A 115,343-nucleotide genomic window follows, 5' to 3' on the forward strand; every position below is an offset into this window, starting at 1 on the left:
TCGGTGATTCGCTGACCGAGCACGGCACCTGGCCGGAGCTGCTCGCGGGGGCCGCCGGGTGGCAGATCGAACGGATCGCGCATGCCGGGCAGACGTCGACCGAGATTGCATTGCGCCTCGGGGTGATCAGGATGACGTTCTCCGCGGCCGGGGCCGTGCAGGAGGACCGAATCCCGCTGAAGCCGGTGGGCCCGTCCGGAGACTTCCGTCACCACATCGACTCCGGGATGGAGGACATCGCGGTGCCGGGAACGCTGGCCGGTCGTCCGGGCCTCCTCACCCACCGCGTGGGCGGGGCCGCGCTCGAGGGGTGGGAGTTCGCGTCCGACGGCGCTGCTCCCACGGCGGACGCGGTGCTCGACTTCCGTGCCGAGGTGCCGGTCTTCTCCGCACCCGCGGCGTTCGTCATATGGTGCGGACGCAACAACCCCGGACCGGTCGCTGCGCGCGACGTCGCCGCGATCGTCGCGGAGCTGCACGCACGCCACTCCGCGGCGCGGTGCCTCGTGCTGGGGGTGCACGCGGCATCGTTCGAACCGATCGGCTCCGAGGGGGTCGCGCTCGTCGACGGACTGAACGCGACGCTCGCGCAGACCTTCGGGGATCACTTCGTCGACCTGGGTGCCGTCTTCCGCGAGGCGGCGCCCACCTCCGACGGCACGACCGCGGCGCAGCTGCGCAGCGACGACGTGCATCTGAACGCGGCAGGAGACGCGGTCGTCGCTCGAGCGGTCGCGCGTCGGCTGTCGGAGCTGGGGTGGTGGCCCACCGGCATGACGCTGCCGTCATGAGGGAGGAGCGGGTGCAGTGGCGCGGCATCGCGGCGCTTCGCTGTTCCGCCGGAGGGACATCGGTGGTCATCGTGCCCGCTCGCGGAGCCAAGATCGTCTCGCTGCGTGATCGCACCGGCCGGGAGTGGTTGGCGCAGGGCGACGGGCGCCCCGTACCCGGGGGTCCTGCGACGGCGTTCGAGGATGCGGAGATGTGCGGATGGGACGAGTGTGTCCCGACCATCGATCGGTCCCGCACGACGACGGGTCTGATCGCCCCGGACCACGGCGACGCTTGGAATCGCGCCTGGCAGGAGAACCCCGATGGGGCACTGTCGACGCATCTGCCCTCCGTGGACGCGGCCTTCGAACGTCGGATCGGGCTCGACGCGGACGGCACGCTCACCCTGTCCTACCGGGTCCAGGCGGGACCGGCGGGAGCGGACATCCTGTGGGCGGCGCATCCGCTTTTCCTCCGAGAGGAGGGGGACCGGATCCGCCTCGATGCCGAGAAGCCGCTGTGGGACGTCTCGGCTCCGACCGCCGCGCCCGCGGCAGGTGATCCGGGCGAGCGGGTGAACGCGCGGATGCCGAAGGGGACATCTGCCAAGTACTACACGGATCCGGAGGAGCGGCCGCGGTGGGCGCGCATCGATCGCCGGGATGGCGCCTCGCTCCGGCTCGAGTGGGAAGGGCGCGCGGTGCGGACGTTGGGTGTCTGGCTCGACCGCTCCCGCTTCGCGACCGAGAATGTGGTCGCCTTCGAGCCGTCCACCGGATGGTACGACTCCGTTGACGCGGCCTCCGCCGTGGATCGGGTGCTTCGAGTGGGGCCGGGCGGAACGGCGGAGTGGTCGCTCGTCGTCCGTCTCACCACGTCATAGTGCTGCGCGAGTCAACGTTTGCTCTTTTGAGATGCAGACAAGCCTCATGCCCTTTGATTTCGAACCGCAGTGTTTGCTACGGTGTTGAGCAACCGGTTTACCAAAATGAAGGACCGAGGTCGAAGATGACGAACACTCCCCGTACCGTGCTGGTGACCGGCGCGGACGGCCGCATCGGCCGGGCCACGGTAGCCCGGCTCCGTTCCGACGGATGGCGGGTCATCGCTCTCGCCCCGAGATTCCGCGCTCTCACCGCAGACGACGCCGAGCTGCGCGTGGGCGATGCGACGAACGAGGCGGATGTCGCGGCGGCTCTCGACGGCGTCGATGCGCTCGTGCACCTGGCTGCCGTCCCGCACTGGGAGCACGGAACCCCGTACGAGGTGTACACGACCAACGTCGTCTCGACCTTCAACGTGCTGGTCCAGGCGGCGCAGCGGGGCATCCACCGGGCCGTCATCGCCAGCAGCATCCAGGCGACCGGGGTGCCGGGAAACCATCACGACGTCCTCCCGGCCTACTACCCGATCGACGAGTCGCTCCCGACCGTCCACGACGAGTGGTACTCGCTGTCGAAGTACTCCGACGAACTCACGGCGCAGATGGTCGCCAGCCGTTGGGGCATGTCGATCATCGCGCTGCGCTTCCCGTGGGTCGACGACGCTGATGCGCTGCGTGTGGTCGGAGAGGAGTGGACGCGTGACCCGGAGCAGGGGGTGAAGCTGGGGTGGTCGTACCTCGATGTGCGCGATGCGGCCACCGCGGTGGCCCGCAGTCTGGAGGCCGACATCGACGGGGCCGTCGTCGTGCAGCTCGCCGCTCCTCAGACGCTGGTGCCGTTCGATACGGAGGAGCTGTTGGAGGCCTATGCCCCTGATGTCCCCCGGCAACGGGTGTTCCCCGGACGCGCGGTTCCGGTCAGCACGGATCGCGCGGGACACCTCCTGGGGTTCGTCGCGGCCCACGAGATCGAGCCTGCGCCCGTCGTCGAAGCGGCAGGCTGAATCGTGAGGATCCTCGGGGTCGAGTCGTTCATCCTCACCGACCGCCGGCTGCTGGTGCGGATCGGCACCGACACCGACCTGGTCGGATGGGGGGAGGCCACCCTGGAGACCTGGGTCGGACCGGTCGCCGCGGTCGTGCGGCAGATGTCCGACTACCTGGTTGGTCAGGATCCGCGAAGGATCACGGCGCACTGGCAGGTGCTCACGCGGGGTGGCTTCTACCGCGGCGGTCCGGTCATGTCCTCGGCGGTCTCCGGGATCGATCAGGCGCTCTGGGACCTCGCAGGCAAGCGGCTCGGTGTGCCGGCGCATGAGCTGCTGGGTGGTCCGGTGCGCTCCGCCGTGCGGCTCTACGCGCACGCGAACGTCGACGGGCGCATCGGTGACCTCGCGCGTGCGAGAGAGCTCGCCGCCGAGGGGTACACCATGGTCAAGGTCGCCCCCACGGAACCCACCCGCTTCGTAGACACGGAGGCGACGATGCGGCGCCTGGTCGACGAACTGGAGGAGCTGCGCGCGGCGATCGGCGATGGCGTCGACATCGCGGTCGATCTGCACGGCCGCTTCTCGATTCCGCAGTCGCGGCGCTTCCTCGCGCGCACCGAGCACGTCGGCCTCGCTTTCGTGGAGGAGCCCCTGCGGCCCGAGCACTCCGCGCACATCGGAGAGCTCGTGCGCAGCACCTCGACCCCGATCGCCACGGGCGAGCGCCTGTACTCGCGCGTCGAGTTCGATCCGGTGCTGCGGGCCGGGATCGCCTTCGCGCAGCCGGACCTCTCGCACGCCGGGGGGATCTCCGAGGTGATGCGCATCGGTGCCCTCTCCGAGATCTTCGATGTGCAGCTCGCGCCGCACTGCCCGCTCGGCCTCGTCGCGTTCGCGGCGTGCATCCAGGTGGATGCGGCGACCCCGAATGCGGCAGTGCAGGAGACCGTGATCGACTTCGCCGCGCTGCGCGACAGCGACGAGCATGCCTACGTCCGCAACAGGGAAGACTGGGTGCCGGTCGACGGATATCTTCCGGTGCCGCAGGGCGTCGGCCTCGGCCTCGACATCGATGAGCAGCTCGTGCGGGAACGCGCGATCGAGGTCGCACCGTCGCTCACCCTCTGGTGGAGTGATCCGCGAGATGGGGGTTACGTCGAATGGTGAGCGGGACGGCGGACGAGGGTGTGTGGCACCGGCAGGTGCCGGTCTCGGATGACGGCGGCGCGACGCTGCGCGCAGCGATCCGTGATGCGTGCGAGTGGACCTCCGCCGCCGGGTCCCGCTCGGCGGTGATCGAGCTCGCGGCCGGCGTGCATCGGATCGATCCTCCGGTCGGCGACGCGGCCGGCGCGGCGATCGTCATCAGCGATGCCTCCCGCGTGACCCTCACCGCCCCACAGGCGGAGCTGCTGTTCGCGGACCCGCATCGCGAGGCGATCAGCGTCCGGGGCTCCACGGACGTCGTGCTCGACGGCTTCGTCCTCGACTATGCAACGCCGTCGTTCACGCAGGGGGTGATCACGCACGTCGACACCGAGGCATCGCGCTTCCGATTCGCCCCCGCGCCGGGCTTTCCCGACTTCTCGGATCGGGTGCTGTTCACGGGAACCGGGTACGGCACCCTGCGCGATCCGCGCACGGGCGGGCTGAAGCCCGAATCCCGCCAGACCTTCATGATCGAGTACGCCGCGGAGCCCGCTGTGGACGGGAGCTTCCTGGTGACCGTCGAGGCCTCCGATCGCGGCTGGATGTCGCACATCGAGCAGGGTGACGGGTTCGTCGTCGGTCACCGCGGAGATCAGCACGGCATCCGGATACAGGAATCCGACAGCGTGACCGTGCGCTCGGTGACGATCCATGCCGCGCCCTGCGCCGCGATCCTCGCGCACGAATCCTCCGGCACCGTTCTGCGGGATGTGACGGTCGCGCGGCGAACCGGGTCGACGCGGTGGATCAGCAGCAACGCCGACGCGGTGCACTGCCAGGGCGGGCGTCGTGGGCCGTCGATCGTGGGATGCCGTTTCGAGGGGATGCACGACGACGGTGTCAACCTCTACGTTCACGCTCTGACGCTCTCAGGCCTCGGCGAACGCACGCTGGTGCTCGACGGCGAAGGGCCTGTGCGACAGGGAGACCTGCTCCAGCTGGTGGAGGCGTCGACCGGCACCGTGCTCGCCGAGGTCGAAGTCGCTGAGCTCGTCGCCTCCGAACCGCGGCTCGTGATCGTCGATCGTGATCTTCCCGCATCCGTCGAGGTCGGGGCGGCCGTGTATAACCGGTCGAACGCCCTCCCGGGCTTCCGCATCGCCGGATCGCTCTTCCACGACTTCCGCGGTATCGGCGTGCGGCTCAAAGCCAGTGGGGGCGTCATCGAGGACTGCCGCTTCGAGAACCTCTCGGGGTGCGGCCTCTGGATCGCCAACGACCCCGGGTGGTCGGAGGGACCGCTCGGGTCGCGAGACGTCGTGGTCGAGGGAAACACCTTCCGAGCGACACCGGCCGACGTGTCGTTGCGGTCGTGGCCGCACTCCGCCGCCACCGTCATGATCGAACTCTTCGACGGCGCCGACGGTCCGGCTGCCGGCCGCGCGCACGAACGCATCGCGTTGAAGGACAACGACATCCAGCAGCGGGCGGCAGCGGCGGTGTTCGTGGGCGGCGCGACCGACGTCTCCATCGCCGCGACACGGATCGACCAGGGCGGCGACTCCTGGCTCGCGACCAGAGACAGCGACCTGATGGTCATCTGAGCCGGGGATCGAGCCTGGTGCGGTGTCTAGACGAACGGAAGCTGCTGCTCGTCGGGCGCGCCCTTGGCTCCCGACGAATACCCGAGCACGAGCTCGCACGGCACTCGACGTTCGTTGTCCTCCGTGGGCGAGTCATTGATCATGCGCACGAGCAGGTCTGTCGCCGCGATGCCCACATCGACCAGTCGAGGATCGACCGTCGTGAGGAATCGTGCCTCGGAGTCGGAGTACTTGACCCAGTTGTCATGTCCGACGAGAGCGACGTCCTCCGGAACACGGATGCCGTTGCCGACCAGGTAGCGGGCGGCCCCGAGTGCGATGAGGTCATTGCCGCACACGATGCCGTCGATGGTCGGATCCGCCTGATGCAGACGTTCCGCCGCGCGATAGCCCCACGCGCCCGACCAGTCGCCGAACTCGCGACGGCTCTCGGCCACCGGCACGCCGGCGGCCTGCAGGACGGCGTCGGCACCTTCCAGGCGGTTCTCGACCGCGTTGGAAGCACGGTGAGCGGTGATGTAGGCGATGTTCTTCCGCCCCTGCGTGAGCAGGTGCTCGGCCGCCACACGACCGGCCATGAGGTCATCGGGGACGACGACCTCATCGCTGTCGGTGTCGGTGATGCCGTGCGCGTACACGACCGGCACGTCGAAGTCCGCGGTGACGGAGCGCAGCGGGATCTCGTTGCCGTCGCCGACCACGATCACCCCGTCGACATGGCGGGCGCGCAGCTTCTTGATGTTCTCGGCTCGCGCCGCGCCTTCGCGACCGTCGTCGTACATCATGGCCGCGACGTCGTGGCGGCTGAGCTCGCTCGCGATACCGGCGATCACGGGCATTGAGAAGATACCCGTGGAGTTCTCGGTCAGAAGCCCGACCGTGAAGCTGCGCCCGAGGGCGAAGTACTGTGCCAGCGCGTTCGGACGGAACTCGAGCCGCTGGGCTGCTTCGAGGATCGCCTCTCTCGTCTTCGGTGAGACGCGCCCGCCGCCGTTGAGGACGCGGGAGACGATCGATGTCGACACCCCTGCCACGGCGGCCACATCCTTGAGGGTCACACCCTTCTTACCCATGTCGTTCCGTTCTCGTCATCCCTTGATCCCACCAGACATGCTGACACCTTTCAGGATCTGCCGCTGGAAGATGAGGAACACGGCGATCGGAATGAGCAGTCCGAGCAGCATTGCCGACATCTGCAGACTCAGGTCGGTCTTGCCCGCGATGCGCGCCAGAGCCACCGAGATCGGCTGCAGCTCGCTGCCCGGCAGCACGAGCATGGGCCACAGGAAGTCCTTCCACGAATTGAGGATCGTCAGCACGGCGATCACCCCGAGGATCGACTTCGAGAACGGCAGCACGATGATGAAGAACATACGCAGCGGACCCACGCCGTCGACGCGGGCGGCTTCGATGATCTCGCGCGGGATCTCGTCGAAGAAGCGCGTGACGATGAGCACGGTGAACGCGTTGGCCGCTGCCGGCAGCCACACGGCCCAGTAGGTGTCGATCAGCGACACTCCCACGAGGGGCACGTCGACGACGGTCAGATAGAGAGGAACGAGGGAGATCACGCCGGGGACGAACAGCGTCACCAGGATCGCGCCGGAGAGGAACTTCGCCCAGCGGGGGCGGAGGATGCTGATCACGTAGGCGAGCGACGCGGTCACGACGACCGTGGAGATGGTTGAGCCCAGCGCCATCACGGCGGTGTTGGCGAGGTAGCGGCCGACCTGGATCTGCTCCCACGCGGCGGTGAGGTTGCCCCACTGAATGCCGCTGGGGAACCACGCGAACGGCTGCGAGATAGTGTCCTGCGTCGTGGAGAGCGCGGCTTTTGCGAGCCACAGGATCGGTCCGACGCCGGCGATGACGAGGAACGAGAAGAACGCGATCTGCAGCGTCGTCATCGTCGCCTTGACGCTCGGACGACGTCGGTCGGCATCCGAGATCGCGGACCGTTCCGGAGCCTCCGCCGCCTTGCGACGTGCGCGGGCGGGCGTGACGGCGATCAGGCGGGTGTCGGTCATGATCGGCTCCACTTCCGGGTGGCGAGCAAGTACACGACCGAGACGATGGCGAGTGCGATCGCCAGCAGGAACGACAGCGCGGTGGCCGCGCCGTAGTCGCCGTACTGGAAGGCGTAGCTGTAGATGAGCATGAGCACCGTGACGGTGGCGTTGTCCGGGCCTCCGCCGGTGAAGACATAGGGCTCCGTGAAAACCTGGAGCGTGCCGATCAGCTGCAGCAGGACCAGTGCGAGGATCACGCCGCGCAGCTGGGGGAGGGTGACGTGCCAGATGCGTCGCCAGATGCCGCTGCCGTCGATCTCGGCCGCTTCGTACAGCTCCGGCTTCACGGAGGTGATCGCGGCGAGGTAGATGATGGCTGTGCCGCCGGCGGTCGCCCAGATCACCTCGAGCACGATCGATGGCATCGCGCTCGCGCTCGAGTTGAGCCAGGGGAGCGGTCCGATGCCGACAGTGCCGAGGATCTGGTTGAAGAGTCCATCGGCGGAGGGGTCGTAGAAGTACTTCCAGAGCAGGATCGCGACGATCGGCGGGATGACGACGGGAAGGTATGCGAGCGTGTTGAAGAGCGCCCGACTGCGACGCAGCTCGGCCATGTAGACGGCGAGGACCAGAGGTGCAGGGAATCCGAACAGCATGCCCAGCACGGCGAAGTAGACGGTGTTGCCGACCGCCTGCGGGAGCACGGGATCGGAGAGCACGTAGGTGAAGTTCGTGAGCCCCACCCAGGTCGCGTCGTCGATCAGGTTGGTGCGTTGGAACCCCATGATCGCGCCCGAGACGATCGGGCCCCAGGAGAAGTAGGTGAAGGCGAGGATGCCGGGGATCGCGAACAGCACCGGGACCAGCCCGCCGCGTCGGTACCAGCGCACGATCGACGGGCGTCGTCGGGGGACGAGCCGGGGGCTGTGCGCCTCGGCCTCGCGTTCGGGCGAGGTGTCCGGTGCCAGGGTGGCGCTCGATGTGGGGGGCATGGCTGCTTCTCCGGTAGTGAGGTCGGCGGCGCCGTGGGGCGCCGCCGACCGGTGACTGCTATCGCGCGAGCTTGGTGTTCACGGCGTCCTGAGCAGCCGTGAGCAGCGCGGAGATGTCCTGGTTCGGCTCGTTGAGAACCTTCTGCAGCACGGTGTCCAGTTCGCCGTAGACCTGCTGGGGCTGGCTGGTCGGTTCCGGTACGAGCTCCTGCTCGTCCATCACGTCGCGGTATCCGCTGAACTGCTCGATCGGGACGTTGTAGAACTCGCTGACCCAGGAGTCGTACTCCTTGCGCACGGCGGGGTCGAGCGGAGACAGCCCGGGAACGCCGATCAGGCTACCGGCCGCAACGTTCTTCTTGACCGTCTCCACGGCGACGTCCTTGTCGGTGTAGGCGCGGAAGTTGTTGAACTCGATCCAGCGGAGTCCGGCTTGGATCTCGGCCTGGGTCGCGCGGGGGTTGAACACCTCGACGGCACCGCCGAGCAGCGTGCGCTGGATGCCGTCGTGCTCCGGGATCGCGGTGAAGCCGTAGTCGTCGGGGTTCATGCCGAACTGCTGGACCGCGGCAGGGAAATGCTGCGAGACGCTGAGGAACATGCCGACCTTGCCGGCGGCGAAGTCCTGGATCAGGTCGTTGAAGCCGTAGAGGAACTTGCTCCCCATCGACTTGTCCTCCCAGCGCATGTCATTCACGAGATCGAGGTAGTCGACCATCCCGGGCTCGTCGAGCGTCGCCTCGGTGCCGTCCTCGTTCGAGAGCGTGGCGCCGAAGCTGTACGCGCCGGCCGTCGTCATCCAGCCGCCGACGTGCTCGATCGAGTACGTGGAGTACCCGGCCGCTCCGGTCGCGGCCGAGATCTTCTTGGCGTACTCGCGCACCTCGTCCCAGGTCTTCGGTCCCTGTTCGGGGTCGAGGCCGGCGGCTTCGAACAGCGCGCGGTTGTAGGCGAGGCCGACGGAGTAGACGTCGAGCGGCACGCCATAAAGGCGGTCGTCGCCATCGGTGACGACCTGCATGACGCTCGGGTTGAGGGTGTCGGCGAATCCGACACTGTCGAGCGCGTCGGTGATGTCGGCGATCTGGCCGTTGCGGATCAGGGTGGCGGGTTCCGTGAACGGCACGCCGAGCAGCGTCGGCATGGTACCGCCAGCTACCATCGCCTGGAATCCGGTGGCATCCCACTTGCTCTCGCTGAGCTCGACGGTGATGTCGGGATTCTCCTTCTCGAACGCCTTGACCTGGTCCTCGACGAGGGCGCGAAGCTCTGGCTGGTCGGCGCCGGGCACGTCGCCGATGCTGATCGTGACGGGACCGGACTCCTCCGGTTCGGAGGCGGTCCCGCATGAGGTGAGGGCAAGCCCCAGCACAGCCGTGCCGGCGAGGGCGGACACAAGAATGCGTCTGGATTTCATCGTTGAAGCTCCTGTCGGGTGCAACGGTTGATCAACCGGTTGTTCACTTACCATCGACCACGGCGGGTGCATCTGTCAAGTGACTATCAGGATAAGGGCATCGATCGACGAGACAGTTGCGCAACCGTTGACTCATGTGCTCCACTGTGAACGTCCCTCAACGAGGAGGAGAGAGAAATGGTCGAGTTCGATCGTCGTGCATTCATGATCGGCGCTGCCGGAGTTCTGGCCGGGGTGGCCGCCGGCGTCGCGGTGCCATCGCTGGCGTCAGCGGGAGTCCCACCCGCATCCGGCACGCATCACATCTTCGCCGTGGACGACTACGGCGCATCGCCCGGCGGGTCGGCCGACAGCGCTCCCGCGATCCGGGCGGCCATCGCCGCCGCGGCCTCGTGGACGGGCGGCGGCGCGAGCCGGACGGCATCCGTCGTGTTCTCCTCCGGGGTGTACCGGATCGACCGGGCGTCCACGGCCTCGTGGTACGCGCTCGAGGTCGACGGCGTCGCCCGCGTCGCGCTCTACGGATCCTCGACGACCCTCCTCGTGACCAATCCGTACGCCGGCGCGCTCAGTATCGCCCGCTCCACGAGCATGCGCGTGGAGGGGCTCACGATCGACTACGCGACCGTGCCGTTCACGCAGGGCACGATCACCGCGATCGACACCGTGGCCGGCACTGTCGATCTGCAGCTGTTGAGCGGATACCCGACCCTCGCCGACGCGGCGCTGTTCCCAACGTCGAACTACGGCACACTGCGCAATGCGACGACGGGGCTGATGAAGCGCGGACCGCAGATCACGTTCTCGTACACGCATACCGGTACTGTCCTCCCCTCGGGGCGCTGGCGGCTCACGATCGCCCCGGACCATCGCCCGCAGATGGGGGCGATGGCTCTCGGCGACGGCTTCGTCACCGGCTTCCGCGGCAACTGGCACGGCATCGCGATCTATCGCTGCACCGACGTCACTGTCGCGGCGGTCACGATGTACGCCTCGCCCGGGGCCGCCTTCATCCCGAGCGACTCCGACGGCACCGTCATCCGCGACTGCATCGTGACGCGCAAGCCCGGGTCGAACCGATGGATCAGCGCGAACGCCGACGGGGTGCACAATCACGGCGGGAGGGTCGGTCCGCGTATCTTCGGCAACACCTTCGAGTCGCTGCACGACGACGGTCTCAATATCTACAGCACCTCGCGCGCGGCGACCTCGGTGTCGGGGGCGACGGTCGTGCTCGGAGGCGGTGCCATGCAGCTCGCTCCGGGCGACGCGGTGCAGATCGTCAACACGGCCACGGGCACCGTGCGCGGTGAGACGACCGTCGTCACCGTGACGGGTGACAGCCTGGCCGGCGGGCCGGTGAGCGCGTCCCTGGCCGCAATGCCGTCGGGTACGGCCCCGGGTGATCAGATGTTCAACCGGTCGTTCAGCGCACCGGGAGCCGACGTGCAGTACAACGTCTTCCGCGAATTGCGGGGTCTCGGTGTGCGACTGCGCACGAGCGGTGCCTACGTGCATGCGAACGAGATGTTCGATCTCGCCTACTGGGGCATATGGGTGGCCAACGATCCCCAGTACAACGAGGGACCCGTCGGCAGTGTGGATTCTGTCATCGAGCGCAACTCGATCGTCCGCCCGTGCATCGACCGCAGTGTGCTGGGCTGGCCTTCGGCCGCGGCCGGGATCATGGTCGAGAACCTCCGCGACGACTACGAGGGGGGCGCGAGCAAGGCCCACCACGGTCACATCGTGAAGGACAATTACATCGAGGATCCACCTCGGTTCGGCATTTTCGTCGGGGGCGCCGAGAGCATCACCGTATCCGGCAACACCATCGCCTCGACGGCGGGGAATCCCCGCACGGGTGCGCCGACCGCCATGTTCGGCACCCGCAACTCGCACGCGGTCGCTCTGAGCGCGCTGACCGTGCACGAGTACGCCGCAAGTCCTCGACCCATCGTCTGGACGGGAACGGGGGTGACCGGCTTCACGCACACGTGAGGCCGGCTCCCCCGCCGACGCGTCAGGCGAGCACGCGCTGCCGCTGCTCGCCGAGACCGGAGATGCCCAGACGGATCTCCTCACCCCCGCGCAGGAACTGGGCGGGGGTGAAGCCCATGCCCACTCCCGGCGGCGTGCCGGTGTTGATCAGGTCGCCGGGCTCCAGGGTCAGGAACTGGCTGAGGTACTTCACGATGAAGGCGGGGCTGAAGATCATCTGGGCCGTCGAGCTGTTCTGCTTGCGCTCGCCGTCGACGTCCAGCCAGAGTCCGAGATCGAGCACGTCGCCGACCTCGTCAGGCGTCACCAGGTAGGGGCCAGCAGGGTTGAAGGTCGGGCAGGACTTGCCCTTCGACCACTGGCCGCCTCGTTCGATCTGGAAGGCGCGCTCGCTCACGTCGTTCACGGTGACGTAGCCCGCGATGCACGCCTCGGCCTCTTCCTCGCTCTCGAGGTAGCTGGCTTGGCGGCCGATCACGACGCCCAGCTCGACCTCCCAGTCGGTCTTGGTGGAGGTGCGGGGGATCTGCACGTCGTCGTTGGGACCGATCAGCGTGTTCGGGGCCTTGGTGAACAGGATCGGCTCATCGGGCACCGGCTGGCCCGTTTCTTCCGCGTGGTCGCGGTAGTTGAGCCCGATGCACAGGATCTGGTGCGGGCGGGCGAACGGCGCACCCAGGCGGAGCCCTTCGAGGGGCAGTACGGCGCCGGTTCCGACGCGCTCGGCGACGAGCGTGCGCACCTCGTCGATCCGATCGGAGGCGAGAAACGCGCCGTCGATGTCATCCACGACATCCGAGATGTCCACGAATCGTCCCTCGCCGACCTCGACGCCGGGTCGCTCGAGTCCCGGGTCTCCCACTCTGATGAATCGCATGTTGGCGTGTGCCTCTCTTGTAAGCGCCGGGTCGCTATGAGCCGGTCGTCTGCAGTCGCGTGCGCACATCGTGTGCGTCGGCGATGGACCTGATCCGTTCGAGTCTCGCCACCAGCTCAGGCAGCGGTGTGCGGAAAGACAGCGCACTCACCGAGAGAGCGCCGCTGGGCACGAGCGGGGAATCCAGGAAGACAGGGAGGGCGATGCAGTTCACCCCGAGCTCGTTTTCCTGATCGTCGACCGCGTAGCCCTGCGTGCGCACCTCTTCGAGGGTCCGCACGAACAGTGCAGGATCGGTGATCGTCATCTCGGTGCGGGGGCGGAGTTCGTGGGCGCGCGCCCAGGCGGCAGCCGCCCCCGGAGCATCGAGGCTCCATGCCAGCAGCACCTTGCCCACGCCGGTGCGATAGGCCGGGTTCCGCCCACCGACCGTGGAGGTGAGCCGGACGGCGCCCTCTGTGGGGTCGCGCTTGGCGCGGTAGACCACCTCGTCCTTGTCGAGGACGGCATAGTGCGTGGTCTCCCCGAACTCGGCGGTGAGTGCATCGAGCAGGGGCTCCATGCGCGCGCTGTCGAGGCGACGGTCCTGGTGGAGGAAGGCGAGACGAAGGAACTCGTCACCGAGCACGTAGCGACCGCGCTCGAGGCGGTTCGCCAACCCGACTCTGGTCAGAGACGCCAGCGCGCGGTGAACCGTCGGCTTCGCGGCCTCGACGCGCTTGGTCAGCTCGTCGAGGCTCAGCCCCTCCGGAACCTTTGCGAGCTCCATGAGGACCGTCAGCACGCGTTCTGCGCCGACCGGCCCCTGATCTGTTTCTGACATCGCACTCCCTGCTAATGTTCAATCTATCAGATTGAGATTCCATATTTTGGAACTATGGTGTTCCGACTGTCACGAGACCATCTTGCTCCCCCGCGGAGTGTGGGGCCGGGAGGGCGGACGCGGAGATGAGGACGACATGCGCAAAGCTCTGGTGACCGGTGGGGCGAGCGGGCTCGGAGTAGCCTGCGCACAGCGGCTGACACGCGCCGGGTTCGCGGTGAGCACGATCGATCGCGCCGAGGGTGCCGATGGAAAGGTCGACGTGACTCGACGCGAAGAGGTGGACCGCTTCGTCGCCGAGCACGGCCCGTTCGACGTGCTGGTGAACAGCGCCGGAGTGGTGGGCCCCAACGCGGACTTCGTCGACGTCAGCGCAGCGGACTGGGATCGCACAATCGCGGTAAACCTGACCGGAACCTTCCACACCTGTCAGGCCGTGATTCCCGGCATGGTCGCACAGGGGTGGGGGCGCATCGTGAACATCGCGAGCATCGCCGGTATGGAGGGCAACCCGCGCCTCACCGCGTACTCCGCGTCGAAGGCCGCCGTCATCGGACTCACCAAGGCGCTGGGCAAGGAGGTCGCCACGACGGGAGTGCTCGCCAACGCCATCGCCCCTGCCGTGATCGAGACCCCCATGAACGCCACCACGCACCCCGACGTGCTCGCGACGCTCGTGGAGAAGATTCCGATGCGACGGCTGGGACGCGCCGAGGAGGTCGCCGAACTCGTCGCCTGGCTCGCCTCGGACGCTTGCAGCTTCTCGACGGGTGCGGTGTACGACATCAGTGGTGGACGGGCGAGCTATTGATCTCTGCCGATCAGGTCACAGGCCCGCTCTGCGCCCACGGCGAAGGACCCGTCTGGGATAATCGGGATGGTTCGCTCCGGTGGGTCGACATGGTCGAGGGTGTCGTTCTCCGTCTCGACCCGGTTGACGACAAGCCGACTGCTGTCCGGATCGGTCCGTGGGTGGCGGCGCTTCGACCCCGCGTCGACGGCGGATGGGTGATCGCGACGAGGAGCGGCTTCCTTCTCGCCGATGCCGACCTGCGCCCGGAGCAGGAGATCAGGGCGTTCGATGACCCACGACTCCGCATGAACGACGGCGCGTGTGCGCCCGACGGCTCCTTCCTCTGTGGCACGGCCGGTGCCGCTGGCAGCGGATTCCTGTACCGCCTCGATCCTGCGGGCACGGTCGGCGTCATCGCCGCAGGGATCAGCATCTCGAACGGGCTGGTCGCCGATCCCCTGGGGGACGGCGTGTTCTATGTCGACACGGCCACGCGCCGTATCGATCGCCTCCGGCTCGCTGACGGTGCGGTGCGCGAGCGCGAGCCGTACGTCGATCTCGGCGCGTTCGACGGGCTCCCCGACGGCATCACCGCGGATGCCGAGGGCGGTGTCTGGGTCGCGATGTGGGGTGCGGGGACGGTGATCCGCATCGGACCGGATGGGCGCCAGGATGCGCGTATCCGATTGCCGACGCCGCACGTCAGTGCCTGCGCCTTCGGCGGCCCGCACCTCGACGACCTCTACATCACGACCTCGCAGCAGGATCTCCGGCGGCGGGATGCCGCCGCGGGGGCACTCTTCCGTGCGCAGCCAGGGGTGCGCGGAGTGAGCACGCTCGCGTTCGCCGGGTGAACCCCGGTGCACAGCGCGCCCGGGCGGTGGGACAATGGAGGCATGTCCTCCACCGATGCCCCCCAGACCGTCGAAGCGACCGTGCGCCACGTGCCGCGGTACGGCGTGCTGATGGGCATCGGCGTGGTGGTCGGTATCATCGCCGCCGGCGTCCTCACCTGGACGGGCAGCTTCGACGAATCCCAGGTTCTCGATGTCGTCTACCCGCCCGGCCAGGTCTTCGGCTTCCTGTTGCTGTGGACGGTGCCGATCGGCATCGCGCTCGGCGGCATCGCCGGTCTCATCCTCGAGCGTGTCGCCCGCCGGCACGACCGCGTCGTGCGCGTCGAGCGCGAGACCATCATCGAAGCCGACTGACCGTCGGCTCTGCGGTCACGCCAACTCGGCGATGATCGGCCGGATCGCCGCGTCGAAGGCGACCACGTCGCGACGCAGGCCATCGGTCACGGCGACCGTGAGTGCCCCGATCCACCAGATGCCGCGCTGCGAGAACGGCAGCACCTGCACGTTCAGCTCGAACGAATGCGCCCGGCGTCCCACCTCGCGCTCGAACTCCGCGATGGCGCTGGCGTAAGCACGGTAGGCGTCGCCGCCCGTGTTGCTCTTCATCGAGTTCACATACCGGTCATGCGCGGTGCGCGCGTACCGCAGTGCCTCGGAGGCCTGCGGCGCGATCGCGGCGGCGAGCTCCTCGGCACCGGATGCGGGGAGAGCGACCAGGGTGTCGAACCCGTCGATCAGCTCGAGCGGCACGTCGGACGGATGCGCGCGCGGCTCGACCGTCATGTCCCAGTAGACGCGCCACTGCTCCTCGATCGCGGGCGCGGCGTCGACGGCATCCGGCGCGCGCACCGGAAGGTCGCGGAGGGTGGGGAGGTCTTCGGGAACCCGGATGCCGATCGCCTGGCGCAGCGCGAGCGCGAGCAGCACGGGAACGCTCGCGTCTTCGCGGATGAGCCATTGCGGCTTGTCGGCCATGGCCCCATCGTATGGTGCGCGGGGCCCGGCATCCGAGTCTCGTCTCGCGGAGAGTCGGGCCCGCTGCGAGCGGTAGGCTGGGGGTGTGGCTGCCTCCCCCACCAATCCCTATTCCGAAGCCGGCGTCGATACCGCTGCAGGCGATCTCGCCGTCGAGCTGATGAAGTCGTCCGTGCGCGCGACGCACGGCCCTGAAGTGCTCGGCGGTGTCGGCGGATTCGCCGGCCTGTTCGATGCCAGCGCACTGCGCGACTTCCGCCGACCGCTCCTCGCGACCAGCACCGACGGCGTCGGCACCAAGGTCGCGATCGCACAGGCGATCGACAAGCACGACACGATCGGCCAGGACCTGGTCGGGATGGTCGTCGACGACATCGTCGTGGTGGGCGCGAAGCCGCTCTTCATGACCGACTACATCGCGTGCGGCAAGGTCTTCCCGCAGCGCATCGCCGACATCGTGCGCGGTATCGCCGAGGCGTGCTCCGCCACCGGCACCGCGCTCGTCGGCGGCGAGACCGCAGAGCACCCCGGCCTGCTCGGCCCACGCGACTACGATGTGGCGGGTGCCGCGACCGGCGTGGTCGAGGCCGACGCCATCCTCGGCGCCGACCGCGTGCAGGACGGCGACGCCGTCATCGCGGTGTCGTCCAGCGGGCTGCACTCCAACGGCTACTCGCTCGTGCGCCACATCATCACGAACGCCGGCATCGGCTATGGCGACAACGCCGCCGACTTCGGCACCACGTGGGGTGAGGCCCTTCTCGAGCCGACTCGCCTCTACACGCTTCCGCTGCTCCGCCTGATCGAGCAGCTCGGCTCCTCGGCAGGCGCCACGGGTGGTGTGCACGCGCTCAGCCACGTCACCGGCGGCGGCATCGCGGCGAACCTCGCCCGCGTGCTCCCGCAGGGCAGCTGGGCCGAGGTCGACCGCAGCACCTGGTCTCCCAGCCCGATCTTCCGTGTGCTGAGCGACATCGCCGGTTCCACGCTGGAGTCCGCAGAGGGCACCTGGAACCTGGGGATCGGCTTCCTCGCGGTGATCGCGGCGGACAAGAAGGATGCCGCGATCGCGGCGCTGAACGCCGAGGGCATGCCCTCGTGGCAGGTCGGCACCGTCGGGTTCGGCGCGCGTCCGGCAGGAGAGTTCGAACAGGGCGCCAAGGGCGTCGACGGCGGAGCGGTGCGCCTCGTCGGTGCATATGCGGACGGAGCGAAGTAATACCCCATGTGCGGCATCGTCGGAATGGTGGGGACAGCCCCGGTCAATCAGGACATCTACGACGCACTCCTGCTGCTGCAGCATCGCGGCCAGGATGCGACGGGCATCGCGACGGCGGAGCCGAACGGGGTGATGCACAACGCCAAGGCGCAGGGCATGGTCCGCGAGGCGTTCCGCACCCGCGACATGCGTGCGCTGCTCGGCAACGTCGGCCTCGGCCACGTGCGGTACGCCACCAAGGGCACTGCCTCCAACGAGGAGGAGATGCAGCCTTTCTACGTCAACGCGCCGTACGGCATCATCCTCATCCACAACGGCAACCTCACCAACACGCGTGAGCTCACGGCCGAGATGGCGCAGCGCGACCGTCGCCACCTGAACTCCTCCAGCGACACCGAGCTGCTGTTGAACGTGCTCGCCGGCGAGCTGCAGAACACCACGTCGACCGTCGACCTCGACCCGGAGCGCGTGTTCGAGGCTGTCGAGCGCACGCATGAGCGCATCGAAGGCGCCTACGCCGTGATCGCCGTCATCGCGGGGTACGGACTGCTCGCGTTCCGCGATCCCTTCGGCATCCGGCCGCTGATCCTCGGCCACCGCAAGAGCCGCAGCGCTTCGACAGGCTCAGCGACCCCGTCGGGCGACGAGGCAGCGTCCCAGCCCGGTGACGAATGGGTCGTCGCGAGCGAGTCGCTCGTGCTCGAGAACGGCGACTACGAGGTCGTGCGTGAGATCGCTCCCGGCGAGGCCGTGTTCATCACGAACGACGGCGAGCTGCACTCCAAGCAGTGCGCCACCGAGACGACTCTCGCGCCGTGTGCCTTCGAGTACGTCTACCTCGCGCGTCCCGACTCCGTCATGAACGGCGTCTCGGTCTACGAGTCGCGTCTGCGCATGGGGGACCGCCTCGCCGACACGATCGCCACGCACGTGCCGATGGACAAGATCGACGTCGTCATGCCGATCCCCGACTCCTCGCGCCCCGCAGCGATGGAGGTCGCCCGCAAGCTCGGCATCGAGTACCGCGAGGGCTTCTACAAGAACCGCTACGTCGGCCGCACCTTCATCATGCCCGGCCAGGCCGTGCGCAAGAAGAGCGTGCGTCAGAAGCTGAACGCGATGTCGACGGAGTTCCGCGGCAAGAACGTGCTGCTGATCGACGACTCGATCGTGCGCGGAACGACGTCGAAGGAGATCATCCAGATGGCTCGGGATGCCGGCGCCATCTCGGTCACGTTCGCCTCGGCGGCACCGCCCGTGCGGCATCCGCACGTCTACGGCATCAACATGCCCTCGCGGCAGGAACTCATCGCGCACGGACGGACGATCCCCGAGATCGCCGAAGAGCTCGGCTGCGACCACCTCGTGTACCAGGAGGTCGACGACCTCAAGGCGGCGATCACCGAGGGCACGGGCATCACCGACCTCGACATGAGCTGCTTCGACGGACGCTATGTCACCGGTACGGTCTCCGACGAGTACCTCGCGTGGGTGGAGGGGACGCAGACGTCATAGTGTCCGGGTCCCTGCCCCTCGACTCGCTGCGCTCGCTCAGGAACCGCTGTGGGTGACGTCAGGCCGCTCTGGCAGGGCCGGACGCTCGCGCTGATCGGGATCGTGCTGGTCGCGTTCTCGCTGCGATCCGCTGTCGCCTCGCTGTCCCCGGTCATCGACCACATCGCGGTCGACTTCCCGCTGTCGCCGGTCGTCGTCGGTCTGATCGGCGCAGCGCCGCCCGTCTGCTTCGCGATCTTCGGCCTGGTCACTCCGCTGTTCGAGCGGCGATTCGGGCTGGAGCGGGTCGCCGTCACCGCGATCGCGCTCATGGCGCTCGGGATGCTGCTGCGCGGCTTCGCCTCGGACTCATCGACGCTGCTGGCGGCGACCGTCGTCGTGTTCGCCGGAGTCGGGTCAGGCAACGTGCTGCTCCCGCCGCTGGTGAAGAAGTACTTCCCCGACCGCATCGGCATCATGATGACGGTCTACTCCACGACGCTGGCCGTCTCGACGTTCCTGCCGCCGCTGGTCGCGGTGCCGGTCGCGGACTCGCTCAGCTGGCGGGTGTCGCTGGGCATGTGGGGAGTGTTCGCGGCGATCGCTCTCGTGCCGTGGCTGACTCTGCTGATCCGCGAGCGCTCCGGCGGTGCAGCGCCGGTCTCGGAGGAGGAGTACGTCCTCGATCCGACAGACGGCGTGCACGACATGCAGGATGCCGTCGCCGTCGCGACCGGTCCGATCTCGACCGTCCCCGCCAACCCGCGCTACTTCGGCAGGCTCTGGCGGCTGCCGCTTCCCTGGGCTCTGGCTCTGGTCTTCGGCACCTCGTCCACCATGGCCTACGTGTCGTTCGCCTGGATGCCGACCATGCTCGTCGACATCGGCGGGGTGACTCCGGCGACCGCCGGATTCCTGCTCTCGCTGTTCGCCCTGATCGGTCTACCGAGCTCCATGCTCGTGCCGATCCTGATCGTGCGGTTCCAGGCGACCCGTCCGCTGTTCTTCGTCGCGGTCGGCGCCGGCCTCATCGGCCTGCTCGGGATGCTGCTCGCGCCGACCGTGGCGCTTCCGCTGTGGGTCAGCATCTTCGGTCTCACCGCGATCATGTTCCCGCTCAGCCTGGTGCTGCTCAGCATCCGTGCCCGCACCCCGGAGAGCGCGGTCGCACTGAGCGGATTCGTGCAGAGCATCGGGTATGCGCTCGCGGCGGTCTTCCCCCTGCTGATCGGCCTGTTGCACGAGACGACTGCGGGGTGGCAGGTTCCGCTCATCGTGGTCGCCGCCGTGCTGGTGGCATCGATCCCCGCCGGCATCATCGCGGGACGCCGTCGGACCATCGAAGACGAGTGGGAGCTGCGCAACGGTCGGTGGTGACCCGCACCTCGTCCGCCTCTTGCCGAGTGCACGGCATCCTGCCGACTGCACGGGCTCGTCGCGTCGGGATGCCGTGCACTCGACGGCATCCCGTGCACTCGGCGGAAGGCCAGGCGACGTGCGGGGCGCTCAGTGCGCGTGCACCTCGTCGCCGATGCGGATGACGCCGCCACCCTCGGTCGTGGACCATCCGGGGAGCAGGAGGCGGCCGAGGGTGGGCTCCTGTTGATCGAAGGCGCGGGTGAGGGTCGTGAGCACCTTCGCGTCGCGCTCCCCGGTGTCGGGGTTGGCGTGCGTGGCGAGGCAGCGCACGATCGGGCCGGATGTGCGGAGCGTCACCTCTCCGATGCGCACGTCGCCGGTCCAGTCGAGCTCGTCCCAGGCCGCGACACCGTCGATCACGATGTTGGAGCGGAAGCGGCGGTCGTCGATGCGCAGCGGCAGGGCCTCGCCCAGAGCCGCAACGCTCGCACGGCTGTGCACCGAGAGGTATCCCTCCGGGCGGTCCTGGAAACGCGAGGTCTCGCCATCGCCGACCAGCACCAGAGGGAGCCGCCCCGGTCGCTGGAGGCGACGGGCATCCGGTGTCGTCAGCACGAAATCGGTGATGGCCTGCACCAGCTGATCCCGGCCGGTGTCGTCGAGTCCGGCCTCGACGAGCAGCGCGCCGTCGAGCTCGACCCTGATCCGCGCCGACGCGTGGTCATAGCTCGTGCGCAGTGCCGCCAGTGCGGGGAAGTCCTGGAGGGCGAGTCCTTTCGCCTTCGACCAGTAGTCGAGACCGTCGCGGCGCTCGGGCTCGGCGGCATCCGCGAATCGGAACGCCAGCACCCGGTCGCCCGCGACACGACCATCCGGCTGCACGTGGATCGACTCGAGCGGCTCGGGAGTGAATCCCTTGATCGGGTAGCGGGTGAGGGCGACGACGCGGGGCATGAGGCGATCCTCTCAGGAATCCTCATCGGGGCGTGACGGCGTCCGGGCATGACGAAACCCCCGTGGGTCGCACGGGGGTTTCCACAGATCAGGCGGTCAGGCCTTCTCTAGTTCGTCCTCATCTTCGTCGGCATAGTCATCAGCCCACTTGTCGACGTAGGCGTCTTCGTCGGTCGGATGAGCCAATTCGCGCTCGAGCGCGGAGTAGTTCACCGACGGACTGTACGCCTTGAGTTCGCGGGCGATCTTTGTGTGTTTCGCCTTCTGACGGCCACGGCCCATGCGCGAGACCCCCTCACGAGTTCAGCTCTGGGCGACTGGAGCCCGAGGCATTTCACGACACCGGATAAAGCCGGTAAGAGTAGCATTCAGAATAGCACGCGGGTAGACCTCTCTGGCTGCGACCAGGCTCGTGAAGGGAACGATCGTCATGACCGACAGCACCTCCACACCGTCCGACGAGGCGGCGCAGAACGCGACATTGCAGAAAGCGGTGATCGTCGGCATCCAGCCGGATCACGAACGCCGTGTGCTCGACGAGGCACTGCGCTTCGCCCGGTTGCTCGGCGTGCCCCTCGTCGTGGTGCACGTCGACGTCACGCGATTCGTCACGTACGAGGACCCGGATGGCTACGTGCACTCGGCGCCGATCGACATCAACTTCGACGCGGGTGCGGCCGAGTTCGAGGCCGTGCAGGCGGCTGCCGCGGAGGTGCTCGACGACTCGGGCATCACCTGGACCGCGCGCCAGCTCGTCGGGGATCCAGCTCTGGCGATCAAGCAGCTCGCCAACAAGCTCGATGCCCAGCTGATCGTGGTGGGCACGCGCAAGCGCGGGATCGGCGAGTCGATCCGGGAGTTCTTCACCGGATCGGTGGCCGCGCGGCTCACGCACCGTCAGCACCGTTCGGTGCTGGTCGTGCCGTTGGGTGAGTCCGTGCCGGACACCCAGAAGGAGATCTGGCCCGAGTAGACGGGCTGCGCGACCGTTCGCGACGTCGGCTCCGGGCCGGACGTCGCGAACGGTCGCACCAGGTGCGTCGCCGCGGCTCAGAGCCGAGACAGTCCCGCCGTCACCGCGTGGGATGCCGCATCGAGCGCGTGCTCGAGCTCGGTGACCACGGATGCCGGCAGGGTGCCGCCCTTCGCCACGTGCGTGCGCAGGTCGGTGCGCACCTGGGCGCGGAAGGCGTTGATGAGGGCATCCGCACGGTGCAGCTCCTCGCGGCTGGTGACGCGCGCGTCGTCGGAGGCGGCGCGCGGTCGGGACTTCGCGGTGCTGCGCTCGCCCTGCTCTGCGGCGGCGAGGTCGGCGCGAAGGCTCTTCATCGCATCCTGCACGCTCTGGCGCACCTCGTTCGCGATCAGGCGGACGGAATCCGCGAGCCCGGACTCGATGCCCGCGAGATCTCCCTCGCGGGACGCCAGCTCGGCGCGTCCGGCGTCGGTGATCGCGTAGATCGTGGTGCGGCCGTCGACGGTCTTGGTGACCAGGCCCTCCTCCTCGAGCTTCGCCAGCCGTGGGTAGATCGTGCCGGCGCTGGGGGTGTAGGTGCCGCCGGTGCGATCCGTGAGCGCCTGGATGATGCCGTAGCCGTGCTGAGGGGACTCCGCCAGAAGCGACAGCAGGTAGAGGCGCAGGTCGCCGTGGGAGAAGACAGCGGGGCTCATGACTCCCACTCCGCGTCTTCGGTGATCGTGGACGGCGTGCGACGCAGCACCGTGACGCCGCCCGAGACGGAGTTCGCGCGCAGGTCGACGAAGCGGCCGGCGAGCTCGCCCGTGGAGCCGGTGTAGTTGCTCGGGCCCGAGGAGCTGCGCTCGACGCCGTCGATGAGGAGCCGGCCGCTGAGCGAGCGGATGACGTAGTTCGCGGCGAGCGACTCGTCGAGCCGCACCGTGGTTGCACCGGAGACGGTGTTCACGTTGATGGTGTTCACGTCGCCCGCGGCGTCGATCAGGGTCGCTCCGGAGACGCTGTCGACCGTCGCCTTGCGGATCGTGCCCGTGGCGGCGACGTCGCCCGAGACGCTGTTCGCGCTGATCGAGCCCGTGAGGCCACGCACCTGCACGTCGCCGGAGACGGAGTTGACGGTGAGGTCGCCGATCAGGGTGTCGACGATGAGGTCGCCCGACACGGTGTTGAGGCGGGCGTCGTTGCGGATGCCGGACACGAGTGCCCCGGCGCTCACGACGCCCAGGTTCAGCGCGATCGCTCGCGGCACGGCGACGCTCACCTCGGCGCGGGGTCCGCCGGAGCCGAAGTTGCGGAACACCTCGAGGAAGTTGTCCCAGCCCAGCTGCGGGTGGTCGATCTCGACCTCGCCGTCGTGGGATTCCACGCGGAGGTCCTTGATGGTGACGCCGTGCACCTCGATGCGGATGCCCGGCTCGTCGTGAGCGATGATGTCGACCTGACCGCCGACCAGGCCCACCTTGAGCCGGGTGACGGATTCGATGTCGATCACGCGTTCCTCGCCCGGGGCGATGAGCCACTTCTCGGTCATGTCTGCTTCTCCTGTGTCGATGGTCACGATATATCGTGTGCGAGAACAGTAACACGATATATCTCGACTTCGTCAAGGGGTGGTCGGAGTTCTATCAGCATTCCGGCAGTTGACATTGACGCAACGTCAACTTCTATCGTGAAGACATCCCTCAGAACCACGGAAGGAGGAGCCCATGGATGACGCGGACTGGTCGATCCAGGAGATCGCGCGGCTCGCCGGCACCACCAGTCGCACGCTGCGCCACTACGACGACATCGGGCTGCTGCCGCCCACGCGCATCGCGCCCAACGGCTATCGGCACTACGACGCCTCGGCGCTGGTGCGCCTGCAGCGCATCCTGCTGCTGCGCGAGCTGGGACTGGGACTGCCGCAGATCGCCGACGTACTCGGCCCTTCGACGGGCTCAGGGACCCACGGGGTGACGGGGACCACGGCGGCCGAGGCATCCGCTCTGGAGACCCACCTCGCACTGCTGCGCGAGGAGCAGGACCGGCTGCGGCGGCAGATCGCCTCGGTCGAATCCACCATCGAGTCATTGAGAGGAGGTGAAGAACTCATGGCAGAGAACATGTTCGACGGCTTCGACCACACCCAGTACAGGGAGGAGGTCGAGCATCGTTGGGGCACGAAGGCCTATGCCGACAGCGACCGCTGGTGGCGCGGGATGACCGACGCCGAGCGCGCCGCCTGGCAGCAGCGCGTCTCTGAGCTCGGACGCGACTGGATCGCGGCCGCCGAGAGCGGTGTCGACCCGGCATCCGCCGAGGCGCAGGATGTCGCGCGGCGTCACGTCGAGTGGCTCACGGGCATCCCCGGCACTCCGGCGAGTGCGCCGGGCGGCGATGTGAAGGCCTACGTGACCGGACTCGGCGAGATGTACGTCGCCGATCCGCGTTTCGGCGCCAACTACGCCACGTCCGACGGCGGCACCCGCGGCGCGGAGTTCGTCCGTGACGCGCTCCGCATCTACGCGGACGGCAACCTGTAGCCCGCTGCGGGGTCGGGAACGCATCGGAGTCCATCGACTCGGGTGCGCTTTCGACCCCGCGCGGAACGGGCGATGCTCGTGTGGCCGCGCGCCGATCGAGCCTGGCTTTGCACAGATCGAGACGCCACGGCAAGGCCGAGAGCGGATGTCGATGCGGGGCGTAGTGTCGTGCCATGGCCGCCCGACGCAGACGCACCGATGCCGCACCGCTCTTCGCGGCAGCTGCGGTCGCCTACACCGCGAACGTCGCTCTCGGCTCGGCCGTCGCCGCCAGGGTCATCGACACGAGCGGCTTCCGCTGGCTGCACCACGCGATGTACATCGCCACCTGCGTGACATCGGCCGCGGCGTTCTCCGCGGTGCTGTGGGGGCGACCGAAGGGCACGAGCCGGAGGGCCGCCCTCGCTCTGGCCCCTGCGGCGGTGCCGCTCGCCGCGATCCCCTACCTCGGAAGCCGCGGCCGGCGGCATCCGCTCACGGCGCTCGCCGCCGCCCCCTTCATCGCCGCGGGCCTGGTGTGCGCGTGGTTCCCCGCCGACCGGAAGTGATCCCATGGAACTGCTCGACGCCATCCGCCGCCGCAAGACCACGAACGGGCCCTTCCTGCCCGACCCCGTCTCGGAGGAGCACCAGCGGGTGTTGCTGGAGGCGGCGGGGCGCGCGCCATCGCAGCTGAACAGCCAGCCGTGGCGCTTCGTCGTGATCGAGAGCAGGGACACGATCGACCAGATCGCTCGCATCTCCGGCGAGAGCATGACGGAGGCGATGTCGAACGGCACGTTCTTCGAGCGCTACAAGCCGTACTTCCGCTTCAGCCAGGCCGAGATGGACGAGAAGCGCAACGGGATGCTGTTCGACAAGCTCCCCGCGGCGCTGCGCCCCTTCACGAGTCAGGTCTTCACCAAGCGCGGCCAGACGCTCATGAACACGTTCGGGGTCCCCAAGACGCTGGGGGCCGAGAACCGCAGACTGGTGGCCGGCTCACCGCTGCTGCTGGGCGTGATGCTCGACCGCAGCGAGTACCGCCCTGGGCAGCTGTCGTCGTTCTACTCGGTGTTCAGCATGGGGGCGGCGATGGAGAACATCTGGCTCACCACGGTCGAGCTGGGGATGGGCATCCAGTTCATCTCGTTCCCGATGGAGGTGCCTGGACGCTGGGACGAGATCGTGCGCCTGCTCCATGTGCCGGATGACCTGGAGCTGATGGCGGTCTACCGGCTCGGCTATCTGCCGCCCGAGCAGCGTCGGCCGGCGATCGACTGGTCGAGCAGCCAGCGCCGCCTCGCCTCGCAGTACGTCTTCCGCGAGAGCTGCGAGACCCCGCAGCAGGGCTGGGATGCTCCGCTCGCGTGACCGGAATCGCTGCGGGCGTGCGGCTCAGCGGCGACCCGTGCGGGGCAGCTCCTTCAGGTCGCGCAGCGCGGGTCCCTCGATGCGTGTGCCGTCGGGGGCGAACCGTGACGCATGCAGCGGGCAGTCCCACGTGCACTCCGCGTCGTTCCACTCCAGCACCCCGCCGAGGTGCGGGCAGACGGCGTCGACCGCGCGGGTGACGCCGTCGACGGTCGAGATCGCGACCGGGAGCCCGGCGCGGTTGGCGACGACGCCCTCGCCCTCGTCCGGCTGAGGGACCGGCACGGACCGGGACTCGGCCTCCGACCATCCTGACGCCAGCGCGGCCGCGACCTTGCCGCCCTCCGTCGCACCGCGCACGAGGTCGGCGGCCATGGTCAGCCGGGTGGCGAACGTGTTCATCCACCGCGGGCGGTCGTTCCAGCTGGTTCCGAGGATCTCGGCGGTCAGACGCATCGCGGCCGCCGGTGCGTTCGAGAGTCCCCATTTGGCGTAGCCGGTGGCGAAGCGGATGCGCCCGAGGCCGCGCGGCATCGCACCGACGAAGGGGATGAGATTGTGCGACTCGTAGTCCTGCGCCGACCATCGGTGCGTCTCCTCGGCGCCGGGGAAGTGCGCCTGCGTCCACGACACGATGTCCTCGACCGCGGCCTTCTCGCCGTCCGAGCGGCCGACCGGATGACCGTTCCCGCCGACCACCAGCTGCGCCGTGCCCACCGGGCCATCGGCATCGGACACCGAACGGATGGACCTGGTCGGGCCGTCGACGGAGAGGAACGTCCCCTCCGGCACCTCGCCGGGAACGCGGAACGAGACGCAGTACGAGCGCAGTCCGCGGATCTTCGCGAAGTAGAGGCCGCGGTCCAGGATCGGGGTCCCCGTCGCGATCACGATGTGGTGGGCGAACAGTGGCCCGAGCGCCGTCTCGACGCGGGTGTCGGGCAGCGCGTGGGCTCCGGTGACCCGCACACCGGTGTGCAGCGTCCCTCCCGCCGCCCGCAGTTCCTCCACCAACGCTCGCGCGAGGCGCACGGGATCGATCGCCACCTGGTCGTCGAGGGAGACCGCGCCGGAGATCGGGAACGGCACGGACGGCAGCTCCTCCGGCGTGAGCATCCGCGTCGGCAGCCCCGCCTCCTGCGCGGCATCGTGCTGGGCCTGCAGCGTCTCGAGTCCGCCGCGCCCCTGCGCGTAGGAGTGGTCCGTGCGGCGCGTGTACGAGACGCCGGCACCGTCCGCGAAAGCGGTCAGCCAGTCCATCCCCGCGCGGTTGGCCTCGACATACGCCCGCACCAGCGCGGCGGGGTGATGGCGGCGGATCTCGGCGAGCTGGTGGCCCTGCAGCAGCGAGAGCTTGCCGGTGTTCCCGCCGGTGGCGAGCTCGGCGACCTCTCCCGCGTCGATCACGGCGACCTCGTGCCCTGCGCGGGCGAGCATGACCGCGGTCGTCAGTCCGGTGATCCCCGCGCCGACGACCACGACGTCATGCCGGGCTCCCGGTACGAAGTCCGAGCCGAGGGGGAGGGGTGCGTCGGTCTTCCACAGAGGCGTCATGCGATCAGTCAACGCCACCGGCGGGCGAGCTTCCAGCGCCTTGACATTCCCGGGATGCGCGGGGATCGGGGACTACAGTGGCCACCGTGAACCTCCGCCGTGTGCTGCTCGTCGCCCTGGGCGGAACGATCGGCACCGCGGCCCGTCTCGGGCTCGGGCTGCTGATCCCCGAGAACGGCGGCTTCCCCACCGCGGTGCTCATCGCGAACCTCCTCGGCGCGCTGCTCATCGGGGTGCTCGCCGCGCGTCTGCCGGCGTCGCACGAGCTGCGCGTGCTCCTCGGAACCGGCGTGCTCGGCGGCTTCACCACCTACAGCGCTTTCATGACCGGAACCCTCGCGCTGTGGGCGGAGGCGCCGATCGTGGCGGTCGCCTACGCGCTCGGATCGGTCGTGCTCGGCCTCGGTGCCGCGGCGCTCGGGCTGCGTCTGGGACGCCGTCGGGACCGAGGGGCGGCGGCATGAGCCCGCTGCTGTTCCTCGCCGCCGCGCTCGCCGGCGGAGCGGGCGCGGTTCTGCGCTATCTGGCCGACCTCGGCGTCGCACGGTTCGCGGGGAGGCGGTTCCCGTGGGGCATCCTCCTGGTGAACGTCTCCGGCTCGTTCGCCCTGGGAGTCGTGGCCACGGCGCTGCCCGAGGGGGCGTTCGTGCTTGGTGCGGGGCTGCTCGGCGGCTACACCACGTTCAGCACGGCGATGCTCGACACGGTCGCACTCCGGCGCGATGGCGAGGGGCGGGCGGCCGCCGTCAACGCGATCGGGATGCTCGCGCTCGGGCTCGTCGCCGCAGGACTCGGCCTCGCGCTCGGAGCCGGGCTGCGCTGAGCGCGGGGTCGGGCGCACGCGCTCCCAGCATCCTCTCACCGCGAGAATGTACAAACGTACATGTACAGCTGTTCCGGGGGTGGTCATGGGGGAAGTCGCGCGTCGTCGCCGCGACCCTGAGGCGCGCCGCCGGGAGATCGCGGAGGCGGCAGCCGAGCTCATCGTCGAAGTCGGCACCGATGCGATCACGCACCGCCTGGTCGCCGCCAGAGCCGGGGTTCCGCTGGGTGCCACCACGCAGTACTTCGACACGCTCGACGATCTGCGCACCGCCGCGTTCGGCGTGCTCGCCGACGAGGTCGACGCACGACTCGAGGGCGTCCGTGCCGTGCTCGCCGTCCAGGGCGTGAGCCCCGCCGTGCTCGCCGTGCTCATCGTCGAAGGTCTCGAGGATGCCCGTGCCGTCCAGGCCGACCGTGCCGTGGTCACGGCCGCCGTCCACGATCCGCGCCTCCGCGAGCTCGCCCGCCACCTCTCCGAGCAGCTCACCGCCATGCTGGAGCCGAGTTACGGCACCGAGCGCGCGACGGCCGCCACGATCTTCATCGACGGGGTGATGTGGAGCGCGCAGATCCGCGATGCACCGCTCGACCGTCCCTTCATCGAGACCGCACTGCAGCGCATCCTCGGCGAACCCGCATCCGTCCGTCCTGCCGCGCAGCCCGCACCCTGAACCGAGGAAACAGCCTTGTCGAATCTCGCCGTCCTGAGTTTGAAGAACCGCGCGCTCATCGCCCTGATCACGATCGTCGCCGCGGTGTTCGGCGGTCTCGCGCTCACGAGTCTGAAGCAGGAGCTCATCCCCTCGCTCGAGCTTCCGAACCTCGTCGTCATGACCACCTACCCCGGCGCCTCGCCCGAGGTCGTCGAGAACGACGTCTCGACGCCGATCGAGTCCGCGATCCAGGGCGTGCCCGGGCTCGAGGGCACCAGCGCGACGAGCACCACCAACGCATCGATCGTGCAGGCGACGTTCGCCTACGGCACGAACCTGGCGACGGCGGAGCAGAAGATCCAGCAGTCCATCAACCGCATCTCCTCCGATCTCCCGGATGATGTGACCCCGCAGGTGCTCGCGGTGGCGATCGACGACTTCCCGGTGATCCAGGTCGCCGTGACCGGCTTCGACGACGCCGAGAACGCGCAGGCGGAGCTCGAGAGCATCGCGATCCCCGACCTCGAAGACGTCGACGGCGTCAACGCCGCGCAGATCGTCGGCGGCATCGGTCAGCGCATCAGCATCACCCCGGACGTCGCGAAGCTCGCCGCCGAAGGCCAGAGCACGCAGGCCATCAGCTCGGCGCTGCAGCAGAACGGCACGCTGTTCCCCGGCGGGGACATCACGCAGGACGGTCAGACGCTCACGGTGCAGACCGGAGCGAAGATCACCTCGGTCGACGAGATCGCCGCCCTGCCGCTGGTCGGCACGAGCCTGACGATCGGCGATGTGGCCACTGTCGTGCAGGAGTCCGACCCGATCTCCTCGATCTCTCGCGTCGACGGCAAGGATGCGCTGTCGATCTCGATCACCAAGCTGCCGGCCGCCAACACGGTGGAGGTGTCGAAGGGCGTGATCGCGGCGCTCGACGAGATCGGCAAGGCGTTCCCGGATGCCGAGTTCACGATCATCTTCGACCAGGCGCCGTTCATCGTGCAGTCGATCGACACCCTGGCCACCGAGGGTCTGCTCGGTCTCGTGTTCGCGGTGATCGTCATCCTGGTGTTCCTGCTGTCGGTCCGCTCGACGCTCGTGACCGCGATCTCGATCCCCACCTCGGTGCTGATCACGTTCATCGGTCTGCAGGCGTTCGGGTACTCGCTGAACGTGCTGACGCTGGGTGCGCTCACGATCGCGATCGGTCGCGTCGTCGACGACTCCATCGTCGTGATCGAGAACATCAAACGGCACTACGTCGGTGACGCGGACAAGGGCGATGCCATCCGTCTCGCGGTACGCGAGGTCGCGGCGGCGATCACGGCGTCGACCATCACCACGGTCGCCGTGTTCCTGCCGATCATGTTCGTCGGCGACATGGTGGGCGAGCTGTTCCGCCCGTTCGCGATGACGGTGACGATCGCCATGGTCGCCTCGCTCCTGGTCGCCCTGACCATCGTGCCGGTGCTCGCCTACTGGTTCCTCAAGCCCGGCAAGGAGCTGCTCGACGACAGCGGCACCGCGATCGATCCCGAGCACCCGGACGCGCCGCCGACGCGGCTGCAGCGCGGTTACCGCCCCATCCTCGGGTGGACGCTGAAGCACTCCGGCATCACCGTGATCCTGGCGGTGGTCGTGCTCGGTGCGACCCTCGCCGCCGCGCCGCTGATGAAGATCAACTTCCTCGGCGACAGCGGTCAGAACACCATGACCGTCACGCAGGACCTCGGCCCGACCGCGAGCCTGCAGGCCAAGTCCGATGCCGCCGTCGCCGTGGAAGACGCGCTGCTCGATATCAAGGGCATCGAACACGTGCAGGCCTCGATCGGATCGAGCGGTTCCGCGCTGCGTGACGCCTTCTCCGGCGGCGCCGGCATCACCTACTCGGTCCTCACCGACGGCGACGCCGACCAGGAGGCGCTGCGCGCCAAGGTGCAGGACGCGATCGACGGACTCGGCGACGACGTCGGAGACATCGCGGTCGCGGCGTCGGCCGGCTTCGGCTCGAGCGACATCGAGATCACGGTTTCCGCCTCGAACGCCGACGATCTGAACACCGCGACCTCGGCCGTCGTCGACGAGCTCAAGGGACGCGACGGCATCAGCCAGGTGACCGACAACCTCGCTGCGGCCCTGCCGTACATCGCCGTGGTGGTCGATCGTGAAGCGGCGGCGCAGCGCGGACTGTCCGAGGTCGCCGTGGGTTCCATCGTGTCGAACACGATGCGTCCGCAGCAGCTGGGCTCGGTCGAGATCGACGACACCGCCCTGACGGTGTATCTGGTCACGCCAGAGCCGCCCACCACCGTGGACGCGCTGAAGGAGCTCGCGATCCCGACGCCGCTCGGCGTCGTGCAGCTGCAGGACATCGCGACGGTCGAGCAGCGCAACGGCCCGACCTCGATCACGACCGAGCAGGGTCGCCGCACGTCGACGATCACGGTGCCGCCCGGCACCGACAACCTCGCCACCGCCACGCAGTCGGTGAATGAGGCTCTCGCCGCGGTAGATCTGCCGGATGGTGCATCGGCCGAGGTCGGCGGTGTCGCCTCGCAGCAGGCCGATTCGTTCTCGCAGCTCGGACTCGCGATGCTGGCCGCGATCCTGATCGTCTACGTGGTGATGGTGGCGACCTTCAAGTCGCTGCGCCAGCCGCTGCTGCTGCTCGTCTCGGTGCCGTTCGCGGCGACCGGCGCGATCCTGCTGCAGATCGTCACGGGTGTGCCGCTCGGCGTGGCCTCACTGATCGGTGTGCTGATGCTCATCGGCATCGTGGTCACCAACGCGATCGTGCTCGTCGACCTCGTGAACCAGTACCGCGAGAAGGGGCTGTCGACCATCGAGGCGGTCAAGGCCGGTGGCGAGAAGCGTCTGCGTCCGATCCTGATGACGGCGCTGGCGACGATCTTCGCGCTCACCCCGATGGCACTCGGGATCACCGGCCACGGCGGGTTCATCTCGCAGCCGCTGGCCATCGTCGTGATCGGTGGTCTGATCTCGTCGACCGTGCTGACGCTGATCGTGCTGCCGACGCTCTACAACCTCGTCGAAGGTGCCAAGGAACGTCGTCAGGCGCGTAAGGCCGGGCGGTCCGATGACACTCCCGCGCCCGCACTCGCCGGTGCCGATGCGGCTGCCGCGGTCGCTGCCGTGCACGGCCCGCAGACGGAGGCGTCGGCGGACGGCTCGGCGGAGGCGCACCGGCTGACCCGCCGTGAGCTGCGCAAGCGCGGGGAGTAATCCGCGGTCGTACGTACCTCAGGATGATCCGGCCTCGCGCCTCCGCAGACACCTGTCTGCGGAGCGGCGGGGCCGGATCGTCCTGAGTTGCGAACGCGGGCGACCGGCCCGGGCCTGCTCAGTCCAGAGCGATGCCCCAGTGGAGCATCCAGCTCTCGTCCGGGGCGAGTCGGCGTACGCCGAGGCCGCTGTTGAAGGCGTCGGCGGGTGCCGTCATCGGCTCGATCGCGACCGCGAGCGACTGCCCGGGGTACAGGGGAGTCGTGTACACCTGCACGAAGTCGAAGCCCTCGCCCTGCCAGAGTGTGACGCGGCGGCCGTCCGGTGCGGTGAGCGAGTGACGCACCAGGCCGTCGGCGTCGCGGGTGAGGTCGGTGAAGCCGGTGTCGAGCGTGACGTCGCCGAGCCGTACCCCGTCGCGCAGACTCTGCGGTGCGGCGGCGGTGCCCGTCGGGAGCATCCGGTCGTCGGTCTCGAACTGCGTCGCGGCCGGCACGCGCAGCACCAGGTCGTGCGGGTCGACGTCGCCGATCGTGACGAACGGGTGGGTGCCGAGCGCGACCGGCGCCGACGTCTCGGATCGGTTGGTGAGGGTGTGCGTGACCTCGATGCCGTCGGCCGTCAGCACATACGACACCGCGGTCTCGATCAGGTAGGGGTAGCCGGTCTGCGGCACGATCGTCGCGCTCAGGGTGACGGCCGACTCCGTCTGCGCGATCTCGTACGCGGTGAAGCGCAGCAGGCCGTGGCTCGCGTTCGACAGCTTCGGCTCGGTGATCGCGAGCTGGCGCGGGGTGCCCTCGTCGTCCCAGCGACCGTCGCGCACGCGATTCGGCCAGGGGGCCAGCACCACGCCGGAGCATGCCGGAGTCGGCTGGGCGAGCGGATACGGGGGCACGAGGTCGACGCCGCCGATGCGGAGTGAGCGCAGCGACGCGCCGACCTGGGCGATCTGCGCGGTGACCTCGCCGAGCTGGAGGGCGATCTGGGTGCCGGTGGGGGATGCGGTACTCACTCCGTCATCGTAGGGCCCTCGGTGCGTTCACAACTCCTCAAGAGCCGGTGCCCTCGGCCTGAACCGGCCCCGGATCACGCCATCGAAGCGGATTCTTGAGGAGTTGTGAACCCTGCGCATCGGGCACTCTCTCAGCCGCGTCGGCTACAGTGGTCCGGTCGGCTTCGGACAGCCGCGCAGTGCGCGGACGTTTTCCTGTTGAAGTGTGAGTCCAGGGGCCGATGGTGAGCGTCCATCGACGCGCATGAACCATCACATGAATAGCCCCAGCTCCTCACCGACCGGCCCTTGAGCCGCTCCCCAGGTGCGCGCATGCGCGCGGCGCTGTTCTCGTGCGAGAACGAAAGACACATCCATGCCCAAGAGCAAGAAGCCCCAGGGTGGCCGTCCGGCCCGCAACTTCGAACCGCGCTACGGCGCGAACAAGACGTCGTTCCACGACCGTCACCACGGCGCACCTGCCCGTGACGGCGCGCGCCCCGAGCGCGGCGGACGGTCGGATGCCGGCGAGCGCCGCAGCGCGCCCGCAGCCGGTGGCTACGACCGCCGCCCCGGCAGCCGCAGCGCCGGACACCGCGGATACCGTCCGGCCGAGGCCGAGGGTGGCGCGCCCAAGCAGCGCTGGAGCGCGCAGGAGCGCGCAGGACGCGACGAGGCCCGCAGCATCCGCAACCGCGCGGAGTCCGGGCGCCGCGACGCCCCGCACCACCGCGACGAGCGTCCGCGTACCGGTGGAGGGTCGTACGACCGCGGCGCCCAGCGTCCCACCGGTCCCGGCACCTACCGCGACGACCGCGGCGGTCAGCGCTTCGGTCGCGACGAGCGGCCTTCGAGTGGCGGCGATCAGCGCCGTGGCTTCCGCGACGGCGACCACCGCTCCGGTGACAGCGCGCGTCGCGACGACCGCGGCGGTCAGCGCTTCGACCGCGACGCGCGTCCGCGTCGCGACGACCGCGGAGCCCAGGCCCGTGGCTACGGTGACCGCCCGAACCGTGGCGCCGAGCGTTCGGATCGGTCGTTCGACGCCGATCGCGCGCGCCGTTCCTTCGACCGCGACCGCACGCAGCGCTCGTTCGACGGTGGCCGGGACGAGCGCCCGCGCACCGGCGAGCGCAGCCGCCCTGCGACCGGCGGCGCCTACCGCACGGAGCGCGTGCGTCCGTTGACCTCGGACACCCGGGGCCGTCCGGCGCGCAACGAGCGTCCGAGCCGCAACGACTGGAACGCCGCCCCGAGTGCTCCGAGCCGCGGAGTGAAGTTCGAGCAGACCGAGGACGTCGTGCACGAGCGCCTCGAGGCGAAGTCCGTGCAGGCCGTCGAGGTCGCCGATGTGACCTTCGGTGACCTGGGCCTCGGCTCGAACATCGTAGAGACGCTCGCGGGTCTGGGCGCGGCGAAGCCGTTCGCGATCCAGGCGGCCAGCATCCCGGCCGTCCTCGAGGGCCGCGACGTCCTCGCCCGCGGCCGCACCGGCTCCGGTAAGACCATCGCCTTCGGTGCGCCCCTCGTCGAGCGCGTGCTGCAGTCGCAGGCGGGCAAGCGCCGCGAGTTCGGTCGCTCCCCGCGAGCGATCATCCTCGCGCCGACGCGTGAGCTCGCGCTGCAGATCGATCGCACGATCCAGCCGATCGCCCGCAGCGTCGGTCTGTTCACCACCCAGATCTACGGCGGCGTGCCGCAGGGACGCCAGGTGGGTGCGCTCAAGAAGGGCGTCGACATCGTGATCGGCACGCCCGGCCGCATCGAGGACCTGATCAATCAGGGCAAGCTCGACCTCTCGGACTGCCGCATCGCGGTGCTCGACGAGGCCGACCACATGTGCGAGCTCGGGTTCGTCGAGCCCGTGCAGCGCATCCTGCGCCACACGGCCGACGGCAGCCAGAAGCTGCTGTTCTCGGCGACGCTCGACCGTGAGGTCGCCGCTCTCGTCGACGAGTTCCTGGTGGATCCGGCGGTCTTCGAGGTCGCCGGTGAGGACCAGGGCTCCAGCACGATCGAGCACCGCGTGCTCGTGATCGAGCACCGCGACAAGGCCGACATCCTCACTTCGCTCGTCGACCGCGAGGGCAAGACACTGGTCTTCGCCCGCACGCGCGCCTACGCCGACATGCTCGCCGAGCAGTTCGACGATGCCGGCATCCCGGCGGTCTCGCTGCACGGTGACCTGAACCAGGCCAAGCGCACGCGCAACCTGGAGCGCCTCACCTCGGGACGGGTCAACGTGCTGGTCGCGACCGATGTCGCCGCCCGCGGCATCCACGTCGACGACATCGACCTGGTCGTGCAGGCCGACGCCCCGGACGAGTACAAGACGTACCTGCACCGCTCTGGTCGCACCGGCCGCGCCGGTCGCATGGGCCGCGTCGTGACGCTCATCACGCGCCAGCGCCAGCGCCGCATGACCGAGCTGCTCGACCGCGCCGAGATCGATGCGCCGTTCGAGAACGCTCGCGTGAACGACGACATCATCGAGGAGATCACCGGTCGCGTGCCGACCGCCGCGCAGCTCACGAGCTGAGCCGCCTTCCCCACTCAGGGCATCACACCCGAGAGGGCCCGGAACCTCGCGTTTCGGGCCCTTTCGGCGTCATGCCTCCTGAGTCGCGGACGAGGCGATGGGCATTTCTCCCCTGCGTCCTCGGCGGATTATCCACATAGTCTGGAGTAATGCGCAACAACCGGGGGATCGTTCGTGGTGTGGCACTGCTGCTCGGAGGGGTGATCGCGCTGACGGCGTTGGCCGGGTGCGCCAGGAAGTCCGAAGACCTCGAGGAGCAGGTCGCGAAGGACCCGGCCGTCTCGTCGATCGAGGAGACGGCCGACGGCGAGTACCAGGTGACGCTGGACGACTCGACGCCGCCCGATGACCTCGCCGATATCGCCGGACGGCTGAACGATCTCATCGAGTCCGTGACCGATGACGATGTCGTGCTGCGGCTGCGGGCCGGCGCCTGGCAGTGGACGCTCAGCGGTGATGCGGGTGAGCGAGCGGATCTCGCGCAAGCGGTGAGTGAACTCGTCGGAGTGGACGGCATCCTGCAGGGCAGGGTCTGGTCCTCCGAGGATGCGCTCGGCATCGAGGCGGTCGCGGAAGCGGGTGTGGAGCCGGTGTCCGTGGTCATGCCGCTGGCGGATGCGGCTGCCGCGGGACCTCTGACGGGTGGACTGCAGCTCAAGGTCTCGGATGTACACGAACGGTCGACCGTGGAGACGAGGAATCCCGAAAAAGTGAAGCCCGCGCTCGAGGCTGTCGTCGAGGTGGCGGCGCTCGCCCCGATTCAGAGGTACACGCTCGACGATGAGTCGCTGTCGCTGCGCATGCGTTCCGTCGAAGGGGCCGCCGCCGCAACACCGGTCGTCGATGCGCTGAATGCCGGTGACTCGGGGGTTGGGGTCAGCCTGATCAGCGGCATCATCAGTGCCCCCGCGGCGCAGCAGGACCTCGCTGCCCGTCTCAGCGCGATCCTCACCCCGATCGACGGTGTCATCGGGGCTTCGATCGATACGCATGGGCCCGCGGCGTTGCACCTGTCGGTGACCACGTCCGATGCCGAATCAGCGGCGACAGTGCAGCAGGCGCTCCTCGCGACACCCGACCTGCAGGCGTTCAACTCTCTCCAGCTGTTCGTGCTGAAGCAGGACGAACCCGGCACGTGGGCTACGGGTAAGACCATGAAGGAGAGGGGCTTCGTCGAGAACTTCGAGCGGGCGCTCTCACTCGCCGGCACGGAGGGCGTACGATCCGCCGCGATCGGTCCGCTCGAGCTCGACGTGGTGCTCGAGCACGGAGCCGATGCGGCGGCAGTGGCCCCGGCGATCAAAGCGGCGGCGCTGCGCGACCAGGAGGCCGAGATCTTCGGCTCGACGAGCTGGGGACCGGAGAAGGACCGCGCGCTCTACTCGTTCGACGTCACCGGCAAGCTGCACGTGGATCTGGTGAACGGGTACGGCGACGAGGGTGCCTTCGTCGAGGCCTGGAACGACGCGCCCGACCTCTGAGTGCGGACGGCGGTCGTGAGTGCGGCCGGCGGTCGCTGAGAGGTCAAGACACGCCGCAGCAGCTGCGTCAGCTGCGGCGTGTCTTGACCTCTCGCGGGGTACTACGACAGCTCGTGCTCGTGGATCGTCGTGGTCGAGGATGTGCCGTTCAGGTCGAGGAAGAGCACCTGCTCGGTCACGGTCAGCGTGAGCGTGTTGCGGCGCGCGATCAGCGGCACGGCGGCGTCGATGAACCCGGGGTCGAAGCTGTACACGCGGATCGCGTCGGAGCGGTGGATCTTCTTGCCCGCCCATGGCGCCATCACCTTGGCGGGGTCGCGGTGCGTGTAGACCACCGTGCGCTCGGCGAGGCGGCTGCCGTAGTGCAGGCGTTCGGCGTCGGGTGCGCCGACTTCGATCCAGGCCGTGATCTTCCCGGTGAGGTCGCGGACCAGCACCGCCGGGTCCTCGGTCGATGAGATGCCGTCGCCGAAGACGATCCCCTCGGTGTGCTCGAGTCCGAGTGCCAGGATGCGGGTGAGCATGTAGGCGTCGGTCTCGGACGGGTGGCGGGCGACACGCAGCGAGAAGTCGTCGTAGACCCCGCGATCCATGTCCGCCAGTTGAACGTCGAACGTGTGGATGGTGGAGCCGATAGCCATAACCGAGAAGCCTACGCGTCCGCGGAGGCGTGCCGGTGCGTCATCGTCGCTCGGCGGGCCGGGTCGATGCCTCGTCGCGGTCGCGGAGGAACACCATGCCGATCAGCACCAGGGAGGCGCCGAGCGCCGCGGCCCCGACGACTGCGATCGTGGTGCCACCGCCCTGGGGCAGGATGGTGCCGACGATCGTGGCGGCGAGACCACCGAGGAACAGCAGGGCGACGTATCCACGGAACATGCCTTCAACCTAACGGGTGCGCGCGTCGGATCAGAAGAGCATCGGCTGCGGTGCCGGGGCGGATGCCGTGGCCGGCTCGAACCGCACGGGGCGCACGCGCTGCGGGTAGTCGTCTTCGTGGCGGCCGTCGAGCCCGTGCGCGCGGATGAGCGGGCGAGCGCGCTTCGCGAGCCATTGCCGGTAGGGCTTGGGCGCCTCGGCGGCGGCGCCGGGGTAGAGGCCGCGGTACGACGACACCAGGTCGGGGCGCGCCTCACCGAGCCACTGGAAGAACCACGACTTCACGCCGGCGCGCAGATGCAGTGCGCCGTAGATCACCGTGCGGGCGCCAGCGGCCTTGATACGGGTCAGGGCGGCGTCGATCGCGGCGATGGAGTCGGTCAGGTGCGGCATGATCGGCATGAGGAAGACGGTCACCCGGAAACCGGCATCCGCCAGCGCCCGTACGGTGTCGAGCCGCGCCTGGGTCGTCGGTGCTCCCGGTTCGATCGCCTTCTGCAGTTCATCGTCGTACATCGCGATCGACATCTGCACGTCGACGGGCACGCGCTGGGCGGCCTTCACGAGCAGCGGGATGTCGCGCCGGATCAGGGTGCCCTTGGTGAGGATCGACATCGGAGTGCCCGATGCCGCGAGCGTCTCGATGATGCCGGGCATCAGCTTGTACCGGCCTTCCGCCCGCTGATACGGGTCGGTGTTGGTGCCGAGTGCCACGGTCTCGTGCTGCCAGCTGCCGCGGCGCAGCTCCTTCTCGAGCACCTCCACCACATTGACCTTCACCACGATCTGCGAGTCGAAGTCCGCCCCGCCGTCGAGGTCGAGGTACTCGTGCGTCCCGCGGGCGAAGCAGTAGGTGCAGGCATGACTGCAGCCACGGTAGGGGTTGATCGTCCACGCGAAGGGCATGCGCGACGCACCGGGCACGTGGTTGAGTGCGGACTTCGACAGCACTTCGTGGAACGTCATCCCGGCGAATTCCGGAGTGGTGACCGTGCGCAGCACGCTGCTGCGGTCTTCCAGTCCCGGCAGCGCAGCGGCATCGACGTCTCCGACCTTCTGCCCTTGCCACCGCATGAAGCAAGTCGAACAAAAAGACGAAGAATTGTCAACCCAGAATCGAAGCTAAGTACGAATCTGAATGCTCAGCCGAACGTCGCGTCCAGGGCGGCGCTCAGGTCGGCCAGGAGGTCGTCGGCATCCTCGAGTCCGACCGACAGGCGCAGGTGGCCGAACTTCCGGAAGGGTTCCGGGTAGGTGGCCACGCGGCCTCCTTCGGTGCCGGTGTGCACGATGAGGGAGTCGTCGTGTCCGAGCGAGAAGCCCGAGGTGATCAGTCGCAGGTTCGCCACGAACCGGTTCTGCACATCGGGCGACCCCTTCACGGCGAAGGCCATCATGCCGCCGAACCCTCGTCCGCCGAACTGACGCACGGCGAGATCGTGATCGGGGTGCGAGGGGAGTCCCGGATAGGCGATGTACTCCACGCGGGGGTCGGCATCGAGCATCTCGGCGACGCGCTCGGCCGAGGAGAAGTGCTGCCGCAGCCGCAGGGGGAGCGTCACGGTGCCGCGCTGGATCTGCCAGGCGTTGAAGGGCGAGATGATGCCGCCGACGTCGACCATCGCGTCGGCCTTGATGGGCTCGATGAGGTCGCGTCGTCCGGCGACCGAGCCGCCCATGGCATCGCCGTGTCCGTTGAGGTATTTGGTGAGCGAGTGCACGACCAGATCGGCGCCGTCCTGGATCGGGCGGTAGAACGGCGGCGGCGAGAAGGTGGAGTCCACCATCAGGAGGGCGTCGGCGTCGTGCGCGATCTCGGCGATGGCGGCCACATCGGCGACCTTGGTGGTCGGGTTCGCGATCGCCTCGATGCAGACGAGGCGGGTCTCGGGGCGCATCGCCGCGCGGACGGCGTCGAGGTCGCTGATGTCGACGAAGGTGGCATCGAGTCCGTACCGCCGGGGGAGCAGCTCGGTCCACAGGCGCCAGGTCGCCTCGTAGACGACATCGCTCACGACGACGTGATCCCCGGCCTGCACGTGGGTGAAGAACACCGCGTGCAGGGCGGCGACGCCGGAGGCGAGGGCGACAGCGTCTTCCGCGCCGTCGAGGGCGGCGAGCTTCTGCTCCAGCGCGGCCTGGTTGACGCCGGTGTTGCGCGTGTACAGGCCAGGAGCGGTCGCGGACCAGCTGATCTCGCTCGGATCGTCGGGCAGCTGATAGGAGTTCGCCATCACGAGCGGGGTGCGCAGCGCCAGGGTCGAGTCGAGCTGATTGCCCGCGTGCACGGCCAGGCTGAGGTCCGACAGGGTGAGCAGGTCTTTGCGGTCGGGTCGAGCGCTCATGATGACTCCTTCGTTCCTGCACCCGTCAGGGGTGCCAATCTTCAGCCTAGAGTGCATAATAGACACACGCAATTGTCAATCATGCATATGCATCGACATGTCAGGAGGCCACGATGGAGCGGCTGCCCCTCGATCAGATCGATCGCCGTATCCTCGCCGCGCTCACGGAGGACGCCCGTGTGCCTCTGGTGACTCTGGCGGCACAGGTGCACCTGTCGCGCAACGCGGTGAAGCAGCGGATGGAGCGCATGGAGCGGCGAGGCGTGATCGCCGGCTACACCGTCACGCCCGGGCGCGCAGGGGCGTCGCCGGTCTCGGCGATCGTGATGGTCTATCGCAGCGATCGGATGCGCGGCGGGGGCGTGATCGCCGAGATCTCGAAGATCCCCGAAGTGCGTCGATGCGATGTGATGTCGGGTGATCTCGACCTGCTGGTGACGCTCGAGGCGGAGTCGATGGACCGCATCGGCGAGATCTGGGAGTTCCTGGCCGCGGTGCCCGGCGTCGCGAACACCGTCACCGCCGTCTCGTTGACGCGCGCGATCGACCGGGACTGAGAACCTCGGGGAGAGGCGGGGTATCCCCCTGGACCCCCGCCCCTCCGCGAGGAGATCTCAGGTGGTGAGGCAGGTGACCTTCGGCTGCGTCATCTCCTCGTATGCGAAGCGCACGCCTTCGCGGCCCATGCTCCCGTACTTGGAGCCCCCGAACGGCATGCTGTCGATGCGGTAGTCGGAGGAGTCGTTGATCATCACGCCACCCGCGTCGAGCGCCTCGGCGACGCGCAGCGCGCGCGAGAGATCGGACGTGAACGCCCCCGCGTGCAACGCGTAATCGATGCTGTTCGCCTCGGCGACCGCTTCGGCCTCGCTGTCGAACGGGGCCAGGATCACGACGGGCGCGAACGCCTCCTCGCTCCAGAGCTCGCACGACAGCGACACGTTCTCGACGGCGGTCGGCCAGTACACCGAGCCCTCGCGTCGGTGTCCGGCGAGAACGCGTGCGCCGGAGCGCACGGCATCGTCGACCACGCGCTCGGCGCGGATCGCCGCTGCTTCCGAGATCATCGGTCCCACCTCGGTCGCCGGGTCCCTGGGGTCGCCCGCGCGCAGGGTCGAGGTGCGCGCGGCGAAGCGATCGCGGAACTCGTCGTAGACGGAGCGCTCGATCAGGATGCGCTGTGCGCCGACGCAGTTCTGTCCGGCGGCCCAGAACGCTCCCGACACGCACGCGTCCACCGCGGCGGGGATGTCGGCATCCGCGAAGACCAGCACCGGAGCGTTTCCCCCGAGTTCCATCGCGAGCTTCTTGAGCCCGGCGGTGCGGGCGATCGCCTCTCCGGTCGCGAACCCTCCGGTGAACGACACCATGCGGATGTCGCGCACGCCGACGAGCGCCTGCGCCACGTGGCGGTCGCCGTGCACCGTGGTGATGATCTCGTCGGGGAGTCCGGCCTCGAGCAGCACCTCGACCAGGAATCGTGCGGTCAGCGGGGTGAACTGCGACGGCTTGAGGATCACCGCGTTCCCGCCCGCGATCGCGGGGCCGAGCTTGTGGGCCACCAGGTTGAGGGCGTCGTTGTAGGGAGTGATCGCGAGGATGACGCCGAGGGGCTCCCGCGTGAACCATCCGCGGCGGTTCGCGGATCCTTCGTAGGCGTCGAAGGGGATGACCTCGCCGTCGTAGGCGCGGGCGGTCTCGGCCGACAACGAGATCGTGGTCACCGCGCGGCGCACCTCCTTGCGCGCCTGGGTGATCGTCTTGCCGGCTTCGCGGACGATGAGCGTCGCCGCCTCCTCTGCGCGTCCGTCGAGGATGCGGGCGGCACGATCCAGGATGCGGTGCCGTTCGAACCGGGAGAGCCCGCGGGACAGCGAGGAGCCGAGCCGCGCACGCGTCATGATCGCGTCCACGTCGTCGACCGAGTTCTGTGCCAGTCGGGCGATGACCTCGCCGGTGTACGGGTCGAGAACCTCCAGTGGCGGGGTCTGCGTGACCGGTGCATCCATGGTCGCGACGCTCATCGCAGGGCTCCGACCAGCGACTTCTGGTGGGCATCGATCGCGATGATGTCCGACAGCAGGGCGTACGCGGTCTCGATGCGCCCCGCGCCGGGGCCCGACATCGTGACGGTGCCGAGCAGGTCGGTCGTGAAGGCGACGGCGTTCGTGGCGCCCGAGATGCCGGAGAGCGGGTGGTCGGCGCCCAGCGAGAGCGGCTGCACGGATGCCGTGACGACGCCGTTCTCGTCACGCTCGATCGTGCCGATGAGCTTCCAGTGCTCGCCGGCGGCGGCGGCCGCGATCACGTCGCTCGCCGTGATGCCGCTGATGCCGGTGCACGGCACGTCGGCGGTGGTCAGGTCGGCGCCGAGGAGCTCGTTCGCCAGGATGACGACCTTGAGCTGCACGTCGGATCCCTCGATATCGGCGGTGGGATCTGCTTCGGCATAACCGAGAGCCTGGGCTTCGGCGACGGCATCCTGGAGTGACTTTCCTGCCTCCATCTGGCCGAGCACGAAGTTGCTGGTGCCGTTGAAGATGCCCTGGATGCGCGAGATACGCAGGCCCTTGAGGGTCTCGCCCGCGAGTCGCAGCACGGGGGTGCCGCTCATCACGGAGCCTTCGTACTCGAAGTGGGCGCCGTTCTCCTCTGCGAGCCGGTTCAGCTCGGCGCTCGCGAGGGCGACTGGACCCTTGTTGGTGGTGGTGACGCTCTTGCCGCTCTCAAGAGCCGCGCGCACATGGGAGATCGCGGGCTCGCCGTCGATCGGGTTCGTGAACGTGGCCTCGGAGATGACATCGGCCGTGGTGTGGCGGATGACGTCCTCGTTGCGCGGCTGGGCATCGCCGCCTGGCAGGCCGGCGAAGGTGTCGGAGCCCGTCATCGCGAGGGCGGCGTGCAGGTCGATGCCGTCGCTCTGCATGAGCGAGCCGAGGCGCAGGTCGGTGATCGCGACCACGCGCAGGCTGAAGCCGAGCTCGTCGGCGAGAGTCTCGCCGCGGTCGCGGATGATCTCGGCGAGGGCGCGGTTGACGCCTCCGAAGCCGATGAGGGCGAGGTCGTGGTGAGTCACCGGGGTTCTCCTTCGTTGCAGGGGCTGCCGCCGGCGTCGCCGTGCGGACATGGAACCATCCTCGATTCGGGTCGTGTCCGTGCGCGCCTGTCAGAACGGCAGGGAGAACTGCCGGAATGTCTGCGCGGCGAACGGATCGCCCGCGCTCGCCGCGACGCGCATGAATCCGCTGACGGCCTCTTGTGGAGCGGTTCACGGACGGGATAGTGTCCCGGCATCCGACAGAAACAATGCGTCATTGGCACATAGATGTGAATATGATGCACATATCAAACCCGATTGAGAGTTCCGATGACGCCTCTTCCCGGGGAGAAATCCCTCCCCAACGTCCTGCCGAACACCACAGCGACGCAGGTGCCGCTCCGGCGCCTCCAGCGCACCATGGACGCCAGGCACCTGATCATGATCGCGCTGGGAGGGGTGATCGGATCCGGTCTGTTCCTCAGCTCCGGCTACACCATCTCGCAGGCGGGCCCGCTCGGCGCGATCATCGCGTACCTGATCGGCGCGTTCGTCGTGTACCTCGTCATGGCCTGCCTCGGCGAGCTGGCTGTCGCCTACCCGGTCTCGGGCGCCTTCCACATCTACGCGGCGCGGTCGATCGGACCCGCGACCGGCTTCACGACCGCCTGGCTGTACTGGTTGTGCTGGGTGGTCGCCCTGGGCTCCGAGTTCACGGCATCCGGCATCCTCATGCAGCGCTGGTTCCCCGGGGTCCCGGTCTGGGCGTGGTGCCTGATCTTCGCCGCCGTCCTCTTCCTCCTCAACGCCATCTCCGCGCGGGTCTTCGGTGAGGCCGAGTTCTGGTTCTCGCTCGTCAAGGTCGTCGCGATCGTCGCACTGATCGTGTTGGGCGGCGCGGCCATCTTCGGCTTCACGCCCCTGTCGGCCGAGCATCCGCCCGCGATCCTGTTCAGCAACTTCGAGACCCCCGGCGGGCTCTTCCCGAACGGGGTCAGCGGCGTGATCGTCACCGCGCTCGCCGTGTTCTACGCCTTCAGTGGCTCGGAGCTCATCGGTGTCGCCGCGGGCGAGACGAAGGACCCGGCCAAGAACATCCCGCGGGCGCTGCGCTCGACCGTGCTGCGCCTGGTCGTGCTCTTCGTCGGGGCGATCGCGGTGATCGCCGCGATCCTCCCCTACGACCAGGCCAGCGTCACCAGCAGCCCGTTCGTCGATGTCTTCCAGTACGTCGGCGTGCCGTACGCGCCCGACATCATGAACTTCGTCATCATCACCGCTCTCCTCTCCGCCGGCAACAGCGGACTCTTCTCCTGCGCGCGCATGCTGTTCTCGCTCGCGGAGGAGGGCCACGCGCCCAAGGCGTTCACGCGCCTCACGAAGCGCGGTGTGCCGCTGATCGCCCTCAGCGTCAGCATCCTGATCGGTCTGGTCTCGCTGCTCACCAGCGTGATCGCGGCCGGAACCGTGTACCTGGTGCTGGTCTCGATCGCCGGCTTCGCGGTCGTGGCGGTGTGGATGTCGATCGTGGCCTCGCAGTTCTTCCACCGCCGCACCTTCGTGCGCGAGGGGGGACGGGTGGCCGACCTCGCCTACCGCACGCCGTTGTATCCGGCGCTGCCGATCGTCGCCTTCGTGCTGCTGTTCATCTCGATCATCGCGATCGCGTTCGACCCGAACCAGGTTGCCGCTCTCTACTTCGGCATCCCGTTCGTCGGCGCCTGCTACCTCTACTTCTGGTGGCGGCACGGACGCAAGGGCCGGCGCGACGTGGTCGAGGACCACGAGGCCGCACCCGTCGACGCATGACTCCTCCCGTGCCCGCAGGCGGATGGGTGGAGATCGACGGCCGCGCGATCACCTACAACGTCCGCACGATCCGTGCAGCGCTCGGCTCGCAGGTCGAGTTCTGCGCGGTCGTGAAGGCCGACGCCTACGGGCACGGGATCGACATCGTCGCGCCGCTGCTCGCGGCATCACAGGTCGACATGATCGGCGTCGCCTCGAACGAGGACGCCGCTGCGGTGCGGACGAGCGGCTTCACCGGACGGCTGATGCGGGTGCGGCCCGCCGGTCGCGACGAGGTCGATGACGGCATCCGCTTCGGCATCGAGGAGTGGATCGGCGGGGCTGAGCACGCGGGGATCGTGAGCGGTGTCGCGGCCGCGCGGGGCACCCGGATCCGCGCCCACCTCTCGCTCAACTCGACCGGACTCAGCAGGGACGGCCTCGAGGTGAGCAGTCCGCACGGTGTGCGCGTCGCACGCGGAGTGCTCGCGGATCCGCTGCTGGACACCGTCGGCATCTGCTCTCACTTCCCGTGCGAGGACGAAGCGGATGTCGTCGCAGGCAGCGCGCGTTTCGACGCGCAGTCTCGGGCCGTGCTCGACGGACCCGCCGCGAACGCGGTGGCCCGGCACTGCGCCACCACCTTCGCGGCGCTGCACGCACCGGAGTCCCGGTTCGACCTCGCGCGGATCGGGGCCGGCATCTACGGCGACACGGACGCCCTGGGCGGCGCACTCCGCCCGGCGATGAGGGTCGTGTCGCGCATCGCTGCGATCAACTCCTACCCGCGCGGCAGCACCGTCGGGTACGACCGCTGGCACCGACTCGACGCGGAGGCGCGCCTCGCCCTGATCCCGCTGGGATACGCCGACGGCTTCCACCGCAGCCTCAGCGGCACCGGCGAGGTGCTCGTGCGGGGAGAGCGGGCGCGCATCGTCGACCGCATCGCGATGAACGGCTTCCTCGTCGACGTCTCGCACATCGCCGGGGCGGCGCCGGGCGATGAGGTCGTGCTGTTCGGCGCGCAGCACGACCAGGCGATCACCTCCGCCGATGTCGCCCGTGCGCACGGCAGCATCGCCGCCGACCTCTACGTCGCGTGGGGACGGCTCCTGCCGCGGCGGGCCGTCGGGGACCCCGGCGCTGCCCGGGTCGCCGGGGCCGCCGGGGCCGCCGGGCCTGCCGGATAGGATGGCCGAGGTCTCGACCGGCAGAAGAGGAGGGGTGGCGGTGGCGTCTTCTTCTCTCGTGCAGGGATTGAGCCTTCTCGACGCGGCGGTCGAGCAGGAACGCCGTGCCCGACCGGGTCTCAACGCCTCTCGGCTCGCCGAGCACACCGACATCGAGCGCAGCCGTGTCTCGCGGCTCACGCAGGAGCTGCGGTCGCGGCAGTTCCTCCGCCGCGACGACGACTCCCTGTTCTCGGCGGGGCCGGAGTTCTTCGGCACGGCTGCCGTGCTCAATGCCGCCTGGCTCCGCGCATCACGGGTCGCCCTGCGCGCGCTCGCCTCGCAGCTCGGGGTCAACGCGCTGATCACGGTCGCCGACGGTGCGCGCGGCGTGCTGCTGCGCTACGAGCGGTCGGCGGACGGCTCCGACCGCTCGATCCGCGCGGGCCTGGTGACGCCCATCTGGTGCACGGGTGCCGGGCGTGCGCTGCTGTGGGACCACACGCCCGCGCAGCTCGAGACCCTGCTCGACGGCGTGCAGTTCATCGGCGTGGGCGGCCCGACGGCTGCGCGTTCGACCTGTGAGGTGCGCGCGATGCAGGAGCGCGATCTCACCGACGGCCTGATCTCGGCATCCGAGGAGTACGACGAGGGGATCGACGAGTTCGCCCTCCCGATCCGCCGCGGGGGCGAGGTCATCGCGTCGCTCGCGGTGCGCGGACGGCATCGGCCGAAGGGTGCGACGCGCGAGACCCGTGCACTGCTGACGCAGTTCGCGCAGGAACTCACCCGAGCGGCCGACGCCGAGTAGGGTTCAGCCCGCCGCGGATACTGGTGCGCCGAGCTGTCGCGACAGGTGTGCGGCGGCGCGCGCACAGGCATCTCCGCACTCGGCCGTGCGGGCATGGAGCGCCGCGCGGGTGCCGACCACCTGCACCGCGCCGACGACCTCGCCGCGGAAATCCCACACGGGTGCGGCCACCGAGTAGAGGCCGGGTTCCGCCTCCTGGTCGACGATCGAGAATCCGCGACGGCGGTCATCGTCGAGGCGGGCGAGGAAGTCATCGACCGACGTCGGGGTGTTGGGGCCCTGGGGCCGGAACTCTGTCGAGGCGAACACGGCGCGCACCTCGTCCTCCGAGGCATCCCACAGTGACGCGCGCCCCGCATCGCTGCAGTAGGCCGGGTACGCGCGGCCGATCCACGATCCGATCATGCGGGATGCGGACGGCAGGCTCTCCAGTGTCGTGAGCGTCGCGTCGCCCTGCAGCTCGCTCAGGAACGCGGCCTCGCCGAGCTGTGAGGAGAGACTCTCCAGCACCGCGAGTCCGTGCGTGCGCAATCTCTGCGCCGTCAGCTCCTGGGCGGCGGCGTACCAGCCCCAGGCCAGGGTGAACGAGCGGTCGGCGCGCCGCTCGACCAGACCGGAGCGGTCGAGGGTCGCGAGCGTGCGCGACACCTGGGAGCGCTCGCGTCCCAGCGCGCGGGCGATCTCGCCCACCGTGGTCTGATGTCCGTCCCTGACCAGCGCGGCGAGCGTGGTGAGCACGTCGAGACCGCGGCCCATGCTGCTCGACGGCGCAGGGGCATCGGAGCGGGTCGGCATGAATCGAGGCTACCGCTGCGGTCGCCCGCGGTGGTGTCATCCGCGCGGACGGGAGACAATGGGGCAATGCCTTCCACGCCGCACGCTCAGCATGCGGCCCCGCGCTCCCCGATACGCGGCCCCGCCCTGCCGATCGGCATCGCGGTGACCGCGCTCGGCATGCTGCTGTCCATCGCCTCCACGCCGGTGGTCTCGGAGGCCGTGCCGACGCTGCCGGAACCCGTGACCGCGATGCAGGTGCCCTCGGTGGTCGTCGGGGCGACCACGGCCGCCGACCCGTGCACGGAGCCCGCGGTGCAGAAGGCGCTCGGCGATGGCGACGATGCCGCGGTGATCGCCGGGTTCGGCGGGGGTGCGAGCTTCCGCGACGCGGTCGTGGCCGGCAATGCGCCCTGCATCTCGCTGAGCGATCCCGCACGGATCTGGGTCGTCGTGAACAAGGCGCGTCCGTTGGAGCCGGCGGATTACACGCCCGAGAACCTCGACAGCGTGCCGCTGCAGATGACCACGCTCTCGGGTCAGGTGCGCGCGGATGTCGCCGGTGCCGTGGGTGCGATGGCAGAAGGAGCGACCGCCGCCGGCGTCGGCCGGGTCGGTGCGAACAACGGCTATCGCTCGTACGGGCTGCAGGTGTCGACCTACGACGCGCACGTGCGTTCGCAGGGGCAGCAGGAGGCGGATGCCGGCTCCGCCCGCCCCGGCCACAGCGAGCACCAGACCGGCCTCGCGCTGGATGTCGTCGCGTGCGATGCGCAGTGCGGAGGGCTCGACGGCTTCGGGGCCACCGCGCAGAGCGCCTGGGTCGCCGAGCACGCGTGGGAGTACGGATTCGTGGTGCGCTACGAAGACGTCGGCACCGCCGTCACCGGGTACGCACCGGAGCCCTGGCACCTGCGCTACGTCGGCGTCGAGCTCGCCGCGGCCTACCACGACGGCGGGTTCCACACGCTCGAGGAGTTCTTCGGGCTCCCCGCCGCCCCCGACTACGGGCACTGAATCCCGGCGCACGAGGCCGCTTTGCGGCATCCGACAATCGCGGTACCCAGTGTCACCACATGTGGGATGCATTCTCACAATGACCTGTCTTCGGCCGTGCTCCCGACATAGACTCTCGGGAGCAAAGACGCACGAGACGTTCAGGAGGACGCGATGGAACGCGACATCTACGAAGAGGATCACGAGGCCTTCCGCGACCTCGTCAAGGACTTCGTCAAGCGCTACGTGACCGGTGAGGCCATCGAGCGGTGGGACGCCGCCGGCGAGGTCGACCGCGACACGATGCGTGCGGCGGGCGAGGCCGGGATCATCGGGCTGTCGGTCCCCGAGGAGTTCGGCGGCGCAGGGATGCTGCAGGACTACCGCTTCCGCGCGGTCGTGAACGAGGAGATCATCGCGGCCGGAGCGGGGTCGCTCGCCGGCGCCTTCGGCATCCAGGACGACCTCGCCGTGCCCTACCTCGTGCACATGGGCACGCAGGAGCAGAAGGAGAAGTGGCTGCCCCGCATGGCCACCGGTGAGGTCATCGGCGCGCTCGCGATGACCGAGCCCGGTGCCGGATCGGACCTGCGCGGCATCAAGACCACGGCGAAGAAGACCGACGGCGGCTACATCGTCAACGGCGCCAAGACGTTCATCTCGTCCGGCGCGACCGCCGACCTCGTCGTCACGTTCGTCAAGACCGGCGAAGGAAACCGTCCGGATGCGTTCAGCCTGTTGCTGATCGAGAACGGCATGGAGGGCTTCGACCACGGCAAGAAGCTGCACAAGATGGGCTTCCAGGGGCACGACACCGCGGAGCTCTCGTTCAGCGACGTCTTCGTCCCCGAGGAGAACCTCATCGGCGGGGTCGAGGGCAAGGGCTTCGTGCAGCTGATGATGAACCTCCCGCTCGAGCGTCTGTCGATCGGCGTCGCCGGTGCCGCCGCCGCGCAGGCCGCGCTCGACTGGACCGTGGCCTATACGAAGGACCGCGAGGCGTTCGGAGAGCGGATCATCGACTTCCAGAACACCCGTTTCAAGATCGCCGACATGGCCACCACGGTCGACGCGCTCTGGGCGTACATCGACCGCGCGCTGCTCGCCTACTCGAAGGGCAAGCTGTCGGCCGAAGAGGCGGCGAAGGTCAAGTTCTGGGCGACCGAGCGCGAGTGGGAGGTGCTCGACACCGGCGTGCAGCTGCACGGTGGCTACGGCTACATCACCGAGTACCCGATCGCCCGTGCCTTCCTCGACGCCCGCGTGCACCGCATCTACGGCGGCACGAACGAGATCATGCGCGAGATCGTCGGTCGTCAGATCGCCGGCAAGCGGTAGGGGTCTGCCGGGCCGTCTTCGGCCTGGCGTGCACGGCTTCGGAGTTGAACGGCGACACGCCGCGTTCCCCACGGGGAGGCGGCGTGTCGCCGTTCGCGTCCGCGGGTGTGTCCGAGGTGAGAGGTCGAGGCCGGGGTCGTGCAGGTGGTAGCAGTATCGGTAGTACCGGGGTAGCATCGGGGCATGTCGCACACGAAGATCAGCCTCAGCCTGAGTGAGAGCGATGTCGCCTTTCTCGATACCGAGGCGGTGAGCGGTCGCTACGCATCGCGATCCGCTGCCGTGCAGGATGCGGTGAGGTTGCTGCGCGAGAGCCGGCTGGCGGATGCCTACGCCGAGGCGTACGCGGAGGGCTACGACGACGAGTGGGATGCTGCCGCGGGCGACGGCCTCGCGTCGGCATGACCGGCGAGGCGATTCCCCTTCTTCGGCGCGGACAGGTGGTTCTGGCATCCTTCGACCCCGCAGTCGGATCCGAGGCCCGCAAGACCAGGCCCGCGGTGATCGTGAGCAACAACACCGCGAACGCGGTCGCGTCGCGCGGTCCGCGAGCGACGGTGACCGTCGTGCCGCTGACATCGAACATCACGAACGTGCTGCCGTTCCAGGTCGAGCTTCCGGCGGAGGCGACTGGTCTCGACCGTGACTCGAAGGCGCAGGCGGAGCAGGTCCGAACGATCGCCATTGCGCGGATCGTGCGCCCGGTCGGATGGGTGCCGAGCGAGCTGATGGCGGCGATCGATGAGGCGCTCCGGTTGCATCTGGCGCTCTGAGCCCGGGTCGGTTCGAGGGAAGACACGGAACCCGCGACGGCGCCGATCACGCTGCGTCATCTTCTCACCAACACCTCGGGCTACGGGGGCCATGACCACGCCATCTCCGCTGCAGGAGGCCATGATCGCGAACCGGACCGCGGCCGGGCAGGAGCCGGTGTCGCTCGGCGATACTCGCTGAACGCGAATGGCGCAACGGCATCTCTTGGGCGGGGTCGGGTGCGGGTGGCAGCGATGTCGCCTTCCTCGGTGCGGAGGCGTACGCGGAGGGCTGCGACGACGAGTGGGATGCTGCCGCGGGCGACGGGCTCGCGTCGTCGTGACGGCAGGGACGATTCCCCTCTTAGGCGCGGACTGGTGGTGCTGGTCTCTTTCGGTGAGGCGCTCCGGCTGCACCTGGCGCTCTGAAGTTCTCGGGTGGCCTCCGTCTCTTTGCGCATGCTGGTATTCCGATACTCGATCGAACATAGATTCGATACTCGGGGTGGTGCGGGGTAAAATGAAGCATGTCGATATTGACCGGGGTGCATGAGGCGATCGCTCGTCTTGACGCGGCCTGCGCGGGTGTCGACGGGGCCCAAGGGTTGTCGCGGGAGCAGTTGGTCGCGGTCGCTGACGCGCTGGGCGTGCTGCGTCGGCACACGGATGCGGTGCAGGCGGAGGTCGCGGCGGGCATCGCCCGGGAGTCGCGGCCGGAGCTCGGCGCGGCGAGTCTGGCGAAGCAGCAGGTTTTTCGGAATCCGGCGGCGCTGATCGCGGCGGGGGCGGGGGTCTCGGCGGGGGAGGCGTCCCGGTTGGTGGCGGTCGGGGAGGCGACCGCGCCTCGGACGGATCTTCTGGGGGCGCGGTTGCCGGCGAAGTACCCGCGGGTGCGGGAGGCGCTGGTCTCAGGGGTGTTGAGCGCGCAGGCGGCTGCGTTGATCATCGGGGTGTTGGAGCGGTGCCGGGTGGCCGCGGGGCCGGTGCGGATCGTTGAGGGGGAGCGGGTGCTGGTGGATGCGGCGGCCGGGCTGGCGGTGGATGCGGTGCGCAAGCTGGTCGTGCGGGCGGAGGCCTGGTTGGACCCCGATGGTGTCGCACCGCGCGAGGAAGAGGCGCGGGCGCGGCGGTCGGTGACGATGTTCGAGCGGGACGGGATGGTGCACCTGAATGCCCGCCTGGATGCGGAGAGTGCGGCGCCGGTGGTCACGGCGGTGCGGGGGTTCGTGTCGGCGGCGTTCGCGGCCCGCACGGACGCCCCGGACCCCGACGCCCCCGATGCGGATCAGCGCACGGTGGCGATGATCCAGGCCGACGCGCTGGTCGCGTTCTGCGCGCACGTGCTCGGCTGTGAGGCGCGGGTGCCGGTGGCGGGGGCGACGGTGATCGTGCGGATGACCCTGGACGACCTGGAATCCGGTACCGGGTCGGCGACGGTCGACGGGATCGAGACCCCGGTCAGTGTCGGGGCGGCGCGGCGGATGGCCGCCGGGGGTGGGGTGATCCCCTGGGTGATGGGCTCGGACAGCGAGATCCTCGACTGGGGGCGGGAGAAACGCCTGTTCACCCGAGCGCAACGGTTGGCGTTGGTGGAACGCGATGGCGGGTGTGCGATGTGCGGGTTGCCGCCGGAGATGACGAGAGTGCATCACATCCGATGGTGGCAGAGGGATGCGGGGCCGACGGACCTGTCCAACGGGGTGCTGCTGTGTGAGACGTGTCATCACCGCATCCACGACAACGACTGGGAGATCCGCGTCGACGGTACAGGGGTCACCGCCCGCGTCTGGTTCATCCCGCCCCGGTACGTCGACCCCGCCCGCACCCCGCGACTCGGTGGCCGAGGCCGCTTCGACATCGCCGCCTGAGCGGCGGCCTGCTCACCACTCGCCTGCCACCGCACCGCGCGCGTGGAATAGGCCGGATGACCGAACCCAGGTGCGAGGGTTCAGCCTCACGGACCAATCCACGCGAGCTCCTTCGCGAGAGGCTGGGAGCGGATGCACAGACGCGTGCGTCAGCGAGGAGTGGGTATGGCGGACGAGACGGTCACCTGGCGCGATCGTGCTTTTCCCGACGCCGGTGTGCCGCTGGCCGAGGTCGGTGCGCAGGGGTGGCACCTCTTGAACGGCGACTTCCACCTGCCGGTCGCCGCACTGAGGGAGACCGCGATCGAACGCAATCTCGCATTGATGCGGGACTACTGCCGGCGGCACGACGTGCTGATCGCGCCGCACGCGAAGACCACCATGAGTCCGGCGCTCGTCGAACGCCAGCTCTCCGACGGAGCGTGGGGCGTCACGGTCGCCAACGTCCAGCAGGCGAGGGTCTTCATCGCGGCGGGAGTGCGACGCATCCTCATCGCCAATCCCGTCGTCGGCCGCGCTGATCTCACCGCCCTCGCCGCCTGGCGGCGAACGGATCCCGAGCTCCAGGTGCTGCTCCTGGTCGACTCCGTCGAGACGGTGGCCGTCCTCGCCGACCGGGCGAGAGCTGCGCACGACGACCTCGGCCCCCAACGCGTGATGATCGAGCTCGGGTACGCCGGCGGACGGGGAGGGGTGCGCTCCACAGGCGAGGCCGTTCGCGTGGCGCAGGCTGTTCACGACGTCGGCAGCCTCGAGCTCGTCGGCATCGAGGGATTCGAAGGGCTGGTGTCTGGCGCCGACGTCGCCGAGCGTCGACGTCGCGCCGCGGAGTTCCTCGAGTGGTCCGCGAGTGTGCTCCACGATCTCCTCGACCGTGGGCTGCTCCCCGCGCATGGTTCCTTGGCATCCTTCGGCGGCAGCTCGTACTTCGACCTCGTCGTCGCGGAGTTCCGCGAGCGATGGAGCGGAGGTCGCATCGAGGTGATGCTGCGCAGCGGCTGCTACGTCACGCACGACCACGGACTCTACGCGCGCACCTCGCCGTTCGTCGGGCATGAACCGGCGCCGCTGCCGGCGCTCGAGGTATGGGCCGAGGTGTTGTCGTGCCCGGAGCCGGGGCGTGCCGTGCTCGGCGCCGGCCGGCGCGACGTCTCGACCGACGCGGATCTGCCGCTGCCCTTCGCCGTCCGTCGCGACGGTCGCACGCAGCCTGTCGAAGGACTCCAGGTCACCGGTGTCAACGACCAGCACACGATGGTCTCCGTGCCGGACCATGTCTCTCTCGCCGTCGGCGATCTCGTGGGTCTCGGCGTCTCCCATCCCTGCACGACTTTCGACAAGTGGCGGCTCATCCCGATCGTCACTGACACATACGAGGTGACAGATGCCGTCCGTACCTACTTCTGAGCCGGGGCAGCGCTCCGAGAGCTCACGCTTCGATCTCCCGGAGTTCCTCGCGGATCTGGAGCGCCTGGTGACGATCGAGTCGCCGTCGGCCGATCACGATGCCGTGGCCCGCTCTGCCGTGGTCCTCTCCGACGTCATCCAGCGCCGGCTGGGCAGGCGTCCCGAGATCCAGCGGATCGACGGGGTCGACCACGTCGTGCTGCAGGGCCGTGAGAGCCGGGTGCTGCTGCTCGGTCACCATGACACGGTGTGGCCGATCGGAAGTCTGGCGGAGTTGCCGTTCACCGTGCAGCGCGGGATCATCCGCGGCCCCGGATGCTTCGACATGCTGGTCGGGGTCGTGCAGATCGTGCACGCGCTCGCGCTGCTCCGCGACAGGCATGGCGACGCCGTGCTCGACCAGGTCACCGTGTTGGTGACCGGTGATGAGGAGGTCGGATCCGTCACCTCCCGCGATCTGATCGAGTCGCGGGCCGCCGGTTGCCGCGCCGCGCTCGTGCTCGAGGCCGCCGGACCCGGCGGTGCGCTCAAGACCGAGCGCAAGGGAGTGTCGTTGTACGAACTCGAGGTGCTCGGGCGAGCGGCGCACAGCGGGCTGGAACCCGAACGAGGGATCAACGCCACGGTCGGTGTGGCGCACCTCGTCATCGCTCTGGCGGCTCTGGCCGACCCGGCCGTCGGCACCACGGTCACACCGACGCTGCTGTCATCCGGCACGACGGGCAACACGGTGCCCGACCGGGCCACGGTCGCGGTCGACGTCAGGGCGACCACCGTCGCCGAGCAGAAGCGGGTGGACGCGGAGATCCGGTCATTGCGCCCCGGCGTCGAGGGGGCGACGATCGCCGTGCACGGCGGAGTCAACCGGCCGCCACTCGAGGCGGCAGCATCCGCCGCTCTCTTCGCCCGCGCGGCGAAGCTCGCTGCCGATCTCGGTCATCCGCCGCTCACGGGGATGGCCGTGGGAGGGGCATCGGACGGCAACTTCACGGCCGGTGCGGGTATCGCCACCCTCGACGGGCTCGGAGCAGTCGGCGGCGGCGCGCACGCCCGTGACGAACACGCCGAGGTCAGCGCGATTCAGCCGCGCACCGAGCTGCTGGCAGCTCTGGTGCGCGACCTGATCAGCGACGGTTCGTGAGCACCTGCCGGGCGTTCTCGCTGCCCTGTGCGAGTTCGTAGAGCACGGTGATGAGCCCCAGCAGGTCCGCGGCGTTGTCGAGCACCGAGGTGATGGTGCGGTCCGCGGTGCGCAGGCACCCGGGGATGCAGGCGCCGAGCTCGGCGGCCACCGGCGAGGGCATGTCGACCTCGAGGGTGAGGGGGAGTGCCGTGACGGGGCGGCGGAGCGAGGCCGCGTCTGCGACCGCGCGGGCGGCTCCTTCGCGCACCAGCTCACGGGCGACGCTCGGAGCTACCGTGTCGGTGGCGGAGAAGCCGTGGGCTGTCTTGACCGTCACGATCGTCGCACCCGCGAACACATCGGAGGCGATCGCGCCGATCACGTCGTCGCCCGTGACGAGTCCGACCGGCACTCCGAGAGACGCGGCGTAGATCGCATTGACCTCGGCCTCCGAGACACGGGCGCCATTGATCCGCACCTCCCCGAAATGAGCGGAGAAGGTGTGGGCCAGAACGCCCGGTGCGCCCGCCGGTGCGTGGTAGCCGACGAACAGGGCGACATCGCAATCGGCGGTCAGGCCTTCGGCCATGCACTGGGCCTTCGGTGAGCCGAAGACGAGTCGGGCACGCGGGTCGAGCCGGTCGTGCAGCAGATTGTCCATCGTGCCGTGAGAGTCGTTGACGAGCACACTGGTCGCTCCGCCCTCGAAGGCCCCGGCGATCGCCGCGTTGGCCTCGTGGGTCATGAGCTCCTGGGCTCTGGCGTATCCGGTGCCGCCGCGGACGACCTGGTCGAGGGTTGCCACACCGGCGATGCCCTCCATGTCGATCGAGATGTAGACCTTCACCGTTGACTCCTCATGCTCATAGGCGGACTGTAGCCATTCTCGCCTCGGTGAGGACGTCGGCGATCGTGCGATCGACCAGTATCGAAGGCCTCCTGCTGTACGCTCATCCCATGTCGGCCACGACGTCCACGACCAACCTGGGGCAGCTCACCGAGCGACTGGGGACGACTCTGCTCACGCTCGAGGCAGGACGAGCACAGGCCGCGCGCCCGGTGTCGAGCGTCGTGCTGCACGACCCTCTGGAGCCGCCGGAGATCACGCAGGATGCAATCGTGCTGGCGGTCGCGGTGGCGACCGATGACGATCTCGCCGCACTCGTGCGTCACGCAGGACAGGCGCGGGCCGCCGCGCTGATCGTCCGCGAGTCGCTCCCGGTGAGCCGCGAGGTCGCCGCGCTCGCCGAGCAGTGCCAGGTCTCGCTCTTCGGTCTGGTTCGGGGAGCCTCGTGGGTCCAGGTCGCAACCCTGCTCATCAACGCCCTCAACCTCGGTCCGGCCGGCGCCGAACAGGGAGTCGATGACACCGCGCGCGATCTCTTCACGCTGGCCGACTCGGTCTCGGCATTGCTCGGCGCACCCGTCACGATCGAGGATCGCTCCTCGCGGGTCGTGGCGTTCTCCGCCAATCAGCTCGGGACGGATGAAGCGCGTCGTCTCACCATCCTCGGTCTGCAGGTGCCGGAGGTGTACAGCAACCATCAGCGTACGCAGGGCGTCTTCCCTCTCATCTACGGATCGGAGCGTCCCATCTTCCTCGCCAAGCCGGCCCCCGATACGCTGCCGCGGGTCGCGATGCGCATCGCCGCGGGAGACGAGGTGCTGGGCTCCATCTGGGCGGTGACCCCCGAACCCTTCGACGCCGAACGTGAGCTGCGCATGATCGAGGCGGCGCAGGTCGTCGGCCTGGCCATGTTGCGCGCACGGGTGAGCGCGGATGCCGCGGAACGGGTGGCCGAGTCCTTGGGGATGATGCTGCTCGACGGAGGTCCGTCGGCACGCGACGCCGCACAACAGCTCGGGTTCGAGCGATCGGCCGCGTGCGTGCTCGTGTTGGGGCCGCTGCAGGACGAAGACGAGATCCGCACGGTGTCCGATACGCAGCGCGCCGCCGCCGCACTGCGCATGCATCTGCGCTCGGTGCACCCCCGAGCGATCGCGATCCCGATGGGCGGCCTGGTGTACGCGGTGGTCCCCCTCCGCAGCGCCGACGAGCACGCGGCCGCGGCGGTCGAACGTCTCGCGACGGAGTTCGTGGGGCGGCTCGACACCTCGACGGAGTTCTGCGCGGGCCTTGGAGACGTCGTGACCGAGGTGAGCAGTCTGTCTCTCTCGCGGCGCAACGCCGAGGCGGCGCTGCGGGTCCTGCGATCGCGACCTCAGCGCGGGCGTCGAGCCGCGAGGTTCTCCGACGTCCAGATCGACGCGCTGATGTTCCGCATCGGCGATCTGCTCGCCGCCGACGGGGTCACCCTCGACGGGCCACTCGCCATGCTCCGCGAATACGACGCCTCTCACCGCACCGAGCTGGTGGCGACCCTCCGGGCCTGGCTCGAGCACTTCGGCGACGTGCTCGCCGCCGCACGTGAGGTCCACATCCACAAGAACACGTTCCGGTATCGGCTCGAGCGCATCGAGACGATCACGGGGGCGGATCTTCGCGACCCTGACACGCGCTTCGGACTGCTGCTGCAACTGCGGCTCGAGCTGCTCGCGCCGTCGAACTGACGCCCTCCTGGCGTGCCTCCGGGCGTCCCGCCGGCACGCGTCGCCCGAGACTAGGTCGATCGTCCAATCGATCGTGCGATTCACTAGCTGAACGCACGATGAGTGATGGTCGAGGGCGGGTGAAACTGTGAGGAACATCAGTCCATTCAGATCAATGGCGGTCCCGAATCATGAGAACCCGAACTTATGCACTCCCGCTCCTCCTCGCCGTCGCGCTCGGTGCCACCGCGTGCAGCGGCCCGGCCTCGTCGGACGAGGGCTTCGCGAAGAACGGCGCCTTCGCGGTCGCCATCAACTCGGACCCCGGCGATCTGAATCCGTTGACGACGAACATCGTCAATGCGCAGATCGTGGGGGCGTACTCCTACGACTCGCTCCTGTTCGTCGACCCGGAGACGGTGAAGCCCGAGGCCTACCTCGCGGAGAGCTGGACCGAGAGCCCGACCGAGGTCACCTACACGCTGCGTGACGACATCACCTGCGCCGACGGCACGCCGTTCACGGCCGAGACCGCCGCGGCGAATCTGAACTGGATCCTCGATCCGGCCAACGAGTCGCCGAGACGCGAATCGGTGGTGCCCTCCGATGCCACCATCACAGCCGAAGGCAACACCCTCACGGTCACGACCACGTCGCCGCGCCCCTTCATGCTCTACGACCTCGGCAGCCAGCAGATGGTGTGCGACGCCGGTCTCGCCGATCCCACCAGCCTCTCCGCCGGCAGCAACGGCACCGGTCTCTTCCAGATCGATGATGTCGTCGCCGGCGACTCGATCACGCTGACGCGTCGTGACGGGTACGAGTGGGGTCCCAAGGACACGACGAGCACGACCGAGGGCGTTCCGAAGACGGTGACCATCAAGATCGTGCCGAGCCCGTCGACGGCGGCCAATCTGCTGCGTTCGGGCGGGCTCAACGCGGCGGTCGTCAGCGGCAAGGACGAGGAGCGACTGGGCGAGCTGACGTCGATGTCCTCACCGACGATCTCCGGCATGATCATCTACAACCACAACGCCGAGATGCCCACCGCCGACGCCGACGTGCGCAGAGCGCTCACGCAGGCGATCGATCTCGACACCCTCACCGACATCCTCACCGAGGGCAAGGGAGAGCGAGCGAAATCGCTGCTCGGTGAGGAACCGAGCCTATGCAGCTACGACTCGATCGACGGCACGCTGCCGACGTACGACCCTGAGGCCGCTACCGCGGCGTTGGCCGGGGTCAAGGGTGCCGAGATCACTCTCATCTACGACAACAGCACGGCCTCTCGGAGCGCGGCGGCGGAGTACGTCGCTACGCAGTGGGAGGATGCCGGGGTCAAGGTCACCCTCGACGGTGGCGACGAGAACTACGTCCTCGCCAACACCTTCGCCGCAGAGGACCCGACCAAGTGGACGGCCAGCCTCGGCCTGATCCTGCAGTCGGGTACGCCGGCGATCTTCCCCCAGTATCTGAGCGGTCCCGTGCCCCCCGACGGCACCAACTTCGCCGGGATCCAGAACGAGGCCTACGTGGAGGCCGCCACCGCAGCCGCCGACCTGGCGGGCGAGGAGGCGTGCAACACCTGGCGCGACGCCGAGGCCGCGCTGTTCGACGCCGCAGACCTCGTTCCTGTCTCGATGACGCCGTTCAAGATGTACTTCAGCGGGGCGGAGTCGATCATCCGGCCGGTCGGCGGATACCTGCCCGGTGCGGCGATCCGCGTCCTTTCATGACCACCACGCTGCCCCGGACGGAGGCCCTGGCAACCGTCCGGGGTCGGCGGTCCCGCTCCTCCCGGGGCGGGGCCGTCGGGGCCTTCCTCCTGCGCCGGGTCATCCGCCTGTTCTGGTCGGTGGTCGCGCTCGTGACGGTGGTCTTCCTCATGGTGCGCATGATCCCCGGAGACCCGGTGCGCAATGCGCTCGGCACCAACGCGACCGCCGCCGTCGTCGAGGCTCGTCGTGAGAGCCTCGGGCTCAACGACCCGCTCTGGCAGCAGTACCTCTCCTTCTGGAAAGGGCTGCTGACCGGGAATCTGGGCGACTCGTTCTCGCTGAACCTCCCGGTCACCGCGATCCTCGAACAGCGCCTTCCGGCGACACTCGAACTCGCATTCCTGTCGCTTGCGACCGTGCTGGTGGTCTCGATCCCGCTGGGCATCGTGATCGCCGCGCTGACCCGCGGCGGCCGCCGCCCCGGCCTCGACGTGGCCTACACCTCGGTCAGCGGCCTGGTCGCGGTCATCCCGGAGTTCGTGATCGGTGTCGCTCTGGTCTACCTGTTCGCGGTGCAGACGACATTGCTGCCGGTCGCCGGCCGCGACGGTGCGAACTCCTATGTGCTGCCCGTGCTCGCACTGTCGATCGGGCTCATCGCGGGCGTCTCCCGCATCGTGCGCGTCGAAGCGCTCACGGTCTTCTCGCAGGACTACATCCGCACCGCTCGCGCCAAGCGCATGTCGCGAGGTCGCCTCTATCTCACTCACGCACTGCCGAACCTCGTGACCCCCTCCCTCACCGTCGGCGGCCTCGTGCTCGGCTCGCTCGTCGCCGGCACGGTGCTCGTGGAGACGATCTTCTCGTGGCCGGGACTCGGGCTCACGATCGTGGACGCGGTGCGGAGCAAGGACTTCCCGCTCGCGCAGGGCATCGTGCTCGTCTACGGGCTGATCGTCCTCGTCGCGAACCTCCTCATCGACATCGTCCTGGTGTGTCTCGACCCACGCTCGACGCTGAAGGACGCCTGACATGACGACTCTTCCTCCCCCGCTCCCCACGTCACCCACCTCCTCGTCGTCCCGGCATGCGCTGGTGACCGCGCTGCGCTCGCCGTTGGGCATCCTCGCCTCCGTGCTGCTCGTGACGCTGATCCTGCTCGCCACGTTCGGACCCGTCATCTGGGGGGAGACGGCGAAGGTCGCCGACCTGACGCAGCTGTCGATGGCGCCCAGCGCTGCTCACCCTCTCGGCACCGACGCCGGAGGACGCGACGTGCTCGCGAGGCTGCTGAGCGCGACGCGCATCTCGGTCGTGACGGCCGTGCTCGCGACGCTGATCGGGGTGACGCTCGGCGTTCTCCTGGGCCTGCTGCCGACGGTCGCACCGAACTGGGTGGCCCGCGTCGTCAACAGCGTCCTCGGAGTCGCGCTGGCCTTCCCCTCGCTGCTGCTCGCGATCGTCGTCTCGATCGTCGTGGGAGTGGGCGTGGTCAGCGTGACTCTGGCGATCGGGCTGGCGATGGCACCCGCCTACGCCCGCCTGGCGCAGACGCTCGGTGCCTCCGCCGCCGGTCGGGACTATGTGGATGCCGCGCGCGTTCTGGGGGTCTCGCGTTTCCGCATCCTGACCCGGCATGTGCTCCCCAACGTCCGCGACCCGTTGATCGTCAACGCCAGCATCGGCGCCGGCACGGCGCTGGTCGCCTCGACGGGGTTGTCGTTCCTGGGCCTCGGCGTGCAGGCACCGGACTACGACTGGGGACGGATGCTCAATGAGAGCCTCGATGGCATCTTCGTCAATGCGGCCCCCACTCTCGGGCTGTCGGCGGCGATCGTGTTCGCGGGCGTGACCTTCGCTCTCGTGGGTGAGACGCTCGCGCGTGCCTTCGGGCTGAACCGTTCGCCGAGACGGCAGCGACGCCGTCGGGGGGCGGCGAAGCTCGAGGTCGCTCCGCTGCATGTGGTGGATGATCCGGTGCTGCGGGTGCGTGATCTGCAGGTGCGGGTGCCTCGGGGCGACGGCTGGGCTGACCCGGTGCGCGGGGTGAGCTTCGACGTCGGCAGGGGGGAGATCGTCGGTGTCGTGGGGGAGTCGGGGTCGGGCAAGTCCCTGACCTGCATGGCTGTCGCCGCGCTGCTGGAGGAACCGATCGAGGTGGCGGCGTCGACCGTGCAGTTCGAGGGGACGGAGCTGGCGGTCGGCGGGCGGGTGTCCAGCCGGATCTCGTCAGCGACCGTGGCGCATCAACTGGGCGCCCGCATGGCCTTCGTGTTCCAGGATCCGGCGACATCGCTCAATCCCGCCCTCCACGTCGGCACGCAGGTCGCGGAGGTCGGGATGCTGCACGGCGGGTTGGACCGGAGAGCGGCCCACCGCCGCGCGGTCGACCGGCTCGATGCGGTGCGGATCCCGGATGCCGCCCAGCGGGCGCAGGCGTACCCGCACGAATTCTCCGGAGGAATGCGCCAGCGCGCCATGATCGCGATGGGGTTGATGGGGGAGCCGGCGCTGCTGATCGCCGATGAGCCGACGACGGCGCTCGACGTCACGGTGCAGCGCGAGGTCATGAGCCTGCTCGCGGAGGTGAACGAGGTCAAGGGCACGGCGCTGCTGTTCGTGTCGCATGACATCGCCCTGGTGTCGTCGTTCTGCACTCGCGTGCTCGTGATGTACCGGGGGGCGATCGTGGAGGACCTCACCGCCGCCGATCTCGCCGCCGGCCGCGCCCGGCATCCCTATACCCGTGCCCTCGTCGAGGCCATCCCGCATCTGGAAGCGGAGCCGGGCACGGCGTTCGCGACGATCGCCGAAGACGCGGAGTTCCCGACCGAGCCCGTGGGGAGTCGATCATGACAGAGCTGGTACTCGAGGACGTCCGCGTGCGATACGGCAGCGGAGCCTCCGCCCATGAGGCCGTGAAAGGCGTGAGCCTGACGGTCGCGAGTGGGCGCACCGTCGGCCTCGTCGGCGAGTCCGGATCCGGGAAGTCGACCATCGCACGCGCCATCGTGGGTCTCCACGAACCGCATGCAGGGCGCATCCTGGTCGACGGCACGGATGTCGTCCACGCCACGGGCCGGACAGCCGCGCTGCGCCGTGATGTGCAGATGATCTTCCAGGATGCGAGCTCGTCGCTCGATCCGCGGATGAGCGTCGGCGCCTCCATCGCGGAGGCGCTGGAGGTGCGGCGGCCCGACCTGAAGGACGGGAAGGCTCGGCGCGCGGAGGTCGCACGGCTGCTGGAGGTCGTCGAACTCGACCCGGCCCGAGTCGGCGATCTGCCATCGCAGCTCTCCGGCGGTCAGCGTCAGCGCGTCGCGATCGCCCGTGCCCTCGCCGCCGCGCCCCGGGTGCTGCTGGCCGACGAGATCACCTCGGCGCTCGACGTCTCCGTGCAGGGCACCGTGCTCAACCTGCTCCGCAAGGTGCAGCAGGAGCTCGACCTGACGGTGCTGTTCATCAGCCACAACCTCGCCGTCGTGCGCCAGCTCTGCGACGAGGTGGCCGTCATGAAGAGCGGTCTCCTCGTCGAGAGCGGACCCACGGCCCGGGTGATCGATGCGCCGGAGCATCCCTACACGCGCGAACTGGTGCGCGCCGTCCCCCGACTCGGTGTCCCGCTCGCCGAGCCGCCCCTTTCCCGGTCAGGAGACCCCCGATGACATCGCGCACCGCTCGGCTGGACGACCTGCACCGCGTCGTCGTCGCCACAGAGACCACGATCTCGCCGGATGGCGCTGATGTGGTGTTCACGCGGCGCGACGTCCGAGACGCGCGCACGGTGACGTCGCTGTGGCGCGTCGACCGTGACGGTGCGACCAGAGCGCTGACCCACGGACCGGCGGATGACGCCCCGCAGTTCTCCGCGGCGGGTCTGCTGTTCCGGCGCATCGTCGACGGGGCACCGCAGTTGCATCTGCTCCCCGAGAACGGCGAGCCCGTGCCGCTGACCGCCCTCCCCTCCGGAGTGGGGCGGCCGTTCGTGAGTCCGGCGGGGGACCGCGTCGCGTTCCTGGCACCGGTCGAGCGCGGGTCGGGCGATCCGACGGCGCCGATCGTGATCGACACCCTCGATCACACGATCGACGGTGTGGGGTGGGCCGGCAGCGTGCGTCATCACCTCCTGGTGCTCGACCTCGCCGACGGCGGCATCCGTCAGATCACCGACGGCTCGTCCGACGTGGGGGAGCCGTCCTGGTCTCCTGACGGCACGCAGCTCGCCTATGCGGCGGCGACCTTCCCGCGTTCGGATGTCGAGCGCGAGCGTGCCGTGCACGTCGTCGATGTCGATGACCTCCTCACCCCCGCCCGCCGGGTCGGCGCCGCGACCGGCATCACCGGTCCCCTCCTGTGGATGCCGGACGGCGAGTCGGTCGTCGCCGTCGGCCTTCGCCGCATGCGGATCGGGCACACCCGCCTGCTGCGGCTGCATCTGGACGGCCGAGCGGATGACGACCTGACCGCGGGGCTCGACCTCAACGTCATGCCGGGTGCCGTCGGCTATCCGGGAGGTCGGCCCGCGCTCACGCACGACGGCACGCAGATCATCTTCTGCGCGCGGGACCGCGGCTGGACCCACCTCTACGCGCTCGATCTGGAGGACGCCACGATGCGTCCGGTGGTGGCGTCGGAGCACCGCGTCGTGTCGGCGCTGTCCGTCGCGGCCGCGAGCGCGTACGCCGCGATCGTCGTCACCACTCAGGACTCCTTCGCCGAGGTCGCCCTCGTGAACCTGGAGACCGGTGAACACCGCGAGCTGACGACGCTGACACGCGACGCCCTCCCCGATGTCGACCTGCTGCACCCCGAGCCGCGCGTCTTCACGATCAGCGACGGCACCGTCGTGCACGGGTGGATCCTGTCCGCACCGGGAACCACGGGTGCCGCGCCCCTGCTGCTCGACATCCATGGCGGTCCGCACAACGCGTGGAGCGGGGTGGCCGACGAGGTCCACCTGTCCCACCAGGTGCTGGCGAGTCGCGGCTGGCGGGTCCTGACGCTCAATCCGCGCGGCTCCGACGGCTACGGCGAAGACTTCATGACCGCGGTCCACGGCGCCTGGGCGCGCGTGGATCTGCCGGACTTCCTCGAGCCCGTCGATGCCCTCGTCGCCGAGGGGCTGGCCGATCCGGAGCGTCTCGCGGTGGCCGGTTACAGCTACGGTGGGCTGCTGACCTGCGCACTGACGGCGCACACCGACCGGTTCGCGGCCGCCGTACCAGGCGGGCTTCTCTGCGACTTCGCGTCCCTGGCCGGCCAGCGGCTCGACCCGGAGGGGTTCTTCTCCGAGTCGACGGCGGGCCTGGAGCCGACCGAGATCGTCCGGCTCGCCGAGCTCTCGCCGATCGCCCGCGCGAGTCGCGTGCGGACTCCGAGCCTCGTGCTGCACGGCGAGCTCGATGAGACGTGCCCGAGCGCCCAGGCCAGGGAGTGGTACTCGGCGCTGCGGATCACCGGTGTGCCCAGTCGACTCGTCATCTACCCCGGCGGCGGACACCTGTTCATCGTCACCGGACCGGTCGCGCATCGGATCGACTATCAGCGTCGCCTGATCGAGTGGGTCGAGCGGTACACCACCCCGCGGAGGGCGGGCGCAGAGCCGCAGCGGGCCGCCGTCGAACCGGCCGCGCGTGACGCGGCGCAGTGGCAGCACCGACTCGACCTGCTGCGCCGCAGGTATGGCGTGGTGGGGGCGCAGTTCGGCATCCTGCAGCTGACCGGCGAGGGGGTCGTCCTCGACCGGTGCACGGTCTCGTCCGGCGTGCTCGATGCGTCGACGGGAGTGCCCGTGACCGACGACGCGGTGTTCCAGATCGGTTCGATCAGCAAGGTCTGGACGACGATGCTCATCCTGCAACTCGTCGAGGAGGGGAAGCTCGATCTCGACGCCACGGTGCGCAGCATCCTGCCGGACTTCCGGCTCGCCGACGACCCGGAGCCCACCGTCACGGTGAGAGAGCTCCTGCATCACACCAGCGGTCTCGACGGCGACGTGTTCACCGACACCGGGCGGGGGGACGACTGCGTCGCCGCGTACGTGGACCTGCTGGCGGGAACGGAGCGTCTGCACCCGCGCGGCGAGCGGTTCTCGTATTGCAACTCCGCCTTCGTCGTCGCGGGACGCATCATCGAGGTGCTGTGCGACACGACGTGGGACGAGGCGCTCAAGACGCGCCTGATCGACCCCCTCGGTCTGCAGCACACGTTCACGCTGACCGATGACGCGCCCCTGTTCGCCACGGCGACGGGGCACACCGGTCTCGGCGCCGCGGCGGTGCCGACGCGCAAATGGGGGATCCCGCGTTCGATGGGACCGGCAGGGCTGATCTCGGCCAGCATCGGCGACCTGCTGGTGTTCGCCGAGACCGCGCTGCGAGAGGGGCTGACCCGGGAGGGAACCCGCGTCCTGTCTCCGGAGGGCGCTCGTCTGATGACGACCGAGCACGTCGACCTCCGCGCCAGTGTCGGGGCCACCTCAGGATGGGGGCTGGGGTGGTTCCTGCAGGACTGGCAGGGGAGTCGTGTGTACGGGCACGACGGCGGCACGATCGGCCAGCGCGCCTACCTGCGGGTCTTCCCGGACGCGGGTCTCGCGGTGGCGCTGCTCACCTCGGGCGGGCAGCCGGACGGGCTCTACCGTGAACTCTTCGACGATGCGGCGCGGGCGTTGGACGGCGGGGGGATCCACCCCGTGCTCTTCCCCGACCGTGCGCGTACGCCGGAGCCGCTGACCGGCACCTGGGAGTCGGCAGGGTTCGTGGCCGAGATCGCGCCGCGAGACGGAGGCCTGCGCCTCGTGCTGCGGGAGCGGAAGAGCTATGTCGACGCCGTCTCGCCCGACGAGGTGCAGGAGGTCGAGCTGCTCGCCTCGAACCTGCCGGGGGTGTACGCGTACACGAGCGATGAGATCGCGGGGTGGGAGCAGGTGCGACCGGTGCCGGGCGGCCTCTACCTCGGCTACCGCTTCCTGCGAGAGACGGCCTCATGAGCGGCACGATCGATGCGACGCCGCTCGAGGGGGGAGCCGGCGCGCCGGAGGCGGGCATGGAGCTGCGGATGCTGCGCCTGCCGTCCGAGATGGTGGCCGCGACGGAGCTCGTCGCCGGGGTCTGGCAGGTCGACGTCGAGCGTGCGCACGTCAACCCCGGACTCCTCACCGCGCTCGCGCATGCCGGTAACTATGTCGCCGGCGGCTTCCTCGGTGATGAGCTCATGGCGGTCTGCGTCGGGTTCTTCCACCCGCCTTTCGACCGCGCGCTCCACTCCCACCTCGCGGGGGTGCGTCTCGACGCGATCGGCCAGGGATGGGGACACGCGATCAAGAGCCATCAGCGCGCCTGGTGCCTCGAGCGCGGTGTCACGCGCATCACGTGGACCTACGACCCGCTCGTCGCGCGCAACGCCTACTTCAACCTGCACAAGCTCGGATGCTCGATCGACAGCTATCTGCTCGACTTCTACGGTGACCTGGGCGACGGCGTGAACGGTGGTCAGCGCAGCGATCGGGCGCTCGTGGTCTGGGATCTCGAGCGGCCGGCCGGCCCTCGCGTGGCGGCGACCACCGGCGTCGACACGCCACCGGCGGTCCTGTGGGCTGCCGACGAGCAGCCGGTTCTCGATCTCGACCGCGCGCACGACCTGCAGACCTGTCGCATCGACATCCCGAGTGACATCGAGAAGATGCGGCGGGTCGCTCCCGATCTCGCGGCCCGCTGGCGGGTCGCTCTCGGGCATGCGCTCGGTGGCCTGCTCGCCGAGGGGTGGAGCGTCTCCGATTTCGACCGCCGTGGCCACTACACACTCACGAGGAGTTCCTGAATGCATATCGATCGCGTCGAGCTGATCACGGTACGGATGCCGTTGGTCCATCCGTTCACCACCTCCTTCTCGACCCAGACGGAACGGCGTCCGCTTCTCGTGCGCATCACGGCGTCGCGAGACGGCCGCACCGTGACCGGGTGGGGCGAGTGCGTCGCCTTGTTCGATCCCTCGTATTCTCCGGAGTACCTCGACGGTGCCAGGGAGATGCTGCGACGGTTCCTGGTCCCCTCGCTGCTGGCATGGCAGGACGCCGGGCGCATGGTGACCGCGGAGACCGTGGCGGCAGCGACCGCGCACGTCGTCGGCCACCGCATGGCCAAGGCCGCACTGGAGATGGCGGTGCTCGATGCCGGCCTCCGCCTCGACGATCGGCGGTTCGCCGACCACCTCGGTGTCACGCGTGCGGTCGTGCCGTCGGGGGTCAGCGTCGGGATCGAGTCGTCGATCCCCGATCTGCTCGCCCAGGTCGGAGGCTTCCTCGACGAGGGGTATGCGCGCATCAAGCTCAAGATCCAGCCGGGCTGGGACATCGAGCCGGTCCGCGCCGTGCGCGAGAAGTTCGGCGACGTGCCTCTCCAGGTGGATGCCAACACGGCCTACCGGCTCTCGGATGCGCCGCTGCTGCGCCGGCTCGACCCCTTCGATCTGCTTCTGATCGAGCAGCCCCTGGCCGAGGACGACCTGCGCCAGCACGCTCTGCTCGCCCAGCAGATCGCCACGCCGGTCTGCCTCGACGAGTCGATCGTCTCGGTCGAGGCGGCGGCGGACGCGATCGCGATGGGAGCTGCGAGCGTCATCAACATCAAACCGGGCCGGGTGGGCGGATACCTCGCGGCCCGCCGCATCCATGATCTCGCCGAGGCCAACGGGATCGCCGTCTGGTGCGGTGGCATGCTCGAGACCGGAATCGGGCGCGCGGCCAACATCGCCCTCGCCGGCCTGCCCGGATTCACGCTGCCCGGTGACGTGTCGGGCTCGAACCGGTTCTACGCGCAGGACGTGACCGAGCCGGTGGTGATGAAGGACGGCGTCGTCGCGATACCGGACGGGCCGGGCTTCGGTGTGGAGCCGCGTGCCGACGTGCTGGAAGCGGTCACGATCGACACGGTCGACATCGCGGCGGGCCGGAGCTGACCGTGCGCGCCGGAGGGGCCCACGCCGACGTCATCGTGGTCGGCGCGGGCTCGGCCGGGTCGGCGCTGGCGGCACGACTCGTGCAGTCGGGGCGTCGCGTCCTGTTGCTGGAAGCGGGGAGAGACGCCCCGGCATCCGAACTTCCGGAGTCGTGGCGCCTGCCGAATCCGATGGCGGCGATGGCGGAGCCGGGGAGCGCATCGCTGCTGTGGGCCGAGCATCTCGCGTCGCGGACGGCGACGCAGAAGCCATCGCTGTACTGGCGGGGCAAGGGTCTGGGCGGGAGCTCGGCCATCAACGGGCAGATCGCGATCCGCCCGCCGATGGAGGACTTCGACGACTGGGCCGCCGAGGGCTGCACGGGGTGGTCAGCGGAAGACGTGCTCCCGGTGCTCGCCGCTCTGGAATCCGACCAGGAGTATGGTGAGCGCCCGCACCACGGTGCCGACGGTCCGATCCCGGTGCACCGCTACCCGCAGGAGGTGTGGGGATCGGTCGATCGTGCGCTGCGCGACGCCGCACGGGCGGCGGGCCAGCCGTGGGCGCCGGACGTCAACGCACCCGGTGCGACCGGAGTCTCGCCCTATCCGGTCAACTCGATCGACGGACGGCGGGTCTCCTGCAACGACGCGTATCTCGAGCCGTTGCGGGGCGACCCTCTGCTTGCGATCCGGGGGGAAGCGCTGGTGGACCGTGTCGTGTTCGAGGGGGAGCGCGCGGTGGGGGTGCGTCTCGCGAACGGCGAGGTGCTGAGTGCGGATCTCGTCATCCTCTGCGCCGGCGCCACGGCGACGCCCTCGATCCTGATGCGCTCCGGGATCGGCCCCGCCCGGCATCTGGTGGAGCAGCGCATCGCCGTGCGTGCCGATCTGCCCGTCGGCGAGGGTATGCAGGACCATCCGATGGTGCTCGTGGGCATCCCGCTCACCCCGGAGGCGACGGCCGGCCCCTGGGACCGTCACACGAACTGCTGCATCCGCTACTCCAGCGGGATGACCTCCGACCCGAACGACATGATGATGGTCGCTCTCAACCAGAACGCGCTCGCGATGGCCTCGGCGGATCCTCGTGCGGGGGCCGGCGCGGTCGGGGTCTTCGTCAACCGCACCTACTCCCGTGGCACGCTGCGCCTGCAGAGCCGCGATCCCGAGACGCAGCCGCTCCTGTCGTTCAACATGCTCGACGTGGCGCTCGACGTCGACCGGCTGGCGGAGGGGGTCCGCCAGCTGGCGGGGTTGGTGGAGCATGAGGCGTTCGCCGGGATCACCGCGTCGGATGTCTGGGAGGCCAACACGGCACTGCGCGCCGCGCTCGACGGGCCGGAGGACGCACTCCGGGCCTACCTGCGCGACACCGCCGTCGACACCCAGCACGCGACGAGCACGTGCCGCATGGGCGATCCCACCGCCGCGACCACCGTGGTCGACCCGGAGGGCCGTGTTCTCGGCATCGACGGATTGCGCGTCGCCGATGCGTCGATCTTCCCTTTCGTCCCCCGAGCGAACACCCACCTGGCGAGCGTCCTGGTCGGCGAGATGCTGGCCGCACGCCTGACCTGAGACCTGCCCGACCTGAGATCTGCTGCCGAGGAGCCGCCATGGAGAGCCAGTGCCACGTGATCGACGGTGTCGCCGTCGCATCGACCGATCCGCAGACCCTTCCGGTCGTCTCGCCCTGGACGGAGAAGGTGATCGCCCGCATCCCCGTCGGCTCTGCCGCAGACGTCGATGCGGCAGTCCGCTCGGCGGTGGCGGCGCAGCGCGACTGGTCGCTGCGAGCCCTGGACGAGCGCATCGATCTCCTCGCCGGGGTCGCCGACACCGTGCAGCAGCACCTCGCGGAGCTCGCGCAGATCGAGAGCGACGAGATGGGCAAGCCCGTCCCGCTCGCGGAGCAGTTCATCGAGGGCGGGATCGCGGGGTGGCGGCAGGGTCTCGACCTCGCGCGAACGTACCCCTTCGTGGCCGATGTCACGGTGCCGGGCGAACCAGGGCAGACTGTCGTGGAGCGTCGACCCGTGGGAGTGGTCGGGCTCATCATCCCGTGGAACTTCACGGTCGCCTCGATCCTCGGAAGCCTCCTTCCCCTGCTCGCCGCAGGCAACACGGTCGTGCTCAAGCCCTCGGAGAAGTCGCCGTTGTCGGCGGCCCGGTTCGTACAGCTGCTCGACCTGCCACCCGGCGTCGTGAACCTGGTGCTCGGCGATGCCCGCGCGGGCGGACCGCTCGCGGCCCATGACGACGTGGCGCTGCTGCACTTCACCGGCTCGGTCGAGGTCGGCCGCGCGGTCGGGGTCGCGGCCGCATCTCGTCTGAAGCGGTCGGTGCTCGAGCTCGGCGGCAACGATCCGGTGATCGTCGACGCAGATGTCGATGTGGTGGCCACTGCCGAGGCGGTGGCGATGTCGTCGTTCATCAACAGCGGGCAGATCTGCACGTCGTCGGAGCGCATCTACGTGCACCGAGACATCGCCGAGGAGTTCGTCGCGGCCCTGGTCGCGGCGGCCGGTTCGTACGAGCTCATCGCCGACCGGGAGGGCACCGGCCTCGGTCCCCTTGTCGACGCCCGACAGCGGGCCCACGTGCACGCGCACGTCGAGGAGGCGGTCGAGCGCGGCGCGACGGTGCTGCGCGGCGGTGTCGTCCCGGACGGTCCAGGGTTCGGCTACCCCGCGACGGTACTCATCGGGGTGACGGCGGAGATGCAGGTGATGCGCGAGGAGACTTTCGGTCCCATCGCTCCCGTCGTCGTCGTGGACTCCTTCGACGAGGCGGTCGAGCTGGCGAACGGCACCGCTTTCGGGCTCGCCGCGACCGTGTACACGCACGATCCGGTCCACCAGCAGCGCGCGGGAGACATCCACGCCGCCGTGATCTGGATCAACGGATGGCAGCAGGGCGGTGTCAACGCCGTCTCCGAGCCCTGGGGACTCAGCGGCATGGGAGCGGCGGGATCTGTCGCCGATTTCGATGCCGCGACGCGACCCGTCTCGTTGCTGCGCGCCGCGACCGCCTGACCGGAGCGCTCAGACGACCGCGGATGCGAGCAGCTCGCGGACGCGCATCGCAAGGGCGTCGGCGGGATTCGTGTGTTCGATCGACTCGTTCGCGGTGGCGAGCACGACGATCGTCGCCCCGGTGGACGGGTCGTGGCCCGTGAAGGTCTGGAAGCCCGGCAGCTGGCCGTTGTGGCCCCAGATGCCGCCGAAGTCGGCGATGCCGAGCCCGTAGGCCCAGTCGGTTCCGGCGATCGGGAGGGCCGTCAGGCGTACCTGCTGCGTCTGCTCCGTGAGGAGGTCGCCGCGCACGAGTGCTTCGACCAGGACCACGAGATCGTCGGCGGTGGAGAGCCCGTTGCCGGCGGTCCAGGCCCACGAGGGGTTGATGTCGGTCGCGTCGACGAGCGCCGTGTCATCGCGGAGGTAGCCGCGTACCCGGGGGTCGGGCAGTGCGGTCCCCGCGGGGGAGCGCGGCGGCAGCGACGTGTTCTCCAGTCCCAGCGGTTCGAACACGAAACGGGCCGCGAGATCCTCCACCAGCACGCCGGTGGCGTGCTCGGCCAGCATCCCGAGCAGGATGTAGCCGGTGTTGCTGTATTCCCACGACGCGCCCGGCGCGAAGTGCTGCGGGCCGCGCTGCGCGAACTCCACCAGCTCTCGCGGCCTCCAGACCCGCTCCGGTGCGGCGAGCAGCGCGGTGAGGAACTCCTCGGTCGTGTACTCCGGCAGTCCGGCCGTCATCCCGAGCAGGCGGCGCACGGTGACCCCGCTCGGCAGATTCAGGTGCGGCAGGTGCATCTGAGCCTCATCGTCGAGGCCGAGCTCGCCCGTCTCCGTCAGGCGCAGGATCACGGTGGCGATGATCGTCTTGGTCACGCTGCCGATGCGCAGCACGGCGTCGGCGGCGAGCCGCTCCCCGGTGGCGACATCGCGGGTGCCCAGCGCCGCCGACCAGCGTTCCCCGTCCGGTGTCCGGATCGCGAGCACGACACCGGGGACGTCGAGCCGCTTCCGCTCCGCGTCGACCTCGGCGAGGATCGCGGCGGCGGTGGTCGAGAGGTCGGAAGGCAAGGTTGTCATGCTCCGATCCTGCCGCGATTGCTCGCGCTGCGCATGGTGCGAGGGACCGACGAGGACAAGGGGATCTCGGTCGATCGGCCGATCTTCGCCCCGGGCGTCCTCCCTATCTTGGGAATGGTCCGCCCACCGAGAAGGAGTGCCCCCATGTCCGAGGATGCAGCGACCGAGAAGCGCACGATCATCATGCCGCCCAACTCGATCCAGGCGGTGCCGCGGTATGCAGGAGCCTCCACCTTCGCCCGGCTGCCGCGGATCGACGAAGTCGACCGCGCAGACGTCGCCGTGCTCGGCGTGCCGTTCGACTCCGGCACCAGCTACCGGCCAGGGGCGCGATTCGGTCCGGAGGCGGTGCGGGCCGCCTCGAAGCTGCTGCGTCCGTTCCACATCGGCCTGGAGGTCGAGCCGTGGGTCACGATGCAGATCGCCGACGCGGGTGATGTGGGGGTGACGCCGTTCGACATCGCCGAGGCGATCGCCGGGATCGAGCAGGCCGCCCGATCTCTCTCCGCGAGAGCAGACCGCATCGTCGCGATCGGCGGCGATCACACGATCGCGCTCCCGATGCTGCGCGCGGCCCACGCCCAGCACGGCCCGGTGGCGCTCGTGCACTTCGACGCGCACTTCGACACCTGGGACAGCCTGTTCGGTGCCCCGATGGTCCACGGCACGCCTTTCCGTCGCGCGGTCGAAGAGGGCCTGCTCGATGTCGGCGGCTCCGCCCATGTCGGCATCCGCAGCACCACTCCCTCCGCGCGGGACTTCACCGACGACGAGGAGCTCGGATTCGCGACCTTCACCACACTCGATATCGCGCGCCGCGGGGTCGACGCCATCATCGACCGTGTCCGGACACGCGTCGGCGATCGTCCGGTGTACGTCAGCATCGACATCGATGTGCTCGACCCGGCTCACGCCCCCGGCACCGGTACCCCTGAACCCGGCGGACTCTCGACCAGAGAGCTGCAGCTCATCCTGTACGGGCTGGCCGATCTCCACGTGATCGGCGCCGATGTCGTCGAGGTCGCCCCCGCGTACGATCACGCGCAGATCACTGCGCTCGCCGCTGCCGGCGTCACCTTCGACCTCCTCGCCATGATGGCGAAGGGCGCGAGGTGAGACGACAGCCGGATGCGGTCGCCGCGGGCGCAGTGCCGGTCATCGAGCTGAGCGGTGACGGGCGCGCCCGGGGCCGCACGCACGGCGAAGAAGCGCGGAGCCTCATCTCATCGTCGATGGAGCGCTGGCGTGACCGGATCGAGCAGCTCACCGGACGCTCCTCCGCTGACCATGTCGCTCGCTTTCTGGGCGCGTCGCGGCTGATCGACGCGGTGCGCGTGGGGTCTCCCGATCTCTATGACGAGGTGCGGGGCATCGCCGAGGCGAGCGGCCAGCCGCTCGACGACGTGTTCGCGTACAACTTCATGGACGAGGAGTGGCGGTACGCGGGCGTCTCCGCGATCGGGTGCAGCGTCATCGGCATCGAGGGCGAGAGTGGCGTCATCCTCGGCCAGAACATGGATCTCCCGGCGAGCATGGACGGCTCGCAGGTGCTCCTGCACATCCGCGCGGATGCAGACGACCCCGAGCAGTTCGTCGCGAGCGCTGCCGGGATGATCGGCGTTCTGGGGGTCAATCGCGAGGGTGTCGCCTGCTGCGTCAACACACTCGCGCAACTCCCCAGCGCTCTCGAGGGGATGCCCGTCGCCTTCCTCATCCGCGAGATCCTGCGCCGACGCACGCGGGTGGAGGCCGGCACGTATCTGCGGTCCGTCCGCCACGCGTCAGGGCAGAACTACGCGATCGCCGATCGGCACGGCATCGACTCCTACGAATGCTCCGCCGCGGGCATCTCGGCCCGTCCGATCGCGGGTCCCACCCTCGTGCACACGAACCATCCGCTGTGGACGGCGGGGGCGGCCGAGCTGGCGGCGAGACCCGACGAGCTCGAGCTCTCCGGCACGCGGTCGCGATACAACTATCTGAGCGTCGCGGTGCCGCAGCTCCGAGATGCCGCGGAGCTCGAGACCGTGTTCGCCTCGCGCGACTCGGGGGTGTGCGTGGTGCCTCGCCCGCCGCGAATGAGCAAGACCTTCTGCGGTGCTGTGTTCGAGATCGGTGAAGACATGACCAGCGCTCGGTTCGCGCTGGGGCAGCCGGGGGCCGTCGAATGGTCTACCGCTGTGTGGAGCGCTCCGGCGGGCGCGTGATCCGGCGCGGATGCGCTAGCGGGGGCCCATGCGGAGCGCACCGTCCATGCGGATGGTCTCGCCGTTCAGGTAGTCATGCGCGACGATCATCGTCACCAGCTGCGCATACTCGATCGGATCACACAGCCGCTGCGGGAAGGGGACGCTCGCGGCGAGATTGGCGCGGTACTCGTCGCTGACCGTCGCCAACATCGGGGTGTCGACGATGCCGGGGGCGATGGTGCAGACGCGGATGCCGTGGGAGGCGAGGTCACGGGCGGCGGGGAGCGTCATCCCGACGACGGCGCTCTTGGATGCCGCATACGCCACCTGGCCCACCTGGCCGTCGTACGCGGCGATCGAGGCGGTGTTCACGACGACCCCGCGCTGTCCCTGCGCATCGGGTGTCTGCTGCGCGATGACCTCGGCGGCCGCCGACATGACCAGGAAGGTGCCCAGCAGGTTCACGCGGACGACCGTGTCGAAGAGTGCGGGATCGTGCACCCCCGAGCGCCCGAGGATGCGCGCGGAGGGAGCGATGCCGGCGCAGTTGACGACGGTGCGCAGCGCTGCCCCGGCGCCGGCGGTCTGCACGGCGGCACGGACCTGGGCGGGGTCGGTGACATCGGCGGCGACGAGGGTGACCCCGTCGACAGCGGGTGCCCCGGCGATCGCGGCCGGGAGATCGAGGGCGAACACCTCCGCGCCCTGGGCGGCCAGAGCGCGGGCTGTCGCCGCACCGAGTCCGGACGCGCCCCCGGTGACGATGGCGGATGAGTCGTTCAACTGCATGATGGTGGTCCTCTCGATGGCGCTCAGCGCGCCAGGCCGCGGCTGATGACGAGGCGCTGGATCTGGTTCGTCCCCTCGAAGATCTGCATGACCTTCGCCTCGCGCATGTACCGCTCGGTGGGGAAGTCCTTCGTGTAGCCCGCGCCGCCGAGCACCTGCACGGCATCGGTCGTGACCTTCATCGCGTTGTCGGTGCACACGAGCTTGGCGATCGACGCCTCATGGGAGTAGGAGCGGCCGGCATCCTTGAGGCGCGCGGCGGCGAGGTAGGTGGCCCGCGCCGAGGCCACCGCGGCAGCCATGTCGGCGAGGAGGAAGGCCAGGCCCTGGTGCTCGATGATCGACCGCCCGAACGTCTCCCGCTCGCGGGCGTACTTCACCGCCACGTCAAGGGCCTCCTGGGCCAGACCGGTGGCCACGGCCGCGATGCCCAGTCTTCCCGCATCCAGGCCGGACAGCGCGATGGGGAGTCCCTGTCCCTCCGCGCCCAGCCGACGCTCGATCGGGATGCGGACATCCTCGAACAGCATCGTGGCGGTGGTGGAGCTCATGAGCCCCATCTTCCGCTCCGGGTTGTCGGCGGAGAGGCCGGGGGTGTCGGCGGGCACGAGGAAACAGGAGATACCGCGGCTGCCCTCGCCGGTGCGCGCCATGACCTTGTAGAAGTCGGCCTTGCCGCCGTGGGTCGTCCACGCCTTGGCGCCGTTGATCACGTACTCCTCGCCGTCGCGCACCGCGCGGGTGCGCATCGCCGCGGGGTCGGAGCCGGCGTGCGCCTCGGACAGGCAGTACGCGCCGAGCAGGTCGCCCGACAGCATCTGCGGGAGCCAGCGCTCCTTCTGCTCGGCGCTGCCCGAGGTGAAGAGTCCGAAACAGGAGAGGATGTGGACGCTGACTCCGACACCCACGGACGCGGATGCGGACGCCACCTCCTCGAGCACCTGGAGATACACCTCGTAGCTCTGCCCACCGCCGTCGAACTCCTCCGGGTACGGCAGGCTCAGCAGACCCGCCCGGCCCAGAGTGCGGAACATATCGCGGGGGAAGGAAGCCGTCGCGTCGAGCTCCGAGACGATGGGGCGCAGTTCTTTGCCCACGATCTCACGCGTCAGCTCGATGAGCTCGGCGGATTCCTCCGTGGGCATGATGCGGGGGACAGGCATGTGGCTCCTCGAGGGGGTCAGAGAACGGCGAGCTCGGGCTCGCTCAGGAAGGCAGCGGTGTCGGACAGGAGTTCGGAGGCCTGCTGGCCGTCGAGCACTCGATGGTCGAACGACAGCGACAGGGTCGTCACCCACCGCGGCGCGATGGTCTCGGCATCGCCGGTGCCGACGACCCAGGGGCGGCGCGTGATGCTGCCGACGCCGAGGATCACGGTCTCGCCCGGATTGAGGATCGGTGTTCCGGCGTCGACCCCGAACACCCCGAAGTTGCTGATCGTCGCGGTGCCGTGGGCCATGGCCTCCGGTGCTGTCTTCCCGGCGCGCGCCGTGGCGGCGAGGGCGGCGATGGCCACGCTCAGCTCCCGCAGCCCGAGACGCTGGGCGCTGCGGATGTTGGGCACCACGAGCCCACGCGGTGTCGCAGCGGCGACGCCCAGGTTCACCTCGGAGAGCTGCACGATCTCCTGTGCCGCGTCGTCCCACCGCGAGTTCGCCGCCGGGGTGCGTTCGATCGCACGCAGGAACGCCCGGGCGATCAGGCTCAGAGGGCTGAGCTTGACGTCGGCGAACTCCGTGCGGGCGGCGAGGCGCGCACGGAGTTCCATGGTGGCGGTGATGTCGAAGGTCAGGAACTCCGAGACGTGAGGAGCGGTGAACGCCGAGCTGACCATCGCTGCGGCCGTGTGCTTGCGCACACCTCGGATCGGCACGCGGATGTCGGAGGATGACGGGGCCGTCGATGCGGACGGGCGGTGCGTGTCGGCGGCGGAGAGGACGTCGTCCTGGGTGATCGTCGCCGCCGGTCCGGTCGCTGTGACGGTGGCGAGGTCGACCCCGAGGTCCTTCGCCAGCTTCCGCACCGGAGGGGTGCAGCGGATCGGTGCCGCCACCTCTGCGGGGGCGGGCGTCGCGGGCTCGATCGGGGTCGACGCGGCGGCAACCTGCTCGGCGGTGCCGCGCCGTCGCCGCGGGCGCGGTGCTCCGGGGCCGTAGCCGACGAGGAGCTTCGGCTCTTCCTCAGGGCTCTCGTCCGTCTCGGGGCTTGTGTCGATGGCCTCGCCGGCATCGGCATCGGCATCGGCATCGGCATCCGCATCCGGTACCCGGTCGAGTGCGCCGGACGCGATGCTGATGATGGCGGCGCCGACGTCGACGGTGTCGCCCTCGGCGACGTGCAGCGCCACGACCTCGCCGGCGAACGGTGAGGGCAGCTCCACGAGGGACTTCGCCGTCTCGATCTCGACGATGATCTGATTGGTCGTGACGGTGTCTCCCGGCTGCACGGCCCAGGAGACGATCTCCGCCTCGGTGAGCCCCTCCCCGACGTCGGGGAGGGCGAACTGCTGGATCTCTGCCATGTCTTCCTCGATGTTCAGTAGGTGAAGCTGCGATCGATGGCGTCGAGCATGCGGTCGACACCGGGGAGCCAGTCGCGTTCGAGTCGGCTGGCCGGGTAGGGAGTGTCGTATCCGGTCACCCGGATGCCGGGGGCGGCCATCGAGTAGAAGAGCGCATCCTGCACGCGGGCGATGATCTCGGCGCCGAGGCCGGCGGTCTGCGAGGCCTCGTGAGCGACGACGAGCCGACCCGTGCGTTCGACGGAGGCGAGGATCGTGGCATCGTCGATCGGAGACAGGCTGCGCAGATCGATCACCTCCACCGAGCGGCCGTCGAGTGCTGCCTCCTCTGCGACCTTCACGGCGGTCGGCACGAGCGCGCCGTACGTGACGAGCGTCAGATCGTGTCCTGCACGGACCACTCTGGCTGTGCCGAGCGGCAGGGGCGTCGCGTCACGATCGACGTCGCCCTTGAGCCAGTAGTTGTGTTTGGGCTCGAGGAACACCACCGGGTCCTCGCTCTGCACAGCGAGCCGGATGAGGTCGAACGCCTCCTGCGCGGACGAGGGGCACACCACCCGCAGCCCCGCCGTGTGCGCGAAGTAGGCCTCCGGCGATTCCGAGTGGTGCTCGATCGCGCCGATACCGCCGCCGAAAGGGATGCGGATGACGACGGGGAGCGACACCATGCCCTCCGAACGATGACGGTACTTGGCGAGCTGGGTGATGATCTGGTTCATCGCGGGGAACACGAATCCGTCGAACTGGATCTCGCACACCGGGCGATATCCGGCCATCGCGAGGCCGATCGCGCTGCCGACGATGCCGGCCTCCCCCAAGGGCGAATCGACGACCCGCAGCTCTCCGAACTCCTGCTGCAGGCCGTCGGTGACCCGGAAGACGCCGCCGAGGCGTCCGACGTCCTCGCCGATGAGCATCACCCGGTCGTGCTCGGTGAGCAGCGAGCGGAGTCCGTCGTTCAGGGCGCGGGCGATCGCGGTGCTCACGAGGCCACCTCCTCGCCGGCGGCGACGAAGGCGAGGTGCGCGTCCAACTGCTGAGCCAGCTCCGCCGGCATCTCGGCGAGCGTGTGCAGGAAAGGCGACGCCGGGTCGGGGTCGGGGAGCGTGCGGCAGCCGATCCGCACGCGCTCTGCGAGCAGCTCCTCCTCCGCGGCCACGCCGGCGAAGAAATCGGCGGCGACGCCGCTGTGCTCCAGGTGTGTGCGCAGCCGGGCGATGGGATCCAGCGCACTCCACTGGTCGGTCAGGGCCGCATCGCGGTAGCGGCCGTCGTCGTCGGACGTGGTGTGCGGGTTGCGTCGGTACGTCATCGCCTCGATCAGCGTGGGGCCTTCTCCGGCCCTGGCTCGATCGAGCGCATCGACGGTCGCGGCGTGGCTGGCGACCACGTCGTTGCCGTCGACGCGCACCCCGCGGAAGCCGAATCCCTGGGCGCGCTGAGCGACCGAGACCCTGCTCTGCACGGAGTAGGGGGCGGAGATCGCCCACTGGTTGTTCTGGCAGAAGAAGACGATCGGCAGATTCTGCGCCGCCGCCCACACGAAGGCCTCGTTGGTCTCACCCTCGCTGAGTGCTCCGTCGCCGAGGAACACGAGCACGGCGCGATCGCGATCCGGGTCGCCGGTGCCGACGTCGCCGTCTCGCACGATGCCCATCGCGTAGCCGACGGCGTGCAGCGTCTGCGCGCCGATGACCAGTGTGTAGAGCGAGAAGTTGTTCTCGCGAGGATCCCAGCCGCCCAGGGTGGTGCCCCGGAACAGGCCGAGCAACTGCACGGGATCGACTCCGCGGCACCAGGCGACCGCGTGCTCGCGATACGTGGGGAAGGCGATGTCGCGGGGGCGGAGCGCGCGCCCGGCGCCCACCTGTGCGCCCTCCTGGCCGAGCATCGACGGCCACAGACCGAGCTCGCCCTGACGCTGGAGGGCGATCGCCTCGGTGTCGACACGGCGGCTGAGCACCATGTCGCGGTACATCACGAAGAGATCGCCGCCCGTTGCGGTCTCCCGGTGGAGCACCCCGTCGGGGCCGAGGCACGTGAAGAGATCGTCGTTCGGGGCGACCTCGGTCGCCTCTGGGTGCAGCATCGTCACGTCGCCATCTCCTTCGAAGCGGTCAACACGACTCGTCAGGTGATCATGTTGTGAAGCTACACTGACGTGAGCGGGTCCATAAGCGCAATTGATCTTTTTAGAACTAAGCGGTCTGTATAGTTACGGCCCGTCGACCACAACGGAGGTGGCGGCAATGATCAGTATCGATCGTCTCGACTCGGAGATCATCGGAAGGATGACCAGCCACGCCCGACCGGGAATCGCGGAGCTGGCCGGCGCCCTCGGGGTCGCGCGGAACACCGTGCAGTCGCGCCTGCGCCGTCTGGAGGAAGCGGGAGTGCTCGCCGGGCTCCACCCGATCGTCGACCTGGAAGCGGTCGGTGTGGCGGTGCAGGCCTTCGTCGCCCTCGAACTCGATCAGCGACGGCTCGCTCGGGTCGTCGAACAGCTCACCGAGATCGCCCAGGTGCTCGAGATCAACACGCAGGCAGGACGTGATGACCTGCTCGTGCGCGTCGGCGCGGTGACGCACCGTGATCTTCAGGCTGCTGTCACTCGGATGGTCGAGATCGAGGGGGTGCGCAGCACCGTCACGACCATGATCGTGTCGACTCCGTTGCCGTTGCGGACTCAGCCGCTGCTGGAGCACCTCACCGCGGAGTCGGGGTTCGGTCGTTCCACCCCCGCGCCGGAGTAGCTTCCCAGGGGTCGGGCCGCGTCGGGCGTGCACGACTTCGGAGATGAGCGGCGACTCGCCGTGGTGCCCGGGGTGATGGCGGTGTGTCGCCGCCGGGATCCGAAGCCGTGTGCAGCGACCGACGCCCCGCACAGGCTCGCCCCGCTCATGCCAGGGGCTCCGCAGCGGCCTCGCGGGCGGCCTTCGACGCGGGCGAGGCCGCACCGATCTTCCAGTACCCGCAGAAGCTGACCGCGTTCTTGTCGACACCGCGTTCGCCGACCAGGTGCTTGCGCACGCCGGACGCGAGCGACTGCTCGCCGGCGGCGTAGGCGTGGAACGGCCCCTCGGGCAGTGCCGTCATGCGGAGTGCGGCCAGGGCGAGCGCGCCCGGCCGCGCCTCATGTGGACGTGTGATCCAGACGACCTCGATGCCGGACGGATGCGGGAACACCAACGCATCCTCCTCCGCAGGCACCTCGATGATCGCGGTCCCCGTCGCATCCGCGGGGAGAGACGCGCAGATCGATGAGATCGCCGGCAGCGCCGTCTCGTCGCCCACGAGCACCACGCGCTGCGTGCCGCGTTCCGGGTTGAACGTCAGGCCCTCGTCGATGATCAGCACGTGCTCGCCTGGCGAGCAGGTCTCGGCCCAGCGCGACGCCGGACCCGCTGTGCCGTCCGCGGCGGACCCGTGCAGCACGAAGTCCACGTCGAGCTCCGCCCCGGTCTCGGCGGTCGCGGGCCGGTACGCCCGCACGCTGTAGTTGCGCATGACCGGCCGCTCGCCATCGGGGATACGCAGGAACTTGAGGTAGCCGAACACCTTGTTCGCCTTCGCGGGTACCCGCTCGAGCCCGGCGTCGCCGCCGATCGGCAGGAACAGGCGGAACCACTGGTCGAAGCCCATCGGGTGGAACTTCTCGATCTCGCCTGCGCCGAGAGTCACGCGGATCCAGTGCGCCGACAGGCGCTCGGAGCGCAGCACCGTGAGGTGGATGAGCTCTGCGGATGCGGGTTTGACCATCTTGCTGAACGCCACGGAATCGCCTCTCAGGAGAGCTGCCAGGGGAAGAACACGGTGAAGATCCCCGCGGATGCCGCGAGGCACAGCACGATGAACACGGTGTCGCGCACTCGGAACGGCACCAGGTGCCGCTCGGTGCGGGTCGCGTACGCGCCGAAGGCACGGGAGTCCATCGCCAGGGCCACGCGCTCGGCGTGCCGGATGGCTCCGGCGAGCAGCGGCACGATGTAGCCCCAGCCGCGCGCGATGCGGGCGAGAGGTCCGCGTCCGCCGTGGTGCCCGCGCACGCGGTGGGCCGCACGGATGACCGACAGTTCATGCCCGAATCGCGGCACGAAACGGAACGCCGCGAGCGCGGTGTAGCCGATCCGATACGGCACGCGCAGCTGCTGGATGCCGGCGCGCACCAGATCCGGTCCGCTCGTGGTGAGTCCGCCGATGAGCGCGAGAGCCACGATCGCGCCCAGGCGCAGTGCGGTCGCGAACCCGATCTCGAGCGCGCCGCTGAAGAGCGTCCAGTCGCCGATGCTCAGCACGGGAGTTGTGCCGCCGACCGGCCCGGCATCCACCCACAGCGAGAAGCCGACGCCGATCACCGCGACGCCGAGCGGTAGCGCCACCAGCAGCAGGAGAAGCAGGCGGACGGTGAGGCGAGTGCCCACGAGGATCAGGAGGTACGCGAGCGCGAGGAACGCCAGGGGGGTCGCCAGATCGCGCACGAAGACCAGCAGCAGCATCGCCGGGGCCACGCCCGCGACCTTCGAGAGCGGGTTCAGGGCGTAGAGGAACTGGCGTCGGGACGTCGCGACCATCGCGGCGTAGGGGTCGAAGGCGACGGCGCTCACGAGTCGTCCTCTGGCCGGTGGGATGTCAGCACGCGCTGCAGTGCCGGCAGTCGAAGTCCGGCGGCCGTGAACGTCGCCTCGTCGGCGAAGAGGTCGGCGGTGCGGCCCGCCGCGTGCACGCGGCCGCCTCTCAGGATGACGGTGTGCGTGGCGTGCTCGGCGACCAGCTGCAGGTCGTGCGTCACGATCACGATCGTCGTGCCTTCGGCGCGCAGGTCCTGGAGCAGCGCGAGCAGCTCGGAGGCGCGAGCACGATCCTGTCCGAACGTGGGCTCGTCGAGCGCGAGCACCTGCGGCCGGGTGATGAGCGCGGTGCCGACCGAGAGGCGCCTCTTCTCGCCGCCGGAGAGCAGGAACGGGTGCACGTCGGCCTTGTGCTCGAGTCCGAAGCGGGCGAGCATCTGCGGCACGCGCTGCATGATCTCGGCATCCGCCGCACGACGCAGCCGGAGGCCGTGCGCGAGCTCGTCGAACACGGTGTGCGCGATGAACTGGTGCTCGGGGTTCTGGAACACGAACCCGATGCGGGCCGCGAGATCTCGTGGAGAGGCGCTCGCCGGGTCGAGCCCGGCCACATCGACCTGCCGCTTCGGCGGCGGGACCACCCCGGCGAGCGCCTGGATGAGCGTGGTCTTGCCTGCGCCGTTCGCGCCGACGATCGCGGTGAGCGTTCCCGGTGCGATGTCGAGATCGATGCCGTGCAGGATCTCGGTGCGATGGCGCGTGACGGTCAGCCCGCGCGCGCGGATGACCGGGACGGCATCCGCTGCGGCGCCTTCGGGCACGGCGGCGGGAACCATGGCGGGGAGCGCGGTGGCGGCCGTGACCCCCTGCGCGTCGAGGGCCGTCGCGAGCTCGACCGGAGTGAGAGGAAGCGGATCGAGGTGGATGCCGTCACCCCGCAGCCGCAGGGCGGCGAGGGTTGCGGCCGGCAGCCAGACGCCCATCGCGAGCAGCTCATCGGCGTGGGTGCGGATGATCTCGTCCGCCGGGCCGTCGAACGCTACCGCGCCTTCCCGGTCGAGCACGATCGCCCGAGTGACGAAGCCCATGGCGGCGTCGAGGTTGTGCTCGACCAGCAGGATCGCGCGATCACCGGCGGCGACGACCTCCGTCAGCGCGGCGTAGACGTCGTCGATGCCCTGGGGGTCGAGGTTGGCCGTGGGCTCGTCGAGCACGATCAGCGGCGAGCCCATCGCCAGTGCGCACGCGATCGCGAGGCGTTGGCGTCCGCCGCCGGAGAGCCGGTCGGGGTTGTCGTCCCGTCGCTCCCAGAGCCCGACGCGGCGCAGGGAGTGCTCGGCGCGGGCGTGCACCTCGTCGACGGGCAGCCGCAGGTTCTCGGGGCCGAAAGCGACCTCGTCGTACACCGTGCCCGTCACGATCTGCGCGTCGGGGTCCTGGAACACCATCGCGACGTGCGTGCTGAGGGTCGCGGTGTGCGAGGTCGCGGTGTCGAGCCCTCCCGCCTCGACCGTGCCCGTCATGGTCGCCGGGACCGCGTGGGGGATCAGCCCGTTCAGCGCGAGCGTCAGCGTGGACTTGCCGGAACCGGAGGGGCCGAGCAGCAGCACGACCTCGCCCTGCGCGATGTCGAAGGTGACATCGTGCGGTGAGGGGTGCGCGGCATCGGCGTGGGTGAGTGTGACATCACGCACGCGGAGAAGAGGCGCGGATGAGCGCACGGCGGAACCCCGGGTCGGTGGAACGTACCCTTCTAACTTAGCTGAGCCTTACCTGGGTCGTCACGTGAACGTCCCACGGGATCGGCCGGGCCGTCAGCGACGTGCGACGCCCGCGCGGCTCAGCGCGGTACCGACGCCGAGGCCGACCGCCGTCCAGCCGATCGGACCGAGCAGCGAGAGCGCCAGGTAGGCGATCTGCGCCCAGAGGGGCAGCGTCGCCAGATGCGCGGCGAAGAACACGACCACGGCCACGATGACGCCGATCACCGCGGCGGAGATGAAGAAGCGCCACGGCCCCCAGGCCCGGTAGCGGGTGAGAGCGGCGACGCCCTCCTGGATCGCTCCGAACAGCAGCGCGGTGCCGAGGAAGCGCAGCGCCCAGGCCGGGTTGAACGCGCTGGCCACCAGCGCCGCGATCAGGTGGGTGACCAGCGCCACCAGCGGCCGACGCAGCACCTCCTGCGCGATGATCCCGGGCAGCACGTGCGAGCCGAGCAGCAGACCGTAGGCCCAGGGAGCCGCGATCAGCACGACCGGGGTCAGCAGCCCGGCGATGCCGCCGATGATGCCGGTCGCCACGCCGATCGCCGCGCAGACGAGCAGCACGCGGGTCGACAAGACGGGGGTTCGGGCCACGGCTCCAGCCTACTTGCGCGGGCGCGGCGCGGACGCCCCTGGGCACCGGGGAAAACCCCGGACCAGCCGTCGCCTGCGCCCTTCGTCTCGTCGCTGCGCTCCTCGCTCAGGGGGCGGCGGTTCGGGTCCGTACCCTGAGCGAGCGCAGCGAGACGAAGGGCGCAGCGCCGTTCGTCGCGTCGTCCGTGCCGCTCGTCGCAGCATCCGCTCTTCACCGCTCGCCCCCGCGCGAGAGCTTCCTAGCGTGGGACAACGCAATGATGCGCACACCGAGGAGAACCCCTATGACTGCACCTTCGTCGCGCCGCCGCGACGGCGCCGGCCTCGTCGATGGCGATCCCGTCATCGTCACCGATCCGAAGCTTCCCCCGGTCGCTCTGACCGATGACCACCACGAGAAGGCGAACCGCTGGACTCTGCCGAAGATCCTCATCTGGTCGGCGATCGCCCTGCTCGGCGCTGTCGCCTGGACCATGCTGGCGATCGTCCGCGGCGAGACCGTCAACGCGATCTGGTTCGTGTTCGCGGCGGTCTGCACGTACCTGATCGGGTACCGCTTCTACTCGAAGGTGATCGAGAAGTACATCACCCGCCCCGACGACCGCCGCGCCACCCCCGCCGAAGTGAAGCAGGACGGCAAGGACTACGTCCCCACCGACCGCCGCGTGCTCTACGGCCACCACTTCGCCGCCATCGCCGGCGCCGGTCCGCTCGTCGGTCCTGTGCTCGCGGCGCAGATGGGCTACCTGCCGGGGACGATCTGGATCATCGTCGGCGTCGTGCTCGCCGGTGCCGTACAGGACTACACGGTGCTCTTCTTCTCGATGCGCCGCGGTGGCCGCACGATCGGTCAGATGGCGCGCCAGGAGCTCGGCCGCATCGGCGGCACCGCGGCGATCATCGCCTCGCTGCTGATCATGCTGATCATCGTCGCGATCCTCGCGCTCGTGGTCGTGAACGCGCTCGGCGAGAGCCCCTGGGGCGTGTTCTCGGTGGCGATGACCATCCCGATCGCGATCTTCATGGGCATCTACCTGCGCTTCCTGCGCCCCGGCAAGGTCACCGAGGTCTCGATCATCGGCTTCGTGCTGCTGATGGCCGCGATCATCGGTGGCGGCTGGGTCGCCGGCACCGACTGGGGCCAGGCGATCTTCCACCTCGACCGCACCACGATCGCGTGGGGCATCATCATCTACGGCTTCATCGCCGCCGTGCTGCCGGTGTGGCTGCTGCTCGCCCCGCGCGACTACCTCTCCACGTTCATGAAGATCGGCGTGATCGTGATGCTCGCCGGGGCGATCATCCTGGTGCGCCCCGAGATCACGGTCCCCGCCGTCAGCATCTTCGGTGAGAACGGGATGGGTCCGGTGTTCGCCGGTCCGCTCTTCCCGTTCCTGTTCGTCACGATCGCCTGCGGTGCCCTGTCGGGCTTCCACGCGCTGATCGCCTCGGGCACCACGCCCAAGCTCGTCGAGAAGGAGCGCCAGACGCGGTTCATCGGCTACGGCGGAATGCTCATGGAGTCCTTCGTCGCGATCATGGCGCTGGTCGCCGCGATCTCGATCGACCAGGGCATCTACTTCGCGATGAACGCACCGGCCGCGGCGACGGGCGGCACGGTCGAAGGGGCCGTCGCCTTCGTGAACTCGCTGGGGCTGACGGGGGTGAACCTCACGCCCGAGATGCTCACCGGCACGGCCCAGGCGGTCGGCGAGGAGTCGATCGTCTCGCGCACCGGTGGCGCGCCGACCCTGGCGCTCGGACTCGCCCACATCATGCAGCAGGCCCTCGGCGGACAGGCGCTCATGGCGTTCTGGTACCACTTCGCGATCATGTTCGAGGCGCTGTTCATCCTCACCGCCGTGGATGCCGGCACCCGCGTGGCCCGCTTCATGTTGCAGGACTCGATCGGCGCCTGGTTCCCCAAGTTCCGCGATGTCTCCTGGCGCCCCGGCGTCTGGATCTGCACCGCGATCATGGTGGCCGGCTGGGGAGCGATCCTCATCCTCGGCGTCACCGACCCGCTCGGCGGCATCAACACCTTCTTCCCGCTGTTCGGCATCGCGAACCAGCTGCTTGCCGCGATCGCGCTCGCCGTGGTGATGGCCATCGTCGCCAAACGCGGCAAGAGCTACATCAAGTGGCTGTGGATCATCGGGCTGCCGCTCGCGTTCACCGCGGTCGTCACGGTCACCGCCTCGTTGTACAAGATCCTCTCCCCGGTTCCGGCCATCGGCTACTGGGCGAACCACTTCAAGTACGTGGCCGCCCGTGACAGCGGAGACACCTCCCTCGGAGCGCCCGAAGTGCTCGAAGCCGTCATCCGCAACACCGCGGTGCAGGGCACCCTCTCGATCATCTTCGTGACGCTCGCGATCATCGTGATGGTGGCCGCAGTTGTCGTCACGATCAGGGCGATCCGCAACGGCGGCGGCGAGAACACCGAGGAGAGCCCGGTCGCCTCGCGCCGCTTCGCTCCGGCAGGGTTCCTGCCCACCGCGACCGAGCGCGAGCTCGAGAAGCAGTGGGAGCCGATCCTCGCGGACGAGCGCAAGGCGTCGACGCACTGAGATGGTCATCATGACGAACCGGACGGATGCCGTGGCCACCCCTCTGCGCGCGCTGCTCGGCGCCGTGGGGCGGGCCGGCCGCGGCATCCGCTGGTACATGACGACGCTGATGGGTGACACGGCCTATGCGACCTACGTGGCGCACCACCGACGGGAGCACCCCGACGAGGAGCCGATGACGGAGCGCCGGTTCTGGAGGGAGCGGATGGACGACCAGGACCGCAATCCCGGTGCCCGCTGCTGTTGACCGGTCGCTGGGCCTCACCGAAATGGCGGCCCACATCAGGTTCTGCGGCCAGATTCTGGCTGTCTGGCCGCAGAACCTGCGCGGGGCCGCGGAACTTCAGGGCTGTCTGGCCGCAGAACCTGCGCGGGGCCGCAGAACTTCAGGGCTACCCGAACGGAATCTAGGCTGAACCCATGACCGACGTCGTTCTCGCCGCCGTGCTGGGCGTGCTCGGCGGCATCGTGCTGACGGTGCTGCTGCTGCTCGCACGGCGTCTCGCGCGCGGGGCGGCGGATCTGGGCAGCGACGCGGAGCAGGCCGCGCTGCGGGCTCTGCACCACGCGAGCCTGGCGGCGCCGCACCTGCGCGGAGGGCTCTCGACGCCCGAGGTCGTGAAGGCGGCACGGCATCTGCGGGTGCTGCTCGGCAGCACGGCCGTCGCGATCGTCGGCGACGATGATGCCGTCGCGTTCGACGGCGCCTCCGACGGCCTGGAGCCCAGCGCCGTGCGCATCGCCGAGCGGGTCAGAGCGTCGGGGCGCCGGCAGGTCTTCCCCGCGTCCGGGGATCACGACCACCTGGAAGGCGTCGGCGCACCGATCCTGGTCGACGGGCGGGTGATCGGCGTCGTCGTCGCGTTCGCGGCGCCCGTGCGCGCGGCCCTCGTGCGGGCGGCCGAAGAGGTCGCCGACTGGTGTGCCGCTCAGGTCGAGCTCGGCGGACTCGACGCGTCACGCACCCAGCTGGCGGAGGCGGAGCTGCGCTCGCTGCGTGCCCAGATCTCTCCGCACTTCATCTACAACGCCCTCACCGCGATCGCCTCGTTCATCCTCACCGACCCCGCCCGCGCGCGCGAACTCGTGCTCGAGTTCGCCGACTTCACGCGCTACTCCTTCCGTCGCCAAGGGGAGTTCACGACCCTCGCGGAGGAGCTCGGCAGCATCCACTCGTATCTCGAACTCGAGCGCGCGCGGTTCGGTGAGCGGCTGCGCGTGACTCTGCAGATCGCGCCGGAGACCCTGGCCACCGTCATCCCGTTCCTCTCGGTGCAGCCGCTCGTCGAGAACGCGGTGCGGCACGGGCTCGAGCCGGGCGAAGGGGGAGGCGAGATCCGCATCTCCTCGCGCGACGACGGCACCCACACCGAGATCACGGTCGAGGACGACGGCATCGGGATGGACCCGGAGGGCCTGCGAGCGGTGCTCACCGCAGGCGACGACGGCGTGCACGTGGGCCTGCGCAACGTCGACACGCGGCTGCGGCAGCTGTACGGCACCGACGGGGGACTGGTCGTCGAGACCAACACCGGCGCGGGTACCCTGGTGCGCATGCGGGTGCCGAAGTCGCAGCCGCTGAATGATCCGGACAACGACTGAGATGCTCCAGACGACGACGGAGATCCTTCGGACGACGAGTGGGGTGCGCTCATGATCGACGTCCTCGTCGCCGACGACGAGCAGCCCGCCCTCGACGAGCTCGTGCACCTGCTGCGCGGCGATGACCGCATCGGCGACATCCTCACGGCGAGCAGCGGAGCGGATGCCCTGCGCCGGCTGTCGGAGCGCGTGGTGCGGATCGCCTTCCTCGACATCCACATGCCGGGGCTGCTCGGCACCGAGCTCGCGCGTGCCTTCCTCTCCCTCGCCGAGCCGCCGGCCGTGGTGTTCGTCACCGCCGACGAGGCTCGCGCCGTGGAGGCATTCGAGCTGCGCGCGGCGGATTACCTGCTCAAGCCGGTGCGCGCGGAGCGCCTGCGTCGGGCGATCGATCGTGTGGTCGAGCTCGGCGAGACCGCCGTCTCCGGTGATGAGGAGGCGATCCCCGTCACCGTGGGCTCCGCCGTGCGCTTCGTGCACCGGCGCGACGTGCGCTGGGTGCAAGCCCAGGGCGACTACTCGCGGCTGCACACCGACGACGGCTCCGGGCACCTGGTGCGCATCCCGATCTCCGAGCTCGAAGCGCGGTGGACGGACGCCGGCTTCCTCCGCATCCACCGCTCCTGGATGGTGCGCAGTGCCGCCGTGACCGAGGTGCGGCTGTCGGGAGCGGAGCCGTCGGTCTCGGTCGGCGCGATCGCCCTGCCCGTCAGCCGTCGTCTGGTGCCGACCGTGCGCGACGCGCTGCTGCGCGGGGAGAGCCCGGCATGAACGACGTCCCCCAGCGCGACGTGCCCAAGCGCGTGCGCGTGACCGCCGACCTTCCGCCGCGGAGACCCGCGGCTCTCACGCGGGGGATCGCCCTCCCCGGAGCCCCGGCGGATGAAGCGGATGCCGTCTACGCCCGTGCCCTCCTGCGCAGTCAGCTGCGGCTGGCGCTCGGCACCATCGCGGGCTTCGTGCTGGTCGTGGTGGCCATGGCGCTGGCGATCGCGCTGATCCCCGAGATGGACCGGATGACGCTCTGGGACGTGCCGCTGTCGTGGCTGCTGCAGGCGTACGCGTTCTACCCGGTCATCCTCGTCTTCGCGATCCTGTACGCCCGCACCGCTGCGCGGAACGAGCGGCGGTACCGCGCCCTGCGGGATCGCGAATGAACGCGGTCATGGACCTGGCCGGCGTGGCGCTCGTGATCATCGCGACGCTGCTCATCGGCGTCTACGGTTTGAAGGTCTCGCGCACGACCGGCGACTTCTTCGTCGCCTCTCGCACCGTGCGGCCGGTGTGGAACGCCTCGGCGATCAGCGGCGAGTACCTCTCGGCCGGCACGTTCCTCGGCCTCTCCGGACTGGTGCTGCTCGACGGCGCCCGCGGCTTCTGGTTCCCGATCGGGTATGCCGCCGGCTACCTCCTGGTGCTGGTGTTCGTCGCCGCGCCCCTGCGCCGCAGCGGCGCGTACACGATCCCCGACTTCATGGAGGCGCGGCTCGAGTCGAGCGCGGCGCGGCGGGTCACGAGCCTGGCCGTGCTCATCATCGGCTGGCTGTACATCGTGCCGCAGCTGCACGGCGCCGGCATCACCCTGGTCGTGGTCGCTGGACTGCCGGAGTGGGTGGGGGCGGTGACGGTCGCAGTGCTCGTGGCGGCATCCGTCGCGGCCGGGGGCATGCGCGCGATCACCTATGTGCAGGCCTTCCAGTACTGGCTCAAGCTCACGGCGTTGCTGGTGCCGGTCGTTCTCATCGCCTTCGCGCTCAGCAGCGGTCCGCACGACTTCGACCCCGCGCTGGTGTTCCCGGCGGAGGCAGGGCCATCCGGCTTCGACGCGTACGAATCGGCATCGCTCCTGCTCGCGCTGCTGCTGGGCACCATGGGCCTGCCGCATGTGCTGGTGCGGTTCTACACGAGCCCGACCGGGGCATCCGCTCGTCGCACGACCGTGATCGTGATCGCGATGGTGAGCGCGTTCTACGCGGTGTCGAGCACGATGGGCCTGCTGGCGCGCATCGCGGCGCCCGACCTCGCCGTGCCGGGCGTCGCCGACACGGTGGTGCTGCTGCTGCCCTCGCGGGTGTTCCCCGGTGTCTTCGGCGAGCTGCTGACGGCACTGATCGTGGCCGGGGCCTTCGCGGCGTTCCTGGCCACCTCGGCCGGGCTCGTGGTCTCGCTCGCGGGAGTGATCAGCCAGGACGTGTTCTCCGGCTCCGTGCGTTCGTTCCGGCTCTCGGCGGTGCTCTGCGCACTGGTGCCGCTCGCGGTCGCGCTGCTCACGGCTCCGGCCGGGCTCGGATCGAGCGTCGGCGTGGTCTTCGTCATCGCGGCATCCACCCTGTCCCCGGTCGTGCTGCTCGGCGTCTGGTGGCGGGGGCTGACGGCCCGCGGGGCCGTGGCCGGCATGGTGTCCGGCGGCCTCGCGGCCGGGCTCGCGCTGCTCGTGCACGCCGCGGTCGACGGCGTCGGGGTGGCCGCGCCCTACCTCGCGCAGCCGGCGGCCTGGACCATCCCGCTCGCCACCGTGGTCACGGTCGCCGTCTCACTGCTCGATCCGCGCGGGGCGTCGCCGCGCACCGACCGGTTCCTCGCGCGTCTGCACACGCCCGATCGCGCCTGAGCGGGACGGAGCGCCGCATTCAGCTGCGGGGAGCGCGCAGCGACCAGGACGGCCACCAGCCCCCGGGAAGGCCCGCGAGGATCTCCGAGGCCGCGTCCAGACGCTCCGGCGGGACCGACGGCTCTGGTTCTCCGCCGCTCGAGCGTCCCCCGCCGTCCGGAGTGCGGATCCGCGTGTGCAGCCAGCGCCGCTGACCGACGGGGAACACCTCCTGCAGCCCGCCGGCGGCGATCGAGAGCAGAGTCTCCTCGATGTGATCGGCCACGGTCACGGCGGACTCGTCGCAGGCATCGCAGGTGCAGCCGGGGGCGATGTCGTGGAACAGGGCTCCGGCCTCGATGTCGACCGATTCGGCCGTCGCGGTGATCGTGATCGCTGCTCCCGTCGTCGGCCGCAGGCGGAAGACGCGCGTCCCCTGCGCGTCGACCCGACGGTCGACGTCGACGACGTACCAGCGCTCGAGATGGTCGACCAGCGCGTCGACGACGGTCAGCACCGGCGCGAAGCGCTCGAGATGCGAGGTGCGCGAGTAGGCGTCCTCCGGCGGAGAGCCGCCGGCCCAGCGGGACCCGTAGTCGATGACGTGGCCGTCGTCATCGACGAACTCCGGGATCGAGAGCGCAGGGCGGGTGAACGGCGCCGGTGCGACCACGAGGTCGATGGCGACGTCGTCGTGCGCGAGAGCCGCGAGCTCCTGATCATCGCGGTCGGTCTGCGGCCAGGAGGCGAGCATCTCCCGGAACGGCTCGCGATGCTCGGGGTGCTCCACGATCGTCCGCAGCAGCCCCGCCACGGGGATCGACATCGTCGAGGTGCCCACCTCGGGCTCGCTCGTCATGTGCCAGGTCGCCGCCGGATGCACCACGGCGATCGCGTTCCCCAGGAACCGCGCCGCCGCATCCGCCGTCTCCGCGGATGCGAGGAGGCCGGCGTGCGCGGCGACGAAATCCCACAGCGCGAAGAGGTCGGCGGCGAGGACGGCCGGGTCGGCGCCGGCGTCGCGTGCGAAGGCCACGAAAGGGCCGATCCCGTCCACGAACCGCGGGGGAGCGCCCGGGTCGGCGCCCGGCCAGATCAGGATGGCGGATGCGGCGGCATCCGGCATCGGCGCCAGGATGCCGGGGAAGAGGTCGGGCGTCGTCATCGGGTCAGATCCGCCGTCCGCGGGGCATCAGCCGCACATCGGGCAGGGGCGGGGCGGGGATGCGCACCTCGTGACCGTCGACAGCGCCGAACCGTGTCGGCGCGGCACCGGCGGACGACTCGGCCTCCCAGTCCGCACGAGCGGCGGCGATCTCGTCGTGCGTGCGTCCGGCGAAGTTCCACCACATCACGATCTCGTCCTCGAACGGCTCGCCGCCGAGCAGGAACAGCAGCGCGCCAGCGGCCGACGACACCTCGACCTCGTGGCGCGAGTCGCCCAGGTAGAGCAGCTCGTTGCGGGGCATCGGATGCTCCGCCACCACCACATCGCCCTCGACGAGCATCACGGCGTGCTCCCACTCCGGCCGCAGCGGCAGTCGCACGCGCGACCCCGCGGGAACCACGATCTCGGCGCCGACGATCGGCGTGTGCACGGTCGCGGGTGAGGAGACGCCGGCGAACTCTCCGAGCACGACCGTGGCGTCGGCATCCGTGCCGTCGTCGGCGGGCAGCGTCAGGCCGGGAAGGTCGACGTGCCGCTCGAAGCCCGCGGCGCCGTGGCGGGCGGACTCCGGCAGCACGACCCAGAACTGCAGTGCATCGAGGGCGATCGGATCATCGCCGATCGAGTATTCCGAGTGCGAGATGCCGTTCCCGGCCGTCATCAGGTTCAACTGCCCGCGGCGCAGGTCGGCGTCGCTGCCGAGCGAGTCGCGGTGCCGGATCTCTCCGACCAGCGGCCAGGTCACGGTCTGCAGCCCGATGTGCGGATGCGGCTCCACACGCATGCGCGTCTCGGCGGGGCCGAAGCGGTCGAGGAAGCACCAGGCCCCGATCGTCGGCAGGTTGCGGTGCGGCAGCGCGCGCAGGACCGTCATGCCGCGGACTCCGCCCAGCGGCACCTCGCGGGGCTCGAGCACGAGCCGGTGCGGGCCGATCATCACGCGCCTGCGGCCTCGGCGCTGCCGTCGGCGACGGCACCCGGCGTGCGCGGCCAGCGGATCTCGGCGCCGGGGATCTCGTGCGTCTCGAGGTAGCGGGCGATGTAGGGGCACAGCGGCACGATCGCGTCTCCGGATGCCGCGGCGTCGGCGAGCGCGGCAGCGGCCAGTCTGCCCGCGAGCCCCTGCCCCTGGAAGGCGGGATCGACCTCGGTGTGGGTGAAGCGGATCGAGCCGGGGCGCAGGTCGTACTCCGCGAAGCCCGCGAGCGTGCCGTCGGAGCGGATCTCGTAGCGCGATGCGTCGTCGTTGCGGGTGACGGTGATGTCGGTCATCGGGGCTCCTTCTGGCGTCTTCGTCCAACCTACGCCCGGCGGGCGTGACCCGGTCGTGTTCCTCCGGGGCTCCCTGACGATGAGGGGTCAAGACACGCCGTTGCGCAAGGGTCGGGCGCGGCGTGTCCTGACCCTTCACCCGAGCGGATGCCGCAGCGAGGGTGTCCGGGCTGTGTCCGCCCGGCCGGTGAGGCGCTTCCGGTGAGGGGTCAAGACACGCCGTTGCGCGAGGGTCGGGCGCGGCGTGTCCTGACCCCTCACCCGGCGGAGGGGAGTGAGGTCGGTGAGGGTCGTTACGCTGGAGGGATGCCGCAGACTCCCCGTGACCCGTACGCGGATCTGCCGTACGCCGATGAGCCCTACGACGACGGCTGGGAGTCGTCCGCGCCGCCGGAGCCGATGGACTGGGAACCACAGGGTGCCGGGTACGAACCTCCCCTCGACTGGGGTCCAGGACCTGCGACCCTGGTCGCGCCGCCCGTCACCTCCGCGACCCGTCGGGCGACCCCGAGTCGCTACGCCACGGCTCGCGAGGCGCTGCACACGGTCTTCGGCTACGACGAGTTCCGTGGCGAGCAGGCCGCCATCGTCGACCAGGTGATCGGCGGCGGCGATGCCATCGTGCTCATGCCCACCGGCGCGGGCAAGAGCATCACGTTCCAGGTGCCGGCACTCGTGCGCGAAGGCACGGGGCTCGTGATCAGCCCGCTCATCGCCTTGATGCACGACCAGGTCGACGCGCTGCGAGCCAACGGTGTGAAGGCCGCGTATCTGAACTCGACGCAATCCTCGCAGGAGCGCGCCGAAGTCGAGCGCGCCTACCTCTCCGGCGAGCTCGATCTGATCTATGTCGCTCCGGAGCGGTTGTCGAACGCGTCGACCACGGCGCTGCTGCAGCGCGGAACGCTCAGCGTGATCGCGATCGACGAGGCGCACTGCGTGTCGCAGTGGGGCCACGACTTCCGTCCCGACTACCTGATGCTCGGCGACCTGGGGGAGCGCTTCCCCGGTGTCCCGCGCATGGCCCTCACTGCGACCGCGACCCGCGCCACGCACCAGGAGATGACCGAGCGCCTGCGTCTCGGCGATGCGAAGCACTTCGTGGCGAGCTTCGACCGCCCGAACATCCAGTACCGCATCGTGCCCAAGGTCGATCCGCGCAAGCAGCTCGTCGCCTTCATCCGCTCGCAGGGCCCTTCGCCCTTCGACAAGCTCAGGAACCCAGGCTCGGGCACCCAGTCGACAAGCTCTGCGACCGCGCCGTGCGGCATCGTCTACGCCCTCAGCCGCAAGTCGGTCGAGCAGACGGCGAGCTATCTCGTCGCCCAGGGGTTCGACGCGCTGCCGTATCACGCGGGTCTTCCGGCCGAGGTCCGTGCCGCGAATCAGGCGCGGTTCCTCCGCGAAGACGGCATCGTGATGGTCGCCACCATCGCGTTCGGCATGGGCATCGACAAGCCCGACGTGCGGTTCGTGGCGCACATCGACCTCCCGAAGTCCGTCGAGGGCTACTACCAGGAGACCGGTCGCGCCGGCCGCGACGGTGAGCCGTCGATCGCCTGGATGGCCTACGGACTCGGCGATGTCGTGCAGCAGCGCCGCCTCATCGACCAGAGCCCCGGCGACCGCACGTTCAAGATGCGGATGGGGCAGCACCTCGACGCGATGCTCGCCCTGTGCGAGACGGTGGAGTGCCGTCGGCAGAACCTGCTCGGCTACTTCGGCCAGGAGTCGCAGCCGTGCGGCAACTGCGACACGTGCCTGGAAGACACGGCGACCTTCGACGGGCTCGTGCCCGCCCAGAAGCTGCTGTCGACGATCGTGCGTCTGAAGCGCGAGCGCAATCAGTCCTTCGGCGCCGGGCACCTGATCGACATCCTGCGCGGGGCGTCGACCGAGCGCATCCGCCAGCAGGGGCACGACACGCTCGCCACCTACGGCATCGGCGCCGACCTCTCCGATCAGGACTGGCGCAGCGTCGTGCGGCAGTTGCTGGCCCGCGGCATCCTCGTCGCCCAGGGCGACTACGGCACCCTCGCGCCCGGCGAGCTGGCGGCCGGAGTGCTGCGCGGTGAGACTCCCGTGCCCCTGCGCAAGGACACGATCGGTCGTCCGAGCACCCCGTCGCGCGCCCGCAAAGCCTCGGCCGCCGATGCGCTCGCCGAGGGCGACCGGTCGCTGTTCGAGGCGCTGCGCGTGTGGCGCGCCGAGACCGCGCGCGAGCAGGGCGTGCCCGCCTACATCGTGTTCGGCGATGCGACACTGCGTGCGCTGGCCGAGCATCGTCCGGCATCCCTCGCCGACCTCGACGGCATCACCGGCATCGGGGCGAAGAAGCGCGAGGCCTACGGTGACGGCGTGATCGCGGTGATCGCCGCGAACTGAGTCGCCCCCCCGGATCAGACCCCTCACGCGGGGTCGACACCGGCGAGGGACGGGCATCCTGTCGCCTGGCGACAACGCAGGGCGGGGGCGCGGCGGGATGGCGTTAGAGGATGCGGACAGGTGACTTCGCCCTGGTTTGTCGCAGACCTACCATGGGGGCATCCCTGCTTCTCTTCGAGAGGAATGCCCATGGTCGACGCCGCTGTCCGTTCTTCCGCGACACCCACCCCGTCGAACGATGCTCCGCACACGCCGCACATCGACGTGGCGAAGGTCAACGATCTCCTGATGGGCACCTGGGGCGACACCCGCCGCCAGGCCCGCGAGATGATCAAGGACTCCGCGTTCTGGCGTCAGGACGAGCTCGGCAAGGACGAGCACCGCGAGCGCGTGCTGAGCCAGCTCCACCTTCTGGTCGACAACAAGGCCGTGCACCGCGCCTTCCCGAAGTGGCTCGGCGGTGAGGAGGACAACGGCGCCAACATCGCCGGTTTCGAGGAGCTGGTCGTGGCCGACCCGAGCCTGCAGATCAAGTCGGGTGTGCAGTGGGGCCTGTTCGGCTCCGCGATCCTGCAGCTCGGCACCAGGGAGCACCACGAGAAGTGGCTGCCCGGAGTGATGGACCTTTCGATCCCCGGTGCCTTCGCGATGACCGAGATCGGACACGGATCCGACGTGGCATCCGCCGGCACCACCGCGACCTATGACCCCGAGACAGAGGAATTCGTCATCCACACCCCCTTCCGCGGGGCGACGAAGGAGTACCTCGGCAATGCGGCCCTGCACGGCATCGCGGCGACGGTGTTCGCGCAGCTGATCACCAACGGCGTGAGCCACGGCGTGCACTGCTTCTACGTGCCGCTGCGCGGTGAAGACGGCGTCGACCTGCCCGGAATCGGCCGTGAGGATGACGGCCTGAAGGGCGGCCTGAACGGCATCGACAACGGGCGTCTGTCGTTCGACCACGTCCGCATCCCTCGCACCAACCTGCTCAACCGCTACGGGGACGTCGCTCCCGACGGCACCTACTCCAGCGCGATCGACAGTCCTGGGCGCCGCTTCTTCACGATGCTCGGCACCCTGGTTCAGGGGCGCGTCTCGCTCGACGGTGCCGCCTCGTGGGCATCCGCTCTCGGGCTCGACATCGCGATCACCTACGCCACCCAGCGCCGCCAGTTCGACGGCGCCGACGGCGAAGAGGTCGTGCTGCTCGACTACGGCAAGCACCAGCGCCGCCTGCTCCCGCGGCTCGCGACCACCTACGCCCAGATCTTCGCGCACGACGAGTTCCTGCAGAAGTTCGACGGCGTCTTCTCCGGCCGCACCGACACTCCGGCCGACCGTGAGGATCTCGAGACGCTCGCGGCCGCGCTCAAGCCGTTGTCGACCTGGCATGCGCTCGACACGCTGCAGGAGGCGCGTGAGGCCTGCGGCGGCGCCGGCTTCATGTTCGAGAACCGTCTGGTGGGCCTGCGCGCCGACCTCGACATCTACGTCACGTTCGAGGGTGACAACAACGTGCTGCTGCAGCTGGTGGGCAAGCGGCTGCTCACCGACTACGCGAACCAGTTCCGTGGCAAGGATGCGGCTGCGCTCGCCAAGTTCGCGGTCGGGCAGACCGCGGGCAAGGTGTTCCACGGAGCCGGCCTGCGTCAGTTCGGGCAGGCGGTCGCCGATTTCGGTCAGGTCTCGCGCTCGGTCGAGAACGGTCTGCGTGAGGGGCAGCAGCATGAACTGCTCGCCGACCGCGTGCAGCAGATGGTCGCCGACATCGCCGGTCGCCTGCGTGCCGGCGCGAAGGACAAATCGCTCGGCGCCCGGCTGTTCAACGAGAACCAGGCCGAGCTCATCGAGGCTGCTCGTGCGCACGGGGAGCTGCTGCAGTGGGAGGCGTTCACCGACGCCATCCACGGCATGGAAGACGGCGAGAGCAAGCAGGTGCTCACCTGGCTGCGCGACCTGTTCGGTCTGCAGCTGATCGAGAAGCACCTGGCTTGGCACCTCATCAACGGACGGCTGTCGACGCAGCGCGCCGCGGCGGTGTCGAGCTACATCGACCGCCTCTGCGCCCGTCTGCGCCCGCACGCGCTCGACCTCGTGAAGGCCTTCGGCTACGAGCCCGAGCATGTGCGTGCACCCATCGCCTCCGGTGCCGAGCAGGAGCGTCAGGACGAGGCCCGCGCGTACTACGCCGACCTCGCGGCCTCCGGCAACGCTCCGATCCAGGAGAAGGCGCTCAAGAAGCGGAAGCGCTGACCGCGGTCGTTCACAACTCAGGACATCCCGCCCGAATCCACAGCTCGATCCACGGATTCCGGCGGGATGTCGTGCGCGCGGGCGCGGATGTCCTGAGCTGTGAAGCACCGGGCTCCTGCGCAGAGCCGCGCGGTGTAGCGTCGTGCAGGCGCCGGCTGCGGCGCAGGATCGACAAGAGGAGCACCCGCATGAGCACTGTCCACGCCTACGCCGCACCGAGCGAGGCTGCACCGCTGGAGCGCACCACGATCGAGCGTCGGGACCTCGGCCCGCGAGACGTCCTGATCGACATCGCGTTCGCCGGCATCTGCCACTCCGACATCCACACCGTCCGCGGCGACTGGGGTCCGCAGAGCTACCCGCTCGCGCCGGGACACGAGATCACGGGTACTGTCGCAGCGGTCGGCGCCGAGGTGTCGTCGTTTGCGATCGGCGACCGGGTCGGCGTCGGCTGCATGGTGAACTCCTGCGGTCGGTGCCGCAACTGCGCGCGCGGACTCGAGCAGTTCTGCGTCGAGGGCGCCGTGATGACCTACGGCGGCACCGACCGTGACGGCACCATCACGCAGGGCGGCTACTCCGAGCAGGTCGTCGTGACCGAGGCCTTCGTGCTGCGGATCCCCGATGCGCTCCCACTCGACGCCGCCGCGCCGCTGCTGTGCGCCGGCATCACCACGTACTCGCCGCTGCGGCACTGGAACGTCGGGCCGGGCACCCGCGTCGCGGTCGTCGGTCTCGGGGGCCTGGGGCACATGGGCGTGCAGATCGCCCATGCACTCGGTGCCGAGGTGACGGTGCTCTCGCAGACCCTCAGCAAGCAGGACGACGGTCTCCGCCTCGGTGCCGATCGGTACTTCGCCACGAGCGACCGCGCGACGTTCCGCGAGCTGAGGTCCTCGTTCGACGTGATCCTGAACACCGTGAGCGCCGTGCTCGACATGCGCTCCTACCTGAGCCTGCTCGACGTCGACGGCACGATGATCTGCGTCGGTGCGCCGGCCGAGCCGCTCGCGGTGGGGGTCTCTTCGCTGATCGGCGGACGCCGGTCGCTGGCGGGGTCGAACATCGGCGGGATCGCGGAGACCCAGGAGATGCTCGATTTCTGCGCCGAGCACGGCATCGCGTCCGAGATCGAGGTCATCTCCGCGTCCGGCATCAACGACGCCTACGAGCGGGTGCTCGCGTCGGACGTCCGGTACCGCTTCGTGATCGACGCCGCGACCATCAGCGAGTGACCTCCGGGCGCGCGGCCACCCGCCAGGAGCGGACGCGATGTCCGTCCCGGCGGATAGCCTGAGCGTATGACCTCCGTGATCACCGGTCCCGACGAACGCGCTCGCTGCGCGTGGGTCGGCGACGATGCCGAGTACCGCCGCTACCACGACGAGGAGTGGGGCACCCCGCTGCACGGCGACCGTGCGCTGTTCGAGAAGATGGCGCTCGAGGGCTTCCAGGCGGGGCTGTCGTGGATCACGATCCTGCGCAAGCGCCCCCACTTCCGAGAGGTGTTCTGCGGATTCGAGCCCGAGGCCGTCGCCGAGTTCGACGAGGGCGACGTGGAGCGTCTGATGGGTGATGCGGGGATCGTCCGCAACCGCGCCAAGATCGAGGCGACGATCGGCAATGCGCAGATCGTCCGGGGCATGGCCGAGGGAGAGCTCGACGCCCTGATGTGGTCGTTCGCCCCTCCGGCAGCGTCCCGGCCCGCGACGATGGGGGAGGTGCCTGCGGTCACGCCCGAGTCGACCGCGATGAGCAAGGAGCTGCGGCGCCGGGGGTTCCGTTTCGTCGGGCCCACCACGATGTACGCCCTGATGCAGTCGGCCGGAATGGTCGACGACCACATCCAGGGCTGCTGGCGAGGCTGATCGCCCGGATGCGGTCGGATCCCCTGCCTTGGGGGACGCCTCGATGGGCACTTCTCCCCATCGAGAGCATTACCACAGCGCGGTTAGGATAGACCGGTACGCCGCGGGCTTTCGGCTGGTGGTGAGAGTCGGTAGTTCGACCCTGGGGGGGGAACCGGGTATGAAGGCACTGTCATGGATGCGCGCGCGACCCAAGACGCTGGCATCGGCCGCGGGCGTCACCGTGGGCGTGATCGCCATCACGACCATGGCGTTCACCTACGAGGGCTTCCCGACGACCAAGGTCGACCTGAACGACGGCGGTGTCTGGATCACCAAGACGTCGAGCCTGCTCGTGGGCCACTTCAACCATGAGTCCACCGTCCTCGACGGGGGATTGCGAACGACCGGCGAGAACTACGACATCCTCCAGGCGGCGTCCACCGTCCTCGTCGTCGACGACAGCGCCTCCACTGTCACCACCGTGGACCCCGCACGCATCTCACTCGGCGATTCCGCCGCGATCCCCACGACCGCGAAGGTCGCACTCGGCAACCGCACGGCCGCCGTCCTCGATGAGAAGTCCGGAGACCTCTGGGTCGTGCCGGTAGCGGGCATCGCCGGGTTCGAGATCGAGGCGACCGAACCGCTCGCAGAGCTCGGTGAGAACGCCGACGTGGTCGTCGCGGGTGACGGCACCGTGTTCGCGCTGTCGGCCGAGCGGGGAGAGGTCGTCACGGTTCCTGTCGACAACGAGGGTGAGGCGGGCGAGCCCTCCACGGCGTCGGTCGGCGAGATCGACACCGCCCTGCGCCCCACGATCACCGCGGTCGGACGCACACCGATCGTGCTCGACGCCGCTGCGGGAGTCGTGATGACGCCCGGCGGGTTCCGCACCGAGATCGACGGTGCCGCAGATGCGGTGCTCCAGCAGGCATCGGCGGAGACGGATGCCGTGGCCGTCGCCACGGCTTCGACGCTGCTCGAGGTGCCGCTCGACGGCAGCGAGGCGACCGAGACGGCCGTCGGGGCGAACGGCACCGCTGCCGCTCCGGTCTGGCTGCGCGGCTGCACGTACGGTGCATGGGCAGGCTCGGCGAAGTTCGTCCGCGAATGCCCCGGAAGTGCCAACGACGTGAACGCCGTGGTCGACGGTGCCGAGGAAGCGGCGAGCCTGGTCTTCCGCGTCAACCGCGATGTCATCATCCTGAACGACGCCGTCGGCGGCGCGGCCTGGATGGCGGATGACAGTCTGCAGCGCGTCGACAACTGGAATGATCTGACCCCTCCCGACGGAGAGACCGAGAACGAGGACGACTCGACCGAGGAGACGGTGGAGACCACGCTCCCGGAGCGCAGCGAGATCAACACCCCGCCGGTCGCGGAGGACGACTCGTACGGCGTGCGCCCTGGTGCCACGACGATGCTCCCCGTGCTCGACAACGACAACGACGCGGACGGCGATGTGCTCGTCGCCGCGCTCGCCGAGAAGCAGCCGTCGATCGGTACCGTGCAGGCCGTCAACAACGGCGGATCTCTCCAGATCGCGGTCGACGAGGATGCGTCGGGGACTGCCACGTTCATGTATGAGGCCGACGACGGGCGCAAGGGCAAGGACACCGCGATGGTGACCCTCACGGTGCGTCCCTGGGACGAGAACGAAGCCCCGAAGGCGAAGCGCAAGACGGCGCTGGCGGTGGAGACCGGCGGCACGATCTCGTACAACATCCTTCCGGACTGGATCGACCCGGACGGCGATGACATCTACCTGCAGAGCGTCACCCCTGCGGAGGGCGACGAGGTCGACTTCAGCAAAGACGGCCAGATGACCTACAAGGCCACGGCGAGTCTGCAGGGGCGCAAGGAGGTCCAGGTCGTCGTGGCCGACGCCTCGGGGCTCACGACCACGTCGACGCTCACGTTGGACGTGCGCCCGCAAGGATCGACGAACCCCAAGACGAACGCCGATCATGTGGTCACGCGCGCCGGGGAACAGGTCACGGTCGCACCGTTGGTCAACGACACCAGCGCCGGCCGCGAACCGTTGCGTCTGAGCCGGGTGCTCGACACCCCCGGCGCGACGATCCAGCCGAACACCGCGAACAAGACCTTCACCTTCGTGGCGCCGGAACCCGGCGTCTACTACGTGCAGTACCAGGTCACCACCGGCCCCAAGAACGGCGAAGGGCTCGTCCGCATCGATGTGATGCCGGAGACCGAGACGGATCTGCCCCCCGTGGCCGTGCGCGATGTGGCGCTGCTGCCCACGGGCGGCGACGTGCTGCTGGGCGTGCTCAACAACGACACCGATCCCGCCGGCGGCATCCTCGTGGTGCAGTCCGTGTCGCTGGACCCGGGGAGCGGCATCTCGGTCTCGGTGCTCAACCACGAGACGCTGCGTATCACCGATCAGGGCGCCCTCCAGAACGAGGTGCGTATCGGCTACCGGATCTCGAACGGATCGAAGTCCGCCGACGGCGAGGTCGTGGTGATCCCGATCCCCGCTCCCGACGAGATCCTGCCGCCGACCGCCAATGCCGACACGGCCACCGTGCGCGCAGGCGACGTCGTGACGATTCCCGTGCTCGACAACGACACCCACCCGAGCGACGATGTGCTGCATCTCTCGCCCGATCTCATCGAGCCGCTGGTCGACCCCGAAGATGGTGAGGCCTTCGTCTCGCAGGACGAGGTGCGCTTCAAAGCCGGCGCCGAGGCCAAGACCGTCTACCTCACATACGAGGCCGTGGATTCGCGTCAGCAGAAGGCCGCAGGATTCGTCACGATCCAGATCCTGCCGATCGACGAGGAGAAGAATGCCGCTCCTCGCCCGCAGGACCTCACGGCTCGCGCCCTGGCGGGCAGCGAGGTGAACATCGCGGTGCCGCTCGACGGCATCGACACGGACGGCGACTCCGTCGAGCTGGTCGGCCTCGACTCCAGCCCGACCAAGGGGCGCATCACGAAGGTCGGACCGAACTACTTCACGTATGAGGCCGCCGAGGGCTCTGCCGGGGTCGACGCCTTCACCTACCGCGTCCGTGACCGTCTCGGCAAGGAGGGCACTGCGGCCATCCGCGTCGGCGTCGCGCCTGCCGAGCAGATCAACCAGGCGCCGTACGCGGTGAAGGATGCCGTCGTCGTGCGCCCCGGTCGTGAGATCGCGGTGCCCGTGCTCGACAACGACTCCGACCCTGAGGGCGACAAGCTCCAGCTCGTCAAGAACGGACTGGAGGTCCCCGAAGTTCTGACCGCCCGGGTCTCCGGCGATCGTGTGCTGGTGCAGGCTCCGAACGAGGAGATGGAGACCTCGCTGCAGTACACGGTGGTCGACACCCGCGGTGCCACTGCCACCGCGACGCTGCAGATCACGGTCGATGAGGAGGTGCCGTTGAAGGCTCCTGTCGCCCGTGATGATCGGCTCCAGCCCGCTGATCTGAAGGACGGCAGCTTGTCGGCCGATCTCGAGATCCTCAAGAACGACGAGGATCCCGATGGCACGAAGGACAGGCTCGACGTCGAGGTCGGCGAGGGCGGCACGCTCCTCGAGGGCGGCCTGGTCCGCGTCACCGTCACCGACGAGCTGCAGCTGATCCGCTACACGCTCACCGACCCCGATGGGCTCCAGGCATCCGCGTTCATCTTCGTGCCATCGCGCGCCGACCTGCGCCCGACGCTGAGTTCCACCAAACCGGTCGAGGTCGTCAGCGGCGAGACCAAGGAGCTGCCGCTCGACAAGTACGTCACCGTGGCCGGCGGGGGCGAGGTGACGATCACCGAGAAGGCGAAGATCACCGCGAACCACGCCAACGGCGACGATCTGCTCCTCGACGCGAGCACCCTCGTCTACACCTCGGCGGACGGGTTCTTCGGACCGGACTCGCTGACCTTCGAGGTCACGGACGGCACGGGGCCCGACGACCCCGAAGGCCGCAAGGCCACGCTCAGCATCCCGATCAACGTGCTGCCGCCGGAGAACCAGCAGCCCACGTTCCTGCAGGGACAGGTAAACGTCGCGCCGGGTGAGGACGCGGTTCCGCTCGACCTGGCCGCGCTCACCGATGACCCCGATCCCGAGGACAAGGGCAAGCACGAGTACGCCTTCATCGGTGGAGATGCCAACGGCATCTCTGCGCGAGTCGACGGCGATCGCCTGTACGTCGAAGCCTCGTCGAACGCCAAGAAGGGCGCGACGGCGACGCTGAAGATCCGCGTCAGCGACGGCGAGACCGAGCCGATCGAAGGAACCGTGACCGCCCTGGTGACGGCGTCGACCCGCAACCTGGCCGCGGCGAACACCGACACGATCTCCGAGGCCGACGCCGGCAAGACCATCACGGTCCCCGCGCTCGCGAACGACGTCAATCCGTTCCCCGAGACACCGCTGAAGATCGTCTCGGCCGTGACCGAGTCCGGCGACGCCAAGGTGTCGAACTCCGCCTCCGAGGTCACCATCACCCCGGCGAAGAGCTTCGTCGGCACGCTCGTGGTGCGCTACCGCATCCAGGATGCGACCGAGGATGCCGACCGTGAGGTGAACGGCCAGATCATCGTCACCGTGCAGGACGTGCCGGGGGCGCCGGGTACCCCGACCGTCACCAGCGTGCAGGACCGCACCGTGGTCATCTCCTATTCGGCCCCGACCAACAACGGAGCGGAGATCACCAAGTACACCGTGAAGTCGGTGACCGGCGGCGCCTACTCGAAGGAATGCCAGTCGACCACCTGCACGCTCGACGGGCTGACAAACAACGTCGAGTACGCGTTCCAGGTGACGGCTACCAACCGTGTCGGCGAATCCGCGCCCTCCGGCACCTCGGAGATCGCTCGTCCGGACGCCCGCCCCGACACCCCCAACCCGCCGACCCTGGAGTTCGGAGACAAGTCGCTCAAGGTGGCGTGGAAGACCCCGACGACGCCCGGGTCACCGGTCGATCGCTACACGCTCGAGATCTCTCCGGCGCCGCCGTCCGGCATCACGCAGAAGGAAGTGACCGGCAACTCCCTGGTGTGGGAGGGCCTCGAGAACGGGTCCGACTATCAGGTGCGCGTGCAGGCCCACAACCGCGCTCCCGACCCCTCCAGCTGGAGCGGATGGTCGGCATCGGAGATCCCGGCGGGCCCGCCGCTCGCGGCAGCGGCCCCGACCACACAGGAGCTCGAGCCGGTCGGCGGCCAGGCGCAGATGCAGGTGAACTGGACGCCGCCCGACAAGAACGGCGACGCGATCCAGAGCTACCAGCTCGAGGTGCTCGAGGGCGGCAACGTCGTGCGCACCGTCACGCCCGGTGCCCAGGCGACCAGCCAGGCCGTGGTCGTGCCGACCTCCGAGTCGGCGTACACGTATCGGATCCGGGCGCAGAACAAGGCCGGGTGGGGCGAGTGGAGCGCGCAGTCGGCGCCGCGTCGTGGCGTCACCGCTCCCGGTGCCCCCACCAGCCTGCGCGTGACGAACGAGGGGGACCGTCAGCTGACGATCTCCTACAACCCGGGGTCGCGTAACGGCGCCAGGGCGGGAGAGGTCGCGTACCAGTACCGGTTGAACAACGGCGGGTGGACGGGAATCCCGGCCAACAACGTCATCGGCGGTCTCAGCAACGGCATCAACTACAACGTGCAGGTGCGCGGAGTGGCCACGGTCGACGGCACGACCTACGCCGGTGCGGTGTCGAACACGGCATCGGGCAATCCGCACGGCAAGCCGCACACCCCGACGGGGGGCGCGCAGCAGCTGACCACCCAAGTGCGCCTCAACTGGAATGCCACGGGTTCGGCCAACGGCCGCGACATCGCCAACGTGCAGATCAGCATCGACGGCGGCGGCTGGCAGGGCGTCGGCATCAGCGGCTCCACCGACGTCGGCAACGACTACGACCAGGCCCACAACATCCGGGTCAGGGCGCAGGACACGACCGGTGCCTGGTCGGACGTCAGCCCGACGTACAGCGCACAGTCCAGCCCTCGGCCGCAACCCCGTGCCTGGGTGACCAGAGGCACCCCCGGCAACTGGCCAGGGCAGTGCACCGACGGCACCTGCGCGAAGTTCGTGATCAACACCTCGAACTTCCCCGCGGGCAGGTACCAGGTCTACTGCAACAGCAACGCGCCTACCGCCGGCGCGCACTTCGCAGGCCCCTCGAGCTGGAACATCCCGGCCAACGGCTCGGTCGAGATCGGCTGCTTCCACGGCAACGGCGGTCGCGGTTACCAGGTGTGGGTCACGATCGGCGGCACGGATTATGAACGCAGCAACTGGTAGCGGTTCGTCGCCCTTCTCCTCTTCTCACAGAAAGCAGAACAACCCATGAGCATGACCCCCGAACAGGCCGCCTGGTTCCAGGGCACATTCCAGCGTCTGGTCGACAACATCGACAAGGCGGTGCAGGGCAAGAAGGAGATCGTCGGCCTCGTGCTCTCGTCGATGCTCGCCGAGGGGCACGTGCTGCTGGAGGATGCTCCAGGCACGGGCAAGACCAGCCTGGCGAAGGCACTCGCAGCGACCGTGCAGGGCACCAGCGCCCGTATCCAGTTCACGCCCGACCTGCTGCCGTCCGATGTGACGGGCGTGACGATCTACGATCAGCAGTCCCACAAGTTCGAGTTCCACAAGGGACCGATCTTCGCGTCGATCGTGCTTGCGGATGAGATCAACCGCGCCTCGCCGAAGACGCAGTCCGCGCTGCTCGAGGTCATGGAGGAGTCGCGCGTCACGGTCGACGGCGTCACGCACGAGACCGGTCGTCCGTTCCTCGTGATCGCGACGCAGAACCCCATCGAGCAGGCCGGAACCTACAAGCTCCCCGAAGCACAGCTCGACCGCTTCCTGATCAAGACGTCGATCGGCTACCCCGACCTCGCGATCACCGAGAGCATCCTCGCCGGGGCCTCGGACCGCAACCCCTCTGCGGGGCTCTCGGCCATCATCACCACCAGCGCGGTGGCCGACATGGCCGACCTCGCCGCATCCGTGCACGTCGAGCCGGCGGTGCTGCGCTACGTCGCCGAGCTGGCCGAGGCCACGCGCGCCGACTCCGCGATCCGCCTGGGTGTCTCGGTGCGCGGTGCGATCGCGATGATCCGCATGGCGAAGGTGTGGGCTGCGGCCCACGGACGCCACTTCGTGCTCCCGGACGACATCAAGACGCTGGCCCGCCCGGTCTGGCAGCACCGACTGCTGCTCGACGCCGAGGCGGAGTTCGCCGGCACCAGCAGCGATGCGGTCGTCGCCCGCGTGCTCGACGCCGTCGCCGCACCGCAGGCGCGAACGGCGGCCTGATGACCGCGGAGGCACTTCAGGCGCCGCCGGCGCAGACGGAACGCGACGCCGGATGGCGTGACATCGCGGCCGTCATCGGCGCGCGTCTCCTGGCGCGCCTCCGAGTCATCGCGGCGGCAGTCCGCCCCCTGGCGTGGGTGCTGCTCGCCCTCGTAGCGGGCTTCTGGATCCTCGGCCAGGTCGCCGGCTGGTCGGAGTTCACCGTCGCCGCGGTCGTGATCGCGATCACGCTCGTGCTGTGCTCCCTGTTCCTCATCGGCCGCACGGCGTACGACGTGTCACTCGACCTCGCGCGCACCCGGGTGGTGGTGGGGGAGCGGGCGGTCGGCGCGCTGACCCTCGCGAACCGCGGAACACGCGCGATCCTGCCCTCTCGCGTGGTGCTGCCGGTCGGCGCGGGGCGTGGGGAGTTCGGCATCCAGCGTCTCGCCGCCGGAGAAGAGGCGGAAGAGCTCTTCGCGATCCCCACCCAGAAGCGCGGGGTCGTGAAGGTCGGTCCGGTGAGCGTCGTCCGTGGCGACCCTCTCGGGCTGTTCGAGCGCGCGCACCGTCGTGACGACCCTGTCGATCTGTACGTGCATCCGCGCACCGTGCTCTTCGACGGCCAGTCGCTCGGGTATCTGCGCGACCTCGAAGGACTCCCCGCCACTGACCTCTCGCGGGATGACGTCTCGTTCCACGCGCTGCTCGAGTACCAACCAGGCGACGACCTGCGCCACGTGCACTGGCGTTCCACGGCGCGCACCGGAACCATGATGGTGCGTCAGTACGAGGAGACGCGCCGGTCTCACTTCGTGATCGGCCTCTCGCGCTCGGCGGGCGACTACTCCTCCGATCAGGACTTCGAACTCGCGATCTCCATCGCCGGCTCCATCGGGCTGCGCGCGATCCGCGATTCGCAGCGCGTCGATGTGCGCGTGCAGGGCCGTGAGCTCGCGGCAGGTACAGGGAAGCAGCTGCTCGACTCGCTCGCCGCGATCGAGGAGAGCAAGCCGCGTGAGGGCGGCATCTCGGAGTTGGCCGGCGTGGTCTCCCGAACGATGCCCCTCGCGAGCGTCGTGGTGCTGGTGTGCGGCTCGAAGGTGCGCAGCGACGATCTCCGCCTCGCCTGCTCCCGCCTGCCCTATGGCGCGCGCGTCCTCGCCGTCGTCGCGGACGGCTCCGTGTCGTCGCCGGCGCTGCAACGCATCGGCGATGCCGACGTCGTGACGATCGGCGAACTCGCGCAGGTCCCCCTCGCTCTGCAGAAGGTGCTCGCATGACCGCTCCGGCCACCGCGTCCTCCGCGCTCCCCGCGCGACGCTGGATCCTCGACCTCGGCGCCACGATCCTCCTGGTCGCCGTCTCGCTCATCGGGTTCTGGCCGACGTTCGGCGGGGCGTCGTTCCTGCCCGCTGTCGCCGGGGGCATCCTGCTCGGTCTCGCGATCGCGGCTGTCGCCGTCTGGCGGCGCTGGGGAATCCTGATCACGACGGGCCTCGTGGTCGCTGCATACTTCGTGTTCGGCGGCGCGTTGGCGCTGCCGCAGACGACGATCGCCGGGGTCATCCCCACACTCGACACCCTGCAGCGACTCGCGTTCGGGCCGGTGACGGCATGGAAGCAGCTGCTGACGACCGTGGCTCCCGTGGCTGCCGGCGACGGCCACCTGCTCGTCCCCTTCCTGCTCGCCCTGGTGGTGACGGCGCTCACGGCGTCGCTGGCCCTGCGTCTCTCGCAGGTGGCGTGGGCGCTGATCCCCGCCGCCGCGCTGCTCATGCTCGTGATCGCGCTCGGTACGCCGGAGCCTGCTTTCCCGGTCGTGCAGGGACTGGTCTTCGCGGTCGTCGCCGTCGCCTGGCTCGCGCTGCGCCAGATCTGGGCCCCGCAGAACGCCGCCGTGTCGGTGAGCGACATCGATCCGTCGCGCGCCGCGCACATGCGCATGCGTCGGCTCCTCGCCGGTCTGGCGGTGCTGGCCATCGCCGGGGGAGCCGGGGTCGCGACGAGCGCGATCGCCTCGCCGGCAGAGAGCAGGCACGTCTTCCGCGACGTGATCATCCCGCCGTTCAACATCCGCGACTACCCGAGCCCGCTGCAGGCCTTCCGCAAGAACGTGCGTGACGAGGCGGAGGAGACGCTCTTCACCGTCCAAGGGCTGCCCAAGGGCGCACGGATCCGCACCGCGGTGATGGACCAGTACGACGGCATGGTCTACAACGTCACCGACGGAGGCCCGACGTCCTCGAGCGCCTTCACACCGCTGCGTTCCGACATGTCGCCGGATGCCGAGGGCGTTCCGGTGACCCTCAAGATCGCGATCGACAACTACCGCGGCGTGTGGATGCCCACGGCCGGCATCCTCAGCGACATCGAGTTCGACGGAGCCCGCGCCGAGGAGCTGCGGCGGAGCACTTACGTGAACAACGCCACGGAGACCGCGGTCGCCACGCCCGTGCTCACGAAGGGCGACCAGTACACGGTCGATGCCGTGATGCCGAACGAGTACACCGACGAGCAGCTCGCCGAGCTGGCGTTCGGAACCGTCCCGATGCCCAAGCAGAGCAACGTCCCCGAGGAGCTCACCACCCTGGCTGCCGAGACCGTCTCCGACGCGGAGACCGCGATCGAGCAGGCCAGGGCACTGGAGTCCTTCCTCTCCGAGGGCGGGTTCTTCAGCCATGGCCTGGAGGGTGAGGTGCTCTCGCGCGCCGGGCACACCGCCGAGCGCATCTCGACATTGGTCGGTGGCGATCAGATGATCGGCGACGACGAGCAGTACGCCGTGGCCATGGCGCTGCTCGCGGGGGAGATCAACATCCCCGCCCGCGTCGTGATGGGCTATTACCCCGAAGAGGAGCGGGCGGGCGACGCGGTCTTCGAAGCCACGGGCGACGACGTGCACGCCTGGGTCGAGATCAACTTCGAGGGCGTCGGATGGGTGCCCTTCAGCCCCACCCCGCCCGAGGACCAGGTCCCCAACGACACGAACACCAAGCCGCGGGTCGATCCGAAGCCGCAGGTGCTGCAGCCGCCGCCCCCGCCGCAGGAGCCGGTCGACCTGCCGCCGACCCTGCCCGACGACCGCGAGTCCGAGGACGAGAACCTGAACCTCGCCGGGATCATCGGCGCGATCCTCCTGATCGGAGGCATCTCCCTCGCCATCCTCGCGATCCTCGCATCGCCGTTCATCGTGATCGGCGCCTGGAAGGCTGCCAAGCGCCGTGCGCGTCGTTCCGCTGCCCGCACCTCTGACCGGATCAGCGGCGGCTGGGACGAGCTGACCGACCGTGCGGTCGACTACGGTGCGCAGGTCGGCACAGGCGGCACCCGCATCGAGGAGGCCACCGTGGTCGCGAGCAGTCTCGCCGTGCCGCAGGTCACCGCGTTGGCGGAGCGGGCCGACCGCGAGGTCTTCGGCCCCACCGACCCGACTCCCGAAGAGGTCGATGCCTTCTGGCAGGAGGTCGACGGCATCGTCGGGGGGCTCGGCAGGGAAGCAGGATTCTGGAAGCGGACGAAGGCGCGCCTCAGCCTGCGCTCCCTGCTGGGCGGGACGGCGGTCTCGAACGGCCTGCAGAACCTGAAGGACGCCGCGACCGCGCGCGTGCGCCGCGAACCTGGCACGATCAAGAACAACACCGGCACGCCCGGTGGCACCGGCACGACGTCCACCTCACCCGAGAGCGAGACCCCATGACACTGCTACCGTTCGGCCAGGTCGCGCCGGTCTCCCGGCGTGCGGTGGCCTACATCATCGACGCACTGATCGCCGGAGGCCTCGGGGTCGTCCTCGGCGGGGGCCTGCTGGTCGCCGCCTCGCTCGCGGGCGGGATCGAGGCGACGCTGACCACGCTCCTGATCGGCGGCCCGATCGTCAGTCTGGTCCTGTTGGCCTGGTTCGTCGTGTACACGGTGATGCAGGCGGGTAACGGCTCGATCGGGATGCGGGCGCAGGGGCTGCGCCTCGCATCGGCGGTCGACGGGACGCCGGTGGGCTTCGGACGTGCCCTCCTGCGCAATGTCATCTTCGGTCTGGCCGGCGCGATCGTCGTCGGATACTTCAGCCCGTTGTTCGATGGTTCCGGACGCTTCCAGGGCTGGCATGACAAGGTCGGGAACGCCCTGATGCTGGACGCACGTGTCGAGGCGCCTGTGCCGTCCACGACGCCGGCCCCCGCCGCCCCGGCATCGCTCGCCTCCGCCGCGCCCGCGACCTCGGCTGCTCCGGTGGTCCCCGGCCTCCCGCATCCGTCTTCGCGCGCCGGGGCGCCGTTCGTGCCCCCCGCCGCGACGCCGGCGCCCGGGTTCGGACAGCCGACGCCTCCCGCGCCCGTGGCTTCGCCGCCTGCACCTGCTCCTTCGTTCGCTGCACCGGCTCCGGCGTCGGCGGGTCCGGCCGCACCGGCGGCACCGATCCCCGACGCCGGTGACCTGATCGCTTTCGTGCCCGGAATCACACAGGACTCCGCGCCGGCTCGTGCGATGCCGGCGCCCGAGCCAGCGCCGCCGACCCCCGCTCCCGCTCCTGCCCCCTCCGTGCCTGCTGCGCCGGCTCCCGCTCCTTCTGCTCCCGCCGCTCCTGCTCCCGCTCCTTCTGCTCCCGCCGCTCCTGCTCCCGCGGCCCCAGCGTTCGAGGCGGAGGAATCCGATATCGAGGACACCCGCATCAGCATCCCTGGTCACCGTCTGGTGTTCACATGGGATGACGGCACGCGGGTCTCGGTCTCGCGGCGCACGATCTTCGGCCGCAACCCCGGTCCGGAGGACGGTGCGATCATCGTCTCGGTGCGCGACGAGACCCTGTCGCTGTCGAAGACGCACTTCGAGGCCGCGGCCGAGGTCTCGGGCGGCTGGGTGCTCGACAGGCACTCCACCAATGGCATGACCATCGTCCGGGACGGGCAGCGCATCGCCTGCCCTGCCGGACAACGCGTTCCCGTGCGGCTCGGGGATGCCATCGAGATCGGCGACCGCATCGTGACCATCGGCGGGTACGCGTGAGGCCCGGACTCGTCGTCTCGACCGGTTCCGCGACGCATCCGGGGCTCCGGCGCGCGCTGAACGAGGATGCCCATCTGGCGGGCGCTCCGGTGTTCATCGTCGCCGACGGCATGGGCGGACACGAGGCGGGGGAGCGGGCGAGCGCGACCGTCATCGCGGAGTTCGCGCGCTTCATCGGCCGATCGGCCCTCGAACTCGACGATGTGCGCTTCGCCCTCTCTCGCGCGCGCGACGGCGTAGAGGAGCTCTCGACGTCGGGCAACGGTCGAGCCGGGACCACCCTGAGCGGCGTCGTGATCGCCTCCGTCGACGGCATGGGCTACTGGTTGGCCATCAACATCGGCGACTCACGCACGTACCGACTGGCCGATGGCGAGCTCGAGCAGGTCAGCGTCGACCACTCCGTGGTGCAGGAGCTGATCGAATCGGGCGAGCTGACCGCCGAGGACGCGCTCACCGACCGTCGCCGGAACATCATCACTCGGGCGATCGGTGCGAGCAGCACGGGCGACGCGGACTACTGGATGTTCCCCGCCGAGCTGGGCGATCGGATCCTGGTGTGCTCCGATGGGCTCACCTCTGAGGTGTCCGACGTCCGAATCCGCGAGGTGCTCCACAACACGTCCGATCCGCAGGAGGCGGCGGACGTGCTCGTCGCCGACGCGGTGAGCGCCGGGGGACGCGACAACATCACGGTCATCGTCGTCGATGCCGTCTCGGTCGCATCGCGACCCGGGACGCTGCTCGAGACCGACACAGACATCGACATGGACACGCGTCCGCGAGAAGCTGCAGGAGGGGTTCACTGATGCAGACCATCTACCGACCGGGGACCTGGTACCTGATCGTGATTCCGGGTGCGCTGGTCGCGCTCCCGCCGGATGTGCCCGCTGATGTCATCGCCCGGCTCTGGGCGCGGCTGCCGGAGCAGAAGACGCTGGCGACCGTGGTCGATGTGCTCACCGCGCATGCGGGCGGCTCCTTCGCCTCTCTCCCGCCGTTCGCCGCCGCGGTGGCGGAGGGCGACGACGTCCGCATCGCGCTGCGCGGTGGGGTCGTCGCGCGCGTGAGCGCGGAGTCGGGCGAGTCTCTCGAGCTGTCCGGCGCGGATGTGACGACGTGGAGCGAGCGCTTCGTCGGCCATGCCACCCGTGTCGAGATCACCGTCGAGGAGACCGCCTCCGCCGCCGCGCTGCCCGCGCAGGGCGGAATCGTCTGCGCGGCCGCCGTGAGCGCTGTACTCGAGCCCGGCGATGCCGCCGCGCTCACATCTGTCCTCGGCCCGGCGCCGCAGCTCGATGCCGCGGAACCAGGGGTATCCGCCAGGGTCCTCGCAGGCGGTGCGGTTCCGGCATTGGTGCAGTTCGGCGCTGCCGGCGCCTCATCCGCCGTGCCGGCTCCGGTACTCGGTGCTGCCGCGGATGCCGCCGTCGGCGCCGTGCCCGTGGTCGACTCGGAGCCGTCGGCGGTCGCCGAGGGTCCGGTCGCCGAGGGTCCGGTCGCCGATGAGGTCTCCGACTCGCCGGCAGCCGAGCCCGCGCCCGAACCCGTGATCGAGCCCGAACCCGTGATCGAGCCCGAACCCGTAATCGAGCCCGAGCCCACGCCGGAGACGGAGCCCACGCCGGAGCCCGAGCCCACGCCGCAACCGGAGGCCGAGACCGACGCCGTCGCTGTGATCGAATCGCTGCTGAACGCGCCTGAGGTCACCCTCGCGCCGCCCGCAGATGAGGACTTCGACCAGTTGTGGGGAGCCACGGTGCACTCGGTACCCGCCGCTCCTGCCGCTCCTGCCGCTCCGGCGCTCGCGGGCGACCACGACGGAGCGACGATCTCCGCCGCCGAGCTCCGCGCCCTGCGGCAGCAGGCGCCGGTCGCCGATGACGTGCCGACTGCCGTGCTCCCGGTGTCTCACGCTCCGCTCGCCGGTCGCATCCGGGTCTCCACGGGGCAGGTCGTCTCGCTCGATCGCACGGTGATCATCGGTCGTCGTCCACGGTCGACCAGGGCGAGCGGCGCGAACCTGCCGCACCTCGTCGCTGTCGAGAGCCCGCAGCAGGACATCTCGCGCAGTCA

At 69.5% G+C, this 115,343-nt stretch carries 97 protein-coding genes (2 of these 97 running past the window's edge); 63 read left to right on the top strand and 34 right to left on the bottom strand.

All coding sequences use genetic code 11. The features are described 5' to 3' along the window. From KZC51_RS04820 to KZC51_RS04840, 5 genes are all read left to right on the top strand, one after another. Positions 1 to 791 carry the 3' portion of an SGNH/GDSL hydrolase family protein gene (locus KZC51_RS04820; protein ID WP_247628878.1) on the top strand. The gene continues 37 nt to the left of window position 1, outside the view, so 791 of the gene's 828 nt are visible here — the last part of the coding sequence; the start codon falls outside the window, past its left edge; it ends in the stop codon at positions 789 to 791. After that, a complete protein-coding gene (locus tag KZC51_RS04825; protein ID WP_247628879.1) occupies positions 788 to 1,654 on the top strand; it encodes an aldose epimerase family protein in 867 nt (288 codons plus the stop codon). Before KZC51_RS04820 ends, KZC51_RS04825 begins: the two co-directional genes overlap by 4 nt. 125 nt (positions 1,655 to 1,779) lie before the next feature. Continuing rightward, positions 1,780 to 2,658, top strand: coding sequence for an NAD-dependent epimerase/dehydratase family protein (locus tag KZC51_RS04830; RefSeq protein ID WP_247628880.1), 879 nt, complete (start codon positions 1,780 to 1,782; stop codon positions 2,656 to 2,658). 3 nt (positions 2,659 to 2,661) lie between these two features. Next, positions 2,662 to 3,810 carry a galactonate dehydratase gene (gene dgoD / locus KZC51_RS04835; RefSeq protein ID WP_247628881.1) on the top strand — a complete coding sequence of 383 codons (1,149 nt, stop codon included), beginning with the start codon at positions 2,662 to 2,664 and terminating at the stop codon, positions 3,808 to 3,810. Then, on the top strand, positions 3,807 to 5,396 hold the full coding sequence (locus KZC51_RS04840) for a right-handed parallel beta-helix repeat-containing protein (protein ID WP_247628882.1): 1,590 nt from the start codon (positions 3,807 to 3,809) through the stop codon (positions 5,394 to 5,396). The genes dgoD and KZC51_RS04840 overlap by 4 nt, the downstream gene beginning before the upstream one ends. A 26-nt stretch (positions 5,397 to 5,422) precedes the next feature. Here the strand turns inward: KZC51_RS04840 and KZC51_RS04845 are convergent, their stop codons facing one another. From KZC51_RS04845 to KZC51_RS04860, 4 genes are read right to left on the bottom strand one after another with little or no spacing between them, the layout of a single operon-like run. Continuing rightward, positions 5,423 to 6,469 carry a LacI family DNA-binding transcriptional regulator gene (locus KZC51_RS04845; RefSeq protein ID WP_247628883.1) on the bottom strand — a complete coding sequence of 349 codons (1,047 nt, stop codon included), beginning with the start codon at positions 6,467 to 6,469 and terminating at the stop codon, positions 5,423 to 5,425. A 15-nt stretch (positions 6,470 to 6,484) separates the two neighbouring features. Next, the gene (locus KZC51_RS04850) at positions 6,485 to 7,423 is read right to left on the bottom strand and encodes a carbohydrate ABC transporter permease (RefSeq protein ID WP_247628884.1); all 939 of its coding nucleotides are present in this window, start codon (positions 7,421 to 7,423) and stop codon (positions 6,485 to 6,487) included. Further along, entirely contained in the window at positions 7,420 to 8,397 is a 978-nt protein-coding gene (locus tag KZC51_RS04855) for a carbohydrate ABC transporter permease (RefSeq protein WP_247628885.1), read from the bottom strand. Before KZC51_RS04855 ends, KZC51_RS04850 begins: the two co-directional genes overlap by 4 nt. A gap of 58 nt (positions 8,398 to 8,455) precedes the next feature. Beyond that, entirely contained in the window at positions 8,456 to 9,814 is a 1,359-nt protein-coding gene (locus tag KZC51_RS04860; RefSeq protein WP_247628886.1) for an ABC transporter substrate-binding protein, read from the bottom strand. Between the two features lie 177 nt (positions 9,815 to 9,991). On the opposite strand from KZC51_RS04860, the gene KZC51_RS04865 reads away from it, so the two are divergent. Continuing rightward, a complete protein-coding gene (locus tag KZC51_RS04865; protein ID WP_247628887.1) occupies positions 9,992 to 11,815 on the top strand; it encodes a glycoside hydrolase family 28 protein in 1,824 nt (607 codons plus the stop codon). A gap of 22 nt (positions 11,816 to 11,837) precedes the next feature. Here KZC51_RS04865 and KZC51_RS04870 read toward each other — a convergent pair whose 3' ends face one another. Together KZC51_RS04870 and KZC51_RS04875 are read right to left on the bottom strand one after the other, a co-directional pair. Further along, positions 11,838 to 12,692 (bottom strand): fumarylacetoacetate hydrolase family protein, encoded by an 855-nt coding sequence (locus tag KZC51_RS04870; protein ID WP_247628888.1) that lies wholly within the window; start codon positions 12,690 to 12,692, stop codon positions 11,838 to 11,840. Between the two features lie 34 nt (positions 12,693 to 12,726). After that, positions 12,727 to 13,515, bottom strand: a complete 789-nt coding sequence (locus KZC51_RS04875) for an IclR family transcriptional regulator (protein WP_247628889.1) — start codon at positions 13,513 to 13,515, stop codon at positions 12,727 to 12,729. 136 nt (positions 13,516 to 13,651) lie between these two features. Between KZC51_RS04875 and KZC51_RS04880 the strand changes: the two genes are divergently transcribed. From KZC51_RS04880 to KZC51_RS04890, 3 genes are read left to right on the top strand one after another with little or no spacing between them, the layout of a single operon-like run. Further along, entirely contained in the window at positions 13,652 to 14,326 is a 675-nt protein-coding gene (locus KZC51_RS04880; RefSeq protein WP_247628890.1) for an SDR family oxidoreductase, read from the top strand. Then, positions 14,323 to 15,162, top strand: coding sequence for an SMP-30/gluconolactonase/LRE family protein (locus KZC51_RS04885; protein ID WP_281731714.1), 840 nt, complete (start codon positions 14,323 to 14,325; stop codon positions 15,160 to 15,162). The genes KZC51_RS04880 and KZC51_RS04885 overlap by 4 nt, the downstream gene beginning before the upstream one ends. A gap of 42 nt (positions 15,163 to 15,204) precedes the next feature. Continuing rightward, a complete protein-coding gene (locus KZC51_RS04890) occupies positions 15,205 to 15,519 on the top strand; it encodes a potassium transporter Trk (protein WP_247628892.1) in 315 nt (104 codons plus the stop codon). A gap of 15 nt (positions 15,520 to 15,534) precedes the next feature. Here KZC51_RS04890 and KZC51_RS04895 read toward each other — a convergent pair whose 3' ends face one another. Beyond that, complete coding sequence (locus KZC51_RS04895; protein WP_247628893.1) at positions 15,535 to 16,140, bottom strand: zinc-binding alcohol dehydrogenase; 606 nt, start codon at positions 16,138 to 16,140, stop codon at positions 15,535 to 15,537. An 85-nt stretch (positions 16,141 to 16,225) separates the two neighbouring features. Between KZC51_RS04895 and purM the strand changes: the two genes are divergently transcribed. Genes purM through KZC51_RS04910 form a run of 3 tightly spaced genes read left to right on the top strand, consistent with a single transcriptional unit; the run spans position 16,226 to position 20,230 of the window. After that, complete coding sequence (gene purM, locus KZC51_RS04900; RefSeq protein ID WP_247628894.1) at positions 16,226 to 17,359, top strand: phosphoribosylformylglycinamidine cyclo-ligase; 1,134 nt, start codon at positions 16,226 to 16,228, stop codon at positions 17,357 to 17,359. Positions 17,360 to 17,365: 6 nt separating this feature from the next. Further along, positions 17,366 to 18,874: an amidophosphoribosyltransferase gene (purF, locus tag KZC51_RS04905; RefSeq protein ID WP_247628895.1), complete on the top strand. Its 1,509-nt coding sequence runs from the start codon at positions 17,366 to 17,368 to the stop codon at positions 18,872 to 18,874. Positions 18,875 to 18,922: 48 nt separating this feature from the next. Further along, complete coding sequence (locus KZC51_RS04910) at positions 18,923 to 20,230, top strand: MFS transporter (RefSeq protein WP_247628896.1); 1,308 nt, start codon at positions 18,923 to 18,925, stop codon at positions 20,228 to 20,230. A 129-nt stretch (positions 20,231 to 20,359) separates the two neighbouring features. Here KZC51_RS04910 and KZC51_RS04915 read toward each other — a convergent pair whose 3' ends face one another. Further along, positions 20,360 to 21,166: an MOSC domain-containing protein gene (locus tag KZC51_RS04915; protein WP_247628897.1), complete on the bottom strand. Its 807-nt coding sequence runs from the start codon at positions 21,164 to 21,166 to the stop codon at positions 20,360 to 20,362. Between the two features lie 96 nt (positions 21,167 to 21,262). Then, a complete protein-coding gene (locus KZC51_RS04920) occupies positions 21,263 to 21,448 on the bottom strand; it encodes a DUF3073 domain-containing protein (RefSeq protein WP_017204296.1) in 186 nt (61 codons plus the stop codon). A gap of 148 nt (positions 21,449 to 21,596) precedes the next feature. Here KZC51_RS04920 and KZC51_RS04925 point away from each other — a divergent pair, with 148 nt between their 5' ends. Continuing rightward, positions 21,597 to 22,139 (top strand): universal stress protein, encoded by a 543-nt coding sequence (locus tag KZC51_RS04925; RefSeq protein ID WP_247628898.1) that lies wholly within the window; start codon positions 21,597 to 21,599, stop codon positions 22,137 to 22,139. A 77-nt stretch (positions 22,140 to 22,216) separates the two neighbouring features. On the opposite strand, the gene KZC51_RS04930 is transcribed toward KZC51_RS04925, so the two are convergent. Both KZC51_RS04930 and KZC51_RS04935 read right to left on the bottom strand, forming a co-directional pair. Then, positions 22,217 to 22,837 carry a PadR family transcriptional regulator gene (locus KZC51_RS04930; RefSeq protein ID WP_247628899.1) on the bottom strand — a complete coding sequence of 207 codons (621 nt, stop codon included), beginning with the start codon at positions 22,835 to 22,837 and terminating at the stop codon, positions 22,217 to 22,219. After that, entirely contained in the window at positions 22,834 to 23,673 is an 840-nt protein-coding gene (locus KZC51_RS04935) for a DUF4097 family beta strand repeat-containing protein (protein ID WP_247628900.1), read from the bottom strand. The genes KZC51_RS04930 and KZC51_RS04935 overlap by 4 nt, the downstream gene beginning before the upstream one ends. A gap of 175 nt (positions 23,674 to 23,848) precedes the next feature. Here KZC51_RS04935 and KZC51_RS04940 point away from each other — a divergent pair, with 175 nt between their 5' ends. The 3 genes from KZC51_RS04940 to KZC51_RS04950 all read left to right on the top strand — a co-directional run bounded on the left by KZC51_RS04940 (position 23,849) and on the right by KZC51_RS04950 (position 26,017). Beyond that, positions 23,849 to 24,664, top strand: coding sequence for a MerR family transcriptional regulator (locus tag KZC51_RS04940; RefSeq protein WP_247628901.1), 816 nt, complete (start codon positions 23,849 to 23,851; stop codon positions 24,662 to 24,664). A 173-nt stretch (positions 24,665 to 24,837) separates the two neighbouring features. After that, positions 24,838 to 25,212 (top strand): hypothetical protein, encoded by a 375-nt coding sequence (locus KZC51_RS04945; RefSeq protein ID WP_247628902.1) that lies wholly within the window; start codon positions 24,838 to 24,840, stop codon positions 25,210 to 25,212. Between the two features lie 4 nt (positions 25,213 to 25,216). Next, complete coding sequence (locus tag KZC51_RS04950; protein WP_247628903.1) at positions 25,217 to 26,017, top strand: nitroreductase family protein; 801 nt, start codon at positions 25,217 to 25,219, stop codon at positions 26,015 to 26,017. A gap of 24 nt (positions 26,018 to 26,041) precedes the next feature. On the opposite strand, the gene KZC51_RS04955 is transcribed toward KZC51_RS04950, so the two are convergent. Next, positions 26,042 to 27,571: an FAD-dependent oxidoreductase gene (locus KZC51_RS04955; protein ID WP_247628904.1), complete on the bottom strand. Its 1,530-nt coding sequence runs from the start codon at positions 27,569 to 27,571 to the stop codon at positions 26,042 to 26,044. A gap of 86 nt (positions 27,572 to 27,657) precedes the next feature. Between KZC51_RS04955 and KZC51_RS04960 the strand changes: the two genes are divergently transcribed. From KZC51_RS04960 to KZC51_RS04975, 4 genes are all read left to right on the top strand, one after another. Beyond that, positions 27,658 to 28,035, top strand: a complete 378-nt coding sequence (locus tag KZC51_RS04960) for a fluoride efflux transporter FluC (RefSeq protein WP_247628905.1) — start codon at positions 27,658 to 27,660, stop codon at positions 28,033 to 28,035. Further along, positions 28,032 to 28,394, top strand: a complete 363-nt coding sequence (locus tag KZC51_RS04965) for a fluoride efflux transporter FluC (protein ID WP_247628906.1) — start codon at positions 28,032 to 28,034, stop codon at positions 28,392 to 28,394. The genes KZC51_RS04960 and KZC51_RS04965 overlap by 4 nt, the downstream gene beginning before the upstream one ends. Positions 28,395 to 28,479: 85 nt before the next feature. Then, positions 28,480 to 29,067: a TetR/AcrR family transcriptional regulator gene (locus KZC51_RS04970; RefSeq protein ID WP_247628907.1), complete on the top strand. Its 588-nt coding sequence runs from the start codon at positions 28,480 to 28,482 to the stop codon at positions 29,065 to 29,067. 15 nt (positions 29,068 to 29,082) lie between these two features. Continuing rightward, entirely contained in the window at positions 29,083 to 32,289 is a 3,207-nt protein-coding gene (locus KZC51_RS04975) for an efflux RND transporter permease subunit (RefSeq protein ID WP_247628908.1), read from the top strand. Positions 32,290 to 32,407: 118 nt separating this feature from the next. Here the strand turns inward: KZC51_RS04975 and KZC51_RS04980 are convergent, their stop codons facing one another. Next, positions 32,408 to 33,304: an aldose 1-epimerase family protein gene (locus tag KZC51_RS04980; RefSeq protein WP_247628909.1), complete on the bottom strand. Its 897-nt coding sequence runs from the start codon at positions 33,302 to 33,304 to the stop codon at positions 32,408 to 32,410. A gap of 355 nt (positions 33,305 to 33,659) precedes the next feature. Here KZC51_RS04980 and KZC51_RS04985 point away from each other — a divergent pair, with 355 nt between their 5' ends. Next, entirely contained in the window at positions 33,660 to 35,822 is a 2,163-nt protein-coding gene (locus KZC51_RS04985; RefSeq protein ID WP_247628910.1) for a DEAD/DEAH box helicase, read from the top strand. A 149-nt stretch (positions 35,823 to 35,971) separates the two neighbouring features. Next, entirely contained in the window at positions 35,972 to 37,303 is a 1,332-nt protein-coding gene (locus KZC51_RS04990; RefSeq protein WP_247628911.1) for a hypothetical protein, read from the top strand. A gap of 101 nt (positions 37,304 to 37,404) precedes the next feature. Here the strand turns inward: KZC51_RS04990 and KZC51_RS04995 are convergent, their stop codons facing one another. From KZC51_RS04995 to KZC51_RS05010, 4 genes are all read right to left on the bottom strand, one after another. Then, on the bottom strand, positions 37,405 to 37,944 hold the full coding sequence (locus KZC51_RS04995) for a YaeQ family protein (RefSeq protein ID WP_247628912.1): 540 nt from the start codon (positions 37,942 to 37,944) through the stop codon (positions 37,405 to 37,407). Between the two features lie 40 nt (positions 37,945 to 37,984). Continuing rightward, on the bottom strand, positions 37,985 to 38,182 hold the full coding sequence (locus tag KZC51_RS05000) for a hypothetical protein (RefSeq protein WP_247628913.1): 198 nt from the start codon (positions 38,180 to 38,182) through the stop codon (positions 37,985 to 37,987). A 30-nt stretch (positions 38,183 to 38,212) separates the two neighbouring features. Further along, positions 38,213 to 39,256: an Rv2578c family radical SAM protein gene (locus tag KZC51_RS05005; RefSeq protein WP_247628914.1), complete on the bottom strand. Its 1,044-nt coding sequence runs from the start codon at positions 39,254 to 39,256 to the stop codon at positions 38,213 to 38,215. Between the two features lie 68 nt (positions 39,257 to 39,324). After that, on the bottom strand, positions 39,325 to 40,527 hold the full coding sequence (locus KZC51_RS05010) for a trans-sulfuration enzyme family protein (protein WP_247628915.1): 1,203 nt from the start codon (positions 40,525 to 40,527) through the stop codon (positions 39,325 to 39,327). A gap of 113 nt (positions 40,528 to 40,640) precedes the next feature. On the opposite strand from KZC51_RS05010, the gene KZC51_RS05015 reads away from it, so the two are divergent. Beyond that, a complete protein-coding gene (locus tag KZC51_RS05015; protein ID WP_247628916.1) occupies positions 40,641 to 41,084 on the top strand; it encodes an Lrp/AsnC family transcriptional regulator in 444 nt (147 codons plus the stop codon). A 57-nt stretch (positions 41,085 to 41,141) separates the two neighbouring features. Here KZC51_RS05015 and KZC51_RS05020 read toward each other — a convergent pair whose 3' ends face one another. Continuing rightward, the gene (locus KZC51_RS05020) at positions 41,142 to 42,551 is read right to left on the bottom strand and encodes an aldehyde dehydrogenase family protein (protein ID WP_247628917.1); all 1,410 of its coding nucleotides are present in this window, start codon (positions 42,549 to 42,551) and stop codon (positions 41,142 to 41,144) included. Next, positions 42,548 to 43,603, bottom strand: coding sequence for a homoserine dehydrogenase (locus KZC51_RS05025; protein WP_247628918.1), 1,056 nt, complete (start codon positions 43,601 to 43,603; stop codon positions 42,548 to 42,550). Before KZC51_RS05025 ends, KZC51_RS05020 begins: the two co-directional genes overlap by 4 nt. A gap of 291 nt (positions 43,604 to 43,894) precedes the next feature. Here KZC51_RS05025 and KZC51_RS05030 point away from each other — a divergent pair, with 291 nt between their 5' ends. Genes KZC51_RS05030 through KZC51_RS05040 form a run of 3 tightly spaced genes read left to right on the top strand, consistent with a single transcriptional unit; the run spans position 43,895 to position 47,332 of the window. Beyond that, a complete protein-coding gene (locus tag KZC51_RS05030; protein ID WP_372491750.1) occupies positions 43,895 to 45,373 on the top strand; it encodes an amino acid permease in 1,479 nt (492 codons plus the stop codon). Next, a complete protein-coding gene (gene alr, locus KZC51_RS05035) occupies positions 45,370 to 46,542 on the top strand; it encodes an alanine racemase (RefSeq protein ID WP_247628919.1) in 1,173 nt (390 codons plus the stop codon). Before KZC51_RS05030 ends, alr begins: the two co-directional genes overlap by 4 nt. Before the next feature lie 40 nt (positions 46,543 to 46,582). Beyond that, positions 46,583 to 47,332: an IclR family transcriptional regulator domain-containing protein gene (locus KZC51_RS05040; RefSeq protein WP_247628920.1), complete on the top strand. Its 750-nt coding sequence runs from the start codon at positions 46,583 to 46,585 to the stop codon at positions 47,330 to 47,332. Between the two features lie 3 nt (positions 47,333 to 47,335). Here the strand turns inward: KZC51_RS05040 and KZC51_RS05045 are convergent, their stop codons facing one another. Beyond that, positions 47,336 to 48,127, bottom strand: coding sequence for an IclR family transcriptional regulator (locus KZC51_RS05045; protein ID WP_247628921.1), 792 nt, complete (start codon positions 48,125 to 48,127; stop codon positions 47,336 to 47,338). Between the two features lie 66 nt (positions 48,128 to 48,193). On the opposite strand from KZC51_RS05045, the gene KZC51_RS05050 reads away from it, so the two are divergent. The 7 genes from KZC51_RS05050 (at position 48,194) to KZC51_RS05080 (ending at position 55,608) form a co-directional block, all read left to right on the top strand. Next, entirely contained in the window at positions 48,194 to 49,123 is a 930-nt protein-coding gene (locus KZC51_RS05050; RefSeq protein WP_247628922.1) for a M15 family metallopeptidase, read from the top strand. A 153-nt stretch (positions 49,124 to 49,276) separates the two neighbouring features. Continuing rightward, entirely contained in the window at positions 49,277 to 50,440 is a 1,164-nt protein-coding gene (locus tag KZC51_RS05055) for an acyl-CoA dehydrogenase family protein (protein WP_247628923.1), read from the top strand. A gap of 183 nt (positions 50,441 to 50,623) precedes the next feature. Continuing rightward, a complete protein-coding gene (locus KZC51_RS05060) occupies positions 50,624 to 50,845 on the top strand; it encodes a ribbon-helix-helix domain-containing protein (RefSeq protein ID WP_247628924.1) in 222 nt (73 codons plus the stop codon). A gap of 35 nt (positions 50,846 to 50,880) precedes the next feature. Further along, positions 50,881 to 51,213, top strand: coding sequence for a type II toxin-antitoxin system PemK/MazF family toxin (locus KZC51_RS05065; RefSeq protein ID WP_308194288.1), 333 nt, complete (start codon positions 50,881 to 50,883; stop codon positions 51,211 to 51,213). 506 nt (positions 51,214 to 51,719) lie between these two features. Then, entirely contained in the window at positions 51,720 to 53,060 is a 1,341-nt protein-coding gene (locus KZC51_RS05070) for an HNH endonuclease (protein WP_247628926.1), read from the top strand. Positions 53,061 to 53,225: 165 nt separating this feature from the next. Next, positions 53,226 to 54,467, top strand: coding sequence for an alanine racemase (locus tag KZC51_RS05075; protein WP_247628927.1), 1,242 nt, complete (start codon positions 53,226 to 53,228; stop codon positions 54,465 to 54,467). Beyond that, positions 54,445 to 55,608, top strand: a complete 1,164-nt coding sequence (locus tag KZC51_RS05080; RefSeq protein ID WP_247628928.1) for a M20 family metallopeptidase — start codon at positions 54,445 to 54,447, stop codon at positions 55,606 to 55,608. Before KZC51_RS05075 ends, KZC51_RS05080 begins: the two co-directional genes overlap by 23 nt. Here the strand turns inward: KZC51_RS05080 and KZC51_RS05085 are convergent. Beyond that, positions 55,592 to 56,437, bottom strand: a complete 846-nt coding sequence (locus tag KZC51_RS05085) for a M55 family metallopeptidase (RefSeq protein ID WP_247628929.1) — start codon at positions 56,435 to 56,437, stop codon at positions 55,592 to 55,594. The two genes, KZC51_RS05080 and KZC51_RS05085, sit on opposite strands and share 17 nt — an antisense overlap. Before the next feature lie 110 nt (positions 56,438 to 56,547). Here KZC51_RS05085 and KZC51_RS05090 point away from each other — a divergent pair, with 110 nt between their 5' ends. The 10 genes from KZC51_RS05090 (at position 56,548) to KZC51_RS05135 (ending at position 71,832) form a co-directional block, all read left to right on the top strand. Then, entirely contained in the window at positions 56,548 to 58,161 is a 1,614-nt protein-coding gene (locus tag KZC51_RS05090) for a PucR family transcriptional regulator (RefSeq protein WP_247628930.1), read from the top strand. Positions 58,162 to 58,331: 170 nt separating this feature from the next. Further along, positions 58,332 to 59,876 (top strand): ABC transporter substrate-binding protein, encoded by a 1,545-nt coding sequence (locus tag KZC51_RS05095; protein WP_247628931.1) that lies wholly within the window; start codon positions 58,332 to 58,334, stop codon positions 59,874 to 59,876. Next, a complete protein-coding gene (locus tag KZC51_RS05100; RefSeq protein ID WP_247628932.1) occupies positions 59,873 to 60,889 on the top strand; it encodes an ABC transporter permease in 1,017 nt (338 codons plus the stop codon). Before KZC51_RS05095 ends, KZC51_RS05100 begins: the two co-directional genes overlap by 4 nt. 1 nt (position 60,890) lies before the next feature. Next, positions 60,891 to 62,714 (top strand): dipeptide/oligopeptide/nickel ABC transporter permease/ATP-binding protein, encoded by a 1,824-nt coding sequence (locus KZC51_RS05105; protein ID WP_247628933.1) that lies wholly within the window; start codon positions 60,891 to 60,893, stop codon positions 62,712 to 62,714. Continuing rightward, positions 62,711 to 63,523 carry an ABC transporter ATP-binding protein gene (locus tag KZC51_RS05110; protein ID WP_247628934.1) on the top strand — a complete coding sequence of 271 codons (813 nt, stop codon included), beginning with the start codon at positions 62,711 to 62,713 and terminating at the stop codon, positions 63,521 to 63,523. The genes KZC51_RS05105 and KZC51_RS05110 overlap by 4 nt, the downstream gene beginning before the upstream one ends. Further along, a complete protein-coding gene (locus KZC51_RS05115; RefSeq protein ID WP_247628935.1) occupies positions 63,520 to 66,849 on the top strand; it encodes a serine hydrolase in 3,330 nt (1,109 codons plus the stop codon). Before KZC51_RS05110 ends, KZC51_RS05115 begins: the two co-directional genes overlap by 4 nt. Then, the gene (locus KZC51_RS05120) at positions 66,846 to 67,679 is read left to right on the top strand and encodes a hypothetical protein (protein WP_247628936.1); all 834 of its coding nucleotides are present in this window, start codon (positions 66,846 to 66,848) and stop codon (positions 67,677 to 67,679) included. The genes KZC51_RS05115 and KZC51_RS05120 overlap by 4 nt, the downstream gene beginning before the upstream one ends. Further along, the gene (gene menC, locus KZC51_RS05125) at positions 67,680 to 68,816 is read left to right on the top strand and encodes an o-succinylbenzoate synthase (protein ID WP_247628937.1); all 1,137 of its coding nucleotides are present in this window, start codon (positions 67,680 to 67,682) and stop codon (positions 68,814 to 68,816) included. A gap of 2 nt (positions 68,817 to 68,818) precedes the next feature. Next, positions 68,819 to 70,375 carry a GMC family oxidoreductase gene (locus tag KZC51_RS05130; RefSeq protein WP_247628938.1) on the top strand — a complete coding sequence of 519 codons (1,557 nt, stop codon included), beginning with the start codon at positions 68,819 to 68,821 and terminating at the stop codon, positions 70,373 to 70,375. Positions 70,376 to 70,413: 38 nt separating this feature from the next. Next, complete coding sequence (locus tag KZC51_RS05135) at positions 70,414 to 71,832, top strand: aldehyde dehydrogenase family protein (protein ID WP_247628939.1); 1,419 nt, start codon at positions 70,414 to 70,416, stop codon at positions 71,830 to 71,832. A 9-nt stretch (positions 71,833 to 71,841) separates the two neighbouring features. Here KZC51_RS05135 and KZC51_RS05140 read toward each other — a convergent pair whose 3' ends face one another. After that, positions 71,842 to 72,894, bottom strand: a complete 1,053-nt coding sequence (locus tag KZC51_RS05140) for a serine hydrolase domain-containing protein (protein ID WP_247628940.1) — start codon at positions 72,892 to 72,894, stop codon at positions 71,842 to 71,844. Between the two features lie 144 nt (positions 72,895 to 73,038). Here KZC51_RS05140 and speB point away from each other — a divergent pair, with 144 nt between their 5' ends. Continuing rightward, a complete protein-coding gene (speB, locus tag KZC51_RS05145) occupies positions 73,039 to 74,010 on the top strand; it encodes an agmatinase (protein WP_372491752.1) in 972 nt (323 codons plus the stop codon). Further along, positions 74,007 to 75,101, top strand: a complete 1,095-nt coding sequence (locus tag KZC51_RS05150; RefSeq protein WP_247628941.1) for a C45 family autoproteolytic acyltransferase/hydrolase — start codon at positions 74,007 to 74,009, stop codon at positions 75,099 to 75,101. The genes speB and KZC51_RS05150 overlap by 4 nt, the downstream gene beginning before the upstream one ends. A 15-nt stretch (positions 75,102 to 75,116) precedes the next feature. Here the strand turns inward: KZC51_RS05150 and KZC51_RS05155 are convergent, their stop codons facing one another. From KZC51_RS05155 to KZC51_RS05175, 5 genes are read right to left on the bottom strand one after another with little or no spacing between them, the layout of a single operon-like run. Continuing rightward, positions 75,117 to 75,872, bottom strand: coding sequence for an SDR family NAD(P)-dependent oxidoreductase (locus tag KZC51_RS05155; protein WP_247628942.1), 756 nt, complete (start codon positions 75,870 to 75,872; stop codon positions 75,117 to 75,119). A 23-nt stretch (positions 75,873 to 75,895) separates the two neighbouring features. Continuing rightward, on the bottom strand, positions 75,896 to 77,035 hold the full coding sequence (locus KZC51_RS05160; protein WP_247628943.1) for an acyl-CoA dehydrogenase family protein: 1,140 nt from the start codon (positions 77,033 to 77,035) through the stop codon (positions 75,896 to 75,898). A gap of 17 nt (positions 77,036 to 77,052) precedes the next feature. Further along, a complete protein-coding gene (locus KZC51_RS05165) occupies positions 77,053 to 78,393 on the bottom strand; it encodes a dihydrolipoamide acetyltransferase family protein (protein ID WP_247628944.1) in 1,341 nt (446 codons plus the stop codon). A 14-nt stretch (positions 78,394 to 78,407) separates the two neighbouring features. Then, complete coding sequence (locus KZC51_RS05170; RefSeq protein ID WP_247628945.1) at positions 78,408 to 79,379, bottom strand: alpha-ketoacid dehydrogenase subunit beta; 972 nt, start codon at positions 79,377 to 79,379, stop codon at positions 78,408 to 78,410. Further along, a complete protein-coding gene (locus tag KZC51_RS05175) occupies positions 79,376 to 80,482 on the bottom strand; it encodes a thiamine pyrophosphate-dependent enzyme (protein ID WP_281731890.1) in 1,107 nt (368 codons plus the stop codon). The genes KZC51_RS05170 and KZC51_RS05175 overlap by 4 nt, the downstream gene beginning before the upstream one ends. 160 nt (positions 80,483 to 80,642) lie before the next feature. Between KZC51_RS05175 and KZC51_RS05180 the strand changes: the two genes are divergently transcribed. Continuing rightward, on the top strand, positions 80,643 to 81,146 hold the full coding sequence (locus KZC51_RS05180) for an Lrp/AsnC family transcriptional regulator (RefSeq protein WP_247628947.1): 504 nt from the start codon (positions 80,643 to 80,645) through the stop codon (positions 81,144 to 81,146). Between the two features lie 145 nt (positions 81,147 to 81,291). On the opposite strand, the gene KZC51_RS05185 is transcribed toward KZC51_RS05180, so the two are convergent. The 4 genes from KZC51_RS05185 to KZC51_RS05200 form a co-directional block, all read right to left on the bottom strand. Then, positions 81,292 to 82,167: a siderophore-interacting protein gene (locus tag KZC51_RS05185; protein ID WP_247628948.1), complete on the bottom strand. Its 876-nt coding sequence runs from the start codon at positions 82,165 to 82,167 to the stop codon at positions 81,292 to 81,294. An 11-nt stretch (positions 82,168 to 82,178) separates the two neighbouring features. Continuing rightward, positions 82,179 to 82,997 carry an energy-coupling factor transporter transmembrane component T gene (locus KZC51_RS05190; protein ID WP_372491753.1) on the bottom strand — a complete coding sequence of 273 codons (819 nt, stop codon included), beginning with the start codon at positions 82,995 to 82,997 and terminating at the stop codon, positions 82,179 to 82,181. After that, a complete protein-coding gene (locus KZC51_RS05195) occupies positions 82,994 to 84,682 on the bottom strand; it encodes an ABC transporter ATP-binding protein (protein WP_247628949.1) in 1,689 nt (562 codons plus the stop codon). The genes KZC51_RS05190 and KZC51_RS05195 overlap by 4 nt, the downstream gene beginning before the upstream one ends. 93 nt (positions 84,683 to 84,775) lie before the next feature. After that, positions 84,776 to 85,318, bottom strand: a complete 543-nt coding sequence (locus tag KZC51_RS05200; protein WP_247628950.1) for an ECF transporter S component — start codon at positions 85,316 to 85,318, stop codon at positions 84,776 to 84,778. Between the two features lie 284 nt (positions 85,319 to 85,602). Between KZC51_RS05200 and KZC51_RS05205 the strand changes: the two genes are divergently transcribed. The 6 genes from KZC51_RS05205 to KZC51_RS05230 all read left to right on the top strand — a co-directional run bounded on the left by KZC51_RS05205 (position 85,603) and on the right by KZC51_RS05230 (position 92,101). Next, positions 85,603 to 87,888: a carbon starvation CstA family protein gene (locus KZC51_RS05205; RefSeq protein WP_247628951.1), complete on the top strand. Its 2,286-nt coding sequence runs from the start codon at positions 85,603 to 85,605 to the stop codon at positions 87,886 to 87,888. A gap of 10 nt (positions 87,889 to 87,898) precedes the next feature. Next, complete coding sequence (locus KZC51_RS05210; RefSeq protein WP_247628952.1) at positions 87,899 to 88,135, top strand: YbdD/YjiX family protein; 237 nt, start codon at positions 87,899 to 87,901, stop codon at positions 88,133 to 88,135. A gap of 173 nt (positions 88,136 to 88,308) precedes the next feature. Beyond that, positions 88,309 to 89,490: a sensor histidine kinase gene (locus KZC51_RS05215; protein ID WP_247628953.1), complete on the top strand. Its 1,182-nt coding sequence runs from the start codon at positions 88,309 to 88,311 to the stop codon at positions 89,488 to 89,490. A gap of 51 nt (positions 89,491 to 89,541) precedes the next feature. Beyond that, positions 89,542 to 90,261, top strand: coding sequence for a LytR/AlgR family response regulator transcription factor (locus KZC51_RS05220; RefSeq protein WP_247628954.1), 720 nt, complete (start codon positions 89,542 to 89,544; stop codon positions 90,259 to 90,261). Continuing rightward, entirely contained in the window at positions 90,258 to 90,647 is a 390-nt protein-coding gene (locus tag KZC51_RS05225; RefSeq protein ID WP_247628955.1) for a heavy metal transporter, read from the top strand. Before KZC51_RS05220 ends, KZC51_RS05225 begins: the two co-directional genes overlap by 4 nt. Further along, positions 90,644 to 92,101, top strand: a complete 1,458-nt coding sequence (locus KZC51_RS05230) for a sodium/solute symporter (RefSeq protein WP_247628956.1) — start codon at positions 90,644 to 90,646, stop codon at positions 92,099 to 92,101. Before KZC51_RS05225 ends, KZC51_RS05230 begins: the two co-directional genes overlap by 4 nt. A 19-nt stretch (positions 92,102 to 92,120) precedes the next feature. Here the strand turns inward: KZC51_RS05230 and KZC51_RS05235 are convergent, their stop codons facing one another. The 3 genes from KZC51_RS05235 to KZC51_RS05245 are packed head-to-tail and all read right to left on the bottom strand — an operon-like array spanning position 92,121 to position 94,520. Next, complete coding sequence (locus KZC51_RS05235) at positions 92,121 to 93,245, bottom strand: DUF6226 family protein (protein WP_247628957.1); 1,125 nt, start codon at positions 93,243 to 93,245, stop codon at positions 92,121 to 92,123. A 4-nt stretch (positions 93,246 to 93,249) separates the two neighbouring features. Then, positions 93,250 to 94,185 carry a pirin family protein gene (locus KZC51_RS05240; protein WP_247628958.1) on the bottom strand — a complete coding sequence of 312 codons (936 nt, stop codon included), beginning with the start codon at positions 94,183 to 94,185 and terminating at the stop codon, positions 93,250 to 93,252. After that, complete coding sequence (locus tag KZC51_RS05245; protein ID WP_247628959.1) at positions 94,185 to 94,520, bottom strand: GNAT family N-acetyltransferase; 336 nt, start codon at positions 94,518 to 94,520, stop codon at positions 94,185 to 94,187. The genes KZC51_RS05240 and KZC51_RS05245 overlap by 1 nt, the downstream gene beginning before the upstream one ends. Positions 94,521 to 94,826: 306 nt before the next feature. Between KZC51_RS05245 and KZC51_RS05250 the strand changes: the two genes are divergently transcribed. The 11 genes from KZC51_RS05250 to KZC51_RS05300 all read left to right on the top strand — a co-directional run. Further along, positions 94,827 to 96,905 (top strand): RecQ family ATP-dependent DNA helicase, encoded by a 2,079-nt coding sequence (locus KZC51_RS05250; RefSeq protein WP_247628960.1) that lies wholly within the window; start codon positions 94,827 to 94,829, stop codon positions 96,903 to 96,905. A 189-nt stretch (positions 96,906 to 97,094) separates the two neighbouring features. Beyond that, positions 97,095 to 99,161: an acyl-CoA dehydrogenase family protein gene (locus KZC51_RS05255; protein ID WP_247628961.1), complete on the top strand. Its 2,067-nt coding sequence runs from the start codon at positions 97,095 to 97,097 to the stop codon at positions 99,159 to 99,161. A 188-nt stretch (positions 99,162 to 99,349) separates the two neighbouring features. Then, positions 99,350 to 100,396 (top strand): NAD(P)-dependent alcohol dehydrogenase, encoded by a 1,047-nt coding sequence (locus KZC51_RS05260; RefSeq protein WP_247628962.1) that lies wholly within the window; start codon positions 99,350 to 99,352, stop codon positions 100,394 to 100,396. Positions 100,397 to 100,462: 66 nt separating this feature from the next. Next, complete coding sequence (locus tag KZC51_RS05265) at positions 100,463 to 101,029, top strand: DNA-3-methyladenine glycosylase I (RefSeq protein WP_247628963.1); 567 nt, start codon at positions 100,463 to 100,465, stop codon at positions 101,027 to 101,029. 160 nt (positions 101,030 to 101,189) lie between these two features. After that, entirely contained in the window at positions 101,190 to 107,267 is a 6,078-nt protein-coding gene (locus KZC51_RS05270) for an Ig-like domain-containing protein (RefSeq protein WP_247628964.1), read from the top strand. Between the two features lie 45 nt (positions 107,268 to 107,312). Continuing rightward, the gene (locus KZC51_RS05275; protein ID WP_247628965.1) at positions 107,313 to 108,284 is read left to right on the top strand and encodes an AAA family ATPase; all 972 of its coding nucleotides are present in this window, start codon (positions 107,313 to 107,315) and stop codon (positions 108,282 to 108,284) included. Beyond that, complete coding sequence (locus KZC51_RS05280; RefSeq protein WP_247628966.1) at positions 108,284 to 109,546, top strand: DUF58 domain-containing protein; 1,263 nt, start codon at positions 108,284 to 108,286, stop codon at positions 109,544 to 109,546. The genes KZC51_RS05275 and KZC51_RS05280 overlap by 1 nt, the downstream gene beginning before the upstream one ends. Further along, positions 109,543 to 111,963 carry a transglutaminase TgpA family protein gene (locus KZC51_RS05285; RefSeq protein ID WP_247628967.1) on the top strand — a complete coding sequence of 807 codons (2,421 nt, stop codon included), beginning with the start codon at positions 109,543 to 109,545 and terminating at the stop codon, positions 111,961 to 111,963. The genes KZC51_RS05280 and KZC51_RS05285 overlap by 4 nt, the downstream gene beginning before the upstream one ends. Further along, the gene (locus KZC51_RS17620; RefSeq protein WP_281731717.1) at positions 111,960 to 113,267 is read left to right on the top strand and encodes an RDD family protein; all 1,308 of its coding nucleotides are present in this window, start codon (positions 111,960 to 111,962) and stop codon (positions 113,265 to 113,267) included. The genes KZC51_RS05285 and KZC51_RS17620 overlap by 4 nt, the downstream gene beginning before the upstream one ends. Then, the gene (locus tag KZC51_RS05295; protein ID WP_247628968.1) at positions 113,264 to 114,076 is read left to right on the top strand and encodes a PP2C family protein-serine/threonine phosphatase; all 813 of its coding nucleotides are present in this window, start codon (positions 113,264 to 113,266) and stop codon (positions 114,074 to 114,076) included. Before KZC51_RS17620 ends, KZC51_RS05295 begins: the two co-directional genes overlap by 4 nt. Then, on the top strand, positions 114,076 to 115,343 hold the 5' portion of the coding sequence (locus tag KZC51_RS05300; RefSeq protein WP_247628969.1) for an FHA domain-containing protein. It continues 187 nt past the right edge of the window; the window shows 1,268 of its 1,455 coding nt (coding positions 1-1,268); the start codon lies at positions 114,076 to 114,078; its stop codon lies beyond the right edge, outside the window. Before KZC51_RS05295 ends, KZC51_RS05300 begins: the two co-directional genes overlap by 1 nt.

The sequence above is a fragment of the Microbacterium croceum genome (genome assembly GCF_023091245.1).
Taxonomy (GTDB): domain Bacteria; phylum Actinomycetota; class Actinomycetes; order Actinomycetales; family Microbacteriaceae; genus Microbacterium; species Microbacterium croceum.

Coding starts and splice junctions, on each gene's coding strand:
- KZC51_RS04825 (WP_247628879.1), top strand. CDS start 788: ATGAGGGAGGAGCGGGTGCAGTGGCGCGGCATCGCGGCGCTTCGCTGT.
- KZC51_RS04830 (WP_247628880.1), top strand. CDS start 1,780: ATGACGAACACTCCCCGTACCGTGCTGGTGACCGGCGCGGACGGCCGC.
- KZC51_RS04845 (WP_247628883.1), bottom strand. CDS start 6,469: ATGGGTAAGAAGGGTGTGACCCTCAAGGATGTGGCCGCCGTGGCAGGG.
- KZC51_RS04850 (WP_247628884.1), bottom strand. CDS start 7,423: ATGACCGACACCCGCCTGATCGCCGTCACGCCCGCCCGCGCACGTCGC.
- KZC51_RS04855 (WP_247628885.1), bottom strand. CDS start 8,397: ATGCCCCCCACATCGAGCGCCACCCTGGCACCGGACACCTCGCCCGAA.
- KZC51_RS04860 (WP_247628886.1), bottom strand. CDS start 9,814: ATGAAATCCAGACGCATTCTTGTGTCCGCCCTCGCCGGCACGGCTGTG.
- KZC51_RS04865 (WP_247628887.1), top strand. CDS start 9,992: ATGGTCGAGTTCGATCGTCGTGCATTCATGATCGGCGCTGCCGGAGTT.
- KZC51_RS04870 (WP_247628888.1), bottom strand. CDS start 12,692: ATGCGATTCATCAGAGTGGGAGACCCGGGACTCGAGCGACCCGGCGTC.
- KZC51_RS04875 (WP_247628889.1), bottom strand. CDS start 13,515: ATGTCAGAAACAGATCAGGGGCCGGTCGGCGCAGAACGCGTGCTGACG.
- KZC51_RS04880 (WP_247628890.1), top strand. CDS start 13,652: ATGCGCAAAGCTCTGGTGACCGGTGGGGCGAGCGGGCTCGGAGTAGCC.
- KZC51_RS04890 (WP_247628892.1), top strand. CDS start 15,205: ATGTCCTCCACCGATGCCCCCCAGACCGTCGAAGCGACCGTGCGCCAC.
- KZC51_RS04895 (WP_247628893.1), bottom strand. CDS start 16,140: ATGGCCGACAAGCCGCAATGGCTCATCCGCGAAGACGCGAGCGTTCCC.
- purF (WP_247628895.1), top strand. CDS start 17,366: ATGTGCGGCATCGTCGGAATGGTGGGGACAGCCCCGGTCAATCAGGAC.
- KZC51_RS04915 (WP_247628897.1), bottom strand. CDS start 21,166: ATGCCCCGCGTCGTCGCCCTCACCCGCTACCCGATCAAGGGATTCACT.
- KZC51_RS04920 (WP_017204296.1), bottom strand. CDS start 21,448: ATGGGCCGTGGCCGTCAGAAGGCGAAACACACAAAGATCGCCCGCGAA.
- KZC51_RS04925 (WP_247628898.1), top strand. CDS start 21,597: ATGACCGACAGCACCTCCACACCGTCCGACGAGGCGGCGCAGAACGCG.
- KZC51_RS04930 (WP_247628899.1), bottom strand. CDS start 22,837: ATGAGCCCCGCTGTCTTCTCCCACGGCGACCTGCGCCTCTACCTGCTG.
- KZC51_RS04935 (WP_247628900.1), bottom strand. CDS start 23,673: ATGACCGAGAAGTGGCTCATCGCCCCGGGCGAGGAACGCGTGATCGAC.
- KZC51_RS04940 (WP_247628901.1), top strand. CDS start 23,849: ATGGATGACGCGGACTGGTCGATCCAGGAGATCGCGCGGCTCGCCGGC.
- KZC51_RS04945 (WP_247628902.1), top strand. CDS start 24,838: ATGGCCGCCCGACGCAGACGCACCGATGCCGCACCGCTCTTCGCGGCA.
- KZC51_RS04950 (WP_247628903.1), top strand. CDS start 25,217: ATGGAACTGCTCGACGCCATCCGCCGCCGCAAGACCACGAACGGGCCC.
- KZC51_RS04955 (WP_247628904.1), bottom strand. CDS start 27,571: ATGACGCCTCTGTGGAAGACCGACGCACCCCTCCCCCTCGGCTCGGAC.
- KZC51_RS04965 (WP_247628906.1), top strand. CDS start 28,032: ATGAGCCCGCTGCTGTTCCTCGCCGCCGCGCTCGCCGGCGGAGCGGGC.
- KZC51_RS04970 (WP_247628907.1), top strand. CDS start 28,480: ATGGGGGAAGTCGCGCGTCGTCGCCGCGACCCTGAGGCGCGCCGCCGG.
- KZC51_RS04985 (WP_247628910.1), top strand. CDS start 33,660: ATGCCCAAGAGCAAGAAGCCCCAGGGTGGCCGTCCGGCCCGCAACTTC.
- KZC51_RS04990 (WP_247628911.1), top strand. CDS start 35,972: ATGCGCAACAACCGGGGGATCGTTCGTGGTGTGGCACTGCTGCTCGGA.
- KZC51_RS04995 (WP_247628912.1), bottom strand. CDS start 37,944: ATGGCTATCGGCTCCACCATCCACACGTTCGACGTTCAACTGGCGGAC.
- KZC51_RS05000 (WP_247628913.1), bottom strand. CDS start 38,182: ATGTTCCGTGGATACGTCGCCCTGCTGTTCCTCGGTGGTCTCGCCGCC.
- KZC51_RS05005 (WP_247628914.1), bottom strand. CDS start 39,256: ATGCGGTGGCAAGGGCAGAAGGTCGGAGACGTCGATGCCGCTGCGCTG.
- KZC51_RS05010 (WP_247628915.1), bottom strand. CDS start 40,527: ATGAGCGCTCGACCCGACCGCAAAGACCTGCTCACCCTGTCGGACCTC.
- KZC51_RS05015 (WP_247628916.1), top strand. CDS start 40,641: ATGGAGCGGCTGCCCCTCGATCAGATCGATCGCCGTATCCTCGCCGCG.
- KZC51_RS05020 (WP_247628917.1), bottom strand. CDS start 42,551: ATGAGCGTCGCGACCATGGATGCACCGGTCACGCAGACCCCGCCACTG.
- KZC51_RS05030 (WP_372491750.1), top strand. CDS start 43,895: ATGACGCCTCTTCCCGGGGAGAAATCCCTCCCCAACGTCCTGCCGAAC.
- alr (WP_247628919.1), top strand. CDS start 45,370: ATGACTCCTCCCGTGCCCGCAGGCGGATGGGTGGAGATCGACGGCCGC.
- KZC51_RS05045 (WP_247628921.1), bottom strand. CDS start 48,127: ATGCCGACCCGCTCCGATGCCCCTGCGCCGTCGAGCAGCATGGGCCGC.
- KZC51_RS05050 (WP_247628922.1), top strand. CDS start 48,194: ATGCCTTCCACGCCGCACGCTCAGCATGCGGCCCCGCGCTCCCCGATA.
- KZC51_RS05055 (WP_247628923.1), top strand. CDS start 49,277: ATGGAACGCGACATCTACGAAGAGGATCACGAGGCCTTCCGCGACCTC.
- KZC51_RS05060 (WP_247628924.1), top strand. CDS start 50,624: ATGTCGCACACGAAGATCAGCCTCAGCCTGAGTGAGAGCGATGTCGCC.
- KZC51_RS05070 (WP_247628926.1), top strand. CDS start 51,720: ATGTCGATATTGACCGGGGTGCATGAGGCGATCGCTCGTCTTGACGCG.
- KZC51_RS05075 (WP_247628927.1), top strand. CDS start 53,226: ATGGCGGACGAGACGGTCACCTGGCGCGATCGTGCTTTTCCCGACGCC.
- KZC51_RS05080 (WP_247628928.1), top strand. CDS start 54,445: ATGCCGTCCGTACCTACTTCTGAGCCGGGGCAGCGCTCCGAGAGCTCA.
- KZC51_RS05090 (WP_247628930.1), top strand. CDS start 56,548: ATGTCGGCCACGACGTCCACGACCAACCTGGGGCAGCTCACCGAGCGA.
- KZC51_RS05095 (WP_247628931.1), top strand. CDS start 58,332: ATGAGAACCCGAACTTATGCACTCCCGCTCCTCCTCGCCGTCGCGCTC.
- KZC51_RS05100 (WP_247628932.1), top strand. CDS start 59,873: ATGACCACCACGCTGCCCCGGACGGAGGCCCTGGCAACCGTCCGGGGT.
- KZC51_RS05105 (WP_247628933.1), top strand. CDS start 60,891: ATGACGACTCTTCCTCCCCCGCTCCCCACGTCACCCACCTCCTCGTCG.
- KZC51_RS05110 (WP_247628934.1), top strand. CDS start 62,711: ATGACAGAGCTGGTACTCGAGGACGTCCGCGTGCGATACGGCAGCGGA.
- KZC51_RS05115 (WP_247628935.1), top strand. CDS start 63,520: ATGACATCGCGCACCGCTCGGCTGGACGACCTGCACCGCGTCGTCGTC.
- KZC51_RS05120 (WP_247628936.1), top strand. CDS start 66,846: ATGAGCGGCACGATCGATGCGACGCCGCTCGAGGGGGGAGCCGGCGCG.
- menC (WP_247628937.1), top strand. CDS start 67,680: ATGCATATCGATCGCGTCGAGCTGATCACGGTACGGATGCCGTTGGTC.
- KZC51_RS05135 (WP_247628939.1), top strand. CDS start 70,414: ATGGAGAGCCAGTGCCACGTGATCGACGGTGTCGCCGTCGCATCGACC.
- KZC51_RS05140 (WP_247628940.1), bottom strand. CDS start 72,894: ATGACAACCTTGCCTTCCGACCTCTCGACCACCGCCGCCGCGATCCTC.
- speB (WP_372491752.1), top strand. CDS start 73,039: ATGTCCGAGGATGCAGCGACCGAGAAGCGCACGATCATCATGCCGCCC.
- KZC51_RS05155 (WP_247628942.1), bottom strand. CDS start 75,872: ATGCAGTTGAACGACTCATCCGCCATCGTCACCGGGGGCGCGTCCGGA.
- KZC51_RS05160 (WP_247628943.1), bottom strand. CDS start 77,035: ATGCCTGTCCCCCGCATCATGCCCACGGAGGAATCCGCCGAGCTCATC.
- KZC51_RS05165 (WP_247628944.1), bottom strand. CDS start 78,393: ATGGCAGAGATCCAGCAGTTCGCCCTCCCCGACGTCGGGGAGGGGCTC.
- KZC51_RS05175 (WP_281731890.1), bottom strand. CDS start 80,482: ATGCTGCACCCAGAGGCGACCGAGGTCGCCCCGAACGACGATCTCTTC.
- KZC51_RS05180 (WP_247628947.1), top strand. CDS start 80,643: ATGATCAGTATCGATCGTCTCGACTCGGAGATCATCGGAAGGATGACC.
- KZC51_RS05205 (WP_247628951.1), top strand. CDS start 85,603: ATGACTGCACCTTCGTCGCGCCGCCGCGACGGCGCCGGCCTCGTCGAT.
- KZC51_RS05210 (WP_247628952.1), top strand. CDS start 87,899: ATGACGAACCGGACGGATGCCGTGGCCACCCCTCTGCGCGCGCTGCTC.
- KZC51_RS05215 (WP_247628953.1), top strand. CDS start 88,309: ATGACCGACGTCGTTCTCGCCGCCGTGCTGGGCGTGCTCGGCGGCATC.
- KZC51_RS05220 (WP_247628954.1), top strand. CDS start 89,542: ATGATCGACGTCCTCGTCGCCGACGACGAGCAGCCCGCCCTCGACGAG.
- KZC51_RS05225 (WP_247628955.1), top strand. CDS start 90,258: ATGAACGACGTCCCCCAGCGCGACGTGCCCAAGCGCGTGCGCGTGACC.
- KZC51_RS05230 (WP_247628956.1), top strand. CDS start 90,644: ATGAACGCGGTCATGGACCTGGCCGGCGTGGCGCTCGTGATCATCGCG.
- KZC51_RS05235 (WP_247628957.1), bottom strand. CDS start 93,245: ATGACGACGCCCGACCTCTTCCCCGGCATCCTGGCGCCGATGCCGGAT.
- KZC51_RS05240 (WP_247628958.1), bottom strand. CDS start 94,185: ATGATCGGCCCGCACCGGCTCGTGCTCGAGCCCCGCGAGGTGCCGCTG.
- KZC51_RS05245 (WP_247628959.1), bottom strand. CDS start 94,520: ATGACCGACATCACCGTCACCCGCAACGACGACGCATCGCGCTACGAG.
- KZC51_RS05250 (WP_247628960.1), top strand. CDS start 94,827: ATGCCGCAGACTCCCCGTGACCCGTACGCGGATCTGCCGTACGCCGAT.
- KZC51_RS05255 (WP_247628961.1), top strand. CDS start 97,095: ATGGTCGACGCCGCTGTCCGTTCTTCCGCGACACCCACCCCGTCGAAC.
- KZC51_RS05260 (WP_247628962.1), top strand. CDS start 99,350: ATGAGCACTGTCCACGCCTACGCCGCACCGAGCGAGGCTGCACCGCTG.
- KZC51_RS05265 (WP_247628963.1), top strand. CDS start 100,463: ATGACCTCCGTGATCACCGGTCCCGACGAACGCGCTCGCTGCGCGTGG.
- KZC51_RS05270 (WP_247628964.1), top strand. CDS start 101,190: ATGAAGGCACTGTCATGGATGCGCGCGCGACCCAAGACGCTGGCATCG.
- KZC51_RS05275 (WP_247628965.1), top strand. CDS start 107,313: ATGAGCATGACCCCCGAACAGGCCGCCTGGTTCCAGGGCACATTCCAG.
- KZC51_RS05280 (WP_247628966.1), top strand. CDS start 108,284: ATGACCGCGGAGGCACTTCAGGCGCCGCCGGCGCAGACGGAACGCGAC.
- KZC51_RS05285 (WP_247628967.1), top strand. CDS start 109,543: ATGACCGCTCCGGCCACCGCGTCCTCCGCGCTCCCCGCGCGACGCTGG.
- KZC51_RS17620 (WP_281731717.1), top strand. CDS start 111,960: ATGACACTGCTACCGTTCGGCCAGGTCGCGCCGGTCTCCCGGCGTGCG.